Here is a 111,011-nt window from a genome sequence, read left to right as displayed (position 1 = left end):
GGCCCCACGGGATGACGAACAGGACGGACTTCTCGGTGCGCAGGATCAGGCCGGTGGTGGAGTGGATGCGGTCCTTGGGCACGACCAGGTGGATGCCCTTGGAGGCGCGGACGTGGAACTGACCGCGCTCCCCCACCATCGCCTGCGTGTCGTCGGTCCACACGCCGGTGGCGTTGACGACCTGCTTGGCGCGGATCTCGTACTCCCCGCCGCCCTCCACGTCCTGCACCCGGGCGCCGACGACCCGCTCGCCCTCGCGCAGGAACCCGGTCACGCGCGCGCGGTTGGCCACCTTCGCGCCGTAGGAGGCCGCCGTGCGCACCAACGTGGCCACGAAGCGGGCGTCGTCCATCTGCGCGTCGTAGTACTGGAGGGCGCCGACCAGGGCGTCCTTCTTCAGACAGGGGGCCACGCGCAGGGCGTGACGGCGGGTCAGATGGCGGTGCACGGGCAGACCCCGGCCGTGGCCGCGGGCCATGGACATCGCGTCGTACAACGCGACGCCCGAACCGGCGTACCACCGCTCCCAGCCCTTGTGCTGGAGCGGGTACAGGAACGGCACCGGCTTGACCAGGTGCGGGGCGAGGCGCTCCAGGAGCAGGCCGCGCTCCTTGAGGGCCTCGCGGACCAGGGCGAAGTCGAGCATCTCCAGATAGCGCAGGCCGCCGTGGATGAGCTTGCTGGACCGGCTGGAGGTGCCGGACGCCCAGTCGCGGGCCTCGACGAGGCCGGTGGACAGTCCGCGGGTGACCGCGTCCAGCGCGGTGCCGGCCCCGACCACTCCGCCGCCGACCACCAGCACGTCCAGCTCGCGTTCCGCCATCGCCGCCAGTGCCTCGGCGCGCTGTGTCGGCCCCAGAGTCGCTGTCCTCACCGCTGCCTCCCGCTGTCGCAGACTCGCTCGCGTCGGCCGCACCCGATGGGCGAAGCCCGGCCCTCCTCATGCCCAAATTCTGACCGGGATGCCCGACTTCAGCCACCACGGGCTCCCAACCTGTGGACAACTCGCGCACAACCCTCGGAAGACACACAAACACAATCACACAGAACGGTCATATGTGTACCTAGTCTGACAGTGCACTCGCTCATGCTGTCCACAGCGGTTGCGCACCTGTCCCGCTTCGGCTACTGGGAAGGACGGCCCACGCATGCCCGCAGACCTCGCCGTCATCGGACTCGGCCCCTACGGCTTGCCGCTCGCCCGGGCCGCCGTCTCCGCCGGAATCTCCACCGTCGGCTACGCCACCGGCCCCGAGGCCGGCCCGCTCAGCCCCGCAGAGCTGCGCCGGATGCACACCGCGGGCTTCCGGCCCGGCACCGACCCCGCCCAGCTCGGCCGCGTCCGCACGGCGGTGATCTGCGCGCCCACTCCGCGCGGCGCCGACGGCGGACTCGACCTCGGCCAGGTCGAGGCGGCGGCCCGCACCCTGGCGGAACGGCTCCGCCCGCACACCACGGTGATCCTGGAGTCCCCCGTGCTGCCGGGCACGACGGAGGAGTTCCTGCGCCCGCTGCTGGAGAAGGGCTCGGGGCTGCGCGCCGGCCGCGACTTCCACCTCGCGTACTCCCCCAGCCGCGTCGACCCCGGCAACCGCGACCACGTCCCCGCCAGCACCCCGAAGGTCATCGGCGGTCTCACCTCCGCCTGCACCGAGTCCGCCGCCGCGTTCTACGGCCGGCTCACCGACAAGGTGGTACGCGCGCGTGGCCTGCGCGAGGCGGAGACCGTGCAATTGCTGGAGACCAACTTCCGGCATGTCAACATCGCGCTCGTCAACGAGATGGCCGTCCTCTGCCACGAGCTGGGTGTGGACCTGTGGGACGTCATCCGGTGCGCGGAGACCAAGCCCTTCGGCTTCCAGGCGTTCCGGCCGGGTCCGGGCGTCGGCGGGCACGGCGTCCCGCAGGACCTGACCGGGCACGCGACCCGCACCCTGCGCATGGTGGAGCTGGCCCAGCAGGTCAACAGCCGTATGCCCCGGTACGTCGTCCAGCGCGCCGCCACGCTCCTCAACGAACACGGCAAGTCCGCGCGCGGGGCCCGCATCCTGCTCCTCGGCGTCACCTACAAGCCCGACCTCGCCGACCTCCAGGGCGCGCCCGCTCAGGAGATCGCCGTCCGGCTGATGGAGTTCGGCGCCTCGGTCAGCTACCACGACCCGTACGTGCCGTCCTGGAACGTGCTGGACCGCCCGGTCCCGCGCGCGGACTCCCTGTACGAGGCCGCCGCCGACGCCGACCTGACGGTCCTGCTCCAGCACCACCGGACGTACGACCTCCAGGGGCTCTCGGTGAAGGCGCAGCTGCTGCTGGACACGCGGGGGGCCACGCCCACGGGAGCGGCGCACCGGTTGTGAAAGGGCGCGCGTACGCCGGCCGCGCTCCCGGACCGGTGGCAGGCGGGACGCTGCGCGGGTACCGCACGGAAGCAGCCTGAGCCCACCGCGGGACCACTGCGGCACGCTCCTGGTCACCCCGCCCCGCGGCGCGCCCACCGCGGGACCACTACGCCAGGCTCCTGGTCACCCCTTCCCCCGGCGCGCCCCCGGTCGATCCGGTCCGGGCACGCGAAGGGCCGGTCACCCCGTCGGGACGACCGGCCCTCCAGGCGTCGTGGGACACCCGGCGACTACCGCCGGTGCTGGCTGTCCGCCACCGTCACCTCGACCCGCTGGAACTCCTTCAGCTCGCTGTAGCCGGTCGTGGCCATGGCGCGGCGCAGGGCGCCGAAGAAGTTCATCGAGCCGTCGGGGGTGTGCGACGGGCCGGTGAGGATCTCCTCGATCGTGCCGACCGTGCCGAGGTCGACCTTCTGGCCGCGGGGCAGCTCCTCGTTGACCGCCTCCATGCCCCAGTGGTGGCCCTTGCCGGGCGCGTCCGTGCCCCGGGCCAGCGGGGAGCCCATCATCACCGCGTCGGCGCCGCAGGCGATCGCCTTGGGCAGGTCGCCGGACCAGCCCACGCCGCCGTCCGCGATCACGTGCACGTACCGGCCGCCGGACTCGTCCATGTAGTCGCGCCGCGCCGCGGCCACGTCGGCGACGGCCGTGGCCATCGGGACCTGGATGCCCAGCACGTTGCGCGTGGTGTGCGCGGCGCCGCCGCCGAAGCCGACGAGGACGCCGGCCGCGCCGGTGCGCATCAGGTGCAGGGCGGCGGTGTACGTGGCGCAGCCGCCGACGATCACCGGGACGTCCAGCTCGTAGATGAACTGCTTGAGGTTCAGCGGTTCGTGCGAGGACGAGACGTGCTCCGCCGAGACCGTCGTACCGCGGATGACGAAGATGTCCACGCCCGCGTCCACGACCGCCTTGGAGAACTGGGCGGTGCGCTGCGGGGAGAGCGCGGCGGCGGTGACCACGCCGGAGTCGCGCACCTCCTTGATGCGGGCGCCGATCAGCTCCTCCTTGATGGGAGCCGCGTAGATCTCCTGGAGGCGGCGGGTGGCCGCCTCGGACGGCAGCTCGGCGACCTCGTCCAGCAGGGGCTGCGGGTCCTCGTGCCGCGTCCACAGGCCCTCGAGGTTGAGCACGCCGAGGCCGCCCAGCTCGCCGATGCGGATGGCGGTGGCCGGGGAGACCACGGAGTCCATGGGGGCGGCCAGGAACGGCAGCTCGAAGCGGTAGGCGTCGATCTGCCAGGCGATCGAGACCTCCTTCGGGTCCCGCGTACGGCGGCTGGGGACGACGGCGATGTCGTCGAAGGCGTACGCCCTGCGGCCGCGCTTGCCGCGCCCGATCTCGATCTCAGTCACGTTGGTGGCCTTTCCCTATGCGTTGCAGCGCCTTCCAGTATCGCCGACCGGTACGACAAGGGCGGCCCCGGATGCTCCGGGGCCGCCCTCTCGTGGCCTCACGCGTGCGCGTGCGTCACTTCTTGCTGCTGTAGTTCGGCGCCTCGACCGTCATCTGGATGTCGTGCGGGTGGCTCTCCTTCAGGCCCGCCGAGGTGATCCGCACGAACCGGCCGTTGGTCTGCAGGTCGGGCACCGTCTGGCCGCCGACGTAGAACATCGACTGGCGCAGGCCGCCGACCAGCTGGTGGACCACGGAGGACAGCGGGCCGCGGTAGGGCACCTGGCCCTCGATGCCCTCGGGGATCAGCTGCTCGTCGGAGGCGACGCCCTCCTGGAAGTAGCGGTCCTTGGAGAACGACCGGCGGTCGCCGCGGGTCTGCATGGCGCCGAGCGAGCCCATGCCGCGGTAGGACTTGAACTGCTTGCCGTTGATGAACAGCAGCTCGCCCGGGGACTCCTCGCAGCCCGCGAGCAGCGAGCCGAGCATCACCGTGTCGGCGCCCGCGACCAGGGCCTTGGCGATGTCGCCGGAGTACTGCAGACCGCCGTCGCCGATCACCGGGACGCCGGCCTCCTTGGCGGCGAGCGCGGCCTCGTAGATCGCGGTGACCTGCGGGACGCCGACGCCGGCGACCACGCGGGTGGTGCAGATGGAGCCGGGGCCGACGCCGACCTTGATGCCGTCGGCGCCCGCGTCGACCAGGGCCTGGGCGCCGTCGCGGGTGGCGATGTTGCCGCCGATGACGTCGACGCCGGAGGAGTTCGACTTGATCTTGGCGATCATGTCGCCGACCAGGCGGGAGTGGCCGTGCGCGGTGTCCACGACGATGAAGTCGGCACCGGCCTCGATCAGCGCCTGGGCGCGCTCGAAGGCGTCACCGGCCACGCCGACCGCCGCACCGACCAGCAGACGGCCCTCGGCGTCCTTGGCCGCGTTCGGGTACTTCTCCGCCTTGACGAAGTCCTTGACGGTGATCAGGCCCTTGAGGACGTTCTCGTCGTCGACCAGCGGAAGCTTCTCGATCTTGTGCTTGCGCAGCAGCTCCATGGCCTCGGGGCCGGAGATGCCGACCTTGCCGGTGACCAGCGGCATCGGGGTCATGACCTCGTGCACGCGGCGGCTGCGGTCGCTCTCGAAGGCCATGTCACGGTTGGTGACGATGCCGAGGAGCTTCTTGTCGGCACCGGTCACCGGGACGCCGCTGATGCGGAACTTGGCGCACAGCGCGTCGGCCTCGGCGAGGGTGGCGTCCGGGTGAATGGTGATGGGGTCGGCGACCATGCCGGACTCGGAGCGCTTCACCAGGTCGACCTGGTTGGCCTGGTCCTCGATGGAGAGGTTGCGGTGCAGGACGCCGACGCCGCCCTGCCGGGCCATCGCGATCGCCATGCGGGACTCGGTCACCTTGTCCATGGCGGCGGACAGCAGCGGGATGTTGACCCGCACGTTCTTGGAGACGTACGAGGCGGTGTCGATCTCGTCGGGAGCCATGTCCGACGGGCCCGGCAGCAGCAGCACGTCGTCGTAGGTCAGCCCGAGTGTCGCGAATTTTCCGGGCACTCCGTCGACGTTGGCAGTCATGACACCTTCCCCAAATGGCCTTGCTCGGTGCGGATGTCCATGCTAACGGGAAGCGTCGCTAGCAAATTCCACGGTGCGGGGTCACTTCAGGCTTCGTATGTTCGTACGGAACCGACGGCGCACCTGTTCAGCGGAGGAGCTACGGAGGCTCCGCACAGGGTGGTTACTGTTCGGCGAGCGCCCTGAGGCGGCTCAGGGCCCGGTGCTGGGCCACGCGGACCGCACCGGGTGACATTCCCAACATCTGTCCCGTCTCCTCCGCGGTCAAGCCCACGGCGATACGCAGCAGGAGCAGCTCGCGCTGGTTCTCGGGGAGGTTGGCCAGCAGCTTCTTGGCCCACTCCGCGTCGCTGCTGAGCAGGGCGCGCTCCTCGGGGCCGAGGGAGTCGTCGGGCCGCTCGGGCATCTCGTCGGACGGCACCGCGGTCGACCCGGGGTGGCGCATCGCGGCGCGCTGGAGGTCGGCGACCTTGTGGGAGGCGATGGCGAAGACGAACGCCTCGAAGGGGCGGCCGGTGTCCCGGTAGCGGGGCAGAGCGAGCAGGACCGCCACGCAGACCTCCTGCGCGAGGTCCTCCACGAAGTGGCGCGCGTCGCCGGGCAGCCGGGACAGCCGGGTGCGGCAGTAGCGCAGCGCCAGCGGGTGGACATGGGCGAGCAGGTCGTGCGTGGCCTGCTCGTCGCCGTCGACGGCCCGGTGGACGAGCGCGCCGAACGCCCCGTGGGCCGTGCCCGCCTCGTCGTCGCGCATCGGTCCATGGTGCCTTGCGGCCGTCCGGTCCGTCGCATCGTGTTCGTGGTTGTGCACCGAAGCGTTATGAGCAGGTGCGCCGGCACTCATCCCCTGCGCCCTCCCCTTCCGCTCGACCGACTCGTCCCCGAGAGACTCCACACCTCAAGGATGCGGCATCCGCGCCGAAACGAGCAGCGCGCGTCCGGCGGGTCGCCTTGCGCATGCCCCTGCGGGGGGTACGGCGAGGGCTGTGCGCCGGAGCGGTGGCATGCCGCGGCGGGCTGTCGTGCGCCGGGGACGTCGCCTTCCGGCACGTCCCGTCGGGGCGCGGACCCGCCCACCGGCGTGCACGGCGAGGGCACGCGTCCGGCACGGTCGCCGCACGGAGTGCGCCGCACCGGCATCGGCACGGCCGCACGCGCCCTTGTCAAGGCACGACCAGGTCAGGACGCACCCCGAGCACCCCCGACGGGCGTGGCACGCCGTCGCCGACGCGGCCTTGCCCGCCCCTCGGCGCACCCGTCGGGGCAGCACCGAAGAGCGCAGGAGCCGACGCCGGTGGAGTGACCGCATTCCCCGGTCCGCCCCGGGCGTTCCGCACAACGGCACCGGACCGCCCCTGGGCGGCCCCCGTGCCATGGTCTCGGCCGGTCGCCCGTGCGGACGCCGCGCGCCACGGCCACGGACAGGAGCACGGACGACAGTGAGACCGGGAGCGCGGCCGGGCAGCGCCCGGTGCCGGGCGGCCCGCTCGGCCCGGCATCGTTACCGGACCAGTCCCCAGCGGAAGCCGAGGGCCACCGCGTGGGCCCGGTCCGAGGCGCCGAGCTTCTTGAACAGGCGCCGCGCGTGCGTCTTGACGGTGTCCTCGGAGAGGAACAGTTCGCGGCCGATCTCGGCGTTCGAGCGGCCGTGACTCATGCCCTCCAGGACCTGGATCTCACGCGCGGTGAGCGTGGGCGCGGCGCCCATCTCCGCCGAGCGCAGCCGACGCGGGGCGAGCCGCCAGGTCGGGTCGGCGAGCGCCTGCGTCACCGTGGCGCGCAGTTCCGCACGCGAGGCGTCCTTGTGCAGGTAGCCGCGCGCGCCGGCGGCGACCGCGAGGGCCACCCCGTCGAGGTCCTCGGCGACGGTGAGCATGATGATGCGCGCGCCGGGATCGGCGGACAGCAGCCGGCGCACGGTCTCGACGCCGCCCAGGCCGGGCATGCGTACGTCCATCAGAATGAGGTCGGAGCGGTCGGCGCCCCAGCGGCGGAGGACTTCCTCGCCGTTGGCCGCCGTCGTCACGCGCTCGACGCCGGGCACGGTCGCGACCGCGCGGCGGAGCGCCTCTCGGGCAAGCGGGGAGTCGTCGCAGACGAGGACGGATGTCATGACCGCCCTCCGCAGCTGATGCGCGTCACCTTGAGCCTCCAGGCTGGTACGGAATCGTCACCTGTGCGGTCGACCGTCTCGGACGCCTGCCCGAGCGCTTGTGTTCTCAACCGCCTCCGCACTCTCAACGACGGTCACTCGAAAGAGTTACGGGGCCGCTTGCCGTCTTCGGCACTCTACGTGAGGGGACCGACACGGTGCAGATATGCCCAACGGACCCTCAACTTTTCATCACAAGCCATGCCCCATTCGGCGCCTTTTCTTCCCGTTTCGCAGTGTCCGGGGCTAGATTCGCAATGAGTCATATTTTCATCTCCTTAGACCGGAGATGTACGGTCGTTGGCACCGTATCCGCCCAGATCGGCTACAAGGGGTCACGTAATGGCAGATTTCTCCCGCCTTCCCGGACCGAACGCGGACCTGTGGGACTGGCAGCTGCTGGCTGCATGCCGCGGGGTGGACAGCTCGCTCTTCTTCCACCCGGAGGGCGAGCGCGGGGCGGCTCGGAGCGCTCGCGAGAACTCGGCCAAGGAGGTCTGCATGAGGTGCCCGGTCCGGGCGGAGTGCGCGGCGCACGCGTTGGCGGTGCGCGAGCCGTACGGCGTCTGGGGCGGCTTGACCGAGGACGAGCGTGAGGAGTTGATGGGGCGGGCGCGCAACCGTCTGGTGGCGGCATCGACCACCAGCGGGCACGACACCCCTCACCACTGAAGGAACGTTTCTGCGCCCCCGGATCGCGGGTGCGCCCCTTCCTTCCCGTAGGGCACGCGTGCGCGTGCCCATGACCCTGCCGCCGCACCCGCCCCCGTACCGCTACGCGCGCCCGGCCGCCCGGGCCAGCTGCTCCAGCGTCGCCGACACGGCCGGCACCTGTGCCAGGTCGGGCAGGGTGAGAGCGACGATCTCGCGCCGTACCGCCGGCTCCAGCCGGACCGTGCGCGCGCCCCGCGGCCGGACCGACTCCACGGCCAGCTGGGGCAGTACGGCGACGCCGAGGCCGGCGCCGACCAGGCCGACCACGGCCGGATAGTCGTCGGTGGCGAAGTCGATGCGCGGGGTGAACCCCGCACCCTCACACACCTCGATCAGCTGGCCGCGGCAGCGCGGGCAGCCCGCGATCCACGGTTCGCGGGCCAGCTCGCCGATGGCGACGCTCTCCGCGCGCGCGAGCCGGTGCCGCTCGGGCACCAGGGCGACCAGACGGTCCGTCAACAGGGGGCGCGCCACGAGGTCGTCCCAGTCCTCGGCGACCGCCGCCCCCTCGTAGCGGAAGGCCAGGGCGAGGTCGCAGTCGCCTTCCCGCAGCAGTTCGACGGACCTCGGCGGCTCGGCCTCCTCCAGGGAGACGCGGGTGCCGGGGTGGGCGGCGCGCAGGGCGGCCAGGGCCGTCGGGACCAGGGTGGAGCTGCCGCTCGGGAAGGAGACCAGCCGGACCCGGCCCGCGCGCAGGCCGGCGATGGCGGCCACCTCCTCCTCGGCCGCGGTGAGCCCGGCGAGGATGCCGGAGGCGTGCCGGACGAGGGCCTCGCCGGCCTGGGTGAGGCGCATCTCGCGCCCGTTGCGGACCAGCAGCGGGGTGCCGACCGAGGCTTCCAGGGCCTTCATCTGCTGGCTGACGGCGGGCTGGGTGCAGCCCAGCTCGCGCCCCGCCGCCGAGAAGGAACCGGTGGTGGCGACGGCGCGCAGGACGCGGAGATGACGGGCCTCGATCACCTCTTGAGCATAAGGCAGCCTTGGGTGATGTTGCCGATACCGCGTCGATGCTTTGGGTCGGGAATCGCATAGCGTGCAGGAATGAAGCTTCTCTCCGTCAATCTGGGCCGGCCCAGGCTCGTGCCCTACACGAACCAGCCGGACGGTCTGACCGGCATCGACAAGCGCCCGGCCGACGGTCCGGTGCGGGTGGCCGCGCCCGGCCCACGAGGGGTCGGCGCGAGCGGGCTGGCCGGGGACACGGTCTGTGACACCCGCTACCACGGCGGGGACGACCAGGCGGTGTACGCCTTCGCCCGCGAGGACCTCGACGAGTGGGAGCACGAACTCGGCCGATCGTTGGCCAACGGTTGCTTCGGGGAAAATCTGACGACGGACGGCCTGGACGTGTCCGGGGCGCTGATCGGCGAGCGCTGGCGGATCGGTTCCGAGGTGGTGCTCGAGGTGACCTCGGGCCGCATCCCGTGCAACACGTTCCAGGGCCATCTGGGCGAACGCGGCTGGGTCAAGAGGTTCACACAGAAGGGCGCAACGGGTGCCTACCTCCGGGTGATCGAACCGGGCGAGGTCCAGGTGGGGGATCCGGTGGAGATCGTGCACCGGCCGGACCACGGGGTGACGGCGGCGATGCAGTTCCGTGCGGTCACCACCGAGCGGGAGCTGCTGCCGCGGCTGCTCGCGGCGGGCGGGGCGCTGCACGCGGAGGCGCTGGCGAAGGCCCGGAAGTACGTGACGGAGCACGGGGGCTGAACGGCCGTCAGGGCAGCGCGGGGCCCGGCGTGCACGGGCAGCGGAGGCTGTCGGTCCGGGTCACTACCCTTGGGCCATGACAACGGCTCTGATTACGGGATCGACCGCGGGAATCGGTGCCGCGTTCGCGCGGCGGCTGGCGGCTGACGGGCATGACCTCGTGCTGGTCGCGCGGGACACCAAGCGGCTGCGCGAACAGGCGACGGAACTGCACGACCGGCACGGCATCGAGGTGGAGGTGCTGACCGCCGACCTGGCGCAGGACACGGGCATCGAGGCGGTGGCCGCCCGGCTCGGCGACCGGAAGAACCCGGTCGACCTGCTGGTCAACAACGCCGGCTTCGGCAACAAGGGACGCTATCTGGACGTCTCGATGGCGGACGAGCTGAGGATGCTCAAGGTGCACTGCGAGGCGGTGCTCCGGCTGACGTCGGCGGCGGCCGAGGCGATGCGCGAGCGCGGCCGGGGCGGGGTGGTGAACGTCGCCTCGGTGGCGGCCTTCGTCCCGCGCGGCACGTACGGCGCGTCCAAGGCGTGGGTCGTGCAGTTCACCCAGGGCGCGGCGAAGGACCTGGCCGGCAGCGGGGTCCGGCTGATGGCGCTGTGCCCCGGGTTCGTGCGCACCGAGTTCCATCAGCGGGCCGGGATGGGCACGGACAACATCCCCGGCTGGATGTGGCTGGACGCCGACAAGCTGGTCGCGGCCGCCCTGGCCGATCTCGCGCGCGGGAAGTCGCTGTCCATCCCGGATCCCCGGTACAAGGCGCTGATGGGGCTGGCGAAGGTGGCGCCGCGCGGACTGCTGGGCGGGATCACGTCGAAGACCGGGCGGAAGTACGGGCCGCAGTAGCAGAGGGGTGGCGCTGCCGTCCCGGTGGGAAAATGGGCGGGACGGTTACCGGACCAGGGGGGCCGGAGGCGGCGCCATGACCTTCGTACAGCTCATCGAGTGCAGGACGAGCCGGCTGGACGAGATGAACCGGCTCATGGACGACTGGGTCCAGCAGACCAAGGGGACGCGTACCGCGACGCACGCGGTGGTCGGCACGGACCGTTCGGACGCGTCGCACGTCGTCGAGGTGGTGGAGTTCCCCTCGTACGAGGAGGCGATGCGGAACTCGAACCTGCCGGAGACCGACCGGATCTTCCGGGGGCTGGTCGCACTGTGCGACGAGATGCCGACGTTCACCGACCTGGACGTCGTGCGGGACGAGCCTCTGTCCGAGCATGTCGTGCGCGCCTTCTTCGAGGCGCTGCGCACCGCGGGCGAACTGCCTCCGCTGAACGATCTGCTCGACGAGGACATCCACAGTCACGACCCGATGAACCCGCAGGACACCATCGGCCTGGACAACGTCCGCGCCGAGTTCCGGATGTGGCGCGGTGCCTTCGACTTCGCGTTCACGGTCGAGGACGTGTTCGCCCAGGGTGACCGGGCGTGCGCGCGGTGGACCTGGCGGGCCACGCACCGGGGCGACTTCCTGGGGATCGCGCCCACCGGCAGGCAGGTCACCATGACCGGGATGACGCTGTTCCGGTTCGGCGCCGACGGCAAGATCGCCGAGCTGTGGTGGCAGCACGACCAGCTGGGGCTGATGCAGCAGCTCGGCGCCCTGGACGAGTTGGAGCAGTAGGCCGACCGGGCGCACAGGGCGAAGGCCCGGCCCCCTCGACGGGGTGCCGGGCCTTCACTCACGGGCGGTCGCCTCAGTGGGCGTGGCCGTGGCTGTGGCCGTGACCCGCGGCCTCCGGCTCCTCTTCCTTCTTCTCGACGACCAGGGTCTCGGTCGTGAGCAGCAGGGAGGCGATGGAGGCGGCGTTCTCCAGGGCGGAGCGGGTGACCTTGACCGGGTCGATGACGCCGGCCTTCACGAGGTCGCCGTACTCGCCGGTGGCGGCGTTGTAGCCCTGCCCCTTGTCCAGGTCCTTGACCTTGGACACGATGACGTAGCCCTCCTGGCCGGCGTTCTCGCCGATCCAGCGCAGCGGCTCGACCACGGCGTTGCGGACCACGGCGACACCGGTGGCCTCGTCGCCGGTCTTGCCGAGGTTGCCCTCCAGGACCTTGGAGGCGTGGACCAGGGCGGAGCCACCACCGGAGACGATGCCCTCCTCGACCGCGGCGCGGGTCGCGGAGATGGCGTCCTCCAGACGGTGCTTCTTCTCCTTCAGCTCCACCTCGGTGGCGGCGCCGACCTTGATCACGCACACGCCGCCGGCCAGCTTCGCGAGGCGCTCCTGGAGCTTCTCGCGGTCCCAGTCGGAGTCGGTGTTCTCGATCTCGGCCTTGATCTGGGCGACGCGGCCGTGGACTTCCTCGGACTTGCCGGCGCCGTCGACGATCGTGGTGTCGTCCTTGGTGACGGTCACGCGGCGGGCGGAGCCGAGCACGTCGACGCCGACCTGGTCGAGCTTGAGGCCGACCTCCTCGGAGATGACGGTGGCGCCGGTGAGGACGGCCATGTCCTGGAGCATCGCCTTGCGGCGGTCACCAAAGCCCGGGGCCTTCACCGCGACGGCGTTGAAGGTGCCGCGGATCTTGTTGACGACCAGGGTCGACAGGGCCTCGCCCTCGAGGTCCTCGGCGATGATCAGCAGCGGCTTGGAGGAGCCGGCCTGGATGACCTTCTCCAGCAGCGGCAGCAGCTCGGTGATGGAGGAGATCTTGCCCTGGTTGATGAGGATGTACGGGTCCTCCAGGACGGCCTCCATGCGCTCCTGGTCCGTCACGAAGTACGGCGACAGGTAGCCCTTGTCGAAGGCCATGCCCTCGGTGAAGTCCAGCTCCAGACCGAAGGTGTTGGACTCCTCGACGGTGATGACACCGTCCTTGCCGACCTTGTCCATCGCCTCGGCGATCAGCTCGCCGACCTGCTGGTCCTGGGCGGACAGCGCGGCGACGGCGGCGATGTCGGACTTCTCGTCGATCGGGCGGGCCGAGGCGAGCAGCTCCTCGGAGATGGCCTTGACGGCGGCGTCGATGCCCTTCTTCAGGGCGGCCGGGGAGGCGCCGGCGGCGACGTTCCTCAGGCCCTCGCGGACGAGCGCCTGGGCGAGGACCGTGGCGGTGGTGGTGCCGTCACCCGCGATGTCGTTGGTCTTGGTCGCCACCTCCTTGACCAGCTGCGCACCGAGGTTCTCGTACGGGTCGTCGATCTCGACCTCGCGGGCGATCGTGACACCGTCGTTGGTGATGGTGGGGGCACCGAACTTCTTGTCGATGACGACGTTGCGACCCTTGGGGCCGATCGTCACCTTGACGGTGTCGGCAAGCTTGTTGACGCCGCGCTCAAGGGCGCGACGGGCGTCCTCGTCGAACTTCAGGATCTTCGCCATGGCAGCGGGAGCCCTCTCGGAAATCTGTGGGTGAAAAGCGCAGCGCCCCGGGCGCCCGGCTTCTTATCGGATGCGGGGGCCAGGGGCGCAGCTCAAAGCAGAGAGTTGCTTGAGGTGATTACTTCTCGATGATCGCGAGGACGTCGCGAGCCGAGAGCACGAGGTACTCGTCGCCGTTGTACTTCACCTCGGTGCCGCCGTACTTGCTGTACAGAACGACGTCGCCGACCTTGACGTCGAGCGGCAGGCGCTCGCCGTTCTCGAAGCGGCCCGGGCCCACGGCGAGGACGGCGCCCTCCTGGGGCTTCTCCTTCGCGGTGTCCGGGATGACCAGGCCAGAGGCGGTGGTCTGCTCGGCGTCGAGCGGCTGGACCACAATGCGGTCCTCGAGCGGCTTGATGGCAACCTTGGAGCTGGTGGTCGTCACGATCCGACCTCCCCCTTCGGAGATCTCACGGGGTTAACTGTCTGAGGTGGCGACCAGGTCGATCCGTCGTCGCGGGTGCCGGATCTGCCCGTCGCGTTTGTTGGCACTCTCACCTGCGGAGTGCCAGAGCCGAGACTATGACCGGGGTTAGCACTCGGTCAAGCGGAGTGCCAATCGGCGTGTGGCGCGTCGGCCGGCGTCCGAGGCTCCGCCGGTGTGTCCCGGCGGTCCGGTGCCGGGCCGCCGGCTCCGGGAACCGCCGCCCCCGGGACCCTGGCTTCGGGCCTTGCCGCCCTCGTCCTCGAACGCCCGGACGGGCTGGTTGCCGCCGGGACGAGCTACAGGTAGTCCTCGAGCCGTCCCACCGTCAGTCCCCGCCGCTGCGCTTCCCTCAGCACCCGCACCGTGCGCTCGCGCAGGGAGAGTTCCCCCGACTCGTCGGGGCCCACCAGGACGATGTCGCCGGGACGCAGGTGGCGGGAGCCGTGGGTGCAGGCGAGGCCGGCCGGGGTGAGGGCGGCGCGCCACAGGACGAGCGCGGAGATGCCGCAGTCGGCCGCGGCGCGCCGGGTGGTGGCGTCGTAGGAGCCGTAGGGCGGGCGGAAGAGGCGGGGGCGGGCGCCGAGGCGGGCGCGCAGGCGGTCCTGCTGGCCGCAGATCTCGGCGCGCTGCTCGGCGTACGGCAGTCCGGCCGGGGCCCGGTGGTCGACGGTGTGGTTCTGGATGCCGGCGCCGAGTGCGCGCAGGCGGGCGAAGTGCCCGTAGCCGGGCGCGGCGACGCTGTCGGTGAGGAACAGGGTGACGGGCAGCCGGAGTTCGCGGACCATGTCGACGAAGCGGGGGTCCCGCTCGGCGCCGTCGTCGTAGGTGAGGAAGACGACCGGGTCCCGGGTGGGGACGTGGTCGGCCACCGGGGGCAGGGCGTGCGCCCCCGGGTGCGCTGCGAGCGGCCGGGCCGGGTGCACCGGGGAGCGGGCGAGCGGCTGGGTCAGCCCCCAGCGCAGATAGCTGCGGTCGGCCCCGGCGCGCGGGTGCACCCCTTGGGCGGCCTTCTTCCCGAGGCGTTCGATGGGGTCGACGGACTGGGCGCAGCCCGTGAGGAGCAGGGCCGCGGCGAGGACCGCCGCCGGCCCCCGCAGGCGCCTCACAGGTAGTCCTCCAGGCGGGCCACGGCGTAGCCCTCGCGCGTGGCCTTGTTCAGGAAGCGGCGCATGTCGTCCACCATCGTGCCGTTCCAGTCGTCCCGGCCACGGAAGTGGGTGAGGACGATGTCGCCGGGGTGCAGGCTGCGGTCCCAGTCGCGGTACTCCCAGTGGTCGACGAAGACCTCCTCGTCCCAGATGGGCGCGTACTTGATCCCGCACTCCTTCGCGGCGCGCAGGGTGTCGCCGTTGTAGTTGCCGTACGGCGGCCGGAACACGGTGGGCGCCTTGCCGAACTGCTTCTTCATGATGGCCTGCATGCCGCAGATCTCGTCCCGCTGCTCCTCGTAGGACAGGCCGGGCAGGTAGGGGTGGGTGAGGGTGTGGTTGTTCAGGGTCACGCCCTGCGCCTGCATCCTGCGGAAGTAGCCGTAGTCGTCCTCGACGAGGTAGTTGCTCAGGAAGGCCGTGTACGGGATCTTCAGCTCGCTCATCATGCGCAGGAACGCCGGGTCCTTGTCGGCCCCGTCGTCGATGGTGAGGAAGACGACCTTCTGCCGGGTGGGGACGGTGGTGAAGACCGGCGGGAGGTCCTCCTCCTCCTGGCCGTCCACCTCGAAGCCGTCCCGGGGTGTGATCGTGGGCTTCTTCGCCGGCGGGGCCGGGGGCGTGAGCGGGGCGTGGTCCAGGCCCCAGCGCTGGGCGGCGGCGACCAGCCGGGCGTGCTCGCCGGCCTGCCGGGCCCGCGGGTCCTGGGGGCGGGCGGGACCGTGCCGACCGGTGGCCGGTTCGGGGCTGCCGGCACAGCCGGACAGGAGGACGGCGGCAGCCAGCGCGACGGCCGTGGAGCCCGCGGCCGTCCTCGCGACCCGCGCCCGACATTTGTCATTTTGTACTACTGCTCGCATGGTGCCGGATCCTCCCAGGCCCCGGCCCGCGAACCGGGCCGACACCGCCGCCGGAGGCGCACCATCCACCGACTGGCCCACAATGACCCGGTGAACGACCTCGCTCTGCTCCTCACCCCCGAAGGCCGCGCCCTCCTCGACGAGGTGCGCGACACCGAGCCCGCGCGGGAGCTGGCCGTGGCCACCCGGTTGCGCCGCGACCACCCGGCCGAACTGGTCTCGGCCGCGCTCGGCCAGGCCCGGCTGCGGCAGCGGGCGGTGGCGAAGTTCGGGGCCGCGGACGCCGGGCGGATGTTCTTCACCCCGAACGGGGTCGAGCAGTCGACGCGCAGCAGCGTGGCGACGTACCGGGCCCACCGGCTGCGGGAGCTGGGCGTGACCTCCGTGGCCGACCTGTGCTGCGGCATCGGCGGGGACGCGATCGCGCTGGCGCGGGCCGGGATCCGGGTGCTGGCCGTGGACCGGGACCCGCTGACCGCGGCGGTGGCCCGGGCGAACGCCGAGGCGCTGGGGCTGGCCGGCCTGATCGAGGTGCGGGAGGCCGATGTCACGGAGGTGGACACCGCCGGGTACGACGCGGTGTTCGTGGACCCGGCCCGGCGAGGCGGACGCGGGAGGGTGTTCGACCCGGAGGCGTACTCACCTCCGCTGTCCTGGGCGATCGAGACCGCCCGCACGGCGCCCCGGGCCGCCCTGAAGATCGCCCCGGGCATCCCGCACGAGGTGGTCCCGGCCGAGGCCGAGGCCGAGTGGATCTCCGACGGCGGGGACGTGAAGGAGGCGGTGCTGTGGTTCGGCACCGGCGCGCCGGGCGCCGTGCGGGCCACGCTGCTGCCGGGCCCGCGCACGCTGCTCGGCCGCGGGCTGCCCGACCCCCAAGTGCGGCCGGTGGGGCGCTACCTGTACGAGCCCGACGGCGCCGTGATCCGAGCGCACCTGGTCGCCGAGGTGGCCGAGGAGGTCGGCGGCGGCCTGGTCGACCCGACCATCGCGTACGTCACCGCCGACGCGCCGCGGCCCACCCCGTACGCCACCGCCTACGAGATCACCGACCGGCTCCCGTTCAACGTCAAGAAGCTGAAGGCCCTGCTGCGGGAGCGCGAGGTCGGCACGCTGACCGTGAAGAAGCGCGGCTCGGCGGTCGAGCCGGAGGAACTGCGCCGCAAGGTCAGGCCGCAGGGCCCGAACGCGGCCACGGTCTTCCTCACCCGGGTGGCGGGGGCGCCGACGATGCTGATCGGGGCTCCGCTGCGGGCGCCCGCCGGAGCGTCTCCACTCGGCTGAGCAGCAGCTTCCGTTCCCTGTCGTTGTGGGCCAGCCCCGCCGCGCGGACGAACTCCTCGCGGGCCTCGGCGGTGCGCCCCAGGCGGGACAGCAGGTCGCCGCGGACGCTGGGCAGCAGGTGGTAGTCGCGCAGCGCGGGCACGGCGGCCAGGGCGTCCACCAGCGTCAGGCCCGCGGCCGGGCCGTCGGCCATCGACACGGCGACCGCCCGGTTCAGCTCGACCACCGGGGACGGCGCGCGGACGGCCAGCAGGCCGTACAGCGTGGCGATGGCGCGCCAGTCGGTCTCCTCGAACGCGTACGCCCGCGCGTGGCAGGCGGCGATGGCCGCCTGGAGGGCGTACGGGCCCGGGGACCCGCCCGCGGTGGCCCGGGCGCGGTCGAGGGCACGGATCCCACGCGCGATGAGCATGCGGTTCCAGCGGCGGCGGTCCTGGTCCCTCAGCAGCACCGGCTCGCCGTCCGGGCCCGTGCGGGCGGCGGTGCGCGACGCCTGGAACTCCAGCAGCGCGGTCAGGCCGTGCACCTCCGGCTCTCCGGGCATCAGCGCGGACAGGACGCGGGCCAGCCGCAGCGCGTCCTCGCACAGGCCGGGGCGCAGCCAGTCGTCGCCGGCGGTGGCCGCGTAGCCCTCGTTGAAGACCAGGTAGATGACGTCCAGGACGGAGCCGAGGCGAGCCTCGCGGTCGGGCCCGTACGGCACCTCGAAGGCGACGTTCTTCGTGGCCAGGGTGCGTTTGGCGCGGACGACCCGCTGGGCGATCGTCGGCTCGGGCACCAGGAAGGCCCGAGCGATCTCGGCCGTGGTCAGGCCACCGAGCAGACGCAGGGTGAGCGCGGTGCGGGCCTGCGGGGACAGCACCGGGTGGCAGGTGGTGAAGACCAGCCGGAGCAGATCGTCGTCGATGTCGTCCGGGGCGGCCGGCTCCTCCGGCGGGGTCGTGGTCTCCAGGTCCCGGCCGATCTCGGCGAGTTTGCGGGCGTAGGACTCGCGCCGCCGGATCAGGTCGACGGCCCGGTGCCGGGCGGTGGCCATGAGCCAGGCGCCGGGATTGTCGGGCACCCCGTCCCGGGGCCACCGCTCCAGGGCGGCGACCATGGCGTCCTGCGCCAGCTCCTCGGCGATGCCGACGTCCCGCACGATCCTGGCGACGCCGGCGATCACGCGGGGCGACTCCAGACGGAAGACGGTCTCGATCGCGTGCGCCGCGGCCGGACCCGGTGCGGCGGGCCGCGGTGGCGTGGGCCGGGAAGCGGCGGACTGTGGCGGAGTGGGCCGCGGTGGCGTGGGCGTGGGCTGTGGTGGCGTGGGCTGTGGTGGCGTGGGCTGTGGTTCCACAGCCCACATGCAACACCCCGGCGGGCAGCGGGCCAAACCGGCTCAGCCCTCGGCGATCTCCCGCAGCTCGCAGGCGATCTGCCACTCCTGGCCGTGGACCCTCAGGAACCGCTGGGTCCACTCCAGCGCCTCGGCCCGGTCCTTGCACTGCATGAGCGCGTAGCCGCCGATGACCTCCTTGGACTCGGTGAACGGCCCGTCGGTGACGGACGTCTTCTCGCCGTTCCAGTCCACCCGGGTGCCCTGGGCGGACGGGGTGAGCCCGCCGGTGTCCAGCAGGACACCGGCCTTCGTCATCTCCTCGATCAGCTCGCCCATCCGCCGCATCAGCTCCTCGCTGGGCCCCCCGGCGGGGGCGGCGGACTCGTCGACGCGCACGAGCGACAGGTAGCGGGGCATGGTGACTCCTTCGGTCGGGCGGCGGGACCGTTCCCCGCCGCTCACCCATGCGTCGAACGGGAGAGGCCCGGATCGACACGGCCGCGGAAAAATCTCCGGGGATTTTTTTCCGGGTCGTCCCTCACGGCGGGACGCCCTCAGCGCAACGGGGTCGTCCCTCACGGCGGGGACGCCCTCAGCGCAGGGACGACCAGAGCGCGCTCGCCGCCGGTTCCTCGGGGACCACCCGGTTGGGATCGGAGGGTGCCGTGACCACCGGCATGGTCACCGTTGTCACCCGGTCGGCGGTCAGGCCCTCCAGGCTCCGGCCGAGACTCATCAGCTCACCCAGGGAGTCCAGGCCGGTGTCGGTGGTGAGACCGGCGGTGACGGCGTCGGCGACCTGGTACAGCTTGGCAGGGTCGGTGAGCCGGCCGGCGTCGGCCAGCCGCTCCAGCAGGTCTTTCACCAGCATCTGCTGGAGCCCTATGCGGCCCAGGTCGCTGCCGTCGCCTATGCCGTGCCGGGTGCGGGCGAGGGCCAGGGCCTGCTTGCCGTCCAGGTGGTGGGTGCCTGCCCGGAGGTGGAGACGGCTCTTGTCGTCGTCGATGTCCTGGCCGGTGGTGACGTCGACCCCGCCGAGCGCGTCGACCAGCCGGGCGAAGCCGGAGAAGTCGATTTCCAGGTAGTGGTCCATACGGACGCCGGTGAGCGACTCGACGGTCTTCACCGCGCACACCGGACCGCCCACCGCGTAGGCGGTGTTGAACATGGCGCCGTGGGCCACCGCCGTGGTGCCGCCGGAGGCGAGCGGGCAGGACGGGCGGGTGACCAGCGTGTCGCGCGGGATGCTGACCACGGTGGCCTTCGTCCGGCCCGCGTCGACGTGCACGACCATCGCGGTGTCGGACCGGGCCCCGGAGCTGTCGCCGCCCCCCAGCTCCCGGTTGGCCGTGCCGCTGCGCGAGTCCGAGCCGAGGACCAGGAGGTTCAGGCTGCCGGTGGGCAGGGGCGAGGCGTCGGCCGGGGCGGACGCCGCCGGGGTGGTCACCGCCCGGGCGGGCCGGTCGTCGCCGAGCGCGCTGTTGATGTCGACGCTCTCGATGTTGCTGTTCAGGTGCCAGTACACCCAGCCGGCCGCCGCCGCGCCCAGCACCAGGGTGCCCGCCAGAGTGAGGCCGGCGATCCGCAGCGCTCTCGGCCGCCGGCCCACCCCTCTGCCCGCGTCGCTCTGCTCCTCTTGTTCCTCGTGTCGCGTCACGACAGGAACGTAAGTCCGAATTATTAGGGGACTGTTAGCGCGAGCGCCGCGAGTCGGCTTTCTTCGGAGATTCTCATCCAAGCGTCACCGTGGGCACCGGATTGCTGCCGCTCCAGGAGCCGTTGAAACCGAACGTCACCGAACCGCCGTCCGCCACCATGCCGTTGTAGGAGGCGTTGGCGCAGGACACCGCCGCGCCGGACTGGGCGCAGGTGGCGTTCCACGCCTGGGTGATCCGCTGGCCCCCGCCATAGCTCCAGCTCACCTTCCAGGAGGACAGCGAGGCACCGGAGCAGGAGATCCTCACCTGACCGGTGAAACCGGTGTTCCACTGGCTGGTGACGCTGTAGGCGGCGGAGCAGGCGCCCGTCGGCGGCGGTGTCGTACCACTCCCGCCCAGGGCCTCGGCGATGCCGTAGTACGCCGGTTTCGGCTGGTAGTTCTCGTCGTACGGGGTCGCCGCGCCGTAGCCCGGGAAGGTGCCCGGCACCCAGGAGTCGGCGTCGGTGAAGCCCCACACGGTGACGTTGACGCACCGGGTCACGGCCGCGCACGCGGCCACCACGGACTTGAAGTCGGCCGCCTGCTGGGCGAGTTTCGTACGGTCGGCCGGCAGTTGCATCCGGACGTCCAGTTCGGTGATCGCCACGTCGACACCGAGGTCGGCGAAGCGCTGGATGTTCTGCTGGAGCGTCGACGGCACCTGGCCGAGGATCAGATGGGCCTGGAGACCGACGCCGTCGATCGGCACGCCCTGCTGCTTGAGGGACTTGACCAGGTTGTACAGGGCGGTGGACTTCGCGCCCACGCCCTCGACGTTGTAGTCGTTGATGTACAGCTTGGCCCCCGGATCGGCCGCGTGCGCCCAGGTCAGGGCGTTCGCGATGTAGCCGGAGCCGAGGCCGTTGTACCAGAGGGAGGAGCGGTAGGTGCCGTCCTCGTTGAAGGGTTCGTTGACGACGTCCCAGGCGGCGATCCGGCCCTTGTAGCGGCCGACCTCGGTGCCGATGTGGTTCTGCAGCAGGCTGCCGAGCTGGGCGGGGGTCCAGCTGCCGTTCGTCAGCCAGCTCGGGTTCTGGCTGTGCCAGACCAGGGTGTGGCCGCGCACCTGCTGGTCGTGGGCCTGGGCGAAGGCCACGATACGGTCGGCCTCGGTCCAGTTGAAGCTGCCCTGGGCCGGCTCGACGCTCTCCCACTTCATGGCGTTGCCGGGGGTGAGCGAGCCGAACTGGGTGCCGGTGATGTCGCCGTAGCCGCCGGTCAGCGCGGTGCCGGTGACGGCCGTACCGATGACCTTGCCCCGCGCCGCGGCCAGGTCACGCAGCGGGGTGCCGGCTGCCTGAACCGTGCCGGCCGCCTGGGCAGTGCCGGTGCCGGCCGCCTGGACAGTGCCGGTGCCGGCTGCCTGGGCGGTGCTCGTGCCAGGGCCGGCGGTGCACAGGCCCACGGCGGTGACCAACGCGGCCAGGCCGGCCTTCAGGGATGTTCTGGAGGATCTCATCGCGGGCGCCTCCGAAAGTTTCGGTCATGTAACCGATTGACTTCGGAGGAGTGTGGGCGCGGGCCCCCCACCCGTCAATACGTCAACTTCCGGCCACGCCCGGCGCCGCGGTGCTGGAACGCACCACCAGACTCGTGGCCAGCTCCACCCGGGTCGCGGCCCGCTCCTCCCGTACCTGGCCCAGCTCCAGCACCAGCCGGGCCGCCGCTGCGGCCATCTCGGCCAGCGGCTGCCGTACGGTCGTCAGCGGCGGACCCACCCAGCGGGCCACCGGCAGATCGTCGAAGCCGACCACACTGAGGTCCTCCGGAATGCGCAGGCCCAGTTCACGGGCGGCCTCGTACAGGCCGAGCGCCTGGAGGTCGTTGCCCGCGAAGACGGCGGTCGGCCGGTCCGGGCGGCGCAGCAGCTCCAGGCCCAGGCGGTAGCCGGCGTCGTGGTGGAAGTCGCCCGTCACGACGAGCGAGGGATCGACGGGCAGGCCGGCCGTCTCCAGGGCCGCGCGGTAGCCGTCCACCCGCGCCCGGCTGCACATCATCCGGGACGGGCCGCTGATCGCGCCGATCCGGGTGTGGCCGAGTTCCACCAGGTGGCGGGTGGCGGCGAGGCCGCCCTGCCAGTTGGTGGCGCCGATGGACGGCACGTCCGGGCCCGGGTCGCCGGCCGGGTCCATCACCACGAACGGGATGGACCGGCTGGTCAGCAGCGCCCGCTGGGACTCGTCGAGTCCGGACAGCACCAGCACCACGCCGTGCGGGCGGCGGGCGGCGACCTGGTCGGCCCAGGTCCGGCCGGGGGTGAGCCGGCCGGCCGACTCGGACAGCACCACGCTCAGCCCGGCGTCCCTGGCCACGTTCTCCACGCCCCGGATGACCTCCAGCGCCCAGGCACTCTCCAACTCGTGGAAGACCAGGTCGATCAGGGGCGAGCGGGATGCCTCGGCGCGGCGGCGCCGGTAGCCGTAGGCGCGCAGCAGCTCCTCGACGCGGGTGCGGGTCGCGGGGGCGACATCGGCACGGCCGTTGAGGACCTTCGAAACAGTCGGAGCGGAGACCCCGGCCTCACGGGCGATCTCGGCGAGGGTCGCCGTCTGCGTTTCTGCGGGCTTCGGAGGCGTCATGCCCGCGATCGTATCCCCGCCGGCCCTCTTGACGAAGGTCCTGGCGCACCATAGGTTCCCGGAACATTCGAGGTGTTTTTCGAAACATTCGACAGCCGTTGACCGGCCCGTTCGATCCCGACCACCGACGGGAGTTCCATGACCACCGCTCCTTGGCGCGACCCCGCCCTGCCCGCCGACGCCCGCGTGGCCGACCTGCTGTCCCGGATGACCCTGGAGGAGAAGGCGGCCCAGCTGTACGGCGTGTGGGTGGGCGCCGCCACGGACGGCGACGGAGTCGCCCCCCTCCAACGGGAGATGACCGCCGACCACGACTGGGACGAGCTGATCACCCGCGGCCTCGGCCAGCTGACCCGGTCCTTCGGTACCGGCCCCGTCGACCCCGGCACCGGGGCGCGGGCCCTGGCCCGGGCGCAGCGCCGGATCGCCGCCGCGAACCGCTTCGGCATCCCGGCCGTCGCCCACGAGGAATGCCTGGCCGGCTTCACCGCCTGGCAGGCGACCGCCTACCCGGTCCCGCTCGCCTGGGGCGCCTCCTTCGACCCGGAGCTGGTCGAGCAGGTGGGCCGCCGCATCGGCCGGGACCTGCGCGCGGCCGGGGTGCACCAGGGCCTGGCCCCGGTGCTGGACGTGGTCCGCGACCTGCGCTGGGGGCGCGTCGAGGAGACGATCGGCGAGGACCCGTACCTGGTCGGTACGGTCGGCACGGCCTACGTGCGCGGTCTGGAGTCGGCCGGTGTCATCGCCACACTCAAGCACTTCGCCGGGTACGCGTCCTCGGCGGGCGCCCGGAACCTGGCCCCGGTGCGGGCGGGCCGACGGGAGTTCGCGGACCTCACCCTGCCGCCGTTCGAGATGGCGCTGCGCGAGGGCGGTGCCCGCTCGGTGATGGCGGCCTACACCGAGACCGACGGTGTGCCCGCCTCCGCCGACCCGCGGCTGCTGACCGAGCTGCTGCGCGAGGAGTGGGGGTTCACCGGCACGGTGGTGGCCGACTACTTCGGCATCGGCTTCCTGCGCACCCTGCACCGGGTCGCGGCGGACGAGACGGAGGCGGCGCATCTGGCCCTGGCCGCGGGCATCGACGTCGAGCTGCCGACCCTGAGGTGCTACGGCACCCCGCTGGTCACCGCCGTACGGGAAGGCCGCGTCCCGGAGTCCCTGGTGGACCGCGCGGCCCGCCGCGTCCTGCTCCAGAAATGCGGGCTGGGCCTGCTGGACGAGGACTGGCGGCCGGAGCCGGACGGCCCGCTCGACCTGGACTCGGCGGAGAACCGGGCCCTCGCCCGGGACCTGGCGGAGGAGTCGGTGGTCCTGCTGGACAACCCCGGCGGCCTGCTCCCGCTGGCACCCGGTACCCGGATCGCGGTCGTCGGTCCCCGCGCGGCGGACCCGCTCGCCATGCTCGGCTGCTACTCCTTCCCCTCCCACGTGCTCACCCACCACCCCGAGGTCCCGCTCGGCATCGACATCCCCACCGTGCTGGACTCCCTGCGCGCCGAGCTGCCGGACGCCAAGGTGACGTTCGCGGAGGGCTGCGGGGTGTCCGACCCGGACACCGGCGGGTTCGCGGAGGCGGTGGCCCGGGCGGCGGAGGCGGACGTGTGCGTGGCGGTGCTGGGCGACCGCGCGGGCCTGTTCGGCCGCGGCACCTCGGGCGAGGGCTGTGACGTGTCGGACCTGCGACTGCCGGGCGTCCAGGCCGACCTGCTGGACGCGCTCGTGGCGACGGGCGTCCCGGTGGTCCTCGTGCTGCTCACCGGCCGCCCCTACGCCCTGGGCCGCTGGCACGGCCGGCTCGGCGCGGTGGCGCAGGCGTTCTTCCCCGGCGAGGAGGGCGGCCCGGCGGTGGCCGGGGTGCTGTCCGGCCGGGTGAACCCCTCCGGCCGCCTCCCGGTGAGCGTGCCGCGCCTGCCCGGCGGCCAGCCCTGGACCTACCTCCAGCCCCCACTGGGCCTGGCAGGCGAGGTCAGCAGCCTGGACCCGACCCCGCTGTACCCGTTCGGCCACGGCCGCTCGTACACGGAGTTCACCTGGGAGGACTTCGCGGGCTCCGCGGCCGAGATCTCCACGGACGGCTGGTACGACCTCTCCCTCACGGTCCGCAACACCGGCGACCGCGCGGGCACCGAGGTCGTCCAGCTCTATCTCCACGACCCGGTGGCCTCGGTGACCCGCCCGGACGTCCGCCTGATCGGCTACCGGCGCCTCGGCCTGCTCCCGGGCGCCGCCCGCCGTGTGACCTTCCGCTTCCACGCGGACCTGGCGTCCTTCACGGGCCGCACGGGAGTCCGGGTGGTGGAACCCGGCGCGCTGGAACTGCGGGTGGGCCCGTCGAGCGCCGAGGTACGGCACCGGGCGCGGTTGCGGCTGACGGGGCCGGTACGGGTGGTCGGGGGCGAGCGGCGGCTGCACTGCGAGGTCAGGCTGTCCGAGGGAGCGGACTGAGCCACCGACGAGAACACCCCGCCTCCGGATGACCGGGGCGGGGTGTCGAGTGGAGCGCCGGGCAGGCCTTGCACCTGCATCTCCCCGCAGGAAGCGGGACGTCTTTCCTTGGACCACCAACGCACTGCGTCCGGGCCGGTGTTCCGGCCGTTCGCTGTGTGATGATCATAGCGCAGTCGGACCGGAATCCTCAACTTCAGGCGTCCGGCACCTGTTCGAAGCGCCACCGGTGCACCGCACGGGTCACCAAGTCACTGCCCGGCTCGGGAAGTTCGGGCAGCTCGGCGTCGTACGGCGCGTTCCACCACGTGATGACCAGCACCCGGTCCTGCGGCGCACGGAAGGTCTCGCGCCGCAGCGGCTCCGCGGGGAGCCGCTGTTCCCGCGCCCAGGACAGCAGCTCCGCGCCCCGGCCCTCGGCCGCACGCGCCTCCCACATCAGCGCGACCGTCACGAGTACAGGTTGTCCTTGCTGACCTCGTGCACATGGTCGTGGCCCGGGACGTGCGGGTCGGTCACCGGCAGGGAGGAGTCGGCCGACAGGTCCCAGCTGGAGGCGGACCGGTTGCGGGCGACCATCTCGGCGCCCAGCGCGGCCACCATCGCACCGTTGTCGGTGCACAGCTTGGGGCGCGGCACGCGCAGGCGGATACCGGCCGCCTCGCAGCGCTCCTGGGCGAGGGCGCGCAGCCGGGAGTTGGCGGCCACACCGCCGCCGATCATCAGGTGGTCCACGCCCTCGTCCTTGCAGGCGCGGACGGCCTTGCGGGTGAGCACGTCGACCACGGCCTCCTGGAAGGACGCGGCCACGTCACGGACCGGAACCTCCTCGCCGGCCGCGCGCCTGGCCTCGATCCAGCGGGCCACGGCGGTCTTCAGGCCGGAGAAGGAGAAGTCGTACGCCGGGTCACGCGGACCGGTCAGGCCGCGCGGGAAGGCGATCGCCCCCGGGTCGCCCTCCTTGGCGTACCGGTCGATGACCGGGCCGCCGGGGAAGCCCAGGTTCAGCACGCGGGCGATCTTGTCGAACGCCTCGCCGGCCGCGTCGTCGATGGTCGCGCCCATCGGACGGACATCGGAGGTGATGTCCGACGACAGCAGCAGGGACGAGTGGCCGCCCGACACCAGCAGGGCCATCGTCGGCTCGGGCAGCGGGCCGTGCTCCAGCTGGTCCACGCAGATGTGGGAGGCGAGGTGGTTGACGCCGTAAAGGGGCTTGCCGAGGGCGTAGGCGTACGCCTTGGCCGCCGAGACGCCGACGAGCAGGGCGCCCGCGAGGCCGGGGCCCGCGGTGACCGCGATGCCGTCCAGGTCCTTGGCGCTGACTCCCGCCTCCTTCAGCGCACGGTCGATGGTCGGGACCATCGCCTCCAGGTGCGCCCTGGAGGCCACCTCCGGTACGACACCGCCGAAGCGGGCGTGCTCGTCGACGCTGGAGGCGACGGCGTCCGCCAGCAGGGTGGTGCCGCGGACGATGCCGACGCCGGTCTCGTCGCAGGAGGTCTCGATGCCGAGGACGAGGGGTTCGTCAGTCATTGGTGTCGGTTCCTTGTACTGGGGAAGAACCCGCGGCGGAGCCGCTGTCGGATGCCGCGGAGCCGTTGTCGGATGTCGCGGTGCCGCTGTCGGGTCCTGTGGTCAGGCGCATCACCAGGGCGTCCACGTTGCCGGGCTGGTAGTAGCCGCGCCGGAAGCCGATGGGGACGAAGCCGAAGCGCTCGTAGAGCTTCTGGGCACGGACGTTGTCGACCCGGCATTCGAGCAACACCTCGTGGCACTCGAACGCGGTCGCCGCCCGCAGCAGTTCGGTCAGCAGACGGGCGCCGAGGCCGGTGCCCTGGTGGTCGCGGGCGACGGCGATGGTCTGGACGTCGGCCTGTTCGCCGGAGGAGACGAGACCGGCATAACCGACGATGCGGTCGCCGGTCTCGGCCACCAGATAGCGCCGGGTGGCCTCGGGGCCCCGGGCGTGGGCCAGTTCGGACCAGAACATGCCCCGGGACCAGGCGTCCTCGGGGAACAGGTCCTTCTCCAGCTCCAGGACCGGGTCGATGTCCCACCAGCGCATCTCGCGCAGTCGGGGGGGTGCCGGCTGTGTCACTTGGGGGTGACCACCTTGTAGTTCTTGGGGACCTGGGCGTCCGGGCGGCGCAGGTAGAGCGGCCGGGGCGCGGACAGTTCCTCGCCCGCGGCCAGTCTTTCCGCCGCGAGCGAGGCGAGGGCGGCGGCGGACACGTGCTCGGGCTCGTGGGCGCTCGGGAACGTGTCCGGGTAGAGCAGCGCGCCGGCGCCGACCGCCGGGAGCCCCGCGACCCGCTCGGCGATGTCCGCCGGACGGTCGACGGCCGGATCGGTCAGCCGGGTCCGGGAGTCGGCGTACGTGGCCCAGTAGACCTCCTTGCGCCGGGCGTCCGTCGCCACGACGAAGGGGCCCTTCTCGATGTCGGCGGCGTAGGCGAGGCCGTCCAGTGTGCACAGGCCGTGCACCGGGACCCCGAGCGCGAGGCCGAAGGTGTCGGCGGTCATCAGGCCGACGCGCAGACCGGTGTAGGGGCCGGGCCCGGTGCCGACGACGATCCCGGTGACGGCCTCCAGCTTCAGCCCGGCCTCGGCGAGGACCCGGTCGACGGCCGGCAGCAGCAGTTCCCCGTGCCGGCGCGCGTCCACCTGGCTGGAGGAGGCGATGACGTCCGTGCCGTCGTGCAGCGCGACGGTGACGGCGGGTGTGGCGGTATCCAGAGCGAGCAAGAGCACGCGAACAGCCTACGGCGCCCGCGGCTCGCGCATGGCCGACCTGGACGGAGGGTCACCGACTGCTACGGTCGGCACCAAGTACGACATATGGTGCGAAACGGAGGTGGGCGCAGGTGGCAGGGACCAGCTCGGGGATCGTGGCCGGCCTCACCGCGGCGGCCCTGGGAACGGCCGGTTTCCTTGCCTACCAGGCCCAGGCGACCGTCCCGGCGAGCCTGCGCGGCGGTCCGGCGGCGAGCGCGTCCGCGGCGGTCGCGAAGAAGGCACCCCGGGACCGGGACAACCCGACCGCCCTGCCGGGCAACTCCGGAACGGGTGAACGGGTCGTGTACTCGGTGGACGACGACCGGATCTGGCTGGTCGCTCCCGGCGACCGGGTGCAGCGGACCTTCCCGGTGCGCCCGGGCAGCGTGGACCCCCCGCCGGGCATCTACTGGGTCACGTCCCGCTCGAACGCGGCCACCGGAACCGACGGGCTGCCCGTCGAGCACGTGGTGCGGTTCACCAGCGTGGACGACGTGGTGATCGGGTTCAGCGCGGCGGTGAACAGCGACTCGGGCACGATGGCCGACCCGAGCGTGAAGACGGGCGGCATCCGGGAAGGCCGGGCGGACGGCGACGCGATGTGGCAGTTCGCGACGATCGGCGTACCGGTCGTCGTGATCCGCTGAGTCTTCCCTTGATCAACTGCCGACGCGTGTCACCGACATCCCGGGCCGGCACACCAGGGCCTTCCCCCGCACACCAGGGCCTTCCCCCGGGACCGGACCGGCTCCGGGCGGCCGTGCCGCCCGCGCGACGGCGGCGGACTCCGGACGACCGGGCGTCAGGCGGCGCGCGGCTGTTCGCGGGCGGGTCCGGGGGCCTGTCGCGGGGGCTCCGGGGCCCGTGGCGGCCGGGAGACCGCGTCCGCCGCCACGCACGACGCCAGCAGGTCGCGCATGGACACCCCGGCGGGCACGGCGGGCCGGGACTCCGCGGGTCGTGCTGCGGGCATGGACGCCTCCTGAGCCGCGGGGGCGGGCGTGGTTAGGTACACCTAACTACGGGCTGGGTACCATGTCACCACGCCCGGGACGTCCTGCGCAATATGGTGCCGACAGCTTGTCGGTACAAGGTCTCAGCCGGTCAGCGTCTCCAGGCCGGCGTCGGCCCAGCGCTCCCCCAGACCGGTCAGGGTCACGTGCCGTACCTCGTCGGTGCCCGCGGGTTCCGGGGTGTCCCCCGATGCCGCGTCCCCGACGGTGCGGTGGATGACGACCTGGAGCCGGTCCTCGGTCAGCTCCTCGACCTTGCCCTCGCCCCACTCCACGACGATCACCGAGTCGGGCAGCGAGACGTCGAGGTCCAGGTCCTCCATCTCGTCCAGGCCGCCGGCGAGCCGGTAGGCGTCGACGTGGACGAGGGGAGGGCCGTCGCCGAGGGACGGGTGCACCCGGGCGATGACGAAGGTCGGCGACGTGACCGCGCCACGCACGCCGAGTTCCTCGCCGAGCCCGCGGGTCAGGGTGGTCTTGCCGGCGCCCAGTTCCCCGCTGAGCATGACGAGGTCGCCCGCGCGCAGCAGCTTGGCCAGTCGGCGGCCCAGCTCCCGCATCTGCTCGGGCGAGGTGATCGTCAGCCGGATCTCAGCGGCCTCGTGCGCTGCTGGTGCTGCTGGTCGTTCCATAGCCACTTACGGTAGCCCCTGCCGGGACCGCACCCGCGCGGGTGAGCAGGTCGGCGAGGCGGTCGGTGACCACTTCCGGGTGCTCCAGCATCACCAGGTGCCCGGCGTCCGGCACGAGCACCAGCTCGGCCTCGGGCAGCAGGTCGGCGATGGCCTCACTGTGCTCGCTGGGCGTGACCAGGTCCTGCACCCCCGCCAGCACCAGCACCGGCATGTCCTGGAAGCAGGCGAGCGCCTCGGTCTTGTCGTGGTCGGTGAAGGCCGGGTAGAACTCGGCGACCACGTCGATCGGCGTGGACTCGATCATCCGCTCCGCGAACCGCTCCACCGCCGGGTCGATGTCCCGCCCCGCGAACGAGTACCGCTTGATGATCCCGGCGAACAGGTCGGCGGTGGCCCGGCGCCCCTTCTCCACCAGCTCCGCCTGCTGTCCGAGTGCCTTCAGCACACCGGGGAGGATCCGGCGCACCGCGTTGACGCCGGCCACCGGGAGCCCGAAGTTGACCTCGCCGAGCCGCCCGGACGACGTCCCCACGAGGGCGGCGGCGACGACCCGGTCCCGGATCAGCTCGGGGTACTGGGCGGCGAGGGCCATCATCGTCATCCCGCCCATGGAGTGGCCGACCAGCACGACCGGCCCGTCCGGTACCGCGGCGTCCAGGACGGCCTTCAGATCGCGGCCGAGCTGGTCGATGGTGAGCGGCACCCGGTTCTGGGTCTGGTCCACGCCCCGCCCGGAGCGCCCGTGACTGCGCTGGTCCCAGTGCACGGTGCGCACGACCCCGCGCAGGGCGGCCCGCTGGAAGTGCCAGGAGTCCTGGCTGAGGCAGTAGCCGTGGCAGAAGACGACGGTGACCGGGGCGGGCGCCTTGCGGCCGAAGAGCCGGCGCCGGCGGGGTGAGACGTTCGGGCCGGGGTCGGGCTCGACCTCGTCGACCTCGTAGTACAGCTCGGTGCCGTCGTCGGCCTGGGCCTTGCCGGGGGTGCCGCGCAGGGTGCCGTACGGCCCCGCCGAGTCCAGCGCCAGCCGGGCCTTCCTGCGCATCCCGCGGCCGACCGTCATCCGTTCGATGGCGACGCCGGCCGCCGCGCTCGCGGCGAGCACGCCTATCGCGGCACCGGCGATGCCGGTCGCCTTGCGCCAGCTCCCGGCCGTCGCCCCCGCGGCGGAGGCGACGGCCGCCGCGGCGACGTCCGCCACGGCCTCCGCGCTGCTCTCGCTCACGTACCGCTCCTCTTCGCCGTACTGCAGTTCGCCTGGTGGATGAGACGGGTGATACCGCCGTGCAGTTGCGTGACCGGTGTCACGGTGCTCCGGGCCGCCCCCCGGTACCGGCTACCCGACTTCTTGCCCGTTCACATAGATGCGTTCACATAGACGCGCGGAACGCGTGTTCCGATGCGCGTGACGATCTCGTACGCGATCGTGCCGCACGCCTGCGCCCAGTCCTCGGCCGTGGGCTCCCCCCGGTCGCCGGGCCCGAACAGCACGGCCTCGGTGCCCGCCGGGGGCTCGTCGCCGCCCAGGTCCACCACGAACTGGTCCATGGCGACCCGCCCGGCGACCGTCCGCCACTTGCCGTCGACCAGCACCGGGCCGGTGCCCGAGGCGTGCCGCGGGATGCCGTCCGCGTAGCCGACCGGTACCAGGCCGAGGGTGGTCTCGCCGGGGGTGACGTAGTGGTGGCCGTAGCTGACGCCGTGTCCGCCCGGGGCGTGCTTGACGAGGGCCAGCGAGGCGCTGAGCGTCATCACCGGGCGCAGCCCGAAGTCCGCCGGGGTGCCGAGCTCCGGGCTGGGCGAGACGCCGTACATGGCGATGCCGGTGCGGACCAGGTCGAAGTGGGTCTCGGGCAGGGTGAGGGTGGCCGGCGAGTTGGCGATGTGCCGCACCTCGGGCCGTACGCCCTGCCCCTCGGCGTAGGCCGTCAGCTCCCGGAACCGGTCGAGCTGGGCGGCGATGGAGGGATGCCCCGGTTCGTCGGCGCAGGCGAAGTGGGACCACAGTCCGGTGATCCGGACGAGTCCCTCGGCCTCCGCGCGCAGCGCCGCGCCGACCAGCTCGGGCCAGTCCGCCGGCTGGCAGCCGTTGCGGCCGAGCCCGGTGTCGGCCTTGAGCTGCACGCGCGCGGCCCGGCCGGCCGCCCGGGCGGCGGCGGTGACCTCGCGCAGGGCCCACAGCCCGCTCAGCGAGACGTCGATGTCGGCCTCGATCGCCTGCCGCCAGGGGCCACCGGGCACCCACAGCCAGCACAGGACGGGCCCGGACAGGCCGGCGGCGCGCAGTGCGAGCGCCTCCTCGGCCGTGGCCGTGCCGAGCCAGCTCGCGCCCGCCTCCAGGGCGGCGCGGGCACACGGCACCGCGCCGTGGCCGTACGCGTCGGACTTGACGACGGCCATCACGGCGGCGCCCTTCGCCCGGGCGCGCAGGGCCCGCACATTGGCGCGCAGGGCACCCAGATCGATCTCGGCGCGGGCGCGCAGGGCGGCGGTCGGCACAGCTGCTGTCTCACTCATCGCGCCCCCAGTGTCTCAGAGGCCGCCGACAGCCCCCCGGCACCGCCCCCCGCGGACCCTCAGCCGCCCGGACGCCGCCCCCACACGTAGACCTTGTCGCCCTTCTTCAGCACGCCCCACAGCTTGCGCGAGTCACCGAGCTCGAGGTTGACGCAGCCCATGGAGCCGACGGTGGTGTGGATGCTGCCGTAGACGGCGTGGAATGCCTGGCCGCCGTCGAAGAACTGGGCATACGGCATGGGCTGGTTGTACAGCGTCGACCAGTGGTTCTTGTGCCGCCAGTAGACGGTGTGCCAGCCCTTCCGGGTGACGTGCCCCTTCCGGCCGCTGCGCATCGGCACCGGCCCGAACACCACTGTGCCGCCCTTCTGCACCCAGGTCAGCTGCCGGTCCAGATCGACGCAGGCGACCCGGTAGGACCGCACCGGGCACTTCTTGGCGGCGTTCGGGTTCTTCCTCGCCGAGAGCAGCATCATGGTCGACCAGGTGACGGGCCCGGCGAACCCGCTGGCGGGCTTGATGCCGTGCTTGGTCTGGAACGCCCGGACGGCCTTGCAGTCGGCGGCGGACTGCCTCCCGTCCACCTTCAGCTTCAGCCACCGCTCGACCTGGCGCTGGTAGGGCCCGGTCTGCTTGCTGCACGTCACCTTGGCGACGGCGTCCCCCAACGGCACGTACTCGACGAGGTCGTACGTGCCCGGCGCCGCGTCCTTCGGCTCGACGGCGTCCTCCGCCTTCGTCGGCGTGTACACCTTCGGCGCCAGCGCCTGGTCCGGGGTGTCGATCTGCCAGGGCTGGGCGGGTCCCGGGGGAACGCCGGGGACGAGGTCGGCCAGGGGCACGGGGGCGGGCGGTTTCGGGGCGGCCGGGCGCGGGGCGGTGGACACGGCGGCTGCGGCGGTGCCGCCCGCCGGGAACGCGGTCGCGGCGGCGAGCAGCACCGCGAGGCTTCGGCCTGCGACACGTCTGCTGATCATGTGATCAGCCAAACGCCGGGGGCATTCGGAGCGGGGATGCCGCGCGGGCCGGGTCACCCGTTCGCTCCCCCGACACCGCACGTCCTCACTCCCTCAGCACCGCACCTGGCTCGCCCCTCAGCACCGCACTTCCCTCACTCCCGCAACGCCGCATGTCCCTCACTCCGCCACGCCGCACCTGCCTCGCCCCCCCTCAGCGCCGCACTTTCCTCGCTCCCTCAGCACCGCGCCTGCCCCGCTCTTTCCGTGCCCGACGTCCCTCCAAGCCCGCGGGATGTGTGACGCCACGTCATGCGCGCCCACCGGTGCGCCGTCGGCCGCGAACCGGCCCGCCAGCCCGTGCAGGTACGCCGCCACGCTCCCCGCGTCCACCGCCCGCAGCCCCGCCGCCAGCAAGGACCCGGACAGCCCCGACAGCACGTCCCCGCTGCCCGCCGTGGCCAGCCACGGCGTCCCCGTGGCGTTCACCCGCACCGCTCCGCCGCCGGAGCCGGCGACCAGTGTCGTCGACCCCTTCAGCAGCACCGTCGCCCGGTACACCGCCGCCAGCTCCCGCACCGCGGCCAGCCGGGCGCCCTCGACCTCCTCCCGCCGTACCCCCAGCAGCGCGGCGGCCTCCCCCGCGTGCGGAGTCATCAGCGTCGGTGCCGTACGCCGCCGCACCGCGTCCCGTTCGGCCAGGCGCAGCCCGTCCGCGTCCAGCAGCACCGGCACGTCCGCCTCCAGCACCTCGGCCACGGTCGCCGCGTCGTCCCCGGCGCCCGGCCCGACCACCCACGCCTGCACCCGCCCGGCCTTGGCGGGCCCGGCGTCGGAGACGAGGGTCTCCGGGAAGCGCGCGAGGACCGCGTCCGCGGCCGGCCCGACGTACCGTACGGCCCCGGCCCCGCCGCGCAGCGCCCCGGACACGGCCAGCACGGCGGCCCCCGGGTACCGCGCCGACCCCGCGGCGATCCCGACGACCCCGCGCCGGTACTTGTCGCTCTCCGCCACCGGCGTCGGCAGCAGCCGTGCCACGTCCGCGTGTTGCAGGGCCTCCAGCTCGGCGTCGGCGGCCGGCGGTTCCAGCCCGATGTCGACGAGCCGCACCACCCCGGCGTACTCCCGCGCGGGATCCACCAGCAGCCCGGGCTTGTACGCGCCGAAGGTGACGGTCAGGTCGGCCCGCAGCGCGGCGCCCCGCACCTGCCCGGTGTCCGCGTCGACCCCGCTGGGCAGGTCGACCGCGACGACGGCGGCGGCGGACCGCGCCACCACGTCGGCGAGCCGCTCGGCATCCGGCCGCAGGCCGCCCTTGCCCCCGATCCCGACGATCCCGTCGACCACCAGGTCGGCCCCCGGGATCAGCCCCTCGGCGGCATCCGTGGCGGCGACCGTGCCGCCCGCCCGCCGCAGGGCGGCCAGTCCCCCGGCATGGGCCCGGTCGGGCGTCAGCGGCACGGCCGTCACCCCCGCGCCGCGCCGGGCCAGCCGGGCCCCCGCGTACAGGGCGTCCCCGCCGTTGTCCCCGCTGCCGACGAGCAGCACCACCCGGCTGCCGTACACCCGCCCGAGCAGTTCGGCACAGGCGGCGGCCAGTCCGGCGGCGGCCCGCTGCATCAGCGCGCCCTCCGGCAGCCGCGCCATCAGCACCCGTTCGGCCGCCCTTACCGTCTCCACGCTGTACGCAGTACGCATGGCACCGAGTCTGCCCCGGAACCCCCACCGCCCACACCCCGGACCATCGCCCGGTCAGCCCTCGGCGACCACCACGGCCGAGGCCACGCCCGCGTCATGACTGAGCGACACATGCCAGGACCGCACGCCCAGCGCCGCGGCCCGCGCGGCCACGGTCCCGCTCACCCGCAGCCGTGGCTGCCCGGTGTCCTCCACGTACACCTCGGCATCGGTCCACTGCAGCCCCGGCGGCGCGCCCAGCGCCTTCGCCAGCGCCTCCTTAGCGGCGAACCGGGCCGCCAGCGAGGCGTAACCGCGCCGCTCCCCGCTGGGCAGCAGCAGCTCAGGCTCCACGAACAGGCGGTCGGCCAGCCCGGGCGTCCGCTCCAGGGACGCCCGGAACCGGTCGATTTCGGCGACGTCGATGCCCACCCCGATGATGCTCATGCGCAGCACCCTACGACCCGGGAGAGCAGGGTCCCCCCGACACCACGTCACCTACGCTTCGGGCATGACCTCATCGCGTGCCTATCTCTCCGACCTCTTCTCGCTGGACGACCGGGTCGCCGTGGTGACCGGGGGAAGCTCCGGCATCGGGCGGGCCGTCGCGGGGGCGCTGGCGCGGGCCGGGGCACGGGTCGTGGTCGTGGCCCGGAAGAAGGAGGAACTGGTCGCGACCGTTCAGGAGTTGACGGGCGACGGGTGCCGGGCGGCCTGGGTGAGCGGCGATCTGAGCACCCGTGACGGGGTGCGCGCGGCGGCCGCGGAGGCGGCGGCCGTCTTCGGGGAGCCCGACATCCTCGTCAACTCCGCCGGGATCAACCTGAGGCCGCCCATGAGCGAGCTGGGCGAGGACGTGTGGGACACCACCATGGCGGTGAACCTGGAAGCCCCCTTCCTGCTGGGACAGCGGTTCGGGCCCGGCATGGCCGAGCGGGGCTTCGGGCGGATCATCCACATCACCTCCCAGCAGGCGCACCGCGCCTTCGTGCAGAGCGGCGCCTACGGCGTCTCCAAGGGGGCGCTGGAATCCCTGGCCCGCTCCCAGGCCGAAGCCTGGTCGCCGCACGGTGTCACCTGCAACACCCTGGTGCCGGGCTTCGTGATGACCCCGCTCAACGCGCGGCTGTCGTCCGACCCCGAGCGGGTGGCGGCCCTGGCCGCACGCACGATGACCGGCCGCAACGGCATCGCCGAGGACTTCGCCGGCGCCGCGGTGTTCCTGGCGAGCCGCGCCTCCGCCTACGTCACGGGCCAGTCGATCCACGTGGACGGCGGCTTCTCCGTCCACTGAGCACTCGGGCCCGACCACCCCAAGATCATGAGAGGGCCGCTCGCAGTAGTCTTGCTCGCGACCGGTGATCCGTCTCGCGGCGGACGCCATCGCACACAACGGGAGGACACCGCCTTGAAGTTGAAGTCTCTGGGTACCGCGCTCACCACCGCGGCCCTGATCGGTACGGCCCTCACCGGCGCCGTCGCCACCGCCGGCACCGCGTCCGCGGCGAGCCTGCCGCACGACTGCAGCAAGGCGATCGTCAACGTCAAGGCCAAGGAGACCGTCAACGTCCGCACCTCGCCGAAGACGACCGCCACGGCCGTCGGCATCTGGGGCAAGGGCAAGAAGGGCGCGGTCTGCAACGACGGCAAGGCGTACAAGGGCGGCTCGTACAAGGCATGCGGCAAGTCGAGCAACCTCTGGTACTACGGCGGTGACAAGAAGACCGGCTGGGTCCCGAAGACCTGCATCAACTGGTGACCTCCTGACCGGTGACCAAGGGGCGGACGGCACCGGGCCGTTCGCCCCTCGCGCTTATTCCACCGTCACCGACTTGGCCAGGTTCCGGGGCTGGTCCACCTCGTTGCCGCGGGCCGTCGCCAGCTCGCACGCGAACACCTGCAACGGCACCGTGGCCACCAGCGGCTGGAGCAGCGTCGGCGTGACCGGGATGCGGATCAGATGGTCGGCGTAGGGGACGACCGCCTCGTCGCCCTCCTCGGCGATCACGATCGTGCGCGCGCCCCGCGCCCGGATCTCCTGGATGTTGGACACGATCTTGTCGTGCAGGACGGACCGGCCACGCGGCGACGGTACGACCACCACCACCGGCAGGTCCTCCTCGATCAGCGCGATCGGTCCGTGCTTCAGCTCGCCCGCGGCGAAGCCCTCGGCGTGCATGTACGCCAGTTCCTTCAGCTTGAGCGCGCCCTCCAGGGCCACCGGGTAGCCCACGTGCCGGCCGAGGAAGAGCACCGTGTTCTTCGACGCCAGGGTCCGCGCCAGCTCCCGTACCGGCTCCATGGTCTCCAGGACCCGCTCGACCTCCTCCGAGATACGGGACAGGTCCTTGATGACGGCCTGGATCTCGTCACCCCACTTGGTGCCCCGCACCTGGCCCAGGTACAGGGCGACCAGGTAGCAGGCGACCAGCTGGGTGAGGAACGCCTTGGTCGAGGCGACGGCCACCTCGGGGCCCGCGTGCGTGTAGAGCACCGCGTCCGACTCGCGGGGGATCGTCGAGCCGTTGGTGTTGCAGATCGCCAGCACCTTGGAGCCCTGCTCGCGGGCGTGCCTGAGCGCCATCAGGGTGTCCATGGTCTCGCCGGACTGGGAGATGGCGATCACCAGGGAGCGGCCGTCCAGGATCGGGTCCCGGTACCGGAACTCGCTCGCCAGCTCGACCTCGCACGGGATGCGCGTCCAGTGCTCGATGGCGTACTTGGCGATCAGGCCGGCGTGGAAGGCCGTACCACAGGCGACGATGACGACCTTGTCGATCTCGCGCAGCTCCGTGGGGCTGATCCGCACCTCGTCCAGGGTCAGCGAGCCGGACGGATCGATGCGCCCGAGCAGGGTGTCGGCGACCGCCTTGGGCTGCTCGGCGATCTCCTTGAGCATGAAGTAGTCGTAGCCCCCCTTCTCGGCCGCCGAGGCGTCCCAGTCCACGTGGTACGAGTGGACGTCGGCCGGGCTGCCGTCGAAGCCCGTCACGGTGACGCCGTCACGGCGCAGCTCCACCACCTGGTCCTGGCCCAGTTCGATCGCGGAGCGCGTGTGGGCGATGAACGCGGCGACGTCGGAGGCCAGGAACGCCTCCCCCTCACCGACGCCCACCACCAGCGGCGAGTTCCGGCGGGCGCCGACCACCACGTCCGGCTCGTCGGCGTGCACCGCGACCAGTGTGAACGCGCCCTCCAGCCGGCGGCACACCAGCCGCATCGCCTCGGCGAGGTCCCCGCTGGAGGAGAACTCCTCGGCCAGCAGGTGGGCGACCACCTCCGTGTCCGTCTCGGAGTTCAGCTCGTGCCCCCGCTCGGCCAGTTCCGCGCGCAGCACCGCGAAGTTCTCGATGATGCCGTTGTGGACCACCGCGACCCGGCCCGCGTTGTCCAGGTGCGGGTGCGCGTTGCCGTCCGTGGGACCGCCGTGCGTGGCCCAACGCGTGTGACCGATGCCGGTCGAGCCCGTCGGCAGCGGCCGGTCGGCCAGCTCCTTCTCCAGGTTGACCAGCTTCCCGGCCTTCTTCGCAGAGGCCAGTCCGCCGTCCGCCAGCACGGCGACACCCGCCGAGTCGTACCCCCGGTACTCCAGCCTCTTCAGCCCGGCCATCACGACATCGAGCGCCGACTGCGACCCCACGTATCCCACGATTCCGCACATGTTCGGCAGCCTACGGGCCGAATGCGATCGGAAACGGCTTCCGCCTGCCCGAAATCGGAAATTCCCACCGCCGCACGAAGGCCCGCGACGACGGTTCGCGCGTGACGGACCCCACCCGCCGTGCCGTTCAAACTCCGTTAACAATGGACTGTGATCTCACAGGTCTCCTCGATGCCCCGGAGCGCCCACCGGCACAGGCCGGAGGCGACTCCCTACGTCGACCTCACCCGTGCCGAGTGGAGCGCGCTGCGCGACAAGACACCCTTGCCGCTCACCGCCGAGGAGGTGGAGAAGCTCCGCGGCCTCGGCGACGTCATCGACCTGGACGAGGTGCGGGACATCTACCTCCCGCTCTCCCGGCTCCTCAACCTCTACGTCGGCGCCACGGACGGACTCAGAGGGGCGCTGAACACCTTCCTCGGCGAAAAGGGCTCCCAGTCCGGCACCCCCTTCGTCATAGGAGTCGCCGGCTCCGTGGCCGTGGGCAAGTCCACGGTGGCCCGTCTCCTCCAGGCCCTGCTCTCGCGCTGGCCGGAGCACCCGCGTGTGGAGCTGGTGACGACGGACGGCTTCCTGCTGCCCACCCGGGAGCTGGAGGCGCGCGGCCTGATGTCCCGCAAGGGGTTCCCCGAGTCCTACGACCGCCGGGCCCTCACCCGTTTCGTCGCCGACATCAAGGCGGGCAAGAGCGAGGTGTCCGCGCCGGTCTACTCCCACCTCATCTACGACATCGTGGCCGAGGAAAAGCTCACCGTCCGCCGCCCCGACATCCTGATCGTGGAGGGCCTGAACGTCCTCCAGCCCGCCCTGCCCGGCAAGGACGGCCGCACGCGGGTCGGTCTCGCCGACTACTTCGACTTCAGCGTGTACGTCGACGCCGGCGTCGACGACATCGAGCGCTGGTACCTCAACCGCTTCAAGAAGCTGCGCCAGACGGCCTTCCAGGACCCGAACTCCTACTTCCGCAAGTACACCGAGGTCTCCGAGGAGGAGGCCGTGGACTACGCCCGCACGCTGTGGCGGACCATCAACAAGCCGAACCTGGTGGAGAACATCGCCCCGACCCGGGGCCGGGCCGGCCTCATCCTGCGCAAGGGACCGGACCACAAGGTCCAGCGACTGCGGCTGCGCAAGCTGTAGCCGCACCTGTTTGGATGGGCGCCATGCTGCATCTGCGCCTGATCACCCCGGCGAACCGGACCGACGAGGTGGTCCGTCTGATCGAGAAGACGGTCGGCACCACTCACCTCGTCGTCCTGCCGGGCGCCGCCCGCGACCCCGCCGGTGACCTCGTCCTGTGCGACGTGGCCCGCGAGGCGGGGGACGAACTGATCGCCGGGCTACGGCGCCTGGGCCTGGACGACACCGGCTCGATCGCCGTCGACACCATCGACCTCTCCCTGTCCCGGCGCGCCGACAGGGCGGAGGCCGAGGCGCCGGGCGAGGGCGCGGACGCGGTGCTGTGGGAGGGGCTGACCGACGCGACCCACGAGGAGTCGACGCTCTCGTTCACCTACGTCGCGTTCATCACGCTGGCCACGATGATCGCGGCCTGCGGTGTGGTGCTGGACAACGCCGTCCTGATCGTCGGCGCGATGGCGGTGGGACCCGAGTTCGGTCCGCTCGCCGGCATCTGCACGGCCCTGGTGCAGCGTCGACCACGCCTGGCGTGGCGCTCACTGATCGCGCTGCTCGTGGGCTTCGCGGCGGCGATGGCGGTGACGGCCGGCTTCAGCGTGTTCATGGACGCGGTCGGCCTGTTCAGCAAGGCACAGCTGGAGGCCGACCGGCCCAACACCGGCTTCATCTACGCCCCGGACTGGTTCTCGCTCGTCGTGGCGGTGCTCGCCGGGATCGCCGGCACCCTGTCGCTGACGTCCGCCAAGTCGGGCGCCCTGGTCGGCGTCGCATCTCCGTGACGACCGTGCCCGCCGCCGCGAACGCGGCCGTGGCCCTGGTGTACGGCGACACCCACCAGACCGCGCGCTCGTCGGAACAGCTGCTGCTGAACCTGCTCGGCATCATCGTCGCCGGGACGCTCACCCTGCTCGCCCAGAAGTACTTCTGGGCGCGGCAACGGCAACGCGCCTGAGGGGAGCGCGGGGAACCTCGCGACCGGTCACGACCGACCGGCGGCCCGCGACGTGCGGTCCCCGCCCTCCCGGAACCGGAGCTGTCCGGAACTATCCGAGGGCCGACTTCACCGCGTCGGCGAGCCGCCCGGCGACCGCACGGGCCTGCTCGATGTCCGCGGCCTCGACCATCACCCGCACCAGCGGCTCGGTCCCCGAGGGACGCAGCAGCACCCGCCCGGTGTCCCCCAGCTCCCGCTCGGCCTCGGAGACCGCGGCGGCGAGATCCGCGGACGTCTTCACCCGCGACCTGTCCACGTCCGGCACGTTGATCAGCACCTGCGGCAGCCGCTCCATGACGGAGGCGAGCTCGCGCAGCGTCCGGCCGGTCTCGGCGACCCGCGCCGCCAGCAGCAGCCCGGTCAGCGTGCCGTCGCCGGTCGTCGCGTGGTCGAGGATGATCACGTGCCCGGACTGCTCGCCGCCGAGGGCGTACCCGTGCTCCTTCATCTCCTCCAGGACGTACCGGTCACCGACGGCCGTCTGCACCAGCTGGATCCCGGCCTTCTCCATCGCCAGCTTGAAGCCCAGGTTCGACATCACCGTGGCGACGACCGTGTCGGCGCGCAGCTCGGAGCGCTCCCGCATGGCCAGCGCGAGCACGGCGAGGATCTGGTCGCCGTCGACCTCCTCACCGGTGTGGTCCACGGCCAGGCAGCGGTCGGCGTCACCGTCGTGCGCGATGCCGAAGTCCGCGCCGTGCTCGACGACGGCGGCCTTCACCTTGCCGAGGTGGGTCGAGCCGCAACCGTCGTTGATGTTGAGCCCGTCCGGCTCGGCACCGATCGTGACGACCTGGGCGCCCGCCCGTGCGAACACCTCCGGCGAGACCCCCGAGGCCGCGCCGTGCGCTTCGTCCAGGACGATCTTCAGGCCGTCGAGCCGGTTGGGGAGCACCGACAGCAGATGGGCGACGTACTGCTCGAAGCCCTCGCCGTACGACCGGACGCGGCCGACGCCGGCACCCGTCGGCCGCTGCCACGGCTCGCCGTGCCGGTGCGACTCGTACACCGCCTCGATCCGGTCCTCCAGCTCGTCGGCGAGTTTGTGGCCGCCGCGGGCGAAGAACTTGATGCCGTTGTCCGGCATGGCGTTGTGGCTGGCGGAGAGCATCACACCGAGGTCGGCGCCGAGTGCGCCGGTCAGGTGCGCCACCGCGGGCGTCGGCAGCACGCCGACGAGCAGGACGTCCACGCCCGCGCTGGCCAGGCCGGCCACCACCGCGGCCTCCAGGAACTCCCCGGAGGCACGCGGGTCCCGCCCGACCACGGCCGTCGGCTTGTGGCCCTCGAAGGTGCCCGCCTCGGCCAGCACGTGTGCCGCGGCGACGGAGAGGCCGAGCACCATCTCGGCCGTCAGATCCGCATTGGCGACACCGCGCACGCCGTCCGTGCCGAAGAGTCGTCCCACTTGTCCTCCTGAGGAAGCATCGATGTCGGAAGCGGACGGGCGCCGCGTCGGGTGGCGGACGCCCCCGCATCCGATCACACAAGCCTTTGAGCGTCTTGTGTCGTTATACGCCCTTGGCTGGGATAAACGAACGCCCCGGGGGCACATGTGGCGTGCCGCCGGGGCGTTCGGAGTACGCGGGGCCGAAGCCCGTACCGCGTACGAGCAGGCAGCGAAGCTTAGCGCTTGCTGTACTGCGGAGCCTTGCGGGCCTTCTTCAGACCGGCCTTCTTGCGCTCGACCGCACGGTCGTCGCGCTTGAGGAAGCCGGCCTTCTTCAGCGGGCCACGGTTGTTGTCGACGTCGGCCTCGTTCAGCGCACGGGCGACACCGAGACGGAGCGCACCGGCCTGACCGGAGACACCGCCACCCGCGATGCGGGCGATGACGTCGTAACGGCCCTCGAGCTCGAGCACCTTGAAGGGCTCGTTGACTTCCTGCTGGTGCACCTTGTTCGGGAAGTAGTCCTCAAGGGTGCGACCGTTGATCTTCCACTTGCCGGTGCCCGGGACGATCCGGACACGGGCGATGGCGTTCTTGCGGCGGCCCAGGCCGGCGGCCGGCTGGGGCTCGCCGAAACGGGACGCCATCGACTCCGAGGTGTACTCGCCCTCGACGGGGACCTCGGACTCGGTGGTGTAGCTCTCGATGTCGATCTCTTCGATCGGCTGCTCGGCAGTGGTCTCGGCCACGATTCTCCTCAGATTCTGTTCAGTCTTAGGGGGTGGCCGGACTTACTGCGCGACCTGGGTGATCTCGAACGGCACCGGCTGCTGGGCAGCGTGCGGGTGCTGGTCACCCTTGTAGACCTTCAGCTTCGAGAGCATCTGACGGCCCAGCGTGTTCTTGGGGAGCATGCCCTTGACGGCCTTCTCGATGGCCTTCTCGGGGTTCTTGTCGAGCAGCTCGTCGTAGCGGACGGAGCGCAGACCACCCGGGTAGCCGGAGTGGCGGTACGCCATCTTCTGGGTCCGCTTGTTGCCGGACAGGTGCACCTTGTCGGCGTTGATGATGATGACGAAGTCACCAGCGTCGACGTGCGGCGCGTAGATCGGCTTGTGCTTGCCCCGCAGGAGGGTGGCAGCAGTGGTGGCGAGACGGCCCAGGACAACGTCCTGAGCGTCGATGACGTGCCACTGGCGCGTCACATCGCCGGGCTTGGGGCTGTACGTACGCACGGTTCGTAGCCTTCGCTTCGAGTGAATGGTCCTGAACAGGTCACCGAAACGATCACGACAGCCCTGACCGCACCGCGGTGACGCAACCGCGTGCTGATCGCTGGTCATCGGCCCGGTGGACCGGTGTAAGGGCCCGTCCCGTGAGAATGAGCAAGCCAATACACAACGAAGAAGCAGGTTACCTGTAGGGGCCCGGACGGGTCAAAACGAGGCTCTTCCCCCTCATGTCGACGGACAAACAAGGCATGCCGCCGGACGCGGCCCTGCACACTCCACCCCCCGTCTAAGATGCGCCCCATGAGTTACGGGCAGGGGGGACCCCAGTCGCAGTGGGATCCCTGGAAACCGAATTCCCAGCAGCCCTGGAGCGGCGGAGCCGACGACGGGTCTCCTGACTGGGCCGCGCTCGCCGAGGCATCGGAGACGCGGAACAAGCGCCGCAAGCTGCTGTTCCTGGCCGGCGGCGCGCTCGCCACGGTCGCGATAGGCACCGCGGTCGCGATGGCCGTCGTCTCCGCGAACGGCGGCGATCCACAGGCCGCGCCCAGCGACCTGCCCGCCAGCGCCTCGCTGCCGGGCTCCGCCACCGCGACGCCGTCCTTCGCGCCCACCAGCGCCCCGCCGCCACTGGACCCCAAGGACTTCATCTCCAGCGCCAAGAAGGACACCGCCCCGCTCAGCCCGGGCACCCTGTTCCCGGGCACCCAGCTGACCGTGGGCGACACCGTGTACAAGAAGGGCCCGACGGCCGACACCAAGAGCTGCGCCACCGCCGCCGGCGGCACTCTGCCCAAGGCCCTCACCGCCAACGACTGCACCCGCCTGATGCGCGCCACCTACACCAAGGGTGACATCGCTGTCACCGTCGGCGTCGCCGTCTTCGACACCGCGGCCCAGGCGACCAAGGCCAAGGCCCAGACCGACGACAGGAGCATCGTGCGCTCCCTGTTCGGCAAGAGCGTCAAGCCCTTCTGCGACGGCGCGTTCTGCCGCTCCACGCGGAACGCCTACGGCCGCTACGCCTACTTCACGGTCTCCGGCTTCACCACCGGCAAGGACGTCACCAAGCAGGACACCAAGGTCTTCGACGTCGGCAACGACCTGGCGCAGTTCACCGTCAACCAGATCTACCGCCGCGGACAGGCCCAGGCATCCGCCGCGGCCGGCCAGTAGCGGGAGGGCACGGGGCCGCCCCGCGGGACGGGCGGCCGCGACCAGCATTGAGGGGCGGCCCCGACCAGCAGCCGGCGGGGGGCGGCCCTAACAGGTGGCGCAGCCCGACGCCAGAGGAAGCGAGCGCTTGTTCCGCGCCTCCTTGTTCCGGGCCGCCAGCAGCTCGTCGGCGGGGTAGCCGACCTGCTCCAGGGTCAGCCCGTGCGGCCGTACGACGTGCACGGCGGAGTCCCGGACCCCCGCGGCCAGCACCTTCCCGGGCCACTGCGGTCCGCGGTGCCCGTCCCCGACGAACAGCAGCGCGCCGATCAGCGACCGCACCATGTTGTGGCAGAAGGCGTCGGCGCGGACGGTGGCGGTGATGACCCCGTCACCGCCCCGGACCAGGCTCAGCTCCTGGAGCGTGCGGATCGTGGTCGCCCCCTCCCGCCTCTTGCAGTAGGCGGCGAAGTCGTGCTCCCCGAGCAGCGCCCGGGCGGCCTCGTTCATGGCGTCCACGTCGAGCGGCCAGTCGTGCCAGAGCACATGCCCGCGCAGCAGCGGGTCCACCCCGCCGGGGTCGTCGGTGACGCGGTACGCGTAGCGCCGCCAGATCGCCGAGAACCGGGCGTTGAAGCCGGCCGGCGCCTCGGTGAGCCGCCACACCCGCACGTCCTTCGGCAGCCGCCCGGCGAGCCGCTTGAGCAGCTTCTCCTGGTGCTCCGCCCACAGCTCGACGGGCAGATCCACATGGGCCACCTGCCCCCGCGCGTGCACCCCGGCGTCGGTACGCCCGGCCACGGTCAGCTCGTACGTCTCCTTCGACCGTGTCACCGTGCGCAGGGCGTCCTCGATCTCCCCCTGCACGGTCCGCCTGCCGCCGGCCTGCTTGGCCCAGCCGTGGAAGTCGGTGCCGTCGTAGGAGAGGTCGAGGCGGATGCGTACGTGACCGGGTGCTGCTTCATCACTCACAGGGAGATCCTCTCAGGTGCACGAAAGCGGGCCCGCTCCTGCGACAGGAACGGGCCCGCAACGCCCTCAAGGGGCGCGGGGAACCGCGCGCGCGACCGCGGCTGAGCCGCAGCCGCCGACGCACAGCCCCCGGCAGAACGCTTACGCGTCCTTCGACTCCTCGGCGGGAGCCTCGGCGGCCTCGGTCTCCTCGACCTTGGTCTCCTCGGCCTTGGCCTCGTCGGACTCCTTGACCGCACGCTTGGTGGCGGCCTCGGCCTCGCCCACGGCGTTCTGCTGCACCGTCAGCGCCTCGACCAGCTCGATGACGGCCATGGGCGCGTTGTCGCCACGGCGGTTACCGATCTTGGTGATGCGGGTGTAGCCACCGGGACGGTTCTCGTACCGCGGGCCGATCTCGGTGAAGAGCGTGTGGACGATGCTCTTGTCCGTGATGACCTGGAGCACCTGACGGCGGTTGTGAAGGTCGCCCTTCTTCGCCTTGGTGACCAGACGCTCGGCGTACGGACGCAGCTTGCGCGCCTTCGCCTCGGTGGTGGTGATACGACCGTGCTCGAAAAGGCTCTTCGCGAGGTTCGCGAGGAGGAGCTTCTCGTGCGCGGCGCTGCCGCCCAGACGGGCACCCTTGGTGGGCCTCGGCATAGTGATTCTCCTAGGTGTCTGCCCCGGCCGTATCAGGTACCGGAGTCAGTATCCGAGCAGGCGGTCGCCCGTCGGAGATCCAGGCCCCCGAAGGGGCCTGGAAGGGGCGCGGGGACCTGCGCGACCGGCCACAGCCGGTGCGCAGACGCAGTACGGCCTCCCCGCGGAGCGCTCAGTACTGCTCGGTCTCCACGAAACCGGCGTCCGCGTCGTCGTCGGCACCGAAGGCGTCGGCGGCGGCGGTCGGGTCGAATCCGGGCGGGCTGTCCTTGAGGGCCAGGCCCATGCCGGCCAGCTTCGCCTTGACCTCGTCGATCGACTTGGCACCGAAGTTGCGGATGTCGAGAAGGTCGGCCTCCGAGCGGGCGACGAGCTCACCCACGGAGTGGATGCCCTCACGCTTGAGGCAGTTGTAGGAGCGGACCGTGAGCTCCAGCTCCTCGATCGGCAGCGCGAGGTCGGCGGCCAGGGCGGCGTCCGTGGGGGACGGGCCCATGTCGATGCCCTCGGCGTCGATATTGAGTTCACGCGCCAGACCGAACAGCTCGACCAGGGTCTTACCGGCCGACGCCATGGCGTCACGGGGACGCATGGCCTGCTTGGTCTCGACGTCGACGATCAGCTTGTCGAAGTCGGTGCGCTGCTCGACACGCGTGGCCTCGACCTTGTAGGTGACCTTGAGAACCGGCGAGTAGATGGAGTCGACCGGGATACGGCCGATCTCCTGGCCCACCTGCTTGTTCTGCACGGCGGAGACGTAGCCGCGACCGCGCTCGACGGTCAGCTCCATCTCCAGCTTGCCCTTGCCGTTGAGCGTGGCGAGGACGAGGTCGGGGTTATGCACCTCGACACCGGCCGGGGGCGCGATGTCGGCGGCGGTGACCAGACCCGGGCCCTGCTTGCGCAGGTACATCACGACCGGCTCGTCGTGCTCCGAGGAGACGACCAGCTGCTTGATGTTGAGGATCAGGTCGGTGACGTCCTCCTTGACGCCCGGCACGGTGGTGAACTCGTGCAGCACGCCGTCGATCCGGATGCTGGTGACAGCAGCGCCGGGGATCGAGGACAGGAGGGTACGGCGGAGGGAGTTGCCGAGGGTGTAGCCGAAGCCCGGCTCCAGCGGCTCGATCACGAACCGGGAGCGGAACTCGTCGACGACCTCTTCGGTCAACGAGGGACGCTGAGCGATCAGCATGTGTGGATCAGATCCTTCTTTCGTGGACGCCCGCTATTTGACGCCCGACGGAAACCGCACCTGTGAGAAATGCGGGTACTGCAAGGGTACGGGCGGCACGTCTCGAAAGAGCCGTACCGCCCGACGCTCTGTGCGGGGGAATACCCCCACACCCCCTGTACTGCTCGGTGAAGCAGCCGTGCGTCAGACGCGGCGGCGCTTCGGCGGGCGGCAGCCGTTGTGCGGGGTCGGGGTGACGTCCTGGATGGAGCCGACCTCGAGGCCCGTGGCCTGCAGGGAGCGGATCGCGGTCTCACGACCGGAACCCGGGCCCTTGACGAACACGTCGACCTTGCGCATGCCGTGCTCCTGAGCGCGGCGGGCAGCCGACTCGGCGGCCATCTGCGCGGCGAACGGCGTGGACTTCCGGGAACCCTTGAAGCCGACGTGGCCGGCGGAGGCCCAGGAGATCACGTTGCCGGACGGGTCCGTGATCGACACGATCGTGTTGTTGAACGTGCTCTTGATGTGCGCGTGGCCGTGAGCGACGTTCTTCTTTTCCTTGCGGCGCACCTTCTTGGCAGCGCCCTGACGTCCCTTGGGGGGCATCTACTAACTCCTACGGGAGGTGGTCGGTCCTACAGCGAAGACCGTGGACAGAGGTCCGCTGCGGACTACTTCTTGCCCGGCTTCTTCTTGCCGGCGATGGCGCGACGCGGGCCCTTGCGGGTACGAGCGTTGGTGCTGGTGCGCTGACCGCGGACGGGCAGACCGCGACGGTGACGGAGACCCTGGTAGCAGCCGATCTCGACCTTGCGGCGGATGTCGGCCTGGATCTCGCGACGGAGGTCACCCTCGGTCTTGATGTTGTTGTCGACGTACTCGCGGATCGCGACCAGCTGCTCTTCGCTCAGGTCACGGACGCGGGTGTTCGGGTCGACGCCGGTCGCAGCCAGCGTCTCCTTCGAGAGGGTCCGGCCGATGCCGAACACGTAGGTGAGGGCGACCTCCACGCGCTTTTCGCGCGGGATGTCAACACCGGAAACGCGTGCCATTCAATGGCTCCTGGTGAATCTTCGGAGGTCTTCCACAGAACCGGGCCCCGGCCGCCGTACTAGGTACGAACCGGGTCCCCGGCCTCCGAACCGGGGGTGTCGAGCCGCCTGGCTCGGGTTCTGCGTATGAACATATTCAGCTCGCGTCGCGCGAAACTCTGCGATAGAGGTGCAGAGGGTGATGGTCGTGCGTCAGCCCTGGCGCTGCTTGTGGCGCGGGTTCTCGCAGATGACCATGACCCGGCCGTGACGGCGGATCACCCTGCACTTGTCGCAGATCTTCTTGACGCTCGGCTTGACCTTCATTGGTGAGGTTCTCCGGGTCAGTGCCATCGCTCCGGGCGGGCCCGGGGCGCGGGCAAGATCTACTTGTACCGGTAGACGATCCGGCCACGAGTCAGGTCGTACGGAGACAGCTCCACCACGACCCGGTCGTCAGGGAGGATGCGGATGTAGTGCATACGCATCTTGCCGCTGATGTGTGCCAGGACCTGGTGGCCGTTCTGGAGCTCGACCTTGAACATGGCGTTCGGAAGAGACTCGACGACAGTGCCCTCGATCTCGATGGCACCTTGCTTCTTGGCCACGCTTCGCCCTTCGAATCGACTACCTTGATCGACTCTCTTACCTGCCACAGGGGCAGGTGCGAGCGCATGCAGACATGCGGGTGCACGAGAGCCGACGAGTCAGTCTACGTCGGCGCACCTGGAAAGGCGAATCGAGAGAGTCTGCCCCAAGGGAGTGATCCCTAAGCCAGCGGGTCGGGAGCGGCCGTGATGCCGTACTCGGCGAGCTTGGCCCTGCCGCCGTCCGGAGCCGTCAGGACCAGCGGGCCCTCCGCCGTCAGGGCCACCGAATGTTCCCAGTGGGAGGACCAGGTGCCGTCGGTCGTGATGACCGTCCAGTCGTCGGAGAGCACCTCGGTCCTCGGGGTGCCGAGGGAGACCATCGGCTCGATGGCGAGGCAGAAGCCGGGGATCAGCTTGGGGCCCTTGCCGCGGCGGCGGTCGACGTAGTTCAGCAGGTGCGGGTCCATGTGCATCTCGGTGCCGATGCCGTGGCCGCCGTAGTCCTCGATGATCCCGTACTTGCCGCCGCCCGGCTTCGGCTGGCGGCGGATGTAGGTCTCGATCGCCCGGGAGATGTCGACCAGGCGGTTGCCCTGCTTCATGGCCGCGATGCCGGCCCACATCGACTCCTCGGTCACCCGGGACAGCTCGATGAGCTCCGGGGCGTGACCGGAGCCCACGAAGGCCGTGTAGGCGGCGTCACCGTGCCAGCCGTCGACGATCGCGCCGCAGTCGATGGAGATGACGTCGCCGTCCTTGAGGACGACGTCGTCGGAGGGGATGCCGTGGACGACGACGTCGTTCACGGAGGTGCAGATGGTGGCGGGGAAACCGCCGTACCCCAGGAAGTTCGACTTCGCACCGTGCTCGGCGAGCACCTTGCGGGCCACCTCGTCCAGATCCCTGGTGGTGGCGCCGGGGACGGCGGCTTCCCGCGTGGCCGCGTGGATGGCGGCTACGACCAGGCCCGCCGCCCGCATCTTCGCGATCTGCTCGGGGGTCTTGATCTGCACCATGGGGGCCTGCGCTCTCCGTCACTCACGTCGACTGGGATACCTGTACAACAGTACGGCCGCGGCGCCCCCGGAGGGCACCGCGGCCGGAAGGACCGGGAACTACTTCTCGGCCTTCTCGCGCTTGAGGGCCTCCAGCGCCCGCCGCGTGATCTCGTCCACCGGACCCAGGGCGGAGATCGTCACGACCAGGCCCTGCGCCTTGTAGTAGTCGATGATCGGCTCGGTCTGCGTGTGGTAGACCTCCAGCCGCTTGCGCACGGTGTCCTCGGAGTCGTCGTCGCGCTGGTACAGCTCGCCGCCGCAGACGTCACAGACGTCCTCCTGCTTCGGCTTGCTGTAGGTGACGTGGAAGACGTGCGAGGAGTCGTTGCGGCAGATACGCCGGCCGGCGATCCGCTTGACGACCTCGTCCTCGGGGACCTCGAGATCCAGGACGGCGTCCAGCGTGATGCCCTCGGACTGCAGCAGCTGGTCCAGCGCCTCCGCCTGCGAGACGTTCCGCGGGAAGCCGTCCAGCAGGAAGCCGTTCACCGCGTCCGGCTGCTCCATGCGGTCCTTGGCCATCGCGATGGTGACCTCGTCGGGGACGAGGTTGCCGGCGTCCATGTAGGACTTCGCGAGCTTGCCCAGCTCCGTCTGGCGACTGATGTTGGCGCGGAACAGGTCGCCCGTGGAGATGTGCGGAATGCCCAGCTTCTCTGCGAGCCGGACGGCCTGCGTTCCCTTACCGGCACCCGGCGGCCCGACGAGGACGATACGCATCAGCGGAGGAACCCTTCGTAATTGCGCTGCTGGAGCTGGCTCTCGATCTGCTTCACCGTCTCGAGGCCGACACCCACGATGATGAGGATGCTGGTCCCGCCGAAGGGGAAGTTCTGGCTTGCCCCAAAGCCCACCAACGCCATTGTCGGTACGAGAGCGATCAGGCCCAGATACAGCGAACCCGGCCAGGTGATCCGGTTGAGCACGTAGCTCAGGTACTCAGCGGTCGGTCGGCCAGCCCGGATGCCCGGGATGAAGCCACCATACTTCTTCATGTTGTCGGCTACTTCCTCGGGGTTGAAGGAGATAGCGACGTAGAAGAAGGCGAAGAAAACGATGAGCAAGAAGTACGTAACGATGTAAATCGGGTGGTCGCCCTTGGTGAGGTTCTGCTCGACCCAGGTCTTCCAGCCCGATTTGCCTCCCGCGAACTGCGCCACGAGCGCCGGGATGTAGAGCAGCGAAGAGGCGAAGATGACGGGAATCACACCCGCCTGGTTCACCTTCAACGGGATGTACGTGGACGTACCGCCGTAGGACCGGCGGCCGATCATGCGCTTCGCGTACTGCACCGGAATGCGGCGCTGGGCCTGCTCGACGAAGACGACCAGCGCGACCATGATCAGGCCCACCGCGATGACGGTGCCGAACTCGATCCAGCCGCCGGCCAGGGTGCCCTGCTTCTTGATGGCCCACAGCGCGGACGGGAAGGTCGCGGCGATCGAGATGAACATCAGGATCGACATGCCGTTGCCGATGCCGCGGTCGGTGATCAGCTCACCGAGCCACATCACGACGGCCGTACCCGCGGTCATGCAGATGACCATGGTGATGGTGGTGAAGATCGCCGGGTCGGGGACGATCTGGTTCGCCACCGAGCAGGTGCCGAACAGGGCGCCGCTGCGGGCGGTGGCCACCAGGCCGGTGCCCTGAAGGATGGCCAGCGCCACGGTCAGGTACCGGGTGTACTGCGTGATCTTGGCAGTACCGGCCTGTCCCTCCTTCTTGAGCGCTTCCAGACGCGGGATCACGACCGTCAGCAGCTGCAGGATGATGCTGGCCGTGATGTACGGCATGATCCCGAGCGCGAAGATCGTAATCTGCAGCAGCGCACCACCGCTGAACATGTTGACCAGCCCGAACAGACCCTGGTTACCGGAGGCCTCACGGACACACGTCTGGACGGCCTTGTAGTTGACGCCGGGGATCGGGATGTGAGTACCGACCCGGTAGACGACGATGATGGCCAGCGTGAAGAGCAGCTTCTTGCGCAGGTCGGGCGTCTTGAACGCCCGGGCGAACGCGGTGAGCACGGTGCCTCCTGCGACCCCCGCGCGACTGCGTCAAGGGTGACGGTCTTGAAGTTCGACGAATAGATAACGGACGACTGCCGCTCAGGGTGCCCCATGGGGACGCCCGGTGAAAGTAGGCAGTGCAAGCCACCTTACCGGCGAGAGCACCGCCCTAGGAACGACCAACCGGGGATACCCCTTTTGTGGGGTATCCCCGGTCGGGATCGTTCACGTCATCGAGGAGTCCGAAAGACTCAGACCAGCTCGGTGACCGTACCGCCGGCGGCGGTGATCTTCTCCTTGGCGGAGCCGGAGACGGCGTCGACCGTCACCTGCAGCGCCACCGAGATCTCGCCCTGGCCGAGGACCTTGACGAGGCTGTTCTTGCGAACGGCACCCTTGGCCACCAGACCCTCGACCGTGACCTCGCCACCCTCGGGGTAGAGCGCGGCCAGCTTGTCGAGGTTCACGACCTGGAACTCGGTCTTGAACGGGTTCTTGAAACCCTTCAGCTTCGGGAGACGCATGTGGAGCGGCATCTGGCCACCCTCGAAGCGCTCCGGAACCTGGTAGCGGGCCTTGGTGCCCTTGGTACCACGACCGGCCGTCTTACCCTTCGACGCCTCACCACGACCGACACGGGTCTTGGCGGTCTTGGCGCCCGGGGCGGGACGGAGGTTGTGGATCTTGAGCGGGTTGTTCTCCGCCATGATCAGTCGACCTCCTCGACCGTCACGAGGTGGCGGACGGTGTGCACCATGCCGCGGAACTCGGGACGATCCTCCTTGACGACCTGCGTGTTGATGCCCTTGAGACCAAGGGAGCGCAGGGTGTCGCGGTGGTTCTGCTTGCTGCCGATGTAGGACTTGACCTGCGTAATCTTCAGCTGCGCCATGATTACGCACCCGCCCCGGCACGTGCACGCAGCAGAGCCGCGGGGGCGACGTCCTCGAGCGGCAGACCACGGCGGGCCGCGATCTCCTCGGGACGCTGCAGGCCCTTCAGGGCCGCCACGGTCGCGTGCACGATGTTGATCGCGTTGTCGGAGCCGAGCGACTTCGACAGCACGTCGTGGATACCGGCGCACTCGAGCACGGCACGCACCGGACCACCGGCGATAACACCGGTACCCGGGGACGCGGGCTTGAGCAGCACGACGCCGGCAGCCTTCTCACCCTGGATGGGGTGCGGGATGGTGCCCTGGATACGGGGGACCTTGAAGAAGTGCTTCTTGGCCTCCTCAACACCCTTGGCGATGGCGGCCGGCACCTCCTTGGCCTTGCCGTAACCGACACCCACGGTGCCGTCACCATCGCCCACCACGACCAGCGCGGTGAAGCTGAAGCGACGACCACCCTTCACAACCTTGGCGACGCGGTTGATCGCGACAACGCGCTCAACGTACGCGGTCTTCTCGGCGGCAGCAGCGCCGCCGTCACGGCCCTTCCGGTCCCGCCGCTCGCCGCCACCGGCACCGCCACCGCGGCGCTGGGGTCCAGCCATTGGAATTACCTCTCTCTGTTTCCGCTAGCTACGGCAGGCTCAGAACTTGAGCCCGGCTTCGCGGGCGGCGTCCGCCAGGGCGGCGATGCGCCCGGCGTACTGGTTGCCACCACGGTCGAACACGACAGCCTCGACACCGGCGGCCTTGGCACGCTCGGCGACCAGGGCGCCGACCTGCTTGGCCTGCGAGGACTTGTCGCCCTCGCCACCGCGGACGGACGCGTCCAGGGTGGACGCGGACGCCAGGGTGTGGCCCTTGAGGTCGTCGATCACCTGCGCCACGATGTGGCGGTTGGAGCGGGTCACGACCAGACGGGGACGCTCCGCCGTACCGGAAAGGTTCTTGCGGATCCGGATGTGACGGCGCTTGATCGCGGCGCGCTTGTAGGCGTCGCCCTTGAGGATCTTCTGCCCGTATGCCATGGCTTACTTACCCGCCTTTCCGACCTTGCGGCGGATGACTTCGCCCTCGTACTTGACGCCCTTGGCCTTGTACGGGTCGGGCTTGCGCAGCTTGCGGATGTTGGCCGCAACCTCGCCGACCTTCTGCTTGTCGATGCCCTCGACCTGGAAGCGGGTCGGGGTCTCCACCTTGAAGGTGATGCCCTCGGGCGCCTCGACGACGATCGGGTGGCTGTAGCCGAGCGCGAACTCGAGGTTCGAGCCCTTGGCCGTCACGCGGTAACCGACACCGCTGATCTCGAGCTTCTTCACGTAACCCTGGGTCACGCCGGTGATCATGTTCGCCACCAGCGTGCGGGACAGGCCGTGGAGGGCCTTGTTCTGACGCTCGTCGTTCGGACGAGTGACGTTCAGAACGCCGTCCTCACCCTTGACGATGTCGATCGGCGCAACGACGGTGTGGGTCAGCGTGCCCTTGGGGCCCTTGACCGAGACCGTACGGCCGTCGATGGTGACGTCCACGCCGGCGGGAACCGTGATGGGGAGCTTGCCAATACGCGACATAGCTGTTTCCTCCGTTCCCTTCCGTTACCAGACGTAGGCGAGGACTTCCCCACCCACGCCCTTCTTGCCGGCCTGCTTGTCGGTGAGGAGCCCGTGCGACGTGGAGATGATCGCCACGCCGAGGCCACCCAGCACCTTGGGCAGGTTGGTGGACTTCGCGTACACCCGGAGACCGGGCTTGGAGATCCGCTTGATCCCCGCGATGGAGCGCTCACGGTTCGGGCCGAACTTCAGCTCGAGAACGAGGTTCTTGCCGACCTCGGCGTCCTCGACCTTCCAGCCCGTGATGAAGCCCTCCTGCTGGAGGATCTCCGCGATGTGAGACTTGATCTTCGATGCCGGCATCGTCACGGAGTCGTGGTATGCCGAGTTCGCGTTCCGCAGACGCGTAAGCATGTCTGCGATCGGATCAGTCATGGTCATGAATTGGCCTTCGGCCTCTCTCGCCGGGGTTTCCTGGTGCGCCATCCCTCTCCCCGATCCGAGACGGGGCGGGTGCGGCGCGGTGGACCTACGGCGTAGTAAGTCGTACGGGCGCGGCAGGCGCCCAACCCCACAAGCCTACGGCATGTGGTGAAGGGCCCCTGCCGACCCAGATGCTTACCGAGAGCTTCAGGAATCCCTTGTTACGGGGATTACCAGGAGCTCTTGGTCACGCCCGGCAGCTCGCCACGGTGAGCCATCTCACGAAGGCACACGCGGCAGAGGCCGAACTTGCGGTACACGGAGTGCGGACGACCGCAGCGCTGGCAGCGGGTGTAGCCGCGCACACCGAACTTGGGCTTGCGAGCAGCCTTAGCGATCAGAGCCTTCTTCGCCATCTCGCTCACGCCTCCTTGAAGGGGAAGCCGAGGTGACGAAGGAGCGCACGGCCCTCAGCGTCGTTGGTCGCCGTGGTCACCACGGTGATGTCCATACCCCGGGTGCGGTCGATCTTGTCCTGGTCGATCTCGTGGAACATGACCTGCTCCGTGAGACCGAAGGTGTAGTTGCCACGGCCGTCGAACTGCTTGGGGGACAGGCCGCGGAAGTCGCGGATGCGCGGCAGCGCGAGCGACAGGGTGCGGTCCAGGAACTCCCACATGCGGTCGCCACGAAGCGTGACGTGGGCACCGATCGGCTGGCCCTCACGCAGCTTGAACTGCGCGATGGACTTGCGGGCCTTGGTGACGGCCGGCTTCTGACCGGTGATGGTGGTCAGGTCGCGGATCGCGCCCTCGATCAGCTTCGAGTCACGGGCGGCGTCGCCGACACCCATGTTGACCACGATCTTGACGAGGCCGGGAACCTGCATGACGTTCTCGTACTTGAACTCGTCACGCAGCTTGCCCGCGATCTCTTCGCGGTACTTCGTCTTGAGACGCGGAGTGGTGGTGGTAGCCATCAGATGTCCTCACCCGTCCGCTTGGCAACGCGGATCTTGTTGCCCTCGTCGTCGAAGCGGTAACCGACACGCGTGACAACCTTGTTGCCGTCCTTCTCAACGACCAGCTGGACGTTGGAGACGTGGATCGGCGCCTCGGTCGTGACGATGCCGCCGGCCTGCGAACCGCTGGCGGTCGGGCCGGCCTTGGTGTGCTTCTTGACCCGGTTGACACCCTCGACCAGGACACGCTCGTCGCGCGGGTAAGCGGCAATGACCTTGCCCTGCTTGCCCTTGTCCTTACCGGTGATGACCTGGACCAGGTCGCCCTTCTTGATCTTCATGCTTACAGCACCTCCGGCGCGAGCGAGATGATCTTCATGAACTTCTTCTCGCGCAGCTCACGGCCGACGGGGCCGAAGATACGGGTGCCGCGAGGGTCGCCGTCGTTCTTCAGAATGACGGCGGCGTTCTCGTCGAAGCGAATGTACGAGCCGTCCGGACGGCGGCGCTCCTTGACGGTGCGAACGATGACCGCCTTGACGACGTCACCCTTCTTCACGTTGCCACCGGGGATCGCGTCCTTGACGGTGGCGACGATGACGTCACCGATGCCCGCGTAGCGGCGACCGGAGCCACCGAGCACACGGATGCAAAGGATTTCCTTCGCACCAGTGTTGTCGGCGACGCGCAGTCGCGACTCCTGCTGGATCACGTCTATCTCCTGATCGTCTGCCGGTTCCCGGCAGGGGCCTCAGAGCGAGGGCCCCTGCCGAGCCTGGCGGAACTGACCTGCGGGTTTGCCCGCAGGAATTACTTGGCCTTCTCGAGGATCTCGACGACGCGCCAGCGCTTCGTCGCGGACAGCGGCCGGGTCTCCATGAGGAGGACGCGGTCGCCGACACCCGCGGCGTTCTGCTCGTCGTGGGCCTTGAGCTTGTTCGTACGGCGGATGACCTTGCCGTACAGCGCGTGCTTCACACGGTCCTCGACAGCGACGACGACGGTCTTGTCCATCTTGTCGCTGACGACGAGACCCTCACGGGTCTTACGGAAGCCACGGGCTTCGGTGTTCTCAGTCACGTTGCTCTCGCTCATCAGGCGCTCTCCACCGTCTCGATGCCCAGCTCGCGCTCACGCATCAGGGTGTAGATCCGCGCGATGTCCTTACGGACGGCCTTCAGCCGACCGTGGTTCTCGAGCTGACCGGTCGCCGCCTGGAAGCGGAGGTTGAACAGCTCTTCCTTGGCCTCGCGGAGCTTCGCCAGAAGCTCCTCGTTGCCCAGCTCGCGCAGCTCGGACGCCTTGGTACCGGCCGACATCACGCTTCACCTGCCTCGCGCTTGACGATCCGGCACTTCATCGGCAGCTTGTGGGCCGCACGGGTCAGCGCCTCACGGGCGATCTTCTCGTTGGGGTAGGACAGCTCGAACATGACCCGACCCGGGTGCACGTTCGCGATCCACCACTCCGGAGAACCCTTACCGGAACCCATGCGGGTCTCGGCAGGCTTCTTCGTGAGCGGGCGGTCCGGGTAGATGTTGATCCAGACCTTGCCGCCACGCTTGATGTGGCGGGTCATGGCGATACGGGCCGCCTCGATCTGGCGGTTGGTCACGTACGCCGGCGTGAGGGCCTGGATGCCGTACTCGCCGAACGCAACCGTCGTACCGCCCTTGGCCTGACCACGGCGCTTCGGGTGGTGCTGCTTGCGGTGCTTGACCCTACGGGGGATCAGCATTTCGGTCAGGCCTCCGTTCCGGTGCTCTCAGCCGGAGCGGACGCGGGAGCCTCGGCCTTGGGGGCCTCGGCGCCGGCAGCCTGCTGCGGCTTGCGACCGCGCCGCTCGCCACCACGGCCACCACGGGCCGGGCGGTCGGCACCGCCACGGGCCGGGCGGTTACCCGCACGGGCCGCAGCGTTCTCGGCGCGGACCTCGGCGATGTTCTTCACGTCGCCCTTGTAGATCCAGACCTTCACGCCGATGCGGCCGAAGGTCGTCTTGGCCTCGAAGAAGCCGTAGTCCACGTTCGCACGGAGCGTGTGCAGGGGCACACGGCCCTCGCGGTAGAACTCCGAGCGGGACATCTCGGCGCCGCCGAGGCGGCCACCGCACTGGATCTTGATGCCCTTGGCGCCGGCCTTCATGGCGGACTGCATGCTCTTGCGCATGGCCCGACGGAAGGAGACGCGGGAGGAGAGCTGCTCGGCGACGGCCTGAGCAACCAGCTGAGCGTCGGTCTCGGGGTTCTTGACCTCGAGGATGTTCAGCTGGACCTGCTTGCCCGTGAGCTTCTCGAGGTCACCGCGGATGCGGTCGGCCTCGGCGCCACGGCGGCCGATGACGATGCCCGGACGAGCGGTGTGGATGTCCACACGCACGCGGTCACGGGTGCGCTCGATCTCCACCTTCGAGATACCGGCGCGCTCCATGCCGGACGTCATCATCCGACGGATGGCGACGTCTTCCTTGACGTAGTCCTTGTACAGCTTGTCGGCGTACCAACGCGACTTGAAGTCGGTCGTGACACCGAGCCGGAACCCGTGCGGGTTTACCTTCTGGCCCATTACCGGGTTCCTTCCTTGCTGCTGACGACCACGGTGATGTGGCTGGTCCGCTTGCGGATCCGGTAGGCACGGCCCTGGGCACGCGGACGGAACCGCTTCAGGGTCGGACCCTCGTCGACGTACGCCTCGGAGATGTAGAGGCTGTCGGCGTCGGTGTGGTCGTAGTTGTGCGCGGCGTTGGCGATGGCGCTGTCGAGCACCTTGCCGACCGGCACGGAGGCTGCCTGCGGAGCGAATCGCAGAACAGCCTGGGCCTCCGTGGCGTCCATGCCACGGATGAGGTCCACCACGCGGCGGGCCTTCATGGGCGTGACGCGGATGTACCGCGCCTGGGCCCTGGCTTCCATGGTTGTCCCTTCAGTTACTTACGTGTCTGAATGCGATCCGCTACTAGCGGCGCTTCGACTTCCGGTCATCCTTGACGTGGCCCCGGAAGGTGCGAGTCGGCGAGAACTCGCCGAGCTTGTGGCCGACCATCGACTCGGTGACGAACACCGGGATGTGGGTCTTGCCGTTGTGCACCGCGATCGTGTGACCGAGCATGGCCGGGACGATCATCGAGCGACGGGACCAGGTCTTGATGACGTTCTTAGAGCCCGCTTCGTTCTGCGTGTCCACCTTCTTGATCAGGTGGTCGTCGACGAAGGGTCCCTTCTTCAAGCTACGAGGCATCTCAACCCGTCCTTAGCGCTTCTTGTTCGTCTTGCGGCGGCGGACGATGTACTTGTTCGACGCCTTCTTGGGCGAACGAGTACGGCCTTCCTTCTTGCCCCACGGGGACACAGGGTGGCGACCACCGGAGGTCCGGCCCTCACCACCACCGTGCGGGTGGTCAACCGGGTTCATGACCACACCACGGACGGTCGGGCGAACGCCCAGCCACCGCTTGCGGCCCGCCTTGCCCCAGTTGATGTTGCTCTGCTCGGCGTTGCCGACCTCGCCGATGGTGGCGCGGCAGCGGACGTCGACCAGGCGGATCTCACCGGACGGCATGCGCAGGTGGGCCATCGAGCCCTCCTTCGCGAGCAGCTGCACGGAGGCACCGGCGGAGCGGGCGAACTTGGCACCGCCACCGGGACGGAGCTCGATCGCGTGGATCGTGGTACCGACCGGGATGTTGCGGAGGGCCAGGTTGTTGCCCGGCTTGATGTCGGCCCCGGGACCGTTCTCGACACGGTCACCCTGCTGCAGGTTGCGCGGGGCGAGGATGTAGCGCTTCTCGCCGTCGGCGTAGTGCAGCAGCGCGATGCGCGCGGTGCGGTTGGGGTCGTACTCGATGTGCGCGACCTTCGCCGGCACGCCGTCCTTGTCGTGACGACGGAAGTCGATCACGCGGTAGGCGCGCTTGTGTCCGCCACCCTGGTGGCGAACGGTCACACGACCGGCGTTGTTACGGCCGCCCTTGCTGTGCAGCGGGCGGACCAGCGACTTCTCCGGCGTGGACCGCGTGACCTCGACGAAGTCGGCGACGCTGGCGCCACGACGGCCCGGCGTAGTCGGCTTGTACTTGCGGATTCCCATTTCTCAGTCCTCGTCCGATATCGGACGATCCGGACCGCCCTTAGGCGGTCGGACCGCCGAAGATGTCGATACGGTCGCCCTCGGCGAGGGTCACGATCGCACGCTTGCTGCCGGCACGCTGACCGAAGCCGGTCTTCGTGCGCTTGCGCTTGCCCTGGCGGTTGATCGTGTTGACCCCGGTGACCTTGACGTCGAAGACCGCCTGGACGGCCTGCTTGATCTGGGTCTTGTTGGCGCCCGGGGCGACGACGAACGTGTACTTGTTCTCGTCGAGGAGCGCGTAGCTCTTCTCCGAGACGACCGGCTTGAGCAGCACGTCACGGGGGTCCGTGAAGGACTTGCTCAGCGGGGTCTCGACGGTGTTCTTGCCCTCGGTGGCGTGGCGACGCGCCTTGGCGACGCGCGCGGCCTTGGCGGCCTTGGCAGCCTTCGAGGCAATGCTCGGGTGACGCGTAGCCATCAGGCCTCGCTCCCTTCGGTGTCAGCGGCCTTGGGGCCAGACACGAAGGACTCGAAAGCGGCCTGGGTGAAGACCACGTCGTCCGAGACGAGAACGTCGTACGTGTTCAGCTGGCCCGGCTCCAGGATGTGGACCTGGGGCAGGTTGCGGGCGGACAGCCACGCGGCCTCGTCGGCGCGCTCGACGACCAGGAGCAGGTTCTTGCGCTCGCTGATCTTGCCGAACAGGCTCTTGGCGGCCTTGGTGCTGGGGTTCGCGCCCTCGACCACGCCGGAGACGACGTGGATGCGGTTGTGACGCGCCCGGTCGGTGAGGGCGTGGCGCAGGGCCGCGGCCTTCATCTTCTTCGGGGTGCGCTGCGAGTAGTCACGCGGCACGGGACCGTGCACAACGCCACCACCGGCGAACTGCGGCGCGCGGGTCGAGCCCTGACGGGCGCGGCCGGTGCCCTTCTGGCGGTACGGCTTCTTGCCACCGCCGCGGACTTCGCCACGGGTCTTGGTCTTGTGCGTGCCCTGGCGGGCAGCGGCCAGCTGCGCGACGACGACCTGGTGGATCAGCGGGATGCTGATCTTCTCCACGTCGAAGATCTCCGCGGGGAGCTCGACGGAACCGGCCTTGTCGCCCACCGGCGAAAGGATGTCAACAGTGCTCATCGGTTACCTCAGGCCCCCTTGGCCGCGGTGCGGACCAGGACGAGGCCGCCGTTCGGACCGGGAACCGCGCCCTTGATGAGCAGCAGACCCTTCTCCGCGTCAACGGCGTGGACGGTCAGGTTCTGGGTGGTGACCCGCTCGTTGCCCATACGACCCGCCATGCGGAGGCCCTTGAACACGCGGCCCGGGGTGGCGCAGCCACCGATGGAACCGGGCGAGCGGTGCTTGCGCTGGGTGCCGTGTCCGGCGCCGAGGCCCTTGAAGTTGTGACGCTTCATGACACCGGCGAAGCCCTTGCCCTTGCTCTTGCCGGTCACGTCGACCTTGATGCCGGCCTCGAACACCTCGGCGGTGATCTCCTGGCCGAGGGTGTACTCGCTGGCGTCAGCGGTACGGATCTCGACGAGGTGGCGGCGGGGAGTGACGTCGGCCTTGGCGAAGTGGCCCTTGAGGGGCTTGTTCACCTTGCGCGGGTCGATCTCGCCGAACGCGATCTGGACGGACTCGTAGCCGTCGACGTCGTTCGTGCGGACCTGGGTGACGACGTTGGGGCCGGCCTTGACGACGGTGACCGGAACAACACGGTTGTTCTCGTCCCACACCTGCGTCATGCCGAGCTTCTCGCCCAGGATGCCCTTGATCTGCTTAGCCATTCTCAGATCACCAGCCCTCAGAGCTTGATCTCGATGTCGACACCGGCCGGGAGGTCGAGTCGCATCAGAGAGTCAACGGTCTTGGGGGTCGGGTCGAGAATGTCGATCAGGCGCTTGTGCGTGCGCATCTCGAAGTGCTCGCGCGAGTCCTTGTACTTGTGCGGCGACTTGATGACGCAGTACACGTTCTTCTCAGTGGGCAGCGGCACCGGGCCCGCGACCGACGCACCAGTGCGGGTCACCGTCTCGACGATCTTCTTCGCCGAGGAGTCGATGACCTCGTGGTCGTAGGCCTTGAGCCGGATGCGGATCTTCTGTCCCGCCATGGCTACTCAGTAGTCCTGTCTCTCTTACGCTCTGGAACCCGGCGGATTCCTTCTGCTGCCGTCGATTCTCCGACCCACGCGGTCGGGTGTGTCGCGCTTCCGCTGACACAGATGTCCCTTGTCCGAACATCCCTGCGGAACGCACACGGCCCTTCCGGAAACCGCGGACCGGGGACCTCAGGCCCACCGGGTGCCTGGCCGGTGCCGCACCGCACTTCCCGAAAGATTCCCGTACGTCCGCCCCAGCGCTGCCGTGATGGCAGTTAAGGCGACGAGTACTGTGGGACTCGCTTCCGGCCCTCCCGGCGGGAGGCGCGCAGCATCAACACTCGACCGAGCAACTCCGACAGTCTGCCATATGGGGCAGGCAGACCGCCAATCGAGTCGTAGAGATTACCCCGAGAGTGACGTAGGTCAAACCCGGACGCGTCCGAGTCCGGGGCCCCTAGTTGGTGCAGCCGAACTTCTTGGTCTGCTCGGGAACGAAAACGTCGACGAACCGCTGCAGTTTTCTGTAGCCCTCGGGTGTGTCCTCGACGCGGTCGCCCCAGAAGTCGACCACGAAGGACATGTACCCGGTCCCGGTGTCGCACGCCGCCTCGACCACGGCACGGTCGCTCCCGATCGAGGCGTGCCCCGGAAACGCGACCTTGCGCTGGGCGGCATGCCGGTACGGCGCTCCCACTGTGTCCCAGTCCGTCGGATCCGGTGCCCGGTCCCAGTGCCGTACGGCGACGGACAGGACGTCACGGCCGTCCACGCTGAGGTCGCACTGGGCGCCGCGCCGGGACGCGAAGGGCGTGTACTTCTGTTCGAGGCTGTCGCCGTCCGGAACAAGGGCCGACAAGGCCGACGAGTCAGCGGGGACATGGCAGAAGTCGGCGGGAATGCCCGGCCGCGCCGTACCGCAACCGGCCACAAGCGCCACAGAGGCCCCGCAGAGGAGCAACGGCACAGTCGACCTGATTTTCCCCGTCAATGTATTCCCGCCATCCCACGGAACTGGCTGCCACCGTCGTTGGCCCAGCCTTCGATCTGCTTGTACACCCCGTCGTCGGCCGAATACCCCGGGTGGCCGGCCGCCCAGTCGGAGTTGACCGCGTGCCACTGATCGGCGATGGAGTTGAGCTGGTTCCGGCGCAGATAGTAGGTCTGCTGACTGTCGCTGGTCAGTTTGTCGGCCTGGTGCTGCTGCTCATCCATGACCCAGGCGCTGGTGAGCACGTCCGCTCCGCGCTGGGCCATATCGCCGTACACCGGTATGAAGTTCAGCGCACCACCCAGGGCGTGATAGCTCCACGCCTTGTCCCAGGTGTAGTCGTGCTGATCGCCCTTGAGCGCGGCGTACCGGGCGTCCTCCATGAATCCGACGGCGTATCCGGCCGAACTGAGGGTGTCCTCCGGCCGTCGCGAGCTGTCGTGGATGTCATCCATGATGGCGTAGTTCATACCTTCGTGGAGCAGGCCGTAGGAGTGCTGACTCCGGGAGATCTGCTTGGTCATCTCCATGACCTGCTTCTGGTCCAGCGTGGGGCCGACGTCAGGATGGCGCTTGCCGCTCGCGTCGCTCATCGCCACGTAGGTCTCGTGACCGTGGTTGGTCATGACCTTCGCCATGGTGTCGCGCAGCGAGGACGGCATGTCGTCCCCCTGTCCGGACAGGACGTCCAGCGCGTGCACGAAGACCCGATCGTTCGCCTCCGTGTGCGTCGTCGGTCCCACCGGGCGTGACCCCTGCGGGTCGATCCCGGTGGCCGCGGCGGTCAGGGCGTCACCCAGTCCTCTCCGCTCGTCCGTGTCCTGCGTATCGGCGCCGACACCCTCGACCTTGCCCACATCGGTCGAGGTGTTGACGATGTTCCAGTCACGGCTGCCGTCGCCGTGACCGAGCAGGTAGTCGAAACGTTCCTTCCCCGCAGCCGTGCCGGGATCGAGGTAGCCGGCAGCCCCTTCCGGGGTACGGGACATGACTTCGAGGGCCCCGTCGACGGGATCGTTCGCGAACCAGCCGTCGCCGTCATCCTTGCTGAACGTGCCATAGAGGTCCCAGACGTTCGGGTCCTTCTTCTCCATGGCGATCATGTCGTCGGTGACGTCCGCGACGAACTGCGGGCAGTAGCCGTGCCCCTGCCGCATGAGTGTGGCCAGACTCTGGTACCCGCGGATCTCCTGGCCGTGCCCGCGGCCGACGGCTATCTTGCCGGCCGCCGCTTCGAGGGCGTACTTGTCGTCGCCGTGCTCACGCAAGTCCGCCCGCCACTTGTCGTAGAACCTCGCGTCGTCGGTCTTCGTCCACGCCTGGAACGCCTCGTTGTAGGCGGCGGTCCCGAAGCGCAGGTGTCTGCCCTCGGAGTCCTTGAAATCGGGCACCCGGGTAGCGACCGCCAGAGAGTCCGCAAGGCCGCCGTTGATCTCCAGGTAGCTGCTCTTGTTCTTGGTGTCGGCGAAGTACGCCAGGTCATCGAGCCTGTTCGCGAGCTTGAGAGTGCCGTCCGGACCCAGCCCGTTCAGGAAGGTCTGGTTGAACGCCTTGTCACCCTTGTTGTCCCGCAAGGCGCGCTGCAGTTCGGCCAGGTCCGCGGCGGAGACCTTGGCGCCGTCAGCGACCCGCCGGGCGATGTCGTCCGCCCCCTGGGCCTCGTACGTCTCGATGTCGCCCTGTGCCTTGCCGTTGAACCCGTCGAGCGTCCCGTCGTTGATGTCGGAGTCGACGACGACGGCCTTGAAGGCGGCCTCGGTGCCCTTGTCGGCGTCGTCGACGTTCCTCACGCACTGATCGATCTGAGCCTGCCAGGAGGCGACGGCCTTCCGGACTCTGCTGCCGTAGTCGGTGTCCGTCTCCAACAACTGACGGTCCCGCGCACTGAGTTTGTCGGGATCGAGCGAGACCACGCCTTGGTCCGACACCTTCATGTCCGAGGCGATCGCGTGGTCGCGTTCCCCCTCCAGCGCCTTGCGCAGATCCACGAACTGCGCGTGTGCGTCCCGCAGTAGCGAGGCGATCGCCTTCGCCTCCGTCTGGGCGTCCTGGTATTCCTTGATCCTGTTACCGAAGCGCATGTTGGCGACCTGCTGACTCTGCCCCGCCCACGCCGGACTCAGCGTGATTCCGTGCACGTCACGCCGGTACGCGGTCTCCTGCTTGTGGAGTTCCGCCGCCATGCCGTCCCAGCGTTCGGCGGCCGTGGTGAGTGCGGTCAGGTCGGTCGTCAGGATCTCGTGGTAGGTCGGCATGGGGTCCCCGTCGAGTGTGGTGGTGCGAGCGGCTTCGCCTGTCCGTCAGTGGGTGGGGGGCGTCGAGTACGTGTCGAACACCGACACCTTGCGCATCCCCGCGCGCACTCCGAAGTCGGTCCCGGCCATCACGGTGTTGTCGGCCCGGAGAGCTGCCTCGTCCTGCGACAGCCGGTTCAGGAAACCCTGGACCTGTCGTTCCCAGGTCTTGTGCGCCTTGCTCACGGCACCGGATACGAGCCAGCCGTGCCCGTCCTTGGCGTCGAACGCCTTCAGCACGGCGCCCGTCTCCTCGTCCGCCCAGCCCCCCGCGGTCTTCGTGCCCGGCCAGATGTCCTTGTGGAGGGTGTCCGCCGCGTCCTTCTTCGCTGCGGGTGAGGACGCGAGATCCGGCTGTCCACCCGCCGGCCCGCCCCCGCCCGGGCCGTCCGGCACATGGTTCAACCGCATGCCCATGGCGGACTCGCCGCCGCTTCCTGCCACGATGCCTACCCCCGTCTGCGACTCTGGCGTGCTCGCGTCACGCTAACAAACCACCGTCGGCGGTAAGGGCGTTGAGCTGCGACTTTGTCGCTTCCTTTACGACGATCTAGGCATCCCGTGAGGCGTACGTGACGAAGTCGGTCGAGGCGGCCGGGGCGACGGTGAGGCGGGGCCGTCCGCGTTCTTGCCCTGGCGCCCATCAAGGATCCGGGGCCGCCGCGGGTTCGAGACCGGGCGCCCCGTCCTCGTGGAAGCTCTCGCCGGCCGCTGGGGTGTCACCATCGCCATGGAGCCCCTGGCCCCCGCCCAGCCGCCCTCCTGGCCCACCTCCTGACGAAGCAGCTGCCGCCTTCACTCCCCTTCCGGGCCACGGCCGCCCCTGAGCGCGCCCGGCACCGCCTCCCGAAACGCCGAAGAGGCCCGTACGACCGAAGTCGTACGGGCCTCTCGTAGGTCGGAGACCTCAGGTCAGGCAGTGACCCTCAAGCAAGCGGAACTTACTTGTTGATCTTGGTGACCTGGCCGGCGCCCACCGTGCGACCACCCTCACGGATGGCGAACTTCAGGCCCTCTTCCATGGCGACGGGCTGGATGAGCTCCACCGTCATCTCGGTGTTGTCACCCGGCATGACCATCTCGGTGCCCTCGGGGAGGGTCACGACGCCGGTCACGTCCGTCGTACGGAAGTAGAACTGCGGCCGGTAGTTGTTGAAGAACGGCGTGTGACGGCCGCCCTCGTCCTTGGACAGGATGTAGGCCTGGGCCTCGAACGAGGTGTGCGGGGTGACCGAGCCCGGCTTGATGATGACCTGGCCGCGCTCGACGTCCTCGCGCTTGATGCCGCGGAGCAGCAGACCGACGTTCTCACCGGCCTGGCCCTCGTCGAGCAGCTTGCGGAACATCTCGATACCGGTGACCGTGGTGGTGGTCTTCTCGGTCTTGATGCCGATGATGTCCACGGTCTCGTTGACCTTCAGGACACCACGCTCGATACGGCCGGTGACGACCGTACCGCGACCGGTGATCGTGAAGACGTCCTCGATGGGCATGAGGAACGGCTTGTCGACGTCGCGCTCCGGCTGCGGGATCGACTCGTCGACGGCCTTCATCAGGTTGAGGACCGAGTCCACCCACTCCTGCTCGCCCTCGAGGGCCTTGAGCGCGGAGACCTTGACGACCGGAACGTCGTCGCCGGGGAACTCGTACTCGGAGAGGAGCTCACGGACCTCGAGCTCGACGAGCTCCAGGATCTCCTCGTCGTCCACCATGTCGGCCTTGTTCAGGGCGACGACGATGTACGGAACGCCGACCTGACGGGCCAGGAGCACGTGCTCCTTGGTCTGCGGCATCGGGCCGTCGGTGGCGGCGACCACCAGGATCGCGCCGTCCATCTGCGCGGCACCGGTGATCATGTTCTTGATGTAGTCCGCGTGACCAGGGCAGTCGACGTGGGCGTAGTGACGCGCCTCGGTCTGGTACTCGACGTGCGCGATGGAGATGGTGATACCGCGCTGGCGCTCCTCGGGCGCCTTGTCGATGTTGTCGAACGGGGTGGCCTCGTTCAGGTCCGGGTACGCGTCGTGCAGCACCTTGGTAATGGCGGCCGTGAGGGTCGTCTTACCGTGGTCGATGTGACCGATGGTGCCGATGTTGACGTGCGGCTTAGTCCGCTCGAACTTCGCCTTCGCCACTGGGGTCCTCCTGTGGAGTGGTTCTGTACGCCTTACTTCATCGGCGCCAGGTGATCTTTGCTGTAAAGGCCCGGAACCCGGGGGCAGCCCGTCCGCGTTTGCGGGGGAATGCCCCTGGAGGCTCCGGAGTCAAGCCTACGGCGTGTTAACGCGGTGCGTTACTCGCCCTTGGCCTTCGCGATGATCTCCTCGGCGACGTTCCGCGGAACCTCGGCGTAGGAGTCGAACTGCATCGAGTAGCTTGCGCGACCCGACGTCTTGCTGCGGAGGTCGCCGACGTAGCCGAACATCTCCGACAGGGGCACGAGGCCCTTCACGACGCGGGCACCAGCCCGCTCCTCCATGGCCTGGATCTGGCCACGGCGGGAGTTGATGTCGCCGATGACGTCACCCATGTAGTCCTCGGGCGTGGTGACCTCAACGGCCATCATCGGCTCGAGCAGCACGGGCGAAGCCTTGCGCGCGGCCTCCTTGAAGGCCTGCGAGCCGGCGATCTTGAAGGCGAGCTCGGAGGAGTCGACCTCGTGGTAGGCACCGTCGAGCAGGGTGACGCGCACGCCGGTCATCTCGTAACCGGCGAGGATGCCGAACTGCATGGCCTCCTGCGCACCGGCGTCGACCGAAGGGATGTACTCCTTCGGGATACGACCACCGGTCACCTTGTTCACGAACTCGTACGACGCGTCGCCGCCCTCGATGGGCTCGATCGCGATCTGCACCTTCGCGAACTGACCGGTACCACCGGTCTGCTTCTTGTGCGTGTAGTCCACGCGCTCGACGGCCTTGCGGATCGTCTCACGGTAGGCGACCTGCGGCTTGCCGACGTTCGCCTCGACCTTGAACTCACGGCGCATGCGGTCGACCAGCACCTCGAGGTGCAGCTCGCCCATACCACCGATGATGGTCTGGCCGGTCTCCTCGTTGGTGTGAACCTGGAAGGAGGGGTCCTCCTCCGCGAGACGCTGGATGGCGACACCCAGCTTCTCCTGGTCACCCTTGGACTTGGGCTCGATGGCGACCTGGATGACCGGCGCCGGGAAGTCCATGGACTCCAGGATGACCGGCTTCTTGTCGTCGCTCAGCGTCTCACCGGTGGTGGTCTGCTTGAGGCCCATCACGGCGACGATGTCGCCGGCGCCCACCGAGTCGATCTCCTCACGCTTGTTCGCGTGCATGCGGTAGATCTTGCCGATGCGCTCCTTCTTGCCCTTGACGGAGTTCAGCACCGAAGAGCCGGACTCCAGGCGGCCCGAGTACACCCGGACGAAGGTGAGCTTGCCGAGGTGCGGGTCGCTCATGATCTTGAACGCCAGCGCCGAGAGGGGCTCCTCGTCGGACGGCTTGCGCTTGACGACGACCTCGGGGTCCTTGACGTCGTGGCCCTCGATGGCCTCGATGTCAACGGGGGAAGGCAGGTAGCGCACGACCGCGTCGAGCAGGGGCTGAACGCCCTTGTTCTTGAACGCGGTGCCACAGAACACCGGGGTCACGGTGGTGCCGGTGCCCTTGCCGGACGCGATGGTGATACGACGGATCGCGGCGTACAGCTGCTCCACGGAAGGCTCCTCGCCCTCCAGGTACAGCTCCATGATCTCTTCGTCGTTCTCGGCCACGGCCTCGAGCAGCTTGCCGCGGTACTCCTCGGCAGCCTCGGTGTGCGTGTCCGGGATGTCGACGATGTCGTACATCTCGCCCTTGGTGGCCTCGGCGGACCAGACCAGGGCCTTCATCGTCACGAGGTCGATGACGCCCTTGAAGTCGGCCTCGGCACCGATCGGCAGCTGCATCACGATCGGCTGAGCGCCCAGGCGGTCAGAGATCATGTCGACGCAGCGGTGGAACTCGGCACCGGTGCGGTCGAGCTTGTTGACGAAGCAGATACGCGGGACGCCGTAGCGGTCCGCCTGACGCCACACCGTCTCGGACTGGGGCTCAACGCCGGCGACGCCGTCGAACACCGTCACGGCACCGTCGAGCACACGCAGGGAGCGCTCCACCTCGACGGTGAAGTCGACGTGCCCCGGGGTGTCGATGATGTTGATGGTGTGGTCGACGTCTTCCAGCGGCCAGTGACAGGTGGTGGCAGCAGAGGTGATCGTGATGCCACGCTCCTGCTCCTGCTCCATCCAGTCCATGGTGGCAGCGCCGTCGTGGACCTCACCGATCTTGTACGACACACCGGTGTAGAACAGGATCCGCTCGGTGGTGGTCGTCTTGCCCGCGTCGATGTGGGCCATGATCCCGATGTTGCGGACCTTGGCCAGGTCAAGTGAAGTGGTAGCCATAAGGCTTCAGTCTTCTCTCGGTCTCGATGTGGGTAGCGACTACCAGCGGTAGTGCGCGAAGGCCTTGTTGGACTCGGCCATCTTGTGCGTGTCCTCGCGCTTCTTCACAGCGGCACCCAGGCCGTTGGAGGCGTCGAGAAGCTCGTTGAGCAGACGCTCGGTCATGGTCTTCTCGCGACGGGCGCGGGAGTAACCGACCAGCCAGCGCAGCGCGAGCGTGTTGGCACGACCGGGCTTGACCTCGATCGGAACCTGGTACGTCGCACCACCGACACGGCGGGACTTGACCTCGAGGGTCGGCTTGATGTTCTCCAGCGCGCGCTTCAGCGTGATGATCGGGTCGTTGCCCGTCTTCTCACGCAGACCCTCCATGGCGCCGTAGACGATGCGCTCGGCGGTGGAGCGCTTGCCGTTCAGCAGCACCTTGTTGATGAGCGACGTCACCAGAGGAGAACCGTAGACCGGGTCGATGATGACCGGGCGCTTCGGGGCGGGGCCCTTACGAGGCATTCTTACTTCTCCTTCTTGGCGCCGTAGCGGGAACGGGCCTGCTTGCGGTTCTTGACACCCTGGGTGTCGAGGGAGCCACGGATGATCTTGTAGCGAACACCCGGCAGGTCCTTCACACGGCCGCCGCGCACGAGCACGATGGAGTGCTCCTGCAGGTTGTGTCCCTCACCCGGAATGTAAGCGGTGACCTCGATCCCGCTGGTCAGACGCACACGCGCGACCTTACGCAGGGCCGAGTTCGGCTTCTTCGGGGTGGTCGTGAACACACGCGTGCAGACGCCACGACGCTGAGGGGAACCCTCAAGTGCGGGCGTCTTGTTCTTTTCGACCTTGTCCTGCCGGCCCTTACGGACCAGCTGCTGGATCGTAGGCACTACTTCTCCGGTTTCTGTGTGCCGATAGGTACAGCTAACCTGAAACATCGCCGACCCACGCGGTCGGGTGTGTCGAATCCGCCAGACTCCCGCCGCAAGGCGGAAAGGACGCGAATTACGGTGGCCAGTCGCGGCTCGCCGTGCGGTTCACAGGCACGCACAGGAGCCAGGGCACACCCCAGGCACAAGGTCTGAGCGTACCTACCTCATACGCTGCGGTCAAAACAAATGGGGCTCGGGGGCTCCCTCCAGCGAAACATGTCAAGTCCCCGCTCGCTAGGTGATCTTCGAATACCCCGTCCGCGCACATCGGCGGCCACCACACCGCCCCCACCGCCGCCCGGCGACGACAGCCCCTGAACGCCACCGGAGAGCGTCAGCGTCACTCCACAGGCCCAACCCCCCAGAGGCCGGTACGGCAAGCCCCTGTGACCGCGCCAGGCCCCTCGTACGGCAGCCCCTGTGACCGCGCCAGGCCCCGCCTCCGTGCCCCGTGCGGGGGCGGCCCCTGTGACCGTGCCAGGCGGGCCGGCGCGAGCGCACGGCGAAGCGCCGGACAACGCCGAGGGGCGGCCACCCCGGCATGGAGTGGCCGCCCCTCAAGCTGCTCGCTTACTGGTTGTACGGACCGTAGTCGTAGTCCTCCAGCGGAACGGCCTGGCCGGAGCCCGTGCCGAACGGCGAGTAGTCGATGTCGTCGTAGCCGACGGCCGAGTACATCGCGGCCTTGGCCTCCTCGGTCGGCTCGACCCGGATGTTGCGGTAGCGGGACAGACCCGTACCGGCCGGGATGAGCTTACCGATGATGACGTTCTCCTTGAGGCCGATGAGGCTGTCGGACTTGGCGTTGATCGCCGCATCCGTCAGGACTCGGGTCGTCTCCTGGAAGGAGGCGGCCGACAGCCAGGACTCCGTCGCCAGCGAGGCCTTGGTGATACCCATCAGCTGCGGACGACCGGAGGCCGGGTGACCGCCCTCCTGGACCACACGACGGTTCTCGGTCTCGAACTTCGAGCGCTCGACCAGCTCGCCGGGCAGCAGCTCCGCGTCGCCCGACTCGATGATCGTCACACGGCGGAGCATCTGCCGGATGATGATCTCGATGTGCTTGTCGTGAATCGACACACCCTGCGAGTTGTAGACCTTCTGGACCTCACCGACCAGGTGGACCTGGACGGCACGCTGACCCAGGATGCGCAGCACGTCGTGCGGGTTGGTGGCACCCACGGTGAGCTGCTGGCCCACCTCGACGTGGTCGCCCTCGCGGACCAGGACCTTGGCACGCTTGGAGATCGGGAACGCCGTCTCGTCGCTGCCGTCGTCCGGGGTGACGACGAGCTTCTTGGTCTTCTCGGTCTCCTCGATCCGCACGCGGCCGGAGGCCTCGGAGATCGGGGCGACACCCTTCGGGGTACGGGCCTCGAAGAGCTCGACGACACGGGGCAGACCCTGGGTGATGTCGTCACCCGCCACACCACCGGTGTGGAAGGTACGCATCGTCAGCTGGGTACCGGGCTCACCGATGGACTGGGCGGCGATGATGCCGACCGCCTCACCGATGTCGACCAGCTTGCCGGTGGCCAGCGAACGGCCGTAGCACATCGCGCAGGTGCCGACGGCGGACTCACAGGTCAGGACCGAGCGGGTCTTGACCTCCGAGACGCCGTTCTTGACCAGCTCGTCGATGAGCACGTCGCCCAGGTCGGTGCCGGCCGGGGCCAGCACCTTGCCGTCGACGACGATGTCCTCGGCGAGGCAGCGCGCGTACACGGACGTCTCGACGTCGTCCGCCTTGCGCAGCACGCCGTCCGCGCCGCGCTCCGCGATGTGGAGCTTGAGGCCACGCTCGGTGCCGCAGTCCTCCTCGCGGATGATGACGTCCTGCGAGACGTCCACCAGACGACGGGTGAGGTAACCCGAGTCGGCGGTACGCAGAGCGGTGTCCGCCAGACCCTTACGGGCACCGTGCGTGGAGATGAAGTACTCCAGCACGGACAGGCCCTCACGGAAGGACGCCTTGATCGGACGCGGGATGGTCTCGTTCTTCGCGTTCGACACCAGACCACGCATACCGGCGATCTGCCGCATCTGCATCATGTTTCCTCGGGCACCCGAGTCAACCATCATGAAGATGGGGTTGGTCTTGGGGAAGTTCTCGTTCATCGCCTCGGCAACCTCGTTGGTCGCCTTGGTCCAGATCGCGATGAGCTCCTGAGTGCGCTCTTCCTTGGTGATCAGACCGCGCTCGTACTGCTTCTGGACCTTCTCGTCCTGCGCCTCGTAGCCGCGGACGATCTCCTTCTTCGCCTCGGGAACGACGACGTCGGAGATGGCCACGGTGACACCGGAACGGGTCGCCCAGTAGAAGCCGGACGCCTTCAGGTTGTCGAGCGTCGCCGCCACGATGACCTTGGGGTAACGCTCGGCCAGGTCGTTGACGATCTCGGAGAGCTGCTTCTTGCCCACCGAGTAGTCGACGAACGGGTAGTCCTCGGGGAGCAGCTCGTTGAAGAGCGCGCGGCCCAGCGTCGTGCGCAGGCGGAACGAGTCACCCTGCTGCCACTCGGGCTCGCCCTCCTCGCGCGCCGGCGGCATCCAGCCGCGCGGCGGGATGGTGCCCACCGGGAAGCGGATGTCGATCTGCGACTGCAGCGCCAGCTCGCCGGCGTCGAACGCCATGATCGCCTCGGCCGTGGAGCCGAACGCGCGGCCCTCGCCCTTGGTGTCACGCAGTTCGCCGTCGGTGGTGAGGAAGAACAGACCGAGGACCATGTCCTGGGTCGGCATCGTCACCGGGCGGCCGTCGGCCGGCTTGAGGATGTTGTTCGAGGACAGCATCAGGATGCGGGCCTCGGCCTGCGCCTCCGCGGACAGCGGCAGGTGCACGGCCATCTGGTCACCGTCGAAGTCCGCGTTGAACGCGGTGCAGACGAGCGGGTGGATCTGGATGGCCTTGCCCTCGACCAGCTGCGGCTCGAAGGCCTGGATGCCGAGGCGGTGCAGGGTGGGAGCACGGTTCAGCAGAACCGGGTGCTCGGCGATGACCTCTTCGAGGACGTCGTACACGACCGTACGGCCGCGCTCCACCATGCGCTTGGCGCTCTTGATGTTCTGCGCGTGGTTCAGGTCGACCAGACGCTTCATCACGAACGGCTTGAACAGCTCCAGCGCCATGGCCTTGGGCAGACCGCACTGGTGCAGCTTCAGCTGCGGGCCGACGACGATGACGGAACGCGCCGAGTAGTCGACTCGCTTACCGAGCAGGTTCTGACGGAAACGACCCTGCTTGCCCTTGAGCATGTCGGACAGCGACTTCAGCGGACGGTTGCCGGGGCCCGTGACCGGGCGACCACGACGGCCGTTGTCGAAGAGCGCGTCGACGGCCTCCTGGAGCATGCGCTTCTCGTTGTTCACGATGATCTCGGGCGCACCGAGGTCGAGAAGGCGCTTCAGACGGTTGTTGCGGTTGATCACGCGGCGGTACAGGTCGTTCAGGTCGGAGGTCGCGAAGCGGCCACCGTCCAGCTGCACCATCGGACGCAGGTCCGGCGGGATGACCGGCACGCAGTCCAGCACCATGCCCTTGGGGCTGTTGCTGGTCTGCAGGAACGCGGAGACGACCTTCAGGCGCTTGAGCGCACGGGTCTTCTTCTGGCCCTTGCCGGTGCGGATGATCTCGCGGAGGCGCTCGGCCTCCTCGTCGAGGTCGAAGGACTCCAGGCGCTTCTGCAGCGCCGCGGCACCCATCGAGCCGTCGAAGTACGTGCCGAAGCGGTCACGCAGCTCGCGGTAGAGCAGCTCGTCGCCCTCGAGGTCCTGGACCTTGAGGTTCTTGAAGCGGTTCCACACCTCGTCGAGGCGGTCGATCTCGCGCTGCGCGCGGTCGCGCAGCTGCTTCATCTCGCGCTCGGCACCCTCGCGCACCTTGCGGCGCACGTCGGCCTTGGCGCCCTCGGCCTCCAGCTCGGCCAGGTCGGTCTCGAGCTTCTTGGCGCGGGCCTCCAGGTCGGAGTCGCGGCGGTTCTCGATCTGCTGACGCTCGACCGAGACGTGCGCCTCCAGGGAGGGCAGGTCGCGGGTACGGCGCTCCTCGTCCACGTACGTGATCATGTATGCGGCGAAGTAGATGACCTTCTCGAGGTCCTTCGGCGCCAGGTCGAGCAGGTAGCCCAGGCGCGAGGGGACACCCTTGAAGTACCAGATGTGCGTGACGGGCGCGGCGAGCTCGATGTGGCCCATCCGCTCACGGCGCACCTTGGCGCGGGTGACCTCGACGCCACAGCGCTCACAGATGATGCCCTTGAAGCGGACGCGCTTGTACTTGCCGCAGTAGCACTCCCAGTCCCGGGTCGGACCGAAGATCTTCTCGCAGAAGAGTCCGTCCTTTTCCGGCTTGAGCGTGCGGTAGTTGATCGTCTCGGGCTTCTTGACCTCGCCGTGGCTCCACTGACGGATGTCGTCAGCGGTGGCCAGGCCGATCCGGAGCTCGTCGAAGAAGTTGACGTCGAGCACTATGCGTCAATCCCTCTCAGGGTCGAAAGTCTTTGGTCTGATACGGGGGCCTGGGGGTCGACGGGGCCCTCATGAGTGAGGGCCCCGCCGGACTCCCGTCAGACCTCTTCGACGCTGCTCGGCTCGCGCCGGGACAGGTCGATGCCGAGCTCCTCCGCAGCGCGGAAGACGTCCTCGTCGGTGTCGCGCATCTCGATGGACATGCCGTCCGAGGACAGCACCTCCACGTTGAGGCACAGAGACTGCATCTCCTTGATGAGCACCTTGAAGGACTCGGGGATGCCGGGCTCGGGGATGTTTTCGCCCTTGACGATGGCCTCGTAGACCTTCACGCGGCCGGTGACGTCGTCGGACTTGATGGTCAGCAGCTCCTGGAGGGCGTAGGCGGCGCCGTAAGCCTCCAGCGCCCACACCTCCATCTCACCGAAGCGCTGGCCACCGAACTGGGCCTTACCACCCAGCGGCTGCTGGGTGATCATCGAGTACGGACCGGTCGAACGGGCGTGCAGCTTGTCGTCGACCAGGTGGTGCAGCTTCAGGATGTACATGTACCCGATGGAGATCGGGTCCGGGAACGGCTCACCGGAGCGGCCGTCGAACAGCCTCGCCTTGCCGGTCGGCTGCACCATGCGCTCGCCGTCGCGGTTCGGGATGGTGTGCTGCAGCAGACCCGCGAGCTCGTCCTCCCGGGCGCCGTCGAACACCGGGGTGGCGACGTTGGTGCCCGGGGCGACCTGGTCGGCGCCGATGACCTGCAGGCGCTCCGCCCAGTCCTCGCCGAGGCCGGAGACGTCCCAGCCGCGGCTGGCGAGCCAGCCGAGGTGGATCTCCAGCACCTGTCCCGGGTTCATTCGGGACGGCACACCCAGCGGGTTGAGGATGATGTCGACCGGGGTGCCGTCCTCCAGGAACGGCATGTCCTCGATCGGCAGGATCTTGGAGATGACACCCTTGTTGCCGTGCCGGCCGGCGAGCTTGTCACCGTCGGTGATCTTGCGCTTCTGCGCCACGTACACGCGCACCAGCTGGTTCACACCGGGGGGAAGCTCGTCGCCCTCCTCGCGGTCGAAGACGCGGACGCCGATGACCTTGCCGGTCTCGCCGTGCGGCACCTTCAGCGAGGTGTCACGGACCTCACGGGCCTTCTCACCGAAGATCGCGCGCAGCAGGCGCTCCTCGGGGGTCAGCTCGGTCTCACCCTTCGGGGTCACCTTGCCGACGAGGATGTCGCCGGCGATGACCTCGGCACCGATACGGATGATGCCGCGCTCGTCGAGGTCGGCGAGGACCTCCTCGGAGACGTTCGGGATGTCCCGGGTGATCTCCTCGGGGCCGAGCTTGGTGTCACGGGCGTCGACCTCGTGCTCCTCGATGTGGATCGAGGAGAGGACGTCGTCCTGCACGAGGCGCTGCGACAGGATGATCGCGTCCTCGTAGTTGTGACCCTCCCACGGCATGAACGCCACGAGCAGGTTCTTGCCGAGGGCCATCTCGCCGTTCTGGGTGGCCGGGCCGTCCGCGAGCACCTGGCCCGTGATGATCCGGTCGCCCTCGTTGACGATGACCTTCTGGTTGACCGAGGTGCCCTGGTTGGACCGGGAGAACTTGGCCAGGCGGTACGTGATGTACGTGCCGTCGTCGTTGGCGGTGGTGATGTAGTCCGCGGAGACCTCCTGGACCACACCGTCCTTCTCGGCCTTGACCACGTCGCCGGCGTCGACCGCGGAGCGGTACTCCATGCCGGTGCCGACGAGCGGCGCCTCGGACTTGATCAGCGGCACGGCCTGCCGCATCATGTTCGCGCCCATGAGGGCACGGTTGGCGTCGTCGTGCTCGAGGAACGGGATCATGGCGGTCGCGACCGACACCATCTGGCGCGGCGAGACGTCCATGTAGTCGACGTCCTCGGGGCTGACGTAGTCGACCTCGCCGCCACGACGGCGGACCAGGACACGCGCCTCGGCGAACCGGAGTTCGTCGTTGAGCGTGGCGTTGGCCTGCGCGATGACGAAGCGGTCCTCCTCGTCGGCGGTCAGGTAGTCGACCTCGTCGGTGACCTGGCCGTCGATGACCTTGCGGTACGGGGTCTCGACGAAACCGAACGCGTTGACGCGACCGTAGGAGGCGAGCGAGCCGATCAGACCGATGTTCGGGCCTTCAGGCGTCTCGATCGGGCACATACGGCCGTAGTGCGAGGGGTGCACGTCACGGACCTCGAAGCCGGCCCGCTCACGGGAGAGACCACCCGGGCCAAGCGCCGACAGACGGCGCTTGTGGGTGAGACCCGACAGCGGGTTGTTCTGGTCCATGAACTGCGACAGCTGGCTGGTGCCGAAGAACTCCTTGATGGAGGCGACGACCGGCCGGATGTTGATCAGGGTCTGCGGCGTGATCGCCTCGACGTCCTGGGTCGTCATCCGCTCGCGGACGACACGCTCCATACGCGCCAGACCCGTACGGACCTGGTTCTGGATGAGCTCGCCGACGCTGCGCAGACGACGGTTGCCGAAGTGGTCGATGTCGTCGGTCTCGACGACGATCGTGTCACCGCTGTCACCGGTGGTCTCGGTCTCGCCGGCGTGCAGCTGCACCAGGTACTTGATCGTCGAGATGATGTCCTCGACGGTCAGGATGCCCGCGTCGAGCGGAGCGTCCGCACCCAGCTTCTTGTTGACCTTGTAACGGCCGACCTTGGCGAGGTCGTAGCGCTTGGGGTTGAAGTAGAGGTTCTCCAGCAGCGTCTGCGCGGCCTCACGCGTGGGGGGCTCGCCCGGGCGCAGCTTGCGGTAGATGTCGAGCAGCGCGTCGTCCTGGCCCTGGGTGTGGTCCTTCTCCAGGGTGGCGCGCATCGACTCGTAGTCGCCGAACTCCTCGAGGATCTGCTCGGTCGTCCAGCCGAGCGCCTTGAGCAGCACGGTGACCGACTGCTTGCGCTTGCGGTCGATGCGGACACCGACCATGTCACGCTTGTCGATCTCCATCTCCAGCCAGGCACCCCGGGACGGGATGATCTTGGCGGAGAAAATGTCCTTGTCGGACGTCTTGTCGATAGAGGAGTCGAAGTAGACACCGGGGGAACGGACCAGCTGAGACACCACGACACGCTCGGTGCCGTTGATGACGAAGGTGCCCTTGTTCGTCATGAGCGGGAAGTCGCCCATGAAGACCGTCTGGGACTTGATCTCACCGGTCTCGTTGTTGGTGAACTCTGCGGTGACGAAGAGCGGGGCGGCGTACGTGAAGTCGCGCTCCTTGCACTCGTCGATCGAGTTCTTCGGCGGCTCGAAGCGGTGGTCCCGGAACGTCAGCGACATCGACCCGGAGAAGTCCTCGATCGGGGAGATCTCCTCGAAGATCTCCTCCAGACCGGACTTGGTGGGGACGTCCTGACCGTTCTCCAGAGCCTCCTCGACCCGAGTCTGCCAAGCGGTGTTGCCGAGCAGCCAGTCAAAGCTCTCGGTCTGCAGCGCGAGCAGGTTCGGAACCTCGAGGGGCTCCTTGATCTTTGCAAAGGAGATGCGCAGCGGGGCGGTGCTGGCGCCGTTGTTCGTATTCGCGGTCGAGGCAGTGCGCGAGGCGGCCAAGAGGGGGTCCTTCCGAGGGCTCGGACTCACTACGCGCGTACCGGTCCCTCTCCGTGCACAGGGACGGAAACCCCAGGTCAAAGGGGATCGGTCGACTGTACTCAAGTGAGGGCAGACCCCTGGTGACGGGCAGGGGACAGCTAACAGGCAGCGCAAAGGGTCAGTGTAGCCACTTGGCACACTGATGTCCAGTGCGGGTTTTCGAAGACCCTCGTTGTGCTCAACACCCTTGCTGTCAACGCTCTCGGCCTGCTGCCCTCAACGCACGTTGATACTGCCCTCTTCGCCGTCGATCCATGCCTCGGATTCGGATCCTTGTGACGACGCGTCCTGAGAATTGCGCGCTGCGTACGGTTCGTCAAGGCCCCCCTGCCGGAAGCAGGCCGTCCGGTGGCACAACGAAGATCACCATACCCCTCGCCGTGGCGAGCGCAAGGCAACCGCGGTCGGTCCTCCGGATACGCCGAAGAGCGACCACCCGGATGGATGATCGCTCTTCGGTGCGTTCGCGTTACAGCCTGAGGGCGCCGGCTTCAGCGCCCCGCGAGGCCGCGTTCAGCACGCGTTCGAGCCCTGGCGGACCCGTGAGGTCTTACTTGACCTCGACGGAGGCGCCGGCGCCCTTGAGGGACTCGGCGGCCTTCTCGGCGGCGTCCTTGGCGACCTTCTCGAGGACGGGCTTCGGGGCGCCGTCCACGAGGTCCTTGGCCTCCTTCAGGCCGAGCGAGGTCAGCTCACGCACGACCTTGATGACCTGGATCTTCTTGTCGCCGGCGCCGGTGAGGATGACGTCGAACTCGTCCTTCTCCTCCTCGGCCTCGGCGGCACCGGCACCAGCGCCGGCGCCGGCCACGACGACCGGGGCGGCAGCGGCGGCGGTGACGTCGAACTTGTCCTCGAAGGCCTTCACGAACTCGGAGAGCTCGATGAGGGTCATCTCCTCGAACTGGGCAAGCAGCTCGTCCTGGGTGAGCTTCGCCATGTTGGCGGTCCTTCCACTCATATCGGCAGGTGCCGGATGTACTGGGTATGGCGGGCGTACGTCGGCCCGCTGCGACCTGTACCGGTGGTACGGGTCAGAAAGCGAGCCGAATTACTCGGCACCGCCCTGCTCGGCCTGCTTGGCGCGCAGCGCGTCCACGGTGCGGACGAGCTTCGACGGCAGCGCCTGGAAGACGGAGGCAGCCTGGGACTGCTTCGCCTTGAAGGCACCGGCCAGCTTGCTGAGCAGAACCTCGCGGGACTCGAGGTCCGCAAGCTTCTTGATCTCGTCGGCGGACAGCGCCTTGCCGTCAAGGACACCGCCCTTGATGACGAGATTCGGGTTGTCCTTGGCGAAGTCACGGAGACCCTTCGCCGACTCCACCGGGTCACCGGTGACGAAGGCGACGGCCGTCGGACCAGCGAAGAGCTGGTCGTCCAGCGTGATCCCGGCCTCGTTGGCCGCAATCTTGGTCAGCGTGTTCTTCACCACGGCGTACTGGGCGTTCTCACCGAGCGACCGGCGCAGCGTCTTGAGCTGCGCCACGGTGAGACCGCGGTACTCGGTCAGCACGGCGGCGTTGGAGCTGCGGAACTTGTCCGTCAGCTCCGCAACCGCGGCAGCCTTGTCGGGCCTCGCCATAGAGCCTCGGCCTCCTTCCGGGTGATTCGGACCGCGCGGACCCGAAGGAGGACTGGGCAAAACGAAACGCCCCGGCGCAGGCGCACGGGGCGGACTCGACCGACGCACACGCGCTTGGCGCGCACTCCGGGAGTTCTTCCACATTCACCTGCGCGGGTCGCCCACTTTTCAGCGGATCCTTCGGCCACCGCACCCTCGTTCGAGCGAGCGGCAACGACCAGCGGTCTTTGGCTTCTCGAAGAGAGTAAGGGACCGGGGCGCCACCGAGCAAATCGGACCGTCCGCGGCCGGCAGGAGACTGTGGGTGCCACCCCGGGAACGCCCGGTCCGCGTGGGCTCCGCGGCCGACGCGGGATCGCGAGCGCCCCTCAGGGGCCGCCGGGGTGGCGCGGGGCTCAGGAGGCGGTGCCGGTGCCGCCCGCCGCCATGCCGCCGGACTTCATCATGTCCGCGAAGTCCTTGGTGTCACCGGCCGGAGGTGCCTCGGCGGTGACCTTGACGCCGTAGTCGGTGTAGAACGACGTGTTGGTCATGAGGCCGTTGGCCGTGTCGGCCTTCTCGGACTTCTTGACCAGCAGGTCCTGGTCGTTGATCCAGAGGTCGACGGTGTCCGTGGTGACGCCCGCCTGGCTGAGCTGCTTCTTCAGGGCCGCCAGCTGGTCCGCGCTGAGGTTGCTGGTCTTGCCGGCGAGGTCGGCGACGTTCACCGTGCCCGAGTAGTGGGTCGTGTCGACGCCGGAGATCTTCTCCTCGCCGACCTTCTTGACGTCGCCGGAGGCCAGCAGCATCTTCACGGACTGGTTCGGCGTGGCGTTCTGGATCTGGTCCTTCATGTACGAACCGGAGGCGCCGCCGAGCTTGGCGAGGTCGTCGTACGAGTACTTGAGCCAGTGCTTGCCGCCGGTGTGCTGGGCGTAGGCGTCGCTCATGTGCGCGTAGTAGGCGTCCGGCAGATACCGGGCCTCCATCGACTCGGTGCCGGCCTTCTTCATCATCTCGGCCATCTGGCCGCCGGTGTACGTGATGGTGAGGGTGCCCTTGAGGCCGTCGTCCCAGGTGAGGGCGCCGTTCGCGGTCATCGCCATGAGGTCGCCGACGGATGTGGTGGAGCGCACCTTGGCCGACTCGGCCTTGTCGGTCGACTTCTCGGCGGAGCGCAGGGCGGCGATGGGACTGACGTTGATCGCGGTCTTGCCGGCCGCCTTGTCGCCACCCTTGTCGGAGCCGGAGGAGCCGCAGGCGGCCACTCCGGTCAGCGCGGCCACCACCGCTATGGAAAGGGTCGCACGGCGCACGGTTGTGCTCTTCATCTACTCCCACCCCTAATGCGTGTCCTGTGCCTGCACCGTAGCCCAGGCCGCTGACAGTCGTGCGAAAGGTCGCACAAAGAAAGGACGGGCCCGGAACCTCCAGGGTTCCAGGGCCCGCCCTTTTCCTTACGCGTACCTGACGCGGCTACCGGGGTGAGCGCAGGGCTCAGACGGCGGCCGGGTCCTCCTCGACGAGGAGGTTACGGGTGCGGTTCGGGTCGACCGGGATGCCGGGGCCCATCGTGGTGGTGATGGCGGCCTTCTTGATGTAGCGCCCCTTGGCGGCGGACGGCTTCAGACGGAGGATCTCCTCCAGCGCGGCGCCGTAGTTCTCCACCAGCTTGACGTCGTCGAAGGACGCCTTGCCGATGATGAAGTGCAGGTTCGAGTGCTTGTCGACGCGGAACTCGATCTTGCCGCCCTTGATGTCGGTGACGGCCTTGGCGACGTCGGGGGTGACGGTGCCGGTCTTCGGGTTCGGCATCAGACCACGCGGGCCGAGGACGCGGCCGAGGCGGCCGACCTTGCCCATGAGGTCCGGGGTGGCGACGACGGCGTCGAAGTCCAGACGGCCCTTCGCCACCTCGTCGATCAGTTCGTCGGAGCCGACGATGTCGGCGCCCGCGGCCTCCGCGGCCGCAGCACGGTCACCGGTCGCGAAGACCAGGACCCGGGCGGTCTTGCCGGTGCCGTGCGGAAGGTTCACGGTGCCACGGACCATCTGGTCGGCCTTGCGCGGGTCGACACCCAGGCGGAAGGCGACCTCGACGGTGCCGTCGAACTTGGTCGTGGAGGTCTCCTTGGCGAGACGGACGGCCTCGAGCGGGGCGTACAGCTTCTCCCGGTCGATCTTGGCGTCCGCAGCGCGGAGAGCCTTGCTGCGCTTGCTCACAACTGCTCCTGTGTGTTCTGAAAGGAGTCGTGGTACGGGCCGAGCAGGCCCTGCCACGTGCGACCGGCTACGGCCGCATGACTACTGGTGGGGTTCAGCCCTCGACCGTGACGCCCATGGAGCGCGCGGTACCGGCGATGATCTTCGCCGCGGCGTCCAGGTCGTTCGCGTTCAGGTCGGGCATCTTGGTCTGGGCGATCTCGCGGACCTGCGCCTCGGTGATCTTGGCGACCTTGGTCTTGTGCGGCTCGCCGGAGCCCTTCTCGACGCCCGCGGCCTTGAGGATCATCTTCGCGGCCGGCGGAGTCTTGGTGATGAAGGTGAAGGAACGGTCCTCGTAGACCGTGATCTCCACCGGGATGACCCAACCGCGCTGCGACTCGGTCGCGGCGTTGTAGGCCTTGCAGAACTCCATGATGTTGACGCCGTGCTGACCCAGCGCGGGGCCGACCGGCGGAGCCGGGTTGGCCGCGCCGGCCTGGATCTGGAGCTTGATAAGCCCCGTGACCTTCTTCTTCTTGGGAGGCATGCTCTCTCCGGGTCCTTACTGAGAGGTTGACTGCCATCCGCGTCATCCGGATTCATGCCGTTGCACGATCCCACAGATGGCATACCGCACAACGATAGCCGCTGTGCCCTCCGGACCAGAAATCGCCCAGGTCAGGCGGCCTGCGCGGGGGGCTCGGACCGCCGGTCGCGCCGTATGCGCACGGCTCCTGCGAGCAGCGCGAGCAGGGTCGCGCCCCCGGGCACCGCGAGCAGCGCGGCCACGGTCCCCCGGCCGGTGTCCGCGGCGAGCACGACCCGCTCCGGCTCGCCGGGGGCCGAGCGCACGTACACGGTGTCGCCCTCGGCGTGGCCGCCCGCACGCGTGCCGACCGGGAGGCCGGCGGTCACCTGCTCCCCCGCGAAGGGGTAGGTGACCGCGCAGCCGCCGACGAAGCAGGCTCCGTCGTGGAACGTGGCCGCGGTCCGCTCCGCGCCGCGCAGCTCGATGCGCAGCCGGGCGGCCGGGAAGAAGACGGCGTACGCCAGCGCCAGCGACGCGAGTGCGGCCACCGTGCCGACGACGGCGGGCCGGACACGGCGAGAGCGCCCCGGCCCGGTGCTCACCGGCGGGGCGCTCTCGGAGGACGTGCTCAGTTCTTCTGGATCTGGTCGAAGGACAGCTCGACCGGGGTCTCGCGGCCGAAGATCTCCACCAGGCCCTTGACCTTCTTGGAGTCGGGGTTGATCTCGTTGATGGTCGCCTGGAGCGTGGCGAACGGACCGTCGGTGACGGTGACCGAGTCGCCGACCTCGAAGTCCAGCACCTGGACCTCGACCTTGCGCTGCGGGGCGGGCTTGCCCTCGGCCTCGGCGGCCTCGCGGGCGGCCTTCTCCTCGGCCTCCGGGGCGAGCATCTTGACGATCTCGTCCAGGGTCAGCGGGTACGGGTCGTAGGCGTTGCCGACGAAGCCGGTGACACCGGGGGTGTTGCGGACGACGCCCCAGGACTCGTTGGTCAGGTCCATGCGGACCAGGACGTAACCCGGCAGCTTGTTCTGCTTGATCGTCTTGCGGTCGCCGTTCTTGATCTGGACGACCTCTTCCTGCGGCACCTCGGCCTGGAAGATGTAGTCCTCGACGTTCAGCGAGACGGCGCGCTGCTCCAGGTTGGTCTTCACGCGGTTCTCGTAGCCGGCGTAGGTGTGGATGACGTACCACTCGCCGGGGAGGGTGCGCAGCTCCTCACGCAGGGCCTGGATCGGGTCGACCGGGGCGGCCGGCTCTTCCTCGGCGGCCTCCGCGACGGCGGCGTCCTCGTCGCTGTCGGCCTCGCCGGTGTCGGCCTCGGCGTCCTCGGCGTCCTCGTCGGCTTCGGCCTCGACGTCCACGTCGCCCTCGTCCTCGGCGTGCAGGGCGGCCTCCTCGGCCGGCTCACCCGCCTCGGCGTCGGCAGCCTCGAACTCGTCCTGCTCGTCCGCGCCCTCGACGATGTCGAGCTCGTCATCCGCCGTCTCGGCAGCCAGCCCGCGGGGCTCGGTGGCGTCGTCGTTCAGGTTCGGGTCAGACACGATGGCTGCTTCTTCCTGGATACATAGGGGTGGAACATGCGAAAACGGGCGCCGGTGCCACGGCGCCCTTCGCTCTTGGCTCAGCCGAAGACGTACTTGGCCGCGTGGTTGAGCCCATAGTCAATCACGGTCACCAGCGCGATCATGATGGCGACGAAGAAGATCACCACGGTGGTGTACGAAGTCAGCTGGTTGCGCGACGGCCAGACGACCTTGCGGAGTTCCGCGATGATCTGGCGATAGAAGGTGGCGAGGCGCTTGAGCGGGCCCTTCTTGGCGCGCTTGCCGCCCTTGCGAGCCTTCTTCTGCGACTCAGGCAGCTCATCCTGGGCATCAGGCGTGTCGATGGAGCCCACGGCGTCCGTCATTGTCCTCACCTGGTCCCGGGTCGTGGCCGTGCCGCGCCCGGTTTCTGAGCCGCACGGCGGTGCATTGCTGTACGTACATGCGCACACATCCTGGCGGTGTGTGTAGCAGGGCCGGAGGGACTTGAACCCCCAACCGCCGGTTTTGGAGACCGGTGCTCTACCAATTGAGCTACGACCCTTTGTGTGTCCCCCAACGTACCGCATCCAACCGGGTGCTCGGTGTGCACCGGTTCGACGGCGGCTGCCGAAGGCCAACGAGGTGAGAGTGTACGTGTTTCACGCCTCGGCGTCGAACAGAAAGTGCCCGTCCCGGACCGCGCGGCCAAAGATCGTCCTGGCCCGGGGCCGGATTCGGACCCTTGTTCACGCATCGACCCCTGACTGTTCAGTCTGTGAAACCAATGTGCCGGGGGGATTTCCGGTCTGGAACGATGGACGGCATGAGCGCTGCAACCCCTCCCACCGAGCGCCGGGTCTCCGCCCGAGTCGGCGCGATCTCCGAGTCCGCCACCCTCGCCGTGGACGCCAAGGCCAAGGCCCTGAAGGCCGCCGGGCGTCCGGTGATCGGCTTCGGCGCCGGTGAGCCCGACTTCCCGACCCCGGACTACATCGTCGAGGCGGCCGTCGAGGCCTGCAAGAACCCGAAGTACCACCGCTACACGCCGGCCGGCGGCCTGCCCGAGCTGAAGTCCGCGATCGCCGCGAAGACGCTGCGCGACTCCGGCTGGGAGCCCGACGTCTCGCAGATCCTGATCACCAACGGCGGCAAGCAGGCCATCTACGAGGCGTTCGCCGCGATCCTCGACCCGGGCGACGAGGTCATCGTCCCGGCGCCGTACTGGACGACGTACCCGGAGTCGATCCGCCTCGCCGGCGGTGTCCCGGTGGAGGTCGTGGCCGACGAGACGACCGGCTACCGCGTCTCGGTGGAGCAGCTGGAGGCGGCGCGCACCGAGAAGACGAAGGTCGTCCTCTTCGTCTCCCCCTCCAACCCGACCGGCGCGGTGTACTCCGAGGCCGAGACCGAGGCGATCGGCCGCTGGGCCGTCGAGCACGGCCTGTGGGTGCTCACCGACGAGATCTACGAGCACCTGGTCTACGGCGACGCCGCCGCGGTGTCCCTGCCGGCGCTCCTGCCCGAGCTGCGCGACAAGTGCATCGTGGTCAACGGCGTGGCGAAGACGTACGCCATGACCGGCTGGCGCGTGGGCTGGGTCATCGGCCCGAAGGACGTCGTCAAGGCCGCGACGAACCTGCAGTCGCACGCCACCTCGAACGTCTCCAACGTCGCCCAGGTGGCCGCCCTGGCCGCCGTCTCCGGTGACCTGGAGGCCGTCGCGAAGATGCGCGAGGCGTTCGACCGGCGCCGTAAGACGATCGTGCGGATGCTCAACGAGATCGACGGCGTGCTCTGCCCGGAGCCCGAGGGCGCGTTCTACGCCTACCCCTCGGTCAAGGCGCTGCTCGGCAAGGAGATCCGCGACAGGCGCCCGCAGGACACCGTCGAGCTGGCCGCGCTGATCCTGGAGGAGGCCGAGGTCGCGGTCGTCCCGGGCGAGGCCTTCGGCACGCCGGGCTACCTGCGGCTTTCGTACGCGCTCGGTGACGAGGACCTCGTCGAGGGCGTGAGCCGGATCCAGAAGCTGCTGGCGGAGGCCAGGGACTGAGCGGTCCGTTCCGTGACACAGGGGCACCCCGGACGAACGGGGGTGCCCCTGTTCGTTTGTGCGAGCAAGACCACGTACGGGGAAACGGCTACCGGTGTGGCGGGTGTGTACGGCAGGATCCTGGGATGGAGCGTGTACGTGACCTCTCTGAGCTGCCGAAAGCTCATCTGCACCTGCACTTCACCGGCTCGATGCGGCCGGGAACCGTCCTGGAGCTGGCCGACAAGTACGGCGTACGCCTGCCCGAGGCGCTGGTGGACGCCCTCACCAGCGGGGAACCGCCCAGACTGCGCGCCACGGACGAGCGGGGCTGGTTCCGTTTCCAGCGGCTGTACGACGCGGCGCGCTCCTGCCTGCGCGAGCCGGAGGACATCCGGCGCCTGGTCCGGGAAGCCGCCGAGGAGGACGTCAAGGACGGCTCGGGCTGGCTGGAGATCCAGGTGGATCCGACGTCGTACGCGCCCAGGCTGGGCGGGCTGATCCCGGCCCTGGAGATCATCCTCGACGCGGTGGACACGACGTCCCGGGAGACCGGCCTCGGCATGCGTGTCCTGGTCGCCGCGAACCGTATGAAGCACCCGCTGGACGCGCGCACACTGGCCCGGCTGGCGGTGCGGTACGCGGACCGGGGCGTGGTCGGCTTCGGGCTCTCCAACGACGAGCGGCGGGGCATGGCCCGGGACTTCGACCGGGCCTTCCACATCGCGCGGGAGGGCGGTCTGCTGTCGGCCCCGCACGGCGGTGAGCTGACCGGCCCGGCGTCGGTCCGGGACTGCCTGGACGACCTGCACGCCACGCGGATCGGGCACGGGGTGCGGGCGGCCGAGGACCCGCGATTGCTGAAGCGACTGGCGGACCGGGGTGTGACCTGCGAGGTGTGCCCGGCCTCGAACGTGGCGCTCGGCGTGTACGAGAAACCGGAGGACGTGCCGCTGCGCACCCTCTTCGAGGCGGGCGTGCCGCTGGCCCTGGGCGCCGACGATCCGCTGCTGTTCGGCTCCCGGCTGGCCGCCCAGTACGAGATCGCCCGCCATGTCCACGGCTTCACGGACGCCGAACTCGCCGAGCTGGCGCGGCAGTCGGTGCGGGGCTCCGCCGCCCCGGAGAAGGTCAGGGAGCGGCTGCTGGCCGACGTGGACGACTGGCTGGCGCGTCCGGCCGCCTGAACCGGGCGGGGGACGGCCGGGCCGGGAAGCAGACGGGCATCCCGACCGGGTGCCCGCCGCGCCGCCGGGCGGCTGGACGCCAGCCTCAGGGCCGGTCCGCGACGGCGAGTCCGCCCAGCAGCGTGGCGGCGAGCCGGGCGGCGAACTCGTCCACCGGTGGCCGTCGGCCGCTCTCGGTGGCGTCGTAGGCGTACGCGCGGTGGGAGCAGGCGCCCAGGAGGAGGGAGGCGGCGGCGTAGGTGTCGGCGTCGGCGCGGATCCGGCCGGCGGCCTGTTCGGCACGCAGGTAGGCGTCCAGGCCCTGGATGGGCAGGTGCGGGCCGGAACCGATGGCGCGCAGGGCGTCGTAGTGACGCTCCTTGAGCTGGGTCTCGGCGTACAGGGAGGCCCCGATCGGGAAGCTCTGCTCGTAGAAAAGTGCCGCCTGCCGGGCGATGTCGGTGAGGTTCTCTGCCAAGGTGCCCTGTCCCGCTTCGGCGGCGAGGCTGCTGAGCAGCGGGGCGAGCCGGGGCAGGCGCTCGTCGAGGACCCGTACGAACAGCTCTTCCTTGCTGTCGAAGTACTTGTAGAGGGCCGCCTCGGAGCAGCCGGCGGCGCGGGCGATCTCCTTGGTGGTGGCGCGGGCGAGTCCGACGGTGAGCATCAGCTCGTGGGCGGCGTCGAGGATGCGGACACGCGCCGGCTTCGTCTGCATGGGACTCTCTTTCGGCCTTGACGGGTGGGTGAGTGCTTACCCACTCTAGAAGGCAGCAGGGTGAGTAAGTACTCACCCACTGATGTCGAGCAGGGGGAGCCACATGAAGCTGACCGTTTTCGGTGCCACCGGGGGGATCGGCCGGGAGCTGGTCCGCCAGGCCCTGGACGCCGGTCACGAGGTCACGGCGGTCGTACGGGATCCGGCCCGGCTGGGTGCCGCCGGAGATCGCCTGGAGGTCGTGCGCAGCGGCCTGACCGACCCGCAGGAGCTGCGCGCCGCCGTCCGGGGCCGGCACGCCGTCCTGTCCGGCCTGGGTGCGCGCAGCCGCAAGGACGCCGGTGTGACCACGCGGCTGACCCGGACGGTCCTGGGCGCCATGGAGGCGGAGGACGTGCGCCGGCTGCTGGTCGTCAGCGCCGGTCCGGTGGGACCGGATCCGGAGGACGACGGCGCGCTGGACCGCGCGATGCGGGGCATGGTGTCGGCGATCTTCAAGGACGTGTACGCCGATCTGCGGGAGATGGAGGCCGACCTGGCCCGCAGCGGCACGGACTGGACCTCCGTACGGCCGCCGCGCCTGCGGGACAAGCCGCTCACCGGCCGCTATCGCACCGTCGTCGGCGGCTTCCCGCCCAAGGGCCGCTTCATCGCGCGCGCGGACGTCGCGCACGCGATGCTGTCGATGATCGACGCCGGGGAGACCCTGAAGCAGGGGGTGGGGGTGGCCTACTGAGCCCGTCCGGTCACAGGCTCACACCCACGGTCACCGGCTCGTTGACCAGCGTGACCCCGAAGACCTCGCGGACGCCGGCGACCACCTCTCGGGCCAGGGCCAGCAGGTCCTCCGTGGTGGCGCCGCCCCGGTTGGTGAGGGCGAGGGTGTGCTTGGTGGAGATGCGGGCGGGGCCGGTGCCGTAGCCCTTGGTGAAGCCCGCCTTGTCGATCAGCCAGGCCGCGGACGTCTTCGTACGGCCCTCCCCCGCCGGGTAGGCGGGCGGCTCGACGCCGTCGCCCAGCCGCTCGCGCACGCGCGCGTGGAACGCGGCGAACTGCTCGTCGGTGAGGATCGGGTTGGTGAAGAAGGACCCGGCCGACCAGCTGTCGTGGTCCTCGGGGTCCAGCACCATGCCTTTGCCGGCCCGGAGCTTCAGCACGGTCTCCCGGGCGTCGGCCAGCGGCACCCGGTCGCCGGGCTCCGCGCCGAGTGCGCGGGCCGCCTCGGCGTACTTGACCGGGGCGGACAGTCCGTCCGCGTCCTCCAGGTCGAAACGGACCCGGAGGACGACATAGCGCTCGGGGTCGGCCTTGAAGCGGCTGTGGCGGTACGAGAAGGCGCACTCCTCGTTCGTCAGCGTGACCGTCTCGCCCGTCCGCCGGTCATACGCGATCACCTCCGTGATCGTCGAGGAGACCTCCTGGCCGTAGGCGCCCACGTTCTGGATCGGCGTGGCGCCCGCGGATCCGGGGATGCCGGCCAGGCACTCGATGCCGGCGAGCCCGGCTTCCACGGTGCGTGCGACGGCGTCGGTCCACACCTCGCCGGCCGCCAGCTCCAGGGTGGTGCCGCGCAGTTCGACGCCGCGGGTGGCGATGCGCAGGGCGGTGCCGTCGAAGCCCTTGTCGCCGATGACGAGGTTCGATCCGCCGCCGATGAGCAGCAGCGGGGTGCCGTTGTCGTCGGCCTCGCGGACTGCGGCGATCACCTCGGCGTCGGTCGCGGCGGTCACCAGCCGCGTCGCGGGACCGCCCAGCCGGAAGGTGGTCAGCGGGGCAAGGGGGGCGTCGTGGAGTACCTGCACGGGCCCAAGACTACGAGACACCTCCGACAGCACCGCACCCGCGCGCGGGCCGGCCCGAGCCGTGCCACGCGCGTGCGGACCTGCTCGGGCCGGTCCACGCACGCGCGCGTGGACCGGCCCGAGCCGTGGTCCGCGCGCGCGTGCCCGGTACTGTCGCGCGGCGACCACATGAGCCGCCGTACCGCCTCGTCCCGGCTCACCGGCAGTTCGCCGGCGGAGGTCTGCCGGCCGGTGGACTCGGCCGGGGCTTGCGGCGCGGTCCGGGCGGCGTGGGCAGCGTGGGTTCCCCGCTGGGGCAGCGCGGGTTCCTCGCGTGGGTGGCGCGGGTTCCTCGCACGGGTGGCGCGGGTCAGTGGGAGGTGGTCTCGAGGACCGGTCCGGGTGCCTGTCCGGCCGTGGTGGCGGTCGGGCCGGGGAGCCGGCGGGCGGGGATCACCAGGGCCGCGACCGCTGCCAGGGCGACCACCGCCGACCCGGTGACCAGGGCCGGCCGCAGGCCGTCCACGAAGCTCTGCGCGGACTCGTAACCGCCCTGTGCGGAGAAGATCGACGACATGATCGCGATGCCGAGCGCGCCGCCCACCTCGCGCAGTGCGTTGTTCGCGCCGGAGGCGATGCCCTGCTCCTGCGGGCGGACGCTGGACATGACCAGGTTCGCGGCCGGCGCGAAGAACAGTGCCATGCCGACACCGCTGATGATCAGGGCGGGCAGCTGGACGGCGTAGGAGGCGTCCGTGGTGGCCACCCCGGCCATGTAGCCGAGGCCGGCCGCCTGCAGGAACAGGCCCGCGGCGACGACCGGCCGGCCGCCGATCCGGTCGGAGAGGATCCCGGCGACGGGCGCGACGAGCATCGGCATGCCGGTCCACGGCAGCATCCGGAGCCCCGCCTCGGTGGGCGAGTAGCCGAGGACGCCCTGCATGTACTGGCTGAGCAGGAAGATCGAGCCGAACATCCCCACGAACATCAGCAGGCTGGCCGCGTTGATCCCGGCGAAGGCCCGGGAGCGGAACAGCCGCATCGGCAGCATGGGGGCGGCCGCCCGGGAGCTGTAGAGGACGAAGCCCGCCAGCAGCGCTCCGCCCGCGATCAGCGCGGTCAGCACCACGGAGTCGGTCCAGCCGTCGGCGGGCCCGCGGACCAGGCCGTAGACGATCCCGAAGAGCCCGCCGCTGGCGAGCAGCGTGCCGGGAATGTCGAGCCGGGCGCCGGTGCCGTAGGACTCGGCGAGGCGCAGCCGGGCGAGCGGCAGAGCGACAAGGCCGAGCGGCACGTTGAGCCAGAAGATCCAGTGCCAGGAGACGTGCTCGGTGAGGCTGCCGCCGATCAGCGGCCCGGAGGCCACGGCGAGCCCGTTGACGGCGCCCCAGATGCCGTACACCATTCCCCGCCTGGCCGCCGGCACGGCCGCGGTCAGCAGCGTCAGGGTGAGCGGCATCATCACGGCCGCGCCGACCCCCTGGACCGCGCGGGCGACGATCAGGGCGTCGATGCCGGGTGCCATGGCCGCGGCGGCGGAGGCACCCGTGAAGACGGCGAGTCCGGCGATGAAGAGCCGGCGGCGCCCGAAGCGGTCGCCGAGCGCGGCGCCGAACATCAGCAGGACGGCGAAGGTGAGTGTGTAGGCGCTCACCGTCCATTCCAGGTCGTCCAGCGCCCCGCCGAGATCCTTGCGGATGGAGGGCAGGGCCGTGGTGACGACGAGGTTGTCCAGGGCCGCCATGAACCCGGCGACGCTGGTGATGACGAGGGCCCACACGGCCCCCGCGCGCGATGTGGTGCTGCTGGGTATTGCTGTCTGCTGTGCCATCGCTCCCCCTGAGTGGTCTTTGGTTAGTTATTGATGACTAACTTTTTGCGGCAGGTGAAGGCGTCGCCGCCTTCCCCGGCCGCCCTACGCTTGCGGGCGCCCCGTCCCACGCGCCGACGGATGGAGCCCCTCCCACACCCGGTGCTGCGGCGGGAACCCCATGGCCACCAGGCAGTTGATGAGCATCCCGTACGCCAGGAAAGTGGTCGTCTCGTCGACGTCCGCGCCGAGCGGCAGATGCACCGTGTCCCACAGTCGCATCCAGCCCGCCCGGACGCTCTCGCCGAACTCGCGGTCGCCCTCTTCCTCGGCGGCCGCCACCGCGACGTACATCTGCATCTGCATCATCAGCCGCTCGGGCCGTTCCGCGATGACCCTGGTGTACGCGTTCGCCATGGCGTGCAGGGCCTCTTCGCCCCGCAGCCCCTCGGACGCCGCCTCGAAGGTCCGGATCGTGTCGTCCACGCACCGTTCCGCCGCCGCCAGGAAGATCGCCTTCTTGCCGGGGAAGAGCCGGAAGAGATACGGCTGCGACACCCCGACCCGCCTGGCGATCGCCTCGGTGGAGGTGCCGTGGTACCCCCCGCGCGCGAACTCGGCCATCGCCGCGCGAATGACGCTCTCACGCCGCTCGTCTGCACTCATCCTGGCCATGCGGAGGAAGTTAGTACTCAATCACTAACTTGGCAAGGGGCGCCCCGCGCGGGAGTGCGCGTAAGGGGTGCCCTGCCGTGGCGGACACCCCTCACATCGGTCGGTCTGCGGCCCCGGCCGTCAGGCCAGTCGTACGACCGCCCGGGACATGCCCAGTACCTTCTGGCCGGCGCTCATCGCCGTCAGGTCGACCCGCACGGTGTTGTCGTCCAGCTTGGCCGCGACCTTGCCGCTGACCTCGATCAGGGCGCCCTGGTCGTCGTTGGGGACGACGACGGGCTTGGTGAACCGGACGCCGTACTCCACGACCGCGCCCGGGTCCCCGGTCCAGTCCGTGACCACGCGGACCGCCTCGGCCATGGTGAACATGCCGTGTGCGATGACGTCCGGCAGGCCCACCTCCTTGGCGAACTTCTCGTTCCAGTGGATCGGGTTGAAGTCCCCGGAGGCACCCGCGTAGCGCACCAGCGTGGCGCGGGTCACGGGGAAGCTCTGCGCCGGCAGCTCGGTGCCGACCTCGACGTCGTCGTACGCGATCTTCGCCGTCATCGGGTGCTCACGCCTCCTCGGCCGCGCGGGCCACGAGCTTGGTCCAGGCGGTGACGACGAGCTCGCCGGCCTCGTCGTGCACCTCACCACGGATGTCCAGGATGTCGTTGCCCGCGAGGGACTTGATCCCCTCGATCGTGGAGGTGACCGTGAGCCGGTCGCCGGCGCCCACCGGACGGACGTAGGCGAACTTCTGGTCGCCGTGCACCACGCGGCTGTAGTCGAGTCCCAGCTGCGGGTCCTCGACGACCTGTCCGGCGGCCCGGAAGGTGATGGAGAACACGAAGGTCGGCGGGGCGATCACATCGGAGTGACCGAACGCCTTGGCGGCCTCGGGATCCGTGTACACCGGGTTGGTCTCGCCCACCGCCTCGGCGAACTCGCGGATCTTCTCCCGGCCCACCTCATAGGGCGCGGTGGGCGGGTAGGTCCGTCCCACGAAGGACTGGTCGAGCGCCATGGCCCGGCACCTCCTGATGTCTGCTGTGATGGCCCCAAATTAGCCGGAAACCCGCCATGGAACGCGCATGGGGCCGCCGGGGCGACGTGGGTCGACGGAAACGCCGTGAGGCCGCCCCCTCGAAAGGGGACGGCCTCACGGACGAGCCTGATTTATCGCGTCTCGCGGTGCGCGGTGTGCGCGTTGCAACGCGGGCAGTGCTTCTTCATCTCAAGGCGATCCGGGTTGTTACGCCGGTTCTTCTTGGTGATGTAGTTCCGCTCCTTGCACTCCACGCAGGCCAGCGTGATCTTCGGGCGGACGTCGGTGGCAGCCACGTGAGTGCTCCTTGACGAACGGATGGGACAGGTTCAACGCATAAAAGAGTAGCCGATCGAAGGACCGACCCCACAATCGGCTACTGTCAGTAGCGGTGACCGGACTTGAACCGGTGACACAGCGATTATGAGCCGCTTGCTCTACCGACTGAGCTACACCGCTTTGATGAGATCGGACCCCGCCTCGCGGCGGGAACCTCTCACACCAGAGCCCCAATACGGAATCGAACCGTAGACCTTCTCCTTACCATGGAGACGCTCTGCCGACTGAGCTATTGGGGCGAGCGATGAAGACATTACACGGTCCGCCGCCGTTCACCCAAATCCGTTTCCCGCCGCCCGCCCCGGCCTCCCTCACCGCCCTCCCGGCACCCCCTGGACCTCATACGACGCGCCTGCGCGCCACCGGCTCATCACGGGGTGCGGGAGCTGCGAGGTGGGGGCGAACGGGCCTCGCGCGGCGTGCGTCGCGCCGACGGCGACACGGACGGCGGCGGCACGCGCGCGTGAACCACTTCCGGCTGCACGGACAGCGGCGGCACACTCGCGTGAACCACTTCCGGCTGCACGGACGGCGGCGGCACACTCGCGTGAACCACTTCCGGCTGCGCCGAGGAAGCTGCACGCGCGCGTGGGCGTCGTCAGGTGCGGCCTCGGCCCGCGCGTGGGCGGCACGTGTACCGCGCGGCGCGGACCACGCCGGTACGACTATTGCGCTCCTGCGCGAACCACGCGGTTCGCGACCCTAGGCTCGACTCACTCTGCGTGATCTTGGGGCCTTACGGCCTCGCATCACGCACGCCGGCCCGCCGAGCCCCCCGGCCCCGACCCTGGAGCGCGATGCCCGACAGCCAGCCGCAGCCGCAACCGCCGTCGAACTCGTCGGGGTCCTCGGGGCCCTCCGATCCGGCGGCCCTCCTGCTCTGCGGGGCGCGGCTCACGGACGGCCGGACCGTGGACGTGCGACTGGGCAAAGGGCGGATCGAGGCGGTGGGTACGACCGGCAGTCTCGCCCCCGGCCCGGCCCGTGCGGGCGTCACGCGCGTGGACCTGAGCGGCTATCTGCTCCTGCCGGCCCCGGCGGAGCCGCACGCCCACGGCGACACCGCCCTGTCCGCCGAAAGCCCCGGCCCCGTGTCGTACGCCCCCGACGACGTCCAGCGCCGGGCGACCGAGGCGGCCCTGCTACAGCTCGGGCACGGGGCGACGGCGCTTCGCGCGCACGTGCGCGTGGGCGACGTCCAGGGGCTCGGCGCGCTGGGCGCGGTCCTGCAGGCACGGCGGTCGCTGCGGGGGCTGGCGGAGCTGACGACAGTGGCGATGCCACGGCTGCTGACCGGGGTGGCCGGCGCCGAGGGGCTCGCGATACTGCGGGACGCGGTGAAGATGGGCGCCTCCGTGGTGGGCGGCTGCCCGGACCTGGACCCGGATCCCACGGGCTACGTGGAGGCGGTCCTGGAGGTGGCCTCCGAACACGGTTGCCCGGTGGACCTGCACACCGACGCCGCGGACTCGGCCCGGCTGTCCCGGCTCGCGGCCATGGCCGGGGGCCTGCGCCCCGGCGTGACGATCGGACCGTGCGCGGGGCTCGCGCGCCTGCCCGTCGAGGCCGCCGCCCGCGCCGCCGACCAGCTCGCGGCGGCCGGAGTGACGGTGGTGTGCCTGCCCCAGGGCGGCTGCGGCGGCGCCGACAAGCGGGGCACGGCACCCCTGCGGCTGCTGCGTGCGGCCGGGGTGCGGGTGGCGGCGGGCAGCGGGGCCATGCGCGACGTCTCCAACCCTGTCGGCCGCGGCGATCCACTTGAGGCGGCCTACCTCCTCGCCTCCGCCCACGGCCTGCGCCCGGAGGACGCCTACGACGCCGTGTGCGCCTCGGCCCGGGCGGTGCTGGGACTGCCCGAGGTGCGGGTGGAGGCGGGATTCCCCGCCGAACTGCTGGCCGTACGCGGCGACCATCTCGCCGGCGCGCTCTCCCTGGCCTACAGCCGGATCGTGGTGCACCGCGGCCGGGTGGTGGCCCGTACGAGCGCGGTGCGCGAGTACTGCAACTCGGCGGCGGCGGAACTCGGGCTGCCGCGACAGGGGCGCGGGGAAGTGTCCTGACCGTGCGGCCGGGGGGACCCGGGGGGGGTGGACGGGGGGGGAGTTCCGGGAAGGCTGTCCGCGCCGCTGACCCGTGCGGCGGACGCGGCCTTTCGGGCGTACGGTCGGAATCATGCGCATTGTCATCGCTGGTGGTCATGGTCAGATTGCGCTGCGGCTGGAGCGTTTGCTCTCCGCGCGCGGGGACGAGGTGGCGGGCATCATCCGCAAGCCCGAGCAGGGCGACGATCTCCGGGCGGCCGGTGCCGAACCGGTCCTGCTCGACCTGGAGTCCGTCTCGGTCGAGGAGGTCGCCGCGCACCTACAGGGCGCGGACGCGGCGGTCTTCGCGGCGGGCGCGGGCCCGGGCAGCGGCAAGGCCCGCAAGGAGACGGTGGACAGGGGCGCGGCGGTGCTGTTCGCGGACGCGGCGGTACGCGCGCGTGTACGCCGCTTCGTGGTGGTGTCCTCGATGGGCGCGGATCCCGCGCACCAGGGGGACGAGGTCTTCGACGTGTATCTGCGCGCCAAGGGCGAGGCCGACGCGTACATCACCCGGCAGGAGGCGCTGGACTGGACCATCCTGCGCCCGGGCTCGCTGACGGACGACGCTGGCACCGGCCTCGTCCGTCTGGAGGCGCACACGGGGCGCGGCACGATTCCGCGGGACGACGTGGCGACCGTCCTCGCGGAGCTGGTGGACACGCCGGCGACGGCCGGTCTCACGCTGGAGCTGATCAGTGATTCGACGCCGGTGACGGTCGCGGTGAAGTCTGTCGCCGGGAACTGATGCCGGCGGCCGACCGTTGACCGGTCGAGCCTGCCGCGCACGCCGCTCGGCGCTCTGCTGACGGGTTGTCGGGGTTGTTGTCGGGCGTTGTTGTCGGGCGTTGCGCGCGCCCATGCACGCCCCGCCGGCGGCCCGTCAGAACTCATACGCCACAGGGGGACTCAGAACAGAGGCAACTGCCCGGGAAAGTCCGGCACGACATAGCCGTCCAAGGATGGCTGCTCCGCGCCGAGTTGCGCCTGGCGCCGCGATCCCGTGCAGGAGACGAGTTCTCCGCTCCCCCGCGCTCCGGGCGGGTCGTGTCGCGCGAAGCGGCCTGCGACAACAGCGATTTCGCGACGGCACACGGGACAGGTTCTGCGTCGGGAGGACATTCCGCCAGTCTGCCCGGAACGGGGCCGCCGGTGCGCCTCCGCACGGGCGAGAGCGGCGAAGCGGTCAGGTCCGGGCCCCTCTCCCTACACGGCGGCGCGGTCAGGTCCCAGCCTCCATGCCCACGCTCCCCATAGGGCGAAGCGGGCAGGGTCCCCATACGGCGAAGCGGGCAGGTCCGGGCCTCCGCTCCCCACGCGGTGGCGCGGCAGGTCCGGGCCTCCGCTCCCCACGCGGTGGCGCGGCAGGTCCGGGCCTCCGTTCCCCACGCGGTGGCGCGGCAGGTCCGGGCCTCCGTTCCCCACGCGGTGGCGCGGTCAGGTCCGGGTCTCCGCTTCCCACCGGTCGGGGCCCGCTCCGCGCCAGTCGATCAGCGGCGAGTCGGCCACCTCTTCCGGTTCGATCTCCAGCCCCGCCCTGCGCAGGAACTCCACGAGGTCCCTCACGTTGTGCGCGAGGCCGAGAATCTCGCCGTCCACCCGCACCCGGCGACCGCCGGTCGGAGACGGCAGGTGCACGATAATGGGACGTTTCCCGGCCATGGCTCCAGCATCATCCGGACCGTCCGGGCCCGCACCCGGGACGGTCATTCGAGAATCCCCAACGCGGTGTCCGGCCGGCACAGCGGGCACGCGGGGACACCTTCGTCGGTGAGGGCCCGCACCGCCTGCTCCCTGCCGACGCCTTTCGCCCGCTCGCCGGCGCCCGTACAGCCGCCGACGTGAACGTACACCGCGCTCCGGCCGTTCAGGCCACGCTCGATGAGCCACTCCGGAAGGGCCTGCCGGACGGCGAGACGGCGTTTCCGCTCGGCCTCCCGGCGCTCCTCGTCGGCGATCCACCGGTCCATCAACGCGAGCTGCCGCGCAGCCTGATGCTCGACGACGCGGCGGGCGAAGCGCAGCATGTCGAGACGCGTCAGCGGACGGTCATCGTTCACGCGTTCGATTCTAGTGACGTCATCGGGAACCGCGACCAGCAGGCCACCCGGGAGACGAAATCGCACGATCGGCCGCCTCCGCACGAGAACGAGAACGAGAGCGAGCAGGCGAACGCGAGGAAGGGCACCGCGTCCAGGGCGACGCACACCGACCCCGGGGGCTGCCGTGAGAACGAAGAACGACGAAAGGGCCCGCGTCCAGCGTTCTCGCTGGTCACGGACCCTCTCGGTGGTGTGGCGGCGCCAGGATTCGAACCTGGGGGCTGAGCCGGCAGATTTACAGACCGCGCGACGGGCACCCGTTGAACTGCGGTTTCGCAGCTCACAGCGACCGCTGCCCCGCGTCCGCCCCACCGGGAGGCGGCTCTGGTTCGCCGTTGAGCCGGTCCACGAGGAGCATCGCCACATCGTCCGCCAAGTCGCCCTCGGTGTGGCGGACCAATGCCTGGTGCAGAAGTTCCAGGAACTCCGGCGGGGTGGTGCCGGGGCGTATCCCCTCCATGGCCTCCGGCAGAGCGAAGAATTCGCTGTCGCGGTTGCGGGCCTCTATCACGCCATCGGTGTACAGCAGCAGGCGGTCACCGGGGAGGAACGTATAGCTCTCAGCTTTGGGCGGAGGGCCGGCGACAAGGTCTTCCATGCCGACGGGCGGCAATGGAGAGGTCGGCATCAGCGTCTCGGCCCTGCCCTGGTGCAACAGCAGCGGCGGCGGATGCCCACGGTTGACCAGCTGCACCACGGGTTCGTCCGGCACCTGCGCGATGAGCACCGTGGTGAACCCTTCCAGCAGAACTTCCTCGTCGTATGCGTCCGGCACGGCGAGTTCCCGTCGCAACGCAGCCGCACAGTGGTTCATCACCTCCACCAAGTCGTCCTCGTAGTGCACGGCCTCCCGAAACGCCCCCGCCGCCACTGCGACGGCTCGCACCGCCGCCAGCCCCTTCCCCCGGACGTCCCCCACGATCATCCGGACGCCATACGGGGTCTGTACGGCCTCGTACAGATCACCGCCCACCTGTGCGCCCGTCCCAGCCGCAAGGCACATGCTGGCCGCCCGCACCGGGCCCAGGCGCGCGGGTACAGGCCGTAGCACGACCTCCTGTGCCGCCACGGCGATCTGGCGAACCTGGTCGAGCTCTCTCTGTCGGCGCGTCTGCATGGCACTGCTCGTGATGAAGCCGGCCACGGACACCAGGGCCAAGGCCAGAAAGTTGGTATAGACCTGCAAGGTGCCCCACGCCTGGTTGTAGGTAGCCGTGGTCACGCTGATCACAAGCGCGAGAGCAGCTGCCGCGGCGGTCCCCTTGGGGCCCAACGTCACCGCCGCCAACGCCGGGATCGCGGTGAGAAAGGGGCCGGTATAGATGAAGTGGGCAGGCGTGAGCTCGATGACCAGCACGGCCAACCCGATCAAGAAGGGCACACACTGCATCAGAGCCAAGAGGAGCCGGCCATGGCCGCCGGCTCCTAGCCGAAGGAACGAGCGCAGGATCGCCTGCATGCTTTCAGCCTGCCTTGCTGAAGCTCACGCCTCCACTCGCCGCTCTCACGACGTCCCCGCCGTCTGACGCTCAAGGCCTCCGAACAGCACAACGGCTACTCGAACCGCCCCCACGGTCACCAGAACGACAAAAGGGTCCGCGTCCAGCACTCGGGCTGGTCACGGACCCTTTCGGTCGTGTGGCGGCGCCAGGATTCGAACCTGGGAAGGCTGAGCCGGCAGATTTACAGCGGGCTGGCTCTAGTGCTCCTGAACAGGCGTTTCGAGCGTCAAAGGCTGTTATGGGGGACGTCTGGGGGAACCTGTCAGTGCTGTGATCTACGGTGTCGCGCATGGCAGCTTCTGAGATCACTCGTGCAGGAATCTTGCAGGCGATTGCGGAGCACGACCGGATCGGCCCGGAGGCGTTCCGGGACCTCTACGGCTACCGCGCCGCGGCTACCTATCTTCTGGAACACGAAGGAAGCCTGTACGACTCGAAGGCGATAGCTGGCGTTGCTCACCGGTACGACTTCGGGGAGGCCCTCAAGCCGTCCCAGTTCAGCGGGGGGCTGAAGCATGCAGTGGCATGGCTGACGAGGGAGGGCTTCACCGTGGTGGAGCCCCCCAAGACCTTTCATCGGCGCGTAGGAGACGTTCGGCCGGCTCGACGTGCGACGGGACCCGCCCTGCACCGTCCCGTTCTGCTGCTCTGGGCATTCGGCCAGGCTCTGGCCGGAGCACCCCGCATGCAGACATGGTCGACCGTCCGTGATGCTGTCGCACCGCTGCTGGTGAAGCACGGTCAGGTGGAAGACGGTGTAGACGGGGCCCGTTACCCGTTCTGGGTACTCGTTCGCGATGGGCTGTGGACCATCGAGCAGGGGCAGGAACTCACGATGACCAGCCGCGGGCGACGCCCGACACTGGAGTCGCTGAACGAGGTCAATCCCCTTGGCGGTCTGCGCGAGGACGACTACAACCTGCTCCGCTCGCACCCGGATGCTGCGGCATCCGCGGCTGCCGGACTGATCCTGCGCTACTTCCATCCCCTTCCAGCAGGCTTGCTCGAAGACTTCGGCCTCCACGAGTTGCTCGCCGGCAGGTGGCCGGATGCTCTGCGTCCGCTGCTTGGGGAAACATTCAAGGATCGGGACGCCATTTGGCGGGCCTATGGTGGCCAGAAGATGGCAGGGATCGGCTGCCTCGCCGACGGCATCCTGAGCGCCTTCTCAGACGACAAGGGGCCCTACGCCGATGGGCGCATCCCGGACACCAACTGGATCGCCTACGTGGGCGATGGTCTGTCTGGCGACCAGAAGCTCACTGACGGCAATGAACTCATGGCCGAGCATCAGGCGGCTGGTCGTCCGCTGCGCTACTGGCACAAGCCGTTCCGGGGACAGTTCAGCTTCGAGACCTGGGCTGTGATCGTGCAACGCCGACTGCGGTGGGGCGTGGGAGAGGACAAGCTGCCCCGTCGTGAGTTCCTTTGGGTGCTGGCGCCTGTTCCCTCCCCGGAGCGGGAGACCTGGCCCGCCGAAGTGTTCGAAGCGCTGGACGCCGATACAGGGGAGCTCCACGACGACACCGGCGACTACCGTCCCAGCGACGTCGACCTCGAAGCCCCCAGCGGCGAGGAGAGCGACGCGGATGCGTATCGGCGTCTGGCGCGGAAGGCCGAGGCGAACGCCGAGCGTCGCGGCCAGATGAAGAAGCCGACACTGGCCGACAAGTACGTCCGCGACCCCAGCGCGCGAGCTGCCGTCATCAAGCGCTGCCGCGGCAGGTGTGAAAACCCTCAATGTGCAGGCCACCCCACGGAGCTGACCACAGCCGGCCTGCCAATTTTGCAGGTCGACCACGTCGAAGACCTGGCCAAGGAGGGACCCGATGTCCCTTGGAACATGATCGCCTTGTGCCCCAACTGCCACGCCCTCAAGACCTACGGCAAGAACAAGGAGAAGCTCCGGCGTCTGCTCGCTGCTACGGCACGACGCCTCCATGAGGCGATGCTCGACTGACTACGCCGACGTTGCCGTCAGGTACTGCCGTCAAGGGCGCCAGCGGGCCTCTGGTTGACGGAGCAACAGCTCACGTCGGTAGGCACGCCTGTGGTCTACTCAGTTCTCGTGATGAACGTAGGGGAACAACAACTCTTCCACTTCACACATGTCCGGCACCTGCCCGACATCCTGACCGAGAAGCGCCTGCTCTCGGACAGTGCCATGCAAGGCAGGGGCGGCGTGCCAATGGAGTGTGGAGACAGGGAGGTCAAGGCCGAACGGCGCACGCGACGGGTCACCGTCCCGCCTTGCGGATGCCCCGCTGACTACGTTCCGTTCTACTTTGCCCCGAGATCGCCGATGCTCTACGTCATCAGTCGAGGCGGCGTATCGACGTACCGGGAAGGGCAGCCCCCACTCGTCTATCTGGTCACGTCCGTGAACGCTGTCAGCGCATCGGGAAGGCCCTATGTGTTCAGCGACGGCAACTGCGCGAACGAGATCACCCGCCACTTCAACGACCTGAGCATGCTGCCGAGCGTCGTGGACTGGGAGATCATGGCAGCACGGTATTGGGCGAACACGGCTGACGATGGTGACCGCATGCGACGGCGCATGGCGGAGCTCCTCGTGCATGAGCATCTTCCCGTGACTGCTCTCCAGGAGATCGCAACTTACGATCATGACCACGCACAGGAAGTACGGCTCCTGCTCCGGGAGGCAGGAGCCGACATTCCGGTCACTGTCAGACGTGAGTGGTACTACTGAGATGACGACAACGAACGACCTCTTCAGGGAAGGGCAACGATGATCACGCGCGGCACCGGCAACCTGCTTCTAGCAGATGTCGATGCCCTTGTTAACACGGTCAATACCGTGGGCGTCATGGGCAAGGGCATCGCCTTGCAGTTCAAGCGGGCTTATCCGGAGAACTTCAAGGACTACAAGGCGTCTTGCGATCGCGGCGACGTCATGGTCGGCCGAATGCACGTACATGAGGTCAAGCAGCTAGGCAGCCCAAGATTCATCGTCAACTTCCCAACAAAGCGTCACTGGCGTGCCCCATCTCGAATCGAAGACATCGCGTCGGGCCTTGTGGCGCTGCGAGACGAAATCGTCGAGCGCGGAATCAAATCCATCGCAGTGCCGCCGCTCGGGTGCGGCAATGGCGGTCTCGAATGGCGCGATGTTGAACCAATGATCCGCCAAGCACTAGGCACTATTCCCGGAGTGGAAGTTCGAGTTTGGGAGCCATCCGGAGCTCCAAGCGCAACGTCCATGCCAAACGCTACTGAGGCGCCGGATATGACTAAGGAGCGCGCAGCATTTCTTGCCGCCCTTGACCGCTATATCCGAAGTGGAATTTCGCGGGGACTCGCCTTCGAACCTCGCGTTTCACTTCTAGAGGCACACAAGGTTGCGTACTTCCTTCAAAAGTTGCACCTGCCGCTAGGACTCCACTTCGAAAAGGGAATCTACGGTCCCTACTCCCAACCCCTCGATAGAGCGGTCTCGAACATGGAAGGCCACTTTCTAACGGGGTTTGGCGATGGAACGAGCGGCGCCCAGGCGATCCTGGAGCTCAACAAGGACTCCGTAGTTGAGGCCGAGCAACTACTCAAGCAATACTTGAGCTTCGAAGAAGTTGCAGCGAAGCTCCAGACGCTAACGGCGGGTTTCGAAGACGCATTCGGCATGGAACTCTTGAGCACCGTCCTGTTTGCCGCCGAAGAACTTGTATCTCCCCCGCCCACCCCTGAATCCGTTACGGCCTGCATCAGGGGATGGAACCATCGCAAGCAACGCCTCTTTACCGAGGATCACGTCCAGACGGCATGGCAGCGTCTAGCCGAAGTGGGCCTCCTGTAGCCTGCTCCACCAACGTCATCCAGACTGGCATTTCAGAGATTACAGTAGGGCAGCCTGCGCTACTGGCAGTGCCAACAGCAGCGCCCTTTCACGTAATGCTGCAGTATGCCTCTTGAGGCACTCCACTCAGGCGGCGAGCGGAAGCCGTGCAGGAGGCGGCGTGTGGTCCATAAAGCCGTGATCCGCCAACCGTGCCTGTCGCTGAGCGAGCCAACCGGAGACCCGGGGACCACCGTTTACCGCCGCGCCTTCACGGACCGTGCGAATGTGCGTGAAGCCCTGCTCTAGGTAGTACCGCTGGAGTGCATCGTTTGTTGTCCATGCGTCCAAACGAATCCACCGGGCTCCTGCGCGCCGGGCCCGATCGCCTGCCCAGTCGAGCAATCGACCGCCGAGGTTCTGCCCTGCGTATTCGCGGGCGACGGTGAGCTTGTTGATGAACATCGAAGGTTCGGTCAGTTCGTCGTCAGTCCAGAGGCCCTGTTCGGCGTCCGCGGTGAGAGTGATGGTGCCGGCGGTTGCATGCCCGTCGCGGAGCATAAACACGGCCCCTGCTTCGATCGTGGTGAGCAACTTGTCAGCCGGATACGGACGGCTCCACTGGTCTGACCCGAGACCGCGCAGCCAAGCTGCTGCCTCCTCACGGAAGGCCAGCAGCTTGGCAACGTCGTGCGGCTCTGCGGGGGTGATGATCACGTGTTCTCGCTCCGGGCGGCAAGGTCGCCGATCTCGTAGTTCATCCGGTTCAGGTCCCCCCGAAACGTTGTGATCGTGCAGCGGATGGGGCGATCTGTCGAGTAGCCGGTTCGCGTCCAGAGCATGACCGGCACCCCCGCTCCGATCTCCAAAAGGCGAGCCTCGTCCGGAGTGGGCATCCGGGCCGAGATCTCATCGAAGTACCCAACCTGCTCGATCCCCTGAGCGGCCAAGTACCGCGTTGTTCCCTCGTCGATGTCCCCCGGCTCAGCCAGTCGCGGCGACACATCGATCAGCCACGACGGATAGTAGGTCGCCTGAGTGGACCAGGGGACGTCGTCCACGTAGCGATGACAGAACCGCAATACCGTCTTCGTACTCGGCTCGACCTTGAGACGCTGAGCGATCTCCTGCGATGCCGGCAACATCTCGACGCGAAACGTCTGGTGCGGCCGTCGGCCCGCGTTCGTCACATCCGTGTTGTAGGCGTCGCCGTTCTGCGGAAACGTCAGATTCTCGAAGCGAGACGCGTTGAGTTCGAACACCTCGTGAGACTTGACTTCGTAGCCGAGACCCTGGCTAGACGAGACGAGCCCTTCGCTCACCAGCAGGCTCAGCCCGTTGCGGATGGTGTTCCGCGACGCGTCGAACCGCTGCGACAGGTCGCTCTCTGAGGGCAGCCTCGCCCCCGGCGCGTAGGTGCCGTTGTCGATCTCGCGACGCAGGACGTCGGCGACTTGCCGGTACTTCGGCTGCTTGTTCATGCCTTCATCATGACGCACTCGCGCAACTTGTTGGTACATGTAGGCCCCAATCCCTTGACGGCTCACGGTGCGTGGGTGCAGCATCACTGCATCAGCTTGTACCAACAAGCTGAGCAGGTGGTGCAGCACCTTCAAGCGTGCTCCCTCCTGCCTACAACTGCACAGCGTGATCCACCGCAGCTAGGACGGCCGTGACGACTCCGGCCGAGGCGAGTGGAGATCAGTCGGTCACCTCCCGTCAGGGACACGCACCGACTCAAAAGAACGGATCTGCCCAAGGGCACCTACGCCACGCGAAGAGACCGAGATGCGATTCCTCGGACGAGCGGGACTGAGGCACAGATCCATATCGCGCAGTACGGGCCGTCACCTCCCGCAAAAGGGGTCCGGCGCGGCACAGGCCCGCGCATCTCTGACTTCCGCCGCATCAATGCGGCGGCCGGTTGCCTTCGCTGCTCGTCTCCTACGAGCAGCGCTGAGGGGAGCCGGATCAACCGACTTCAACGGCGCGCGGCCCCGAGTGGCTAGACCCGGGGCCGCTGTTCGGGCCGTTTCACCTGCTAGGGAGACCACGACCCATGGAACACATCGTGACTGTTCAGGACGCTGTTACGGCCTTCGCCGACTTCATGGAACCGACCAGCGCTGAGCTGGCCGCGATCGAGCAGGAGTCCCCCGTCATCGCAGCGGAGATCGACCTGCTGGACGCGCAGATCATGACCCTTGACCGCCCCGCGAACGAGGTGGACACCCGCCGGATCCGCAGGGCCCGTAACCGAGTGCTGGCCGCCCGCCGGGACCTGGCCAACGGCCCGGCCGGTGCGCTGCTGCCGGGGGGCGCCGCGTGAGCGCCTCGCCGAAGCTGGCGGCCGCGCACGCTGAGGTGAAGGCGGAGATCGCCCGGACCGACGCCAAGACGGCCCTGCTGCTCGCGTTCGTCGGCGCGGTCCTGGCCGGCGCGTGGACGATCGCCCGCGATCTGCCGCTGAACGTCCCCGCCGGTATCGCGGGTGGGCTGGGCATGGCGCTGCTGGTCGGCGCGGCCGGTCTGCTGCTGCGGTCGACCCGCCCGAACCTGGGTGGCCGGCACGGCTTCCCGCTGTGGGCGACCCTCGCCACGGACGAGATCACCGCCACCGTCAACGACGGTGACCTCGCCGCCGACGTCGCCGGGCTGTCGCGGATCGCGGTCGCCAAGTTCACCTGCCTGCGCCGTGCGGTCGACCTGACCATGGCCGGCGGCGCCCTGCTCCTGCTCGCCGTCCTGATCGCGGCAGGAGGTGCTCTGTGAAGGCGCGGACCGTATTGCCGGCCGTCGCGATGACGGCCGTGTCCATGGTGCTCACCCTGGCCGTGGTGATGATGTGGCTGGGCACCGCGATGCCGTGGCCGGTCGCCCTGGTCGTCGGTCTGGGCATCGACGGGGGATGGCTGGCCACCCTCGCCTACGAACGCAGGTTGGCCGCGCAGGGCGACCACAGCCGCGCGGTGACCGTGGTCGGCTGGACGTTCGGGGCAGTTGCCACCGCCGTCCTGGTCGCCCACGCGCTCACCGCCGACCACTCGCGCGGTGCGTGGCTGGCTGTGGCGTGGCTGCCGGTCGCGGCCAAGGCCTTGTGGCTGGTGCACGGTCTGTGGGAGCGCACGGCGCTCACCCCGGTCGCGCTGGACGCGATCGCGGGCATTCAGCAGGAAGCCCGCGACGAGGCGGCCGTGGCCCGTGCTCGGCTGCGCGCCGAAGCGGCTACCGAGGAGACCCGGCTGACGGCCGTGACGGCGGCCGGTGCGCGCGTCGCACGCGTGCAGGCCAGGACCGCCGAGACTCTCGCCGGGGCGTGGTCGACGCTGGAGACCGCGCGGCGCGGCGAGGACACCGGACGGGCACTGACCAGCGTGACGACCCGCGTCACACCCGACGTCACGCCCCGATGGGAACTGCCCGTCTGGGGGCCCATCGAGCCGGTGTCCACGCTCGCGCTGGAGTCCGCTCCCGCGCTCGCGGACGCTCAGCTTGACGCGCTGGTCGACGAGATCCGGCACAGCGAGACGCCCGCCCTGTCCTACCGCGAGATGGCCATCCGCTTCCGCGCGGCCGGCCACTCCGCATCCGAGGTGCGCTTGCGGGCCGCGTGGAAGCGCGTCGTGGCCTGATGGGTGCGCTGCCGGTGTTCCGGTGGCATCTCGCCCCGGACGGCTACGCCACCCGCCGCCAACTCCGGGCCCGCAACCTGCGACCCGGAGGACAGGACGTGGCCGCACAGCTCGAACGGCCGCGCCGCCGTAGGCCGCCGCTGGTCGCCTACCTCTACCGGGTCGACCTGGCCAAGCCGGTGCGCCCCATGACGCCGGCGAGGTGGGCGGCTCTGGCCAAGGCCAACGCCGCCCGCCGCATCTGCCCCGCCTGCTGGCGTGACGCCGGATACGTCATCCCCGCCTCGCTCGGCACCTGCGTGCCCTGCGCCTACCCCGACCCGGAGGGGTCCGAAGGGAACACCTGATGGGCAACTCCGAGATCCGCCGCCTCGACCGCGAGATCGAGAAGACGACGAAGAAGCTGGAAGCGGTCCGCCGGGGTGAGTGGTGGCCGCTGAACGGCAGCGAGCGCCGCGCCATGGCCCGCGCCCTGGCCGGCGGCGCCTACCAGATCACCCGGGGCCGCAGCGCCGCCCGCTCCGAGCAGCGCATGGACACCACCGGCAACGCGGCCGAGATGCGGCTGAACGCCGAGCTGACCGCGCTGCACGGCGAGCGGCAGCGGCTCATCACGGAGGCGGCCCGCGCCAAGGCCGCCAAGAAGTCGTCCGGCTGGTTCTGACCAGCCTCATCCCCTCGCACGCCGGGGTGGCCGCTCTTTCCACGGACCCGGCCACCCCGGCCTCCCGCCCGCATAGGGGCAGTCAGGAGCAGTTCCAGCATGTCCGAGAACGTCGTTCACCTCCACAAGCCCACCGACCCCCCGACCGACACCACGGCACCCACGGTGCTCACCGTCGTGCCCGACGCACCGCCGACGCCGCCCGTGCCCCTGTGGGTGCGGCCCGGGCGTGCGGTGAAGACGGCCGTCCGCCACGAGTCGACCAGGGCGACAGTCCGGGCGGTTGCCCGGCACAGCCTCTACACGTTCAACGGCGGGCGGATCGTGGCCCGTCGCACCTGGGACGGCCGGACCGGCGCCCGTTACGAGCGCATGATCCGCGCGGCGGAAGCCGCGGGGAACCTGGAAGCGGCAGAGGAGTGGGAGGAGCGTTTGACGCGCTTCCGTGCCGCACGCCACCACCGCCGCATGGACGTGCTCCACTCCCCGGTGGAAGCCGCCAAGGGCGTCGGGGTCGGCGCCGGTATGAGCGTCGGTGTGCTGGTCGCCCTTGGTGTCGTGATGGCGATCAACACCGGTGAGGTGCGGAACGTGGTCACGCCGCTGTCCGCGACCATCGACTTCATCGCGACGCTGATCCGCATCGTTCAGCTCGTGTGGGGACCGGCGCTCACGATCGGCCCGTTCCTCGCGCTGCTGGCTCTGTGGTCGGTCGGCCGCAAGCAGCACGCCGCACCCGCGTGGGCCCTCCCGGCGAACGTCCGGGGCGGTGAGGGTGAGCCCATCACCCCGTCGATTGTGGTCAAGGCCCTGCGTGACCTTGGCATCCCCGCCATGCGCAACGCGATCAAGGAGATGGGGGATGCTGGCGCCTCCATGCTCGGTCCGATCCGGATCGCCGGGTGCGGCGTCGAGGTCGACGTCACCCTCCCGTCCGGGGTGGCGACGAACGAGGTGCAGGGAAAGCGGCGCAAGCTCGCCGAGAACCTGACCCGGCACGAGCACGAGGTGTTCATCACCATCCCGCAGGCCGCGCGCACGGTGCGGCTGTGGATCGCCGATTCCGGTGCGTTGGATGAGCCGATCGGGCCCTCTCCGCTGGTCACGGACGAGACCATCACGGCCGACTACGCCAAGGGCCGCGCCCCGTGGGGGCAGGACCTGCGCGGGGATGCCGCCGCCCTGAGCCTGTATCAGCGCCACCTGCTCATCACGGGTCTGTCCAACCAGGGCAAGACCGCCGCGCTGCGGTCGCTGGCTCTGTGGGCGTCTCTGGACAGGCGAGTGGAGTTCCGGATCGCTGACCTCAAGGGGGCGGGCGACTGGGCCATGTTCGACGGGCTCGCCACCGTCCTGATCCAGGGGCCGACCGATGAGCACGTGATCGAGGCGACCGAGATGGTCGAGGGCCTGGTCGATGAGATGAACCGTCGCATCGCGGAGCGACAGGCCGACCCCACCGTGGTGTTCGATCCGCTGATCGGCATCGTGGACGAGGCGCAGGTCGCGTTCATGTGCCCGGCCGTGGATGACGAGAAGCGCCCCTACGGCGGATCCAAGGCCACGTCCCGCTACTTCATGGCCGTGCGCAAGGTCCACAACCAGGGCCGTGTGGTCGACGTGCTCATGTACGAGGGAACGCAGGACCCCACCGACCAGAACCTTCCCAAGCTGGTCCGCGAGGGCGCCCACACCCGCGCCTCCCTCGCGCTGGGCACCGAGGCACAAGCCGTCATGGCCCTCGGCGAGAAAGCCGTCAACGGCGGCGCCGCCCCGCACCTGCTGCGCCAAGGACTGGACAAGGGAACCCTGGTCGTCGCCTCCGACGGCATCGAGATCCCCAAGGGCCAGTCGTCCATCACCGTGCGCACCCACTTCATCGGCGACAACGACGCCAAGGCCATCACCGACCGCGCCAAGGCCCTGCGCAACGGCGTCACCACCCTGCACGCGGTGAAGCGGGACGAGCAGCGTGACCCGCTCGCCGACATCCTCACCGTCCTCGGCGACGAGAAGCGGGTGTTCACCCAGGACGTCATCAAGCGACTGTCCGTGCTCAACGAGGACACCTACGGCCGCTGGTCATTCGGCGACCTCACCCGCGTCCTGGACGCGGCCGGCGTAGAGCCGAAGAAGTCCCACGGCCGCATGGTCGTCCGAGCCGAGGACGTCGTCCGCGCCCTCGCCGACCGCGAAGCCGAGGGTTCCGCTTCCGCCGCCGAGTAGCGGGGAGGCGCACCCGCCCGTGCCGGGGAGGCGGGGAGAACTCCCCAACCGCCTCCCCATCCCGCCTCCCCCACGGTGATCAGCGAAAACACCGCGCCGGGGAGGCGGGGAGGCACCCCAGGCCAACCCCCGAAACACCTCTCCACAGCGCCCCGGGCAGGGGGTGCCCCTGCCTCCCCATCCCAGCACCGGAAGGGATTCCGCATGTACCCCGAGCAGACCGACCGCGCGCCCGCCTTACGGGCCCCGGACGTCCACCGCCCCACCCCCATCACCCCCGCCGTCATCGCCCCGGCACCCCTCGTTCCCCTCAAGCCTGGACACGTGCCGGCGGTTGCCAGCGTCGTTCTTCCGGACGGCCGTGTCGTCACCGGCTACACCGTCGACCACGCCCGCCCGGAGCCGGTCGATGCCAAGCCGGCCGTCTCACGGACGGCGGTGAACGTCGCCCTCGGAGGCGTCGGGTTCCTCGCCGTCTGCGGTGGCCTGCTCCTGCTCACCACGTTCGTTGCCGCGCTCACCGCGCTCATCACCCAGCTCATCACCCTCGCGGCCGTCGTCTTCGGCGGATGGATCGCCATCCAGGTGTTCAGCGCGAGCGGCCACAAGGGCGGGACCACGGTCAACATCCGCAAGGCCGTGATCAAGCGCAACCGCTTCTACCAGTAGCTACGCCAAGGGCGGCCCCTCCCTCTCGCCAAAGAAGCGGGGCCGCCCTTGCCCAACCTGCACCCTTCACAGGACTGGAGACATCCAGCATGACCCATGACGCACGATCCGCGCTGCTACGCGCAGCGCTGGACGCCGCCGAACGCAGTTGGCACGTCTTCCCACTGCGCCCCGGCACCAAGCGCCCCGCGCTGCACGGTGAGCAGGCCTGCCCCGGTACCGGCCCCTGCGCCCGCGGGCACCGCAAGTGGGAGGAGCGCGCCACCTGCGACCCCGACCGCATCCGCGCCACCTGGTCCCACGGCCCGTTCAACGTGGGCATCGCCACCGGCCCCTCCGGGCTGCTGGTCGTCGACCTGGACGTGCCTAAGGACAAGGGCAGTTCGGACGCGCCTGACGGCGCGGCAACCTTCCGTGCGCTCTGCGAGCGCGCCGGCCACGCCGTCCCCGACACCTACCGCACCCGGACCGCGAGTGGCGGAAACCACCTGTACTTCACCGCCCCGACCGGGGCCCGGCTG

119 protein-coding genes, 3 tRNA genes and 1 pseudogene (2 of these 123 running past the window's edge) are annotated in these 111,011 nt (G+C 69.5%); 29 read left to right on the top strand and 94 right to left on the bottom strand.

The annotated features are described in order from the left end of the window. Positions 1–874: the 5' portion of a glycerol-3-phosphate dehydrogenase/oxidase gene (locus tag ACIGYR_RS25295; protein ID WP_399596996.1), read on the bottom strand. 833 nt of this gene lie to the left of the window's left edge; 874 of the gene's 1,707 nt are visible here — the first part of the coding sequence; the start codon lies at positions 872–874; the stop codon falls past the left edge of the window. A 274-nt stretch (positions 875–1,148) separates the two neighbouring features. Here ACIGYR_RS25295 and ACIGYR_RS25290 point away from each other — a divergent pair, with 274 nt between their 5' ends. Continuing rightward, entirely contained in the window at positions 1,149–2,357 is a 1,209-nt protein-coding gene (locus tag ACIGYR_RS25290) for a nucleotide sugar dehydrogenase (protein ID WP_399596994.1), read from the top strand. Positions 2,358–2,629: 272 nt separating this feature from the next. Here the strand turns inward: ACIGYR_RS25290 and ACIGYR_RS25285 are convergent, their stop codons facing one another. The 4 genes from ACIGYR_RS25285 to ACIGYR_RS25270 all read right to left on the bottom strand — a co-directional run bounded on the left by ACIGYR_RS25285 (position 2,630) and on the right by ACIGYR_RS25270 (position 7,488). Continuing rightward, positions 2,630–3,754 carry a GuaB3 family IMP dehydrogenase-related protein gene (locus tag ACIGYR_RS25285; protein WP_391839879.1) on the bottom strand — a complete coding sequence of 375 codons (1,125 nt, stop codon included), beginning with the start codon at positions 3,752–3,754 and terminating at the stop codon, positions 2,630–2,632. A 115-nt stretch (positions 3,755–3,869) separates the two neighbouring features. Beyond that, a complete protein-coding gene (gene guaB / locus ACIGYR_RS25280) occupies positions 3,870–5,378 on the bottom strand; it encodes an IMP dehydrogenase (RefSeq protein ID WP_399596992.1) in 1,509 nt (502 codons plus the stop codon). Between the two features lie 163 nt (positions 5,379–5,541). Further along, on the bottom strand, positions 5,542–6,129 hold the full coding sequence (locus ACIGYR_RS25275; protein ID WP_100827787.1) for a sigma-70 family RNA polymerase sigma factor: 588 nt from the start codon (positions 6,127–6,129) through the stop codon (positions 5,542–5,544). A gap of 747 nt (positions 6,130–6,876) precedes the next feature. Beyond that, on the bottom strand, positions 6,877–7,488 hold the full coding sequence (locus ACIGYR_RS25270) for a response regulator transcription factor (protein ID WP_003948568.1): 612 nt from the start codon (positions 7,486–7,488) through the stop codon (positions 6,877–6,879). Between the two features lie 381 nt (positions 7,489–7,869). On the opposite strand from ACIGYR_RS25270, the gene ACIGYR_RS25265 reads away from it, so the two are divergent. After that, positions 7,870–8,199: a WhiB family transcriptional regulator gene (locus tag ACIGYR_RS25265; protein ID WP_391839875.1), complete on the top strand. Its 330-nt coding sequence runs from the start codon at positions 7,870–7,872 to the stop codon at positions 8,197–8,199. A 102-nt stretch (positions 8,200–8,301) separates the two neighbouring features. On the opposite strand, the gene ACIGYR_RS25260 is transcribed toward ACIGYR_RS25265, so the two are convergent. Continuing rightward, positions 8,302–9,201 (bottom strand): LysR family transcriptional regulator, encoded by a 900-nt coding sequence (locus tag ACIGYR_RS25260; RefSeq protein WP_391839873.1) that lies wholly within the window; start codon positions 9,199–9,201, stop codon positions 8,302–8,304. Between the two features lie 81 nt (positions 9,202–9,282). On the opposite strand from ACIGYR_RS25260, the gene ACIGYR_RS25255 reads away from it, so the two are divergent. The 3 genes from ACIGYR_RS25255 (at position 9,283) to ACIGYR_RS25245 (ending at position 11,585) form a co-directional block, all read left to right on the top strand. Continuing rightward, the gene (locus tag ACIGYR_RS25255) at positions 9,283–9,951 is read left to right on the top strand and encodes an MOSC domain-containing protein (protein WP_399596987.1); all 669 of its coding nucleotides are present in this window, start codon (positions 9,283–9,285) and stop codon (positions 9,949–9,951) included. A 76-nt stretch (positions 9,952–10,027) separates the two neighbouring features. Continuing rightward, a complete protein-coding gene (locus ACIGYR_RS25250) occupies positions 10,028–10,801 on the top strand; it encodes an SDR family NAD(P)-dependent oxidoreductase (RefSeq protein ID WP_391839869.1) in 774 nt (257 codons plus the stop codon). Between the two features lie 76 nt (positions 10,802–10,877). Further along, positions 10,878–11,585: an ester cyclase gene (locus ACIGYR_RS25245; RefSeq protein ID WP_399596984.1), complete on the top strand. Its 708-nt coding sequence runs from the start codon at positions 10,878–10,880 to the stop codon at positions 11,583–11,585. Positions 11,586–11,658: 73 nt separating this feature from the next. Here the strand turns inward: ACIGYR_RS25245 and groL are convergent, their stop codons facing one another. The 4 genes from groL to ACIGYR_RS25225 form a co-directional block, all read right to left on the bottom strand. Then, entirely contained in the window at positions 11,659–13,287 is a 1,629-nt protein-coding gene (groL, locus tag ACIGYR_RS25240) for a chaperonin GroEL (protein WP_399596981.1), read from the bottom strand. Positions 13,288–13,405: 118 nt separating this feature from the next. Then, entirely contained in the window at positions 13,406–13,714 is a 309-nt protein-coding gene (gene groES / locus ACIGYR_RS25235; RefSeq protein ID WP_066995800.1) for a co-chaperone GroES, read from the bottom strand. 338 nt (positions 13,715–14,052) lie between these two features. Next, positions 14,053–14,862: a polysaccharide deacetylase family protein gene (locus tag ACIGYR_RS25230; protein WP_399596977.1), complete on the bottom strand. Its 810-nt coding sequence runs from the start codon at positions 14,860–14,862 to the stop codon at positions 14,053–14,055. Then, positions 14,859–15,764, bottom strand: coding sequence for a polysaccharide deacetylase family protein (locus ACIGYR_RS25225; protein WP_399596975.1), 906 nt, complete (start codon positions 15,762–15,764; stop codon positions 14,859–14,861). The genes ACIGYR_RS25230 and ACIGYR_RS25225 overlap by 4 nt, the downstream gene beginning before the upstream one ends. A 90-nt stretch (positions 15,765–15,854) precedes the next feature. On the opposite strand from ACIGYR_RS25225, the gene ACIGYR_RS25220 reads away from it, so the two are divergent. Further along, entirely contained in the window at positions 15,855–17,048 is a 1,194-nt protein-coding gene (locus ACIGYR_RS25220) for a methyltransferase domain-containing protein (RefSeq protein ID WP_399596972.1), read from the top strand. Here ACIGYR_RS25220 and ACIGYR_RS25215 read toward each other — a convergent pair. The 5 genes from ACIGYR_RS25215 to ACIGYR_RS25195 all read right to left on the bottom strand — a co-directional run bounded on the left by ACIGYR_RS25215 (position 16,969) and on the right by ACIGYR_RS25195 (position 22,647). Then, positions 16,969–18,396, bottom strand: coding sequence for an RNA polymerase sigma factor (locus tag ACIGYR_RS25215; RefSeq protein ID WP_399596969.1), 1,428 nt, complete (start codon positions 18,394–18,396; stop codon positions 16,969–16,971). The genes ACIGYR_RS25220 and ACIGYR_RS25215 overlap by 80 nt on opposite strands. Before the next feature lie 33 nt (positions 18,397–18,429). After that, a complete protein-coding gene (locus tag ACIGYR_RS25210) occupies positions 18,430–18,786 on the bottom strand; it encodes a YciI family protein (RefSeq protein ID WP_399596967.1) in 357 nt (118 codons plus the stop codon). A 175-nt stretch (positions 18,787–18,961) separates the two neighbouring features. Then, the gene (locus ACIGYR_RS25205; RefSeq protein WP_399596965.1) at positions 18,962–20,026 is read right to left on the bottom strand and encodes an LCP family protein; all 1,065 of its coding nucleotides are present in this window, start codon (positions 20,024–20,026) and stop codon (positions 18,962–18,964) included. A gap of 73 nt (positions 20,027–20,099) precedes the next feature. Then, on the bottom strand, positions 20,100–21,527 hold the full coding sequence (locus ACIGYR_RS25200; RefSeq protein WP_399596962.1) for an endo-1,4-beta-xylanase: 1,428 nt from the start codon (positions 21,525–21,527) through the stop codon (positions 20,100–20,102). 82 nt (positions 21,528–21,609) lie between these two features. After that, complete coding sequence (locus ACIGYR_RS25195) at positions 21,610–22,647, bottom strand: LacI family DNA-binding transcriptional regulator (RefSeq protein WP_399596960.1); 1,038 nt, start codon at positions 22,645–22,647, stop codon at positions 21,610–21,612. A gap of 138 nt (positions 22,648–22,785) precedes the next feature. Here ACIGYR_RS25195 and ACIGYR_RS25190 point away from each other — a divergent pair, with 138 nt between their 5' ends. Further along, the gene (locus ACIGYR_RS25190) at positions 22,786–25,095 is read left to right on the top strand and encodes a glycoside hydrolase family 3 N-terminal domain-containing protein (protein WP_399596957.1); all 2,310 of its coding nucleotides are present in this window, start codon (positions 22,786–22,788) and stop codon (positions 25,093–25,095) included. 196 nt (positions 25,096–25,291) lie between these two features. Here ACIGYR_RS25190 and ACIGYR_RS25185 read toward each other — a convergent pair whose 3' ends face one another. The 4 genes from ACIGYR_RS25185 to tsaB are packed head-to-tail and all read right to left on the bottom strand — an operon-like array spanning position 25,292 to position 27,849. Beyond that, positions 25,292–25,549 (bottom strand): hypothetical protein, encoded by a 258-nt coding sequence (locus ACIGYR_RS25185; RefSeq protein WP_391839849.1) that lies wholly within the window; start codon positions 25,547–25,549, stop codon positions 25,292–25,294. Continuing rightward, complete coding sequence (gene tsaD, locus ACIGYR_RS25180; RefSeq protein ID WP_391839847.1) at positions 25,546–26,631, bottom strand: tRNA (adenosine(37)-N6)-threonylcarbamoyltransferase complex transferase subunit TsaD; 1,086 nt, start codon at positions 26,629–26,631, stop codon at positions 25,546–25,548. Before tsaD ends, ACIGYR_RS25185 begins: the two co-directional genes overlap by 4 nt. Continuing rightward, positions 26,624–27,163, bottom strand: a complete 540-nt coding sequence (gene rimI / locus ACIGYR_RS25175) for a ribosomal protein S18-alanine N-acetyltransferase (protein WP_399598589.1) — start codon at positions 27,161–27,163, stop codon at positions 26,624–26,626. The genes tsaD and rimI overlap by 8 nt, the downstream gene beginning before the upstream one ends. A gap of 29 nt (positions 27,164–27,192) precedes the next feature. Next, entirely contained in the window at positions 27,193–27,849 is a 657-nt protein-coding gene (tsaB, locus tag ACIGYR_RS25170; protein ID WP_391839845.1) for a tRNA (adenosine(37)-N6)-threonylcarbamoyltransferase complex dimerization subunit type 1 TsaB, read from the bottom strand. A 113-nt stretch (positions 27,850–27,962) separates the two neighbouring features. Here tsaB and ACIGYR_RS25165 point away from each other — a divergent pair, with 113 nt between their 5' ends. Next, the gene (locus ACIGYR_RS25165; RefSeq protein ID WP_391839843.1) at positions 27,963–28,520 is read left to right on the top strand and encodes a hypothetical protein; all 558 of its coding nucleotides are present in this window, start codon (positions 27,963–27,965) and stop codon (positions 28,518–28,520) included. Positions 28,521–28,675: 155 nt separating this feature from the next. Here ACIGYR_RS25165 and ACIGYR_RS25160 read toward each other — a convergent pair whose 3' ends face one another. From ACIGYR_RS25160 to ACIGYR_RS25130, 7 genes are all read right to left on the bottom strand, one after another. Next, a complete protein-coding gene (locus tag ACIGYR_RS25160; RefSeq protein ID WP_399596950.1) occupies positions 28,676–28,846 on the bottom strand; it encodes a hypothetical protein in 171 nt (56 codons plus the stop codon). A 123-nt stretch (positions 28,847–28,969) separates the two neighbouring features. Continuing rightward, entirely contained in the window at positions 28,970–29,518 is a 549-nt protein-coding gene (tsaE, locus tag ACIGYR_RS25155; RefSeq protein ID WP_399596948.1) for a tRNA (adenosine(37)-N6)-threonylcarbamoyltransferase complex ATPase subunit type 1 TsaE, read from the bottom strand. Then, positions 29,478–30,743: an alpha/beta fold hydrolase gene (locus ACIGYR_RS25150; RefSeq protein ID WP_399596945.1), complete on the bottom strand. Its 1,266-nt coding sequence runs from the start codon at positions 30,741–30,743 to the stop codon at positions 29,478–29,480. The genes tsaE and ACIGYR_RS25150 overlap by 41 nt, the downstream gene beginning before the upstream one ends. A 131-nt stretch (positions 30,744–30,874) precedes the next feature. Next, a complete protein-coding gene (alr, locus tag ACIGYR_RS25145; protein WP_399596942.1) occupies positions 30,875–32,035 on the bottom strand; it encodes an alanine racemase in 1,161 nt (386 codons plus the stop codon). A gap of 59 nt (positions 32,036–32,094) precedes the next feature. After that, a complete protein-coding gene (locus ACIGYR_RS25140) occupies positions 32,095–33,012 on the bottom strand; it encodes a L,D-transpeptidase family protein (RefSeq protein ID WP_399596939.1) in 918 nt (305 codons plus the stop codon). 159 nt (positions 33,013–33,171) lie between these two features. Next, complete coding sequence (locus ACIGYR_RS25135) at positions 33,172–34,689, bottom strand: NAD(P)H-hydrate dehydratase (RefSeq protein ID WP_399596936.1); 1,518 nt, start codon at positions 34,687–34,689, stop codon at positions 33,172–33,174. Positions 34,690–34,743: 54 nt separating this feature from the next. Then, positions 34,744–35,115: a holo-ACP synthase gene (locus tag ACIGYR_RS25130; protein WP_391839833.1), complete on the bottom strand. Its 372-nt coding sequence runs from the start codon at positions 35,113–35,115 to the stop codon at positions 34,744–34,746. A 64-nt stretch (positions 35,116–35,179) separates the two neighbouring features. On the opposite strand from ACIGYR_RS25130, the gene ACIGYR_RS25125 reads away from it, so the two are divergent. Next, positions 35,180–35,962 (top strand): SDR family NAD(P)-dependent oxidoreductase, encoded by a 783-nt coding sequence (locus ACIGYR_RS25125; protein ID WP_399596934.1) that lies wholly within the window; start codon positions 35,180–35,182, stop codon positions 35,960–35,962. Positions 35,963–36,076: 114 nt separating this feature from the next. After that, positions 36,077–36,427, top strand: a complete 351-nt coding sequence (locus tag ACIGYR_RS25120) for a hypothetical protein (protein WP_399596931.1) — start codon at positions 36,077–36,079, stop codon at positions 36,425–36,427. Between the two features lie 54 nt (positions 36,428–36,481). Here the strand turns inward: ACIGYR_RS25120 and glmS are convergent, their stop codons facing one another. After that, a complete protein-coding gene (glmS, locus tag ACIGYR_RS25115; RefSeq protein WP_399596928.1) occupies positions 36,482–38,329 on the bottom strand; it encodes a glutamine--fructose-6-phosphate transaminase (isomerizing) in 1,848 nt (615 codons plus the stop codon). Between the two features lie 171 nt (positions 38,330–38,500). Between glmS and coaA the strand changes: the two genes are divergently transcribed. Then, the gene (gene coaA, locus ACIGYR_RS25110) at positions 38,501–39,469 is read left to right on the top strand and encodes a type I pantothenate kinase (RefSeq protein WP_399598586.1); all 969 of its coding nucleotides are present in this window, start codon (positions 38,501–38,503) and stop codon (positions 39,467–39,469) included. A gap of 23 nt (positions 39,470–39,492) precedes the next feature. Then, positions 39,493–40,421, top strand: a pseudogene (locus ACIGYR_RS25105) (DUF389 domain-containing protein). 91 nt (positions 40,422–40,512) lie between these two features. Here the strand turns inward: ACIGYR_RS25105 and glmM are convergent. The 3 genes from glmM to rplM form a co-directional block, all read right to left on the bottom strand. Then, the gene (glmM, locus tag ACIGYR_RS25100; protein ID WP_391839825.1) at positions 40,513–41,871 is read right to left on the bottom strand and encodes a phosphoglucosamine mutase; all 1,359 of its coding nucleotides are present in this window, start codon (positions 41,869–41,871) and stop codon (positions 40,513–40,515) included. Between the two features lie 218 nt (positions 41,872–42,089). Beyond that, positions 42,090–42,602: a 30S ribosomal protein S9 gene (gene rpsI, locus ACIGYR_RS25095; protein WP_161162943.1), complete on the bottom strand. Its 513-nt coding sequence runs from the start codon at positions 42,600–42,602 to the stop codon at positions 42,090–42,092. Positions 42,603–42,644: 42 nt separating this feature from the next. Next, positions 42,645–43,088, bottom strand: a complete 444-nt coding sequence (gene rplM, locus ACIGYR_RS25090; protein WP_030345455.1) for a 50S ribosomal protein L13 — start codon at positions 43,086–43,088, stop codon at positions 42,645–42,647. A gap of 297 nt (positions 43,089–43,385) precedes the next feature. Between rplM and ACIGYR_RS25085 the strand changes: the two genes are divergently transcribed. Then, positions 43,386–44,261 (top strand): hypothetical protein, encoded by an 876-nt coding sequence (locus tag ACIGYR_RS25085; protein ID WP_391839822.1) that lies wholly within the window; start codon positions 43,386–43,388, stop codon positions 44,259–44,261. Between the two features lie 87 nt (positions 44,262–44,348). Here ACIGYR_RS25085 and truA read toward each other — a convergent pair whose 3' ends face one another. From truA to ACIGYR_RS24840, 49 genes are all read right to left on the bottom strand, one after another. Beyond that, on the bottom strand, positions 44,349–45,212 hold the full coding sequence (gene truA, locus ACIGYR_RS25080; RefSeq protein WP_399596924.1) for a tRNA pseudouridine(38-40) synthase TruA: 864 nt from the start codon (positions 45,210–45,212) through the stop codon (positions 44,349–44,351). A gap of 141 nt (positions 45,213–45,353) precedes the next feature. Beyond that, complete coding sequence (gene rplQ / locus ACIGYR_RS25075; protein ID WP_391839818.1) at positions 45,354–45,854, bottom strand: 50S ribosomal protein L17; 501 nt, start codon at positions 45,852–45,854, stop codon at positions 45,354–45,356. Positions 45,855–46,026: 172 nt separating this feature from the next. Further along, on the bottom strand, positions 46,027–47,049 hold the full coding sequence (locus tag ACIGYR_RS25070; protein WP_003966937.1) for a DNA-directed RNA polymerase subunit alpha: 1,023 nt from the start codon (positions 47,047–47,049) through the stop codon (positions 46,027–46,029). 183 nt (positions 47,050–47,232) lie between these two features. Then, positions 47,233–47,637 carry a 30S ribosomal protein S11 gene (gene rpsK, locus ACIGYR_RS25065; RefSeq protein WP_003956432.1) on the bottom strand — a complete coding sequence of 135 codons (405 nt, stop codon included), beginning with the start codon at positions 47,635–47,637 and terminating at the stop codon, positions 47,233–47,235. 65 nt (positions 47,638–47,702) lie between these two features. Beyond that, positions 47,703–48,083, bottom strand: coding sequence for a 30S ribosomal protein S13 (gene rpsM, locus ACIGYR_RS25060; protein ID WP_009300593.1), 381 nt, complete (start codon positions 48,081–48,083; stop codon positions 47,703–47,705). Between the two features lie 192 nt (positions 48,084–48,275). After that, positions 48,276–48,389 carry a 50S ribosomal protein L36 gene (rpmJ, locus tag ACIGYR_RS25055; protein WP_003998809.1) on the bottom strand — a complete coding sequence of 38 codons (114 nt, stop codon included), beginning with the start codon at positions 48,387–48,389 and terminating at the stop codon, positions 48,276–48,278. A 59-nt stretch (positions 48,390–48,448) separates the two neighbouring features. Continuing rightward, entirely contained in the window at positions 48,449–48,670 is a 222-nt protein-coding gene (gene infA, locus ACIGYR_RS25050; protein WP_003948620.1) for a translation initiation factor IF-1, read from the bottom strand. Positions 48,671–48,831: 161 nt separating this feature from the next. Continuing rightward, positions 48,832–49,668, bottom strand: a complete 837-nt coding sequence (map, locus tag ACIGYR_RS25045; protein ID WP_399596916.1) for a type I methionyl aminopeptidase — start codon at positions 49,666–49,668, stop codon at positions 48,832–48,834. Positions 49,669–49,767: 99 nt separating this feature from the next. Beyond that, positions 49,768–50,430 carry an adenylate kinase gene (locus ACIGYR_RS25040; RefSeq protein ID WP_391839814.1) on the bottom strand — a complete coding sequence of 221 codons (663 nt, stop codon included), beginning with the start codon at positions 50,428–50,430 and terminating at the stop codon, positions 49,768–49,770. Beyond that, a complete protein-coding gene (secY, locus tag ACIGYR_RS25035; protein WP_391839812.1) occupies positions 50,430–51,743 on the bottom strand; it encodes a preprotein translocase subunit SecY in 1,314 nt (437 codons plus the stop codon). The genes ACIGYR_RS25040 and secY overlap by 1 nt, the downstream gene beginning before the upstream one ends. A 233-nt stretch (positions 51,744–51,976) precedes the next feature. Continuing rightward, the gene (gene rplO / locus ACIGYR_RS25030) at positions 51,977–52,432 is read right to left on the bottom strand and encodes a 50S ribosomal protein L15 (RefSeq protein WP_003974249.1); all 456 of its coding nucleotides are present in this window, start codon (positions 52,430–52,432) and stop codon (positions 51,977–51,979) included. A gap of 2 nt (positions 52,433–52,434) precedes the next feature. Beyond that, positions 52,435–52,617, bottom strand: a complete 183-nt coding sequence (rpmD, locus tag ACIGYR_RS25025; protein WP_003974250.1) for a 50S ribosomal protein L30 — start codon at positions 52,615–52,617, stop codon at positions 52,435–52,437. 2 nt (positions 52,618–52,619) lie between these two features. Continuing rightward, positions 52,620–53,225, bottom strand: a complete 606-nt coding sequence (gene rpsE, locus ACIGYR_RS25020; RefSeq protein ID WP_003992370.1) for a 30S ribosomal protein S5 — start codon at positions 53,223–53,225, stop codon at positions 52,620–52,622. 39 nt (positions 53,226–53,264) lie between these two features. Beyond that, positions 53,265–53,648: a 50S ribosomal protein L18 gene (gene rplR, locus ACIGYR_RS25015; RefSeq protein WP_073901437.1), complete on the bottom strand. Its 384-nt coding sequence runs from the start codon at positions 53,646–53,648 to the stop codon at positions 53,265–53,267. Positions 53,649–53,651: 3 nt separating this feature from the next. Beyond that, positions 53,652–54,191 carry a 50S ribosomal protein L6 gene (rplF, locus tag ACIGYR_RS25010; RefSeq protein ID WP_067299853.1) on the bottom strand — a complete coding sequence of 180 codons (540 nt, stop codon included), beginning with the start codon at positions 54,189–54,191 and terminating at the stop codon, positions 53,652–53,654. A gap of 24 nt (positions 54,192–54,215) precedes the next feature. Further along, the gene (gene rpsH / locus ACIGYR_RS25005) at positions 54,216–54,614 is read right to left on the bottom strand and encodes a 30S ribosomal protein S8 (protein ID WP_007384075.1); all 399 of its coding nucleotides are present in this window, start codon (positions 54,612–54,614) and stop codon (positions 54,216–54,218) included. Between the two features lie 212 nt (positions 54,615–54,826). Continuing rightward, positions 54,827–55,012: a type Z 30S ribosomal protein S14 gene (locus ACIGYR_RS25000; RefSeq protein ID WP_003948630.1), complete on the bottom strand. Its 186-nt coding sequence runs from the start codon at positions 55,010–55,012 to the stop codon at positions 54,827–54,829. 5 nt (positions 55,013–55,017) lie between these two features. Next, entirely contained in the window at positions 55,018–55,575 is a 558-nt protein-coding gene (gene rplE, locus ACIGYR_RS24995) for a 50S ribosomal protein L5 (RefSeq protein ID WP_015658460.1), read from the bottom strand. Further along, complete coding sequence (gene rplX / locus ACIGYR_RS24990) at positions 55,575–55,898, bottom strand: 50S ribosomal protein L24 (protein WP_018543913.1); 324 nt, start codon at positions 55,896–55,898, stop codon at positions 55,575–55,577. The genes rplE and rplX overlap by 1 nt, the downstream gene beginning before the upstream one ends. 2 nt (positions 55,899–55,900) lie before the next feature. Then, positions 55,901–56,269 (bottom strand): 50S ribosomal protein L14, encoded by a 369-nt coding sequence (rplN, locus tag ACIGYR_RS24985; RefSeq protein WP_003998823.1) that lies wholly within the window; start codon positions 56,267–56,269, stop codon positions 55,901–55,903. A gap of 98 nt (positions 56,270–56,367) precedes the next feature. Further along, positions 56,368–56,652: a 30S ribosomal protein S17 gene (gene rpsQ, locus ACIGYR_RS24980; RefSeq protein ID WP_014674375.1), complete on the bottom strand. Its 285-nt coding sequence runs from the start codon at positions 56,650–56,652 to the stop codon at positions 56,368–56,370. Continuing rightward, positions 56,652–56,876 carry a 50S ribosomal protein L29 gene (rpmC, locus tag ACIGYR_RS24975; protein ID WP_003974259.1) on the bottom strand — a complete coding sequence of 75 codons (225 nt, stop codon included), beginning with the start codon at positions 56,874–56,876 and terminating at the stop codon, positions 56,652–56,654. The genes rpsQ and rpmC overlap by 1 nt, the downstream gene beginning before the upstream one ends. After that, positions 56,876–57,295 carry a 50S ribosomal protein L16 gene (rplP, locus tag ACIGYR_RS24970; protein ID WP_004927269.1) on the bottom strand — a complete coding sequence of 140 codons (420 nt, stop codon included), beginning with the start codon at positions 57,293–57,295 and terminating at the stop codon, positions 56,876–56,878. Before rplP ends, rpmC begins: the two co-directional genes overlap by 1 nt. Before the next feature lie 5 nt (positions 57,296–57,300). Beyond that, positions 57,301–58,122, bottom strand: coding sequence for a 30S ribosomal protein S3 (rpsC, locus tag ACIGYR_RS24965; protein WP_003998826.1), 822 nt, complete (start codon positions 58,120–58,122; stop codon positions 57,301–57,303). After that, on the bottom strand, positions 58,122–58,469 hold the full coding sequence (gene rplV / locus ACIGYR_RS24960) for a 50S ribosomal protein L22 (protein WP_019329637.1): 348 nt from the start codon (positions 58,467–58,469) through the stop codon (positions 58,122–58,124). Before rplV ends, rpsC begins: the two co-directional genes overlap by 1 nt. A gap of 43 nt (positions 58,470–58,512) precedes the next feature. Further along, complete coding sequence (rpsS, locus tag ACIGYR_RS24955; RefSeq protein ID WP_055418366.1) at positions 58,513–58,794, bottom strand: 30S ribosomal protein S19; 282 nt, start codon at positions 58,792–58,794, stop codon at positions 58,513–58,515. Between the two features lie 12 nt (positions 58,795–58,806). Next, positions 58,807–59,643, bottom strand: coding sequence for a 50S ribosomal protein L2 (rplB, locus tag ACIGYR_RS24950; protein ID WP_031167077.1), 837 nt, complete (start codon positions 59,641–59,643; stop codon positions 58,807–58,809). A 40-nt stretch (positions 59,644–59,683) separates the two neighbouring features. Beyond that, positions 59,684–60,103 carry a 50S ribosomal protein L23 gene (gene rplW, locus ACIGYR_RS24945; protein WP_391839808.1) on the bottom strand — a complete coding sequence of 140 codons (420 nt, stop codon included), beginning with the start codon at positions 60,101–60,103 and terminating at the stop codon, positions 59,684–59,686. Next, positions 60,103–60,759 carry a 50S ribosomal protein L4 gene (gene rplD / locus ACIGYR_RS24940; protein WP_399596902.1) on the bottom strand — a complete coding sequence of 219 codons (657 nt, stop codon included), beginning with the start codon at positions 60,757–60,759 and terminating at the stop codon, positions 60,103–60,105. The genes rplW and rplD overlap by 1 nt, the downstream gene beginning before the upstream one ends. Before the next feature lie 8 nt (positions 60,760–60,767). Then, positions 60,768–61,412 (bottom strand): 50S ribosomal protein L3, encoded by a 645-nt coding sequence (rplC, locus tag ACIGYR_RS24935; protein WP_020135811.1) that lies wholly within the window; start codon positions 61,410–61,412, stop codon positions 60,768–60,770. Between the two features lie 17 nt (positions 61,413–61,429). Further along, positions 61,430–61,738, bottom strand: coding sequence for a 30S ribosomal protein S10 (rpsJ, locus tag ACIGYR_RS24930; RefSeq protein ID WP_003948644.1), 309 nt, complete (start codon positions 61,736–61,738; stop codon positions 61,430–61,432). Between the two features lie 445 nt (positions 61,739–62,183). Beyond that, the gene (locus tag ACIGYR_RS24925) at positions 62,184–62,585 is read right to left on the bottom strand and encodes a hypothetical protein (protein WP_399596900.1); all 402 of its coding nucleotides are present in this window, start codon (positions 62,583–62,585) and stop codon (positions 62,184–62,186) included. 128 nt (positions 62,586–62,713) lie between these two features. Further along, positions 62,714–64,972 (bottom strand): hypothetical protein, encoded by a 2,259-nt coding sequence (locus ACIGYR_RS24920; RefSeq protein ID WP_399596898.1) that lies wholly within the window; start codon positions 64,970–64,972, stop codon positions 62,714–62,716. Positions 64,973–65,017: 45 nt separating this feature from the next. Beyond that, positions 65,018–65,455, bottom strand: coding sequence for a hypothetical protein (locus ACIGYR_RS24915; protein WP_399596895.1), 438 nt, complete (start codon positions 65,453–65,455; stop codon positions 65,018–65,020). A 497-nt stretch (positions 65,456–65,952) separates the two neighbouring features. Then, positions 65,953–67,146, bottom strand: a complete 1,194-nt coding sequence (gene tuf, locus ACIGYR_RS24910; protein WP_030345400.1) for an elongation factor Tu — start codon at positions 67,144–67,146, stop codon at positions 65,953–65,955. A gap of 158 nt (positions 67,147–67,304) precedes the next feature. Then, positions 67,305–69,431 carry an elongation factor G gene (gene fusA, locus ACIGYR_RS24905; protein ID WP_391839800.1) on the bottom strand — a complete coding sequence of 709 codons (2,127 nt, stop codon included), beginning with the start codon at positions 69,429–69,431 and terminating at the stop codon, positions 67,305–67,307. A gap of 39 nt (positions 69,432–69,470) precedes the next feature. Continuing rightward, entirely contained in the window at positions 69,471–69,941 is a 471-nt protein-coding gene (rpsG, locus tag ACIGYR_RS24900; protein ID WP_003992340.1) for a 30S ribosomal protein S7, read from the bottom strand. 2 nt (positions 69,942–69,943) lie between these two features. After that, a complete protein-coding gene (gene rpsL, locus ACIGYR_RS24895) occupies positions 69,944–70,315 on the bottom strand; it encodes a 30S ribosomal protein S12 (protein ID WP_003948652.1) in 372 nt (123 codons plus the stop codon). 612 nt (positions 70,316–70,927) lie between these two features. After that, positions 70,928–74,827 (bottom strand): DNA-directed RNA polymerase subunit beta', encoded by a 3,900-nt coding sequence (locus ACIGYR_RS24890; protein WP_391839798.1) that lies wholly within the window; start codon positions 74,825–74,827, stop codon positions 70,928–70,930. Positions 74,828–74,925: 98 nt separating this feature from the next. Beyond that, positions 74,926–78,411, bottom strand: coding sequence for a DNA-directed RNA polymerase subunit beta (rpoB, locus tag ACIGYR_RS24885; protein ID WP_399596889.1), 3,486 nt, complete (start codon positions 78,409–78,411; stop codon positions 74,926–74,928). A gap of 592 nt (positions 78,412–79,003) precedes the next feature. Then, the gene (gene rplL / locus ACIGYR_RS24880; RefSeq protein ID WP_353600340.1) at positions 79,004–79,393 is read right to left on the bottom strand and encodes a 50S ribosomal protein L7/L12; all 390 of its coding nucleotides are present in this window, start codon (positions 79,391–79,393) and stop codon (positions 79,004–79,006) included. Positions 79,394–79,504: 111 nt separating this feature from the next. After that, positions 79,505–80,035, bottom strand: a complete 531-nt coding sequence (rplJ, locus tag ACIGYR_RS24875; protein WP_030641169.1) for a 50S ribosomal protein L10 — start codon at positions 80,033–80,035, stop codon at positions 79,505–79,507. A gap of 395 nt (positions 80,036–80,430) precedes the next feature. Next, positions 80,431–81,345, bottom strand: a complete 915-nt coding sequence (locus ACIGYR_RS24870) for a hypothetical protein (RefSeq protein WP_391839794.1) — start codon at positions 81,343–81,345, stop codon at positions 80,431–80,433. A gap of 166 nt (positions 81,346–81,511) precedes the next feature. Beyond that, the gene (rplA, locus tag ACIGYR_RS24865; RefSeq protein WP_391839792.1) at positions 81,512–82,237 is read right to left on the bottom strand and encodes a 50S ribosomal protein L1; all 726 of its coding nucleotides are present in this window, start codon (positions 82,235–82,237) and stop codon (positions 81,512–81,514) included. A gap of 94 nt (positions 82,238–82,331) precedes the next feature. Then, entirely contained in the window at positions 82,332–82,766 is a 435-nt protein-coding gene (gene rplK / locus ACIGYR_RS24860; protein ID WP_055493153.1) for a 50S ribosomal protein L11, read from the bottom strand. 131 nt (positions 82,767–82,897) lie between these two features. Further along, positions 82,898–83,296 carry a hypothetical protein gene (locus ACIGYR_RS24855; protein WP_399596882.1) on the bottom strand — a complete coding sequence of 133 codons (399 nt, stop codon included), beginning with the start codon at positions 83,294–83,296 and terminating at the stop codon, positions 82,898–82,900. An 80-nt stretch (positions 83,297–83,376) separates the two neighbouring features. Then, positions 83,377–84,294, bottom strand: a complete 918-nt coding sequence (gene nusG, locus ACIGYR_RS24850) for a transcription termination/antitermination protein NusG (protein ID WP_399596879.1) — start codon at positions 84,292–84,294, stop codon at positions 83,377–83,379. A gap of 80 nt (positions 84,295–84,374) precedes the next feature. Next, positions 84,375–84,662 (bottom strand): preprotein translocase subunit SecE, encoded by a 288-nt coding sequence (gene secE, locus ACIGYR_RS24845; RefSeq protein ID WP_391839787.1) that lies wholly within the window; start codon positions 84,660–84,662, stop codon positions 84,375–84,377. 106 nt (positions 84,663–84,768) lie between these two features. Continuing rightward, a tRNA-Trp gene (locus tag ACIGYR_RS24840) sits at positions 84,769–84,841 on the bottom strand. A 261-nt stretch (positions 84,842–85,102) separates the two neighbouring features. On the opposite strand from ACIGYR_RS24840, the gene ACIGYR_RS24835 reads away from it, so the two are divergent. Together ACIGYR_RS24835 and ACIGYR_RS24830 are read left to right on the top strand one after the other, a co-directional pair. Beyond that, on the top strand, positions 85,103–86,329 hold the full coding sequence (locus tag ACIGYR_RS24835; RefSeq protein WP_399596875.1) for a pyridoxal phosphate-dependent aminotransferase: 1,227 nt from the start codon (positions 85,103–85,105) through the stop codon (positions 86,327–86,329). Between the two features lie 125 nt (positions 86,330–86,454). Beyond that, positions 86,455–87,495, top strand: coding sequence for an adenosine deaminase (locus ACIGYR_RS24830; RefSeq protein WP_399596872.1), 1,041 nt, complete (start codon positions 86,455–86,457; stop codon positions 87,493–87,495). A gap of 85 nt (positions 87,496–87,580) precedes the next feature. On the opposite strand, the gene ACIGYR_RS24825 is transcribed toward ACIGYR_RS24830, so the two are convergent. Next, positions 87,581–88,189: a TetR/AcrR family transcriptional regulator gene (locus ACIGYR_RS24825; RefSeq protein WP_391839782.1), complete on the bottom strand. Its 609-nt coding sequence runs from the start codon at positions 88,187–88,189 to the stop codon at positions 87,581–87,583. A 103-nt stretch (positions 88,190–88,292) separates the two neighbouring features. Between ACIGYR_RS24825 and ACIGYR_RS24820 the strand changes: the two genes are divergently transcribed. Continuing rightward, positions 88,293–88,925, top strand: a complete 633-nt coding sequence (locus ACIGYR_RS24820; RefSeq protein WP_391839780.1) for an NAD(P)-dependent oxidoreductase — start codon at positions 88,293–88,295, stop codon at positions 88,923–88,925. 10 nt (positions 88,926–88,935) lie between these two features. Here ACIGYR_RS24820 and ACIGYR_RS24815 read toward each other — a convergent pair whose 3' ends face one another. The 8 genes from ACIGYR_RS24815 to ACIGYR_RS24780 form a co-directional block, all read right to left on the bottom strand. Next, positions 88,936–90,024: a UDP-N-acetylmuramate dehydrogenase gene (locus ACIGYR_RS24815; protein ID WP_399596866.1), complete on the bottom strand. Its 1,089-nt coding sequence runs from the start codon at positions 90,022–90,024 to the stop codon at positions 88,936–88,938. A 316-nt stretch (positions 90,025–90,340) separates the two neighbouring features. After that, positions 90,341–91,801 carry a DHA2 family efflux MFS transporter permease subunit gene (locus ACIGYR_RS24810; protein ID WP_399596863.1) on the bottom strand — a complete coding sequence of 487 codons (1,461 nt, stop codon included), beginning with the start codon at positions 91,799–91,801 and terminating at the stop codon, positions 90,341–90,343. Between the two features lie 84 nt (positions 91,802–91,885). Continuing rightward, positions 91,886–92,455, bottom strand: coding sequence for a TetR/AcrR family transcriptional regulator (locus ACIGYR_RS24805; RefSeq protein ID WP_391839774.1), 570 nt, complete (start codon positions 92,453–92,455; stop codon positions 91,886–91,888). A gap of 120 nt (positions 92,456–92,575) precedes the next feature. Next, complete coding sequence (locus tag ACIGYR_RS24800; protein WP_391839772.1) at positions 92,576–93,004, bottom strand: MaoC family dehydratase; 429 nt, start codon at positions 93,002–93,004, stop codon at positions 92,576–92,578. A 7-nt stretch (positions 93,005–93,011) separates the two neighbouring features. Next, positions 93,012–93,464, bottom strand: a complete 453-nt coding sequence (locus ACIGYR_RS24795) for a MaoC family dehydratase N-terminal domain-containing protein (RefSeq protein ID WP_391839770.1) — start codon at positions 93,462–93,464, stop codon at positions 93,012–93,014. 152 nt (positions 93,465–93,616) lie between these two features. Further along, the gene (gene rpmG / locus ACIGYR_RS24790) at positions 93,617–93,781 is read right to left on the bottom strand and encodes a 50S ribosomal protein L33 (protein WP_003948671.1); all 165 of its coding nucleotides are present in this window, start codon (positions 93,779–93,781) and stop codon (positions 93,617–93,619) included. A gap of 90 nt (positions 93,782–93,871) precedes the next feature. Next, positions 93,872–93,944: transfer RNA gene (locus ACIGYR_RS24785), tRNA-Met, on the bottom strand. 46 nt (positions 93,945–93,990) lie between these two features. Continuing rightward, positions 93,991–94,063 (bottom strand) — tRNA-Thr (locus tag ACIGYR_RS24780). A gap of 558 nt (positions 94,064–94,621) precedes the next feature. Here ACIGYR_RS24780 and ACIGYR_RS24775 point away from each other — a divergent pair. Both ACIGYR_RS24775 and ACIGYR_RS24770 read left to right on the top strand, forming a co-directional pair. Further along, positions 94,622–95,884: an amidohydrolase family protein gene (locus ACIGYR_RS24775; protein ID WP_399596856.1), complete on the top strand. Its 1,263-nt coding sequence runs from the start codon at positions 94,622–94,624 to the stop codon at positions 95,882–95,884. Positions 95,885–95,996: 112 nt separating this feature from the next. Then, positions 95,997–96,653, top strand: coding sequence for an NAD(P)H-binding protein (locus ACIGYR_RS24770; RefSeq protein WP_399596854.1), 657 nt, complete (start codon positions 95,997–95,999; stop codon positions 96,651–96,653). Between the two features lie 161 nt (positions 96,654–96,814). On the opposite strand, the gene ACIGYR_RS24765 is transcribed toward ACIGYR_RS24770, so the two are convergent. The 4 genes from ACIGYR_RS24765 to ACIGYR_RS24750 all read right to left on the bottom strand — a co-directional run bounded on the left by ACIGYR_RS24765 (position 96,815) and on the right by ACIGYR_RS24750 (position 99,466). Then, entirely contained in the window at positions 96,815–97,027 is a 213-nt protein-coding gene (locus ACIGYR_RS24765; RefSeq protein ID WP_391839764.1) for a hypothetical protein, read from the bottom strand. Between the two features lie 315 nt (positions 97,028–97,342). Next, the gene (locus ACIGYR_RS24760) at positions 97,343–97,567 is read right to left on the bottom strand and encodes a hypothetical protein (protein ID WP_391839762.1); all 225 of its coding nucleotides are present in this window, start codon (positions 97,565–97,567) and stop codon (positions 97,343–97,345) included. A 44-nt stretch (positions 97,568–97,611) separates the two neighbouring features. Next, complete coding sequence (locus ACIGYR_RS24755) at positions 97,612–97,965, bottom strand: DUF6233 domain-containing protein (protein WP_391839761.1); 354 nt, start codon at positions 97,963–97,965, stop codon at positions 97,612–97,614. 322 nt (positions 97,966–98,287) lie between these two features. Further along, positions 98,288–99,466, bottom strand: coding sequence for a PP2C family protein-serine/threonine phosphatase (locus ACIGYR_RS24750; protein WP_399596849.1), 1,179 nt, complete (start codon positions 99,464–99,466; stop codon positions 98,288–98,290). Positions 99,467–99,798: 332 nt separating this feature from the next. Between ACIGYR_RS24750 and ACIGYR_RS24745 the strand changes: the two genes are divergently transcribed. The 3 genes from ACIGYR_RS24745 (at position 99,799) to ACIGYR_RS24735 (ending at position 103,320) form a co-directional block, all read left to right on the top strand. Continuing rightward, positions 99,799–101,469, top strand: a complete 1,671-nt coding sequence (locus tag ACIGYR_RS24745; protein ID WP_399596846.1) for an HNH endonuclease — start codon at positions 99,799–99,801, stop codon at positions 101,467–101,469. Between the two features lie 111 nt (positions 101,470–101,580). Continuing rightward, positions 101,581–102,219, top strand: a complete 639-nt coding sequence (locus ACIGYR_RS24740) for a DUF4433 domain-containing protein (RefSeq protein WP_399598583.1) — start codon at positions 101,581–101,583, stop codon at positions 102,217–102,219. A 39-nt stretch (positions 102,220–102,258) separates the two neighbouring features. Further along, positions 102,259–103,320, top strand: a complete 1,062-nt coding sequence (locus ACIGYR_RS24735; protein ID WP_399596843.1) for a macro domain-containing protein — start codon at positions 102,259–102,261, stop codon at positions 103,318–103,320. Between the two features lie 126 nt (positions 103,321–103,446). Here ACIGYR_RS24735 and ACIGYR_RS24730 read toward each other — a convergent pair whose 3' ends face one another. Then, the gene (locus tag ACIGYR_RS24730) at positions 103,447–104,016 is read right to left on the bottom strand and encodes a GNAT family N-acetyltransferase (RefSeq protein ID WP_399596840.1); all 570 of its coding nucleotides are present in this window, start codon (positions 104,014–104,016) and stop codon (positions 103,447–103,449) included. Further along, entirely contained in the window at positions 104,013–104,780 is a 768-nt protein-coding gene (locus ACIGYR_RS24725; protein ID WP_399598579.1) for a GntR family transcriptional regulator, read from the bottom strand. Before ACIGYR_RS24725 ends, ACIGYR_RS24730 begins: the two co-directional genes overlap by 4 nt. A gap of 578 nt (positions 104,781–105,358) precedes the next feature. Here ACIGYR_RS24725 and ACIGYR_RS24720 point away from each other — a divergent pair. The 8 genes from ACIGYR_RS24720 to ACIGYR_RS24685 form a co-directional block, all read left to right on the top strand. Next, on the top strand, positions 105,359–105,628 hold the full coding sequence (locus tag ACIGYR_RS24720; RefSeq protein ID WP_399596835.1) for a DUF6284 family protein: 270 nt from the start codon (positions 105,359–105,361) through the stop codon (positions 105,626–105,628). Further along, complete coding sequence (locus ACIGYR_RS24715; RefSeq protein ID WP_399596833.1) at positions 105,625–106,071, top strand: Pycsar system effector family protein; 447 nt, start codon at positions 105,625–105,627, stop codon at positions 106,069–106,071. Before ACIGYR_RS24720 ends, ACIGYR_RS24715 begins: the two co-directional genes overlap by 4 nt. Next, positions 106,068–106,931: a protein spdB gene (locus ACIGYR_RS24710; RefSeq protein WP_399596831.1), complete on the top strand. Its 864-nt coding sequence runs from the start codon at positions 106,068–106,070 to the stop codon at positions 106,929–106,931. Before ACIGYR_RS24715 ends, ACIGYR_RS24710 begins: the two co-directional genes overlap by 4 nt. Then, the gene (locus ACIGYR_RS24705; protein ID WP_399598576.1) at positions 106,931–107,278 is read left to right on the top strand and encodes an RRQRL motif-containing zinc-binding protein; all 348 of its coding nucleotides are present in this window, start codon (positions 106,931–106,933) and stop codon (positions 107,276–107,278) included. Before ACIGYR_RS24710 ends, ACIGYR_RS24705 begins: the two co-directional genes overlap by 1 nt. After that, positions 107,278–107,595, top strand: coding sequence for a hypothetical protein (locus ACIGYR_RS24700; protein WP_399596828.1), 318 nt, complete (start codon positions 107,278–107,280; stop codon positions 107,593–107,595). The genes ACIGYR_RS24705 and ACIGYR_RS24700 overlap by 1 nt, the downstream gene beginning before the upstream one ends. A gap of 99 nt (positions 107,596–107,694) precedes the next feature. Continuing rightward, on the top strand, positions 107,695–109,821 hold the full coding sequence (locus tag ACIGYR_RS24695) for an ATP-binding protein (RefSeq protein ID WP_399596825.1): 2,127 nt from the start codon (positions 107,695–107,697) through the stop codon (positions 109,819–109,821). Between the two features lie 204 nt (positions 109,822–110,025). Next, the gene (locus ACIGYR_RS24690) at positions 110,026–110,490 is read left to right on the top strand and encodes a hypothetical protein (protein WP_399596822.1); all 465 of its coding nucleotides are present in this window, start codon (positions 110,026–110,028) and stop codon (positions 110,488–110,490) included. Between the two features lie 89 nt (positions 110,491–110,579). Next, positions 110,580–111,011, top strand: the beginning of a protein-coding gene (locus ACIGYR_RS24685) for a bifunctional DNA primase/polymerase (RefSeq protein WP_399596820.1). The gene runs 474 nt beyond the window's last position; only the first 432 of its 906 coding nucleotides appear in the window; its start codon is at positions 110,580–110,582; its stop codon lies off the right edge, out of view.

It is taken from the genome of Streptomyces sp. NPDC053076 (genome assembly GCF_044546845.1).
Lineage (GTDB): Bacteria > Actinomycetota > Actinomycetes > Streptomycetales > Streptomycetaceae > Streptomyces.
Note: the sequence above shows the minus strand (reverse complement) of the source record. Positions and strands in the feature narration are given on the sequence as shown.

Bases quoted from the DNA above. Each gene is read 5' to 3' on its own strand.
- ACIGYR_RS25290 (WP_399596994.1), top strand. From the start codon at position 1,149: ATGCCCGCAGACCTCGCCGTCATCGGACTCGGCCCCTACGGCTTGCCG.
- guaB (WP_399596992.1), bottom strand. From the start codon at position 5,378: ATGACTGCCAACGTCGACGGAGTGCCCGGAAAATTCGCGACACTCGGG.
- ACIGYR_RS25275 (WP_100827787.1), bottom strand. From the start codon at position 6,129: ATGCGCGACGACGAGGCGGGCACGGCCCACGGGGCGTTCGGCGCGCTC.
- ACIGYR_RS25270 (WP_003948568.1), bottom strand. From the start codon at position 7,488: ATGACATCCGTCCTCGTCTGCGACGACTCCCCGCTTGCCCGAGAGGCG.
- ACIGYR_RS25265 (WP_391839875.1), top strand. From the start codon at position 7,870: ATGGCAGATTTCTCCCGCCTTCCCGGACCGAACGCGGACCTGTGGGAC.
- ACIGYR_RS25255 (WP_399596987.1), top strand. From the start codon at position 9,283: ATGAAGCTTCTCTCCGTCAATCTGGGCCGGCCCAGGCTCGTGCCCTAC.
- ACIGYR_RS25250 (WP_391839869.1), top strand. From the start codon at position 10,028: ATGACAACGGCTCTGATTACGGGATCGACCGCGGGAATCGGTGCCGCG.
- ACIGYR_RS25245 (WP_399596984.1), top strand. From the start codon at position 10,878: ATGACCTTCGTACAGCTCATCGAGTGCAGGACGAGCCGGCTGGACGAG.
- groL (WP_399596981.1), bottom strand. From the start codon at position 13,287: ATGGCGAAGATCCTGAAGTTCGACGAGGACGCCCGTCGCGCCCTTGAG.
- ACIGYR_RS25225 (WP_399596975.1), bottom strand. From the start codon at position 15,764: ATGCGAGCAGTAGTACAAAATGACAAATGTCGGGCGCGGGTCGCGAGG.
- ACIGYR_RS25215 (WP_399596969.1), bottom strand. From the start codon at position 18,396: ATGTGGGCTGTGGAACCACAGCCCACGCCACCACAGCCCACGCCACCA.
- ACIGYR_RS25210 (WP_399596967.1), bottom strand. From the start codon at position 18,786: ATGCCCCGCTACCTGTCGCTCGTGCGCGTCGACGAGTCCGCCGCCCCC.
- ACIGYR_RS25200 (WP_399596962.1), bottom strand. From the start codon at position 21,527: ATGAGATCCTCCAGAACATCCCTGAAGGCCGGCCTGGCCGCGTTGGTC.
- ACIGYR_RS25195 (WP_399596960.1), bottom strand. From the start codon at position 22,647: ATGACGCCTCCGAAGCCCGCAGAAACGCAGACGGCGACCCTCGCCGAG.
- ACIGYR_RS25190 (WP_399596957.1), top strand. From the start codon at position 22,786: ATGACCACCGCTCCTTGGCGCGACCCCGCCCTGCCCGCCGACGCCCGC.
- tsaD (WP_391839847.1), bottom strand. From the start codon at position 26,631: ATGACTGACGAACCCCTCGTCCTCGGCATCGAGACCTCCTGCGACGAG.
- rimI (WP_399598589.1), bottom strand. From the start codon at position 27,163: ATGCGCTGGTGGGACATCGACCCGGTCCTGGAGCTGGAGAAGGACCTG.
- ACIGYR_RS25160 (WP_399596950.1), bottom strand. From the start codon at position 28,846: ATGCCCGCAGCACGACCCGCGGAGTCCCGGCCCGCCGTGCCCGCCGGG.
- tsaE (WP_399596948.1), bottom strand. From the start codon at position 29,518: ATGGAACGACCAGCAGCACCAGCAGCGCACGAGGCCGCTGAGATCCGG.
- alr (WP_399596942.1), bottom strand. From the start codon at position 32,035: ATGAGTGAGACAGCAGCTGTGCCGACCGCCGCCCTGCGCGCCCGCGCC.
- ACIGYR_RS25140 (WP_399596939.1), bottom strand. From the start codon at position 33,012: ATGATCAGCAGACGTGTCGCAGGCCGAAGCCTCGCGGTGCTGCTCGCC.
- ACIGYR_RS25135 (WP_399596936.1), bottom strand. From the start codon at position 34,689: ATGCGTACTGCGTACAGCGTGGAGACGGTAAGGGCGGCCGAACGGGTG.
- ACIGYR_RS25130 (WP_391839833.1), bottom strand. From the start codon at position 35,115: ATGAGCATCATCGGGGTGGGCATCGACGTCGCCGAAATCGACCGGTTC.
- ACIGYR_RS25125 (WP_399596934.1), top strand. From the start codon at position 35,180: ATGACCTCATCGCGTGCCTATCTCTCCGACCTCTTCTCGCTGGACGAC.
- glmS (WP_399596928.1), bottom strand. From the start codon at position 38,329: ATGTGCGGAATCGTGGGATACGTGGGGTCGCAGTCGGCGCTCGATGTC.
- coaA (WP_399598586.1), top strand. From the start codon at position 38,501: ATGCCCCGGAGCGCCCACCGGCACAGGCCGGAGGCGACTCCCTACGTC.
- ACIGYR_RS25085 (WP_391839822.1), top strand. From the start codon at position 43,386: ATGAGTTACGGGCAGGGGGGACCCCAGTCGCAGTGGGATCCCTGGAAA.
- rplQ (WP_391839818.1), bottom strand. From the start codon at position 45,854: ATGCCGAGGCCCACCAAGGGTGCCCGTCTGGGCGGCAGCGCCGCGCAC.
- ACIGYR_RS25070 (WP_003966937.1), bottom strand. From the start codon at position 47,049: ATGCTGATCGCTCAGCGTCCCTCGTTGACCGAAGAGGTCGTCGACGAG.
- rpsK (WP_003956432.1), bottom strand. From the start codon at position 47,637: ATGCCCCCCAAGGGACGTCAGGGCGCTGCCAAGAAGGTGCGCCGCAAG.
- rpsM (WP_009300593.1), bottom strand. From the start codon at position 48,083: ATGGCACGCGTTTCCGGTGTTGACATCCCGCGCGAAAAGCGCGTGGAG.
- rpmJ (WP_003998809.1), bottom strand. From the start codon at position 48,389: ATGAAGGTCAAGCCGAGCGTCAAGAAGATCTGCGACAAGTGCAGGGTG.
- map (WP_399596916.1), bottom strand. From the start codon at position 49,668: ATGGTGCAGATCAAGACCCCCGAGCAGATCGCGAAGATGCGGGCGGCG.
- ACIGYR_RS25040 (WP_391839814.1), bottom strand. From the start codon at position 50,430: ATGCGTATCGTCCTCGTCGGGCCGCCGGGTGCCGGTAAGGGAACGCAG.
- rplO (WP_003974249.1), bottom strand. From the start codon at position 52,432: ATGGCGGAGAACAACCCGCTCAAGATCCACAACCTCCGTCCCGCCCCG.
- rpmD (WP_003974250.1), bottom strand. From the start codon at position 52,617: ATGGCGCAGCTGAAGATTACGCAGGTCAAGTCCTACATCGGCAGCAAG.
- rpsE (WP_003992370.1), bottom strand. From the start codon at position 53,225: ATGGCTGGACCCCAGCGCCGCGGTGGCGGTGCCGGTGGCGGCGAGCGG.
- rplR (WP_073901437.1), bottom strand. From the start codon at position 53,648: ATGGCATACGGGCAGAAGATCCTCAAGGGCGACGCCTACAAGCGCGCC.
- rplF (WP_067299853.1), bottom strand. From the start codon at position 54,191: ATGTCGCGTATTGGCAAGCTCCCCATCACGGTTCCCGCCGGCGTGGAC.
- rpsH (WP_007384075.1), bottom strand. From the start codon at position 54,614: ATGACCATGACTGATCCGATCGCAGACATGCTTACGCGTCTGCGGAAC.
- ACIGYR_RS25000 (WP_003948630.1), bottom strand. From the start codon at position 55,012: ATGGCGAAGAAGGCTCTGATCGCTAAGGCTGCTCGCAAGCCCAAGTTC.
- rplE (WP_015658460.1), bottom strand. From the start codon at position 55,575: ATGGCTACCACCACCACTCCGCGTCTCAAGACGAAGTACCGCGAAGAG.
- rplX (WP_018543913.1), bottom strand. From the start codon at position 55,898: ATGAAGATCAAGAAGGGCGACCTGGTCCAGGTCATCACCGGTAAGGAC.
- rpsQ (WP_014674375.1), bottom strand. From the start codon at position 56,652: ATGAGCGAGAGCAACGTGACTGAGAACACCGAAGCCCGTGGCTTCCGT.
- rpmC (WP_003974259.1), bottom strand. From the start codon at position 56,876: ATGTCGGCCGGTACCAAGGCGTCCGAGCTGCGCGAGCTGGGCAACGAG.
- rplP (WP_004927269.1), bottom strand. From the start codon at position 57,295: ATGCTGATCCCCCGTAGGGTCAAGCACCGCAAGCAGCACCACCCGAAG.
- rpsC (WP_003998826.1), bottom strand. From the start codon at position 58,122: ATGGGCCAGAAGGTAAACCCGCACGGGTTCCGGCTCGGTGTCACGACC.
- rplV (WP_019329637.1), bottom strand. From the start codon at position 58,469: ATGGAAGCCAGGGCCCAGGCGCGGTACATCCGCGTCACGCCCATGAAG.
- rpsS (WP_055418366.1), bottom strand. From the start codon at position 58,794: ATGCCTCGTAGCTTGAAGAAGGGACCCTTCGTCGACGACCACCTGATC.
- rplB (WP_031167077.1), bottom strand. From the start codon at position 59,643: ATGGGAATCCGCAAGTACAAGCCGACTACGCCGGGCCGTCGTGGCGCC.
- rplW (WP_391839808.1), bottom strand. From the start codon at position 60,103: ATGGCTACGCGTCACCCGAGCATTGCCTCGAAGGCTGCCAAGGCCGCC.
- rplD (WP_399596902.1), bottom strand. From the start codon at position 60,759: ATGAGCACTGTTGACATCCTTTCGCCGGTGGGCGACAAGGCCGGTTCC.
- rplC (WP_020135811.1), bottom strand. From the start codon at position 61,412: ATGGCTAAGCAGATCAAGGGCATCCTGGGCGAGAAGCTCGGCATGACG.
- rpsJ (WP_003948644.1), bottom strand. From the start codon at position 61,738: ATGGCGGGACAGAAGATCCGCATCCGGCTCAAGGCCTACGACCACGAG.
- ACIGYR_RS24920 (WP_399596898.1), bottom strand. From the start codon at position 64,972: ATGCCGACCTACCACGAGATCCTGACGACCGACCTGACCGCACTCACC.
- fusA (WP_391839800.1), bottom strand. From the start codon at position 69,431: ATGGCTACCACTTCACTTGACCTGGCCAAGGTCCGCAACATCGGGATC.
- rpsG (WP_003992340.1), bottom strand. From the start codon at position 69,941: ATGCCTCGTAAGGGCCCCGCCCCGAAGCGCCCGGTCATCATCGACCCG.
- rplL (WP_353600340.1), bottom strand. From the start codon at position 79,393: ATGGCGAAGCTCACCCAGGACGAGCTGCTTGCCCAGTTCGAGGAGATG.
- rplJ (WP_030641169.1), bottom strand. From the start codon at position 80,035: ATGGCGAGGCCCGACAAGGCTGCCGCGGTTGCGGAGCTGACGGACAAG.
- ACIGYR_RS24870 (WP_391839794.1), bottom strand. From the start codon at position 81,345: ATGAAGAGCACAACCGTGCGCCGTGCGACCCTTTCCATAGCGGTGGTG.
- rplK (WP_055493153.1), bottom strand. From the start codon at position 82,766: ATGCCTCCCAAGAAGAAGAAGGTCACGGGGCTTATCAAGCTCCAGATC.
- secE (WP_391839787.1), bottom strand. From the start codon at position 84,662: ATGACGGACGCCGTGGGCTCCATCGACACGCCTGATGCCCAGGATGAG.
- ACIGYR_RS24835 (WP_399596875.1), top strand. From the start codon at position 85,103: ATGAGCGCTGCAACCCCTCCCACCGAGCGCCGGGTCTCCGCCCGAGTC.
- ACIGYR_RS24830 (WP_399596872.1), top strand. From the start codon at position 86,455: ATGGAGCGTGTACGTGACCTCTCTGAGCTGCCGAAAGCTCATCTGCAC.
- ACIGYR_RS24825 (WP_391839782.1), bottom strand. From the start codon at position 88,189: ATGCAGACGAAGCCGGCGCGTGTCCGCATCCTCGACGCCGCCCACGAG.
- ACIGYR_RS24820 (WP_391839780.1), top strand. From the start codon at position 88,293: ATGAAGCTGACCGTTTTCGGTGCCACCGGGGGGATCGGCCGGGAGCTG.
- ACIGYR_RS24810 (WP_399596863.1), bottom strand. From the start codon at position 91,801: ATGGCACAGCAGACAGCAATACCCAGCAGCACCACATCGCGCGCGGGG.
- ACIGYR_RS24805 (WP_391839774.1), bottom strand. From the start codon at position 92,455: ATGGCCAGGATGAGTGCAGACGAGCGGCGTGAGAGCGTCATTCGCGCG.
- ACIGYR_RS24800 (WP_391839772.1), bottom strand. From the start codon at position 93,004: ATGACGGCGAAGATCGCGTACGACGACGTCGAGGTCGGCACCGAGCTG.
- ACIGYR_RS24795 (WP_391839770.1), bottom strand. From the start codon at position 93,464: ATGGCGCTCGACCAGTCCTTCGTGGGACGGACCTACCCGCCCACCGCG.
- ACIGYR_RS24775 (WP_399596856.1), top strand. From the start codon at position 94,622: ATGCCCGACAGCCAGCCGCAGCCGCAACCGCCGTCGAACTCGTCGGGG.
- ACIGYR_RS24770 (WP_399596854.1), top strand. From the start codon at position 95,997: ATGCGCATTGTCATCGCTGGTGGTCATGGTCAGATTGCGCTGCGGCTG.
- ACIGYR_RS24765 (WP_391839764.1), bottom strand. From the start codon at position 97,027: ATGTCCTCCCGACGCAGAACCTGTCCCGTGTGCCGTCGCGAAATCGCT.
- ACIGYR_RS24760 (WP_391839762.1), bottom strand. From the start codon at position 97,567: ATGGCCGGGAAACGTCCCATTATCGTGCACCTGCCGTCTCCGACCGGC.
- ACIGYR_RS24750 (WP_399596849.1), bottom strand. From the start codon at position 99,466: ATGCAGGCGATCCTGCGCTCGTTCCTTCGGCTAGGAGCCGGCGGCCAT.
- ACIGYR_RS24745 (WP_399596846.1), top strand. From the start codon at position 99,799: ATGGCAGCTTCTGAGATCACTCGTGCAGGAATCTTGCAGGCGATTGCG.
- ACIGYR_RS24740 (WP_399598583.1), top strand. From the start codon at position 101,581: ATGAACGTAGGGGAACAACAACTCTTCCACTTCACACATGTCCGGCAC.
- ACIGYR_RS24735 (WP_399596843.1), top strand. From the start codon at position 102,259: ATGATCACGCGCGGCACCGGCAACCTGCTTCTAGCAGATGTCGATGCC.
- ACIGYR_RS24725 (WP_399598579.1), bottom strand. From the start codon at position 104,780: ATGAACAAGCAGCCGAAGTACCGGCAAGTCGCCGACGTCCTGCGTCGC.
- ACIGYR_RS24720 (WP_399596835.1), top strand. From the start codon at position 105,359: ATGGAACACATCGTGACTGTTCAGGACGCTGTTACGGCCTTCGCCGAC.
- ACIGYR_RS24705 (WP_399598576.1), top strand. From the start codon at position 106,931: ATGGGTGCGCTGCCGGTGTTCCGGTGGCATCTCGCCCCGGACGGCTAC.
- ACIGYR_RS24700 (WP_399596828.1), top strand. From the start codon at position 107,278: ATGGGCAACTCCGAGATCCGCCGCCTCGACCGCGAGATCGAGAAGACG.
- ACIGYR_RS24695 (WP_399596825.1), top strand. From the start codon at position 107,695: ATGTCCGAGAACGTCGTTCACCTCCACAAGCCCACCGACCCCCCGACC.
- ACIGYR_RS24690 (WP_399596822.1), top strand. From the start codon at position 110,026: ATGTACCCCGAGCAGACCGACCGCGCGCCCGCCTTACGGGCCCCGGAC.